Below are 115,343 nucleotides of genomic sequence, written 5' to 3' on the forward strand. Positions count from 1 at the left end.
TGGAATTGGCGGTGCGATTATTAATTATCCGATGATCTTATACATTCCGGTATTGCTAGGATTTACTGGCTATACTGCACATGAAGTGAGTGGTATTACAGCGGTGCAAGTATTCTTTGCAACTTTCGCAGGGGCATGGGCTTATCGGAAAAGTAATGATATGGATAAAACGCTCGTTGTGTATATGGGAGCTAGTATATTAATAGGAAGTTTCATAGGTAGTTTTGGTGCTAATGCATTAGAGGAACATACGGTCAATGTTGTTTATGCAGCGTTAGCAACAATTGCTGCTATTATGATGTTCGTACCGAAACGAAATAATGGTGATGAATTGAAATATAATAAATGGTTAGCAAGTGTGTTAGCGTTTATTGTAGGAGGTGTTTCGGGCATTATTGGAGCTGGAGGTGCGTTTCTTTTAGTTCCTATTATGCTAGTTATTTTAAAATTACCATTGCGCATGACGATAGCGACATCTATCGCTATTACGTTTATTTCCTCAGTAGGGATTACGACTGGAAAAGTGATTACTGGACAAGTAGTTATCATTCCAGCTCTAATTATTGCGGTTGCAAGTATATTTGCTGCGCCACTTGGAGCGCGAGTCGGGAAGAGGATAAATCAAAAAGTACTACAATATATGTTATCGATTTTAATTGTCGGCACTGCTATTAAGATGTGGATTGATATGATATCGAAATAAAAGGATGGGCTGCTTGCAGCCCATCCTTTTATTTATGCCCAAATAACTTTCATTAAGTTTTTATATTCGTCATTCGCTAATTTATATAGCATTCTCGTATGTTCAAAGACAAGTGCTGGATTAAAGTTTGGTTCTGAGAATGCAAGAGATGTTGAAATATCAATTGCATTTTGCTTGTTTAATGTGAATTTTGCAAAGCGATAAGATGTATTTAATTCATTGATGACATGTAAAATATCATTTGTTGATGTTGCATCAGGTACGTGAGCAACATTGAAGCAGTATATATCCACCGTAGGATGTTCGTTTTGGAAAGCAGCGATAAGTTGAATTTTTGCGCCAGCTTCAGTCTCTAATCCTACTGAAAAATGAACAGAGCCATCATTTTCATCTATATTTTCTTCCATGTATATATCGTTGGATTTTAAGTAGTCTTTAAAATCTGAGATGTTATGTTTTACTGCAGCTTTCATATGTATGAGCCCCCTGATAATTGGAATAGATTGCTACTATTTATTATAATTTAAAAATATTAAAAAAGATAGTTAGAAAGTTCTGATTTTTAATTCTGAAGAAATAAAAAGAAGCCGTACTCTACCTCCATAGAGTACGGCTTCTTTACTATTCATTGTCGTTAGACGATGTTTCTGTATCTTCACTGCTATTTTTGTTCTTATTTTTCACTTCATTGTTACTTGATTCGCGTTCACTTGAATTTTCAGACTTAGATTCTTTTGTCTTTTTCGAATCAGAGTCTGAGTCAAACTTTGTATATGCAGGTAGTCCAAGATGAGTACGAAGTTCATTTGTAACATTAGCTAATTCTTTTTTATCTGGATTGTAGTAGTAAGTTCGACCACCACCAGCAGATTTGCTACAAGTATCGTCACCTTTTGCCATATAGCAATCATCACCTTGGATTTGTAATTTCTCAATTTCCGAATCCGATCCATATTTATAGAATGACAGCATATCATCAAATGTTAAGTTTGTAACGAATTGGCCGTTAATATCATCAATGATGTTGCCAACTTTTGTTACAGAACCAACACTTGTTAGTTTCTTTAAAATAGCCTCGATAACGAGTTGTTGACGTTGTCCACGCATTGCATCACTATCGATGTGTCTTGTTCTAGCAAGAGCAAGAGCTTCTTCGCCATTTAGCTTTTGAACACCTTTTTCTAGGTGAATAGCCTCAGCATTATCATTGCTATCTTGCTCAGTAAATTCAACTGGTACATCAACTTCAACACCGCCCAAGTCATCGACGATTTTTATAAATGATTTAAAGTTGAATTTTACAAAATAATCGACAGGAACATTCATTAATTTTTCAACTGCATCAATGCTTGCTTGTGGTCCACCATTTTTTCCGTTTTTAGCAGAACCGAATGCATGAGCGTGTGTAATTTTATCTTTTTTCTTTTCTATTGGAATATAAGTATATGTGTCACGTGGGATACTTAATAGTTTAACAGTTTTGCTATCTTTATTAAATGTTGCAAGTAAAAGCGCGTCTGTTCTTATAGCTTCACCATATTCTTTTCCACGGACATCGCTTTCATCAACACCCATTATTAAAACAGAGACATTGTTTGTAATAGGTTTTACAGCCTTATCACGTAAATCAGATTTATCACCGCGTGCTAAATCGTGTGCGGCATTTCGAACAGCAGAAGATGCTTTATTTACTAAAAACCAAGTATAACCGCCGCCTATTAATAAAACGAATAGTATAGCGCTTATAATAATTTTTATTTTTTTCTTATTTTTTTTCGGTTTATTGCGTGTATTTTCTTGCAAAGATGGGTTTTGCTCCATTTCCTGTACTCCTTCATTTGGATTGAAATACGACACTCATATCCACTTATTATAATGAAATTTAGCGAAAAAAAACATTACAAAACATTTACATTTCGTAAAAATTCAATATATTTATAAAAAGTCAGATTTTCTATATTATATTTTTGAGATGTAGAATAAGTATAAGTTGTTTTAGTAGAAATGAAAATATGTATTGTGAGAAAGTGATAGAGAAGTAAGATTTGTTGAAATATAGCCAAGAAGAAACGAGTAGGTTTACTAAGTTTTTCTATATAATAAAGAAGAACTTTACGGATAAAGGAGAGAGCATAATGAATCATACATCATTCCGAGCAATCGTTGTGAACGAAAAGGAAAATCATCAGTTTGTAAGAAAAGTTGTTGAGAGAGAAGTAAGTAGTTTACCTGAAGGAGACGTATTCATACAAGTTCATTATTCTTCATTAAATTATAAAGATGCTCTTTCAGCTACTGGTAATAAGGGTGTTACGAGAACATATCCTCATACGCCAGGAATTGATGCTGCAGGAGTGGTTGTGAGTAGTGAAGATGCTACCATTAAAGCAGGAGATCAAGTTATTGTAACGGGATATGACTTAGGTATGAATACCTCTGGTGGTTTCGGAGAATATATTCGCGTGCCATCATCTTGGGTCGTGCCTTTACCGGAAGGAATGTCATTAAAGGAAAGTATGATGTATGGGACAGCAGGTTTTACTGCGGCTTTGTCGGTATATAAGCTTATTGGAGCAGGAGTCAAGCCTAGTATGGGAGATGTTTTAGTAACGGGTGCTACAGGCGGCGTAGGGAGTGTAGCTGTTAGTATATTAAGTAAGCTAGGGTTTAACGTAGTAGGAGCGACAGGAAAAATGGAAGAGGAAGATATGCTACTACGTCTAGGAGCGAAAAAGGTGATTCATCGCGCGGAATTGAATGATGAATCAGGAAGACCGATGTTAAAAGGGATATACGCGGGAGTTATCGATACTGTAGGTGGACATATGCTAGAAACAGCTTTAAAAACAGTAAAGTATGGTGGTTGTGTAACGACATGCGGTAATGTGGCAGGCCAGGAACTACAAACAACGGTATATCCGTTTATTTTACGAGGTATAAGCCTTTTAGGGATAGATTCCGTGCAATGCCCAGTAGATGTGAGAAGAGATGTTTGGACGCTTTTAGCGAAAGAATGGGGAAATAAAGAGTTACTATCTTATACAGAAGAATGTACATTAGAAGAATTAGAGAAGAAGTTTGCACTTATATTGCAAGGAAAGTTAAAAGGAAGAACAGTTGTTAAAATATAATGAAAAAAGAGACGCTTAAGTTAGCGTCTCTTTCTTATTATAATGATTGTTTTAGATTGATTTTTCCTTGTTCACCTAAAACACCGTCAGCGATATTTACAGCGTGATCGCCAATGCGCTCTAAGTTACTTACCATATCGACGAAGATGATACTTGCATCACCTGAACAGCTGCGTTCGTTTAGACGTAATACGTGACGTTTACGAAGAACACGTTCCATTTGGTCGATTTTGCGTTCTTTGGCAATAACAGTTTGAGCTAGTTCAGTATCGAAGTTTGTTAAAGCTTCAACTGAGTCTTGCAGTGTTGAAATTGTTAACTCAAGCATTTCGTTTAATTCAGCTAATGCTTCATCTGATAGTGAAACACGGTTTGAAATTTGGAAATCTACAAGTTCTACAAGGTTTTCTACATGATCACCGACACGTTCAATATCTCCAACAACACCTGCTAAAACAGAATGTTTTTCAGAATCCGTAGGTGAAAGTGGCTTTTCTGATAGTAAAACTAAATACTCGGTAATTTTTTTATCTAAATTGTTAATAGCTCCTTCTAATTGAGTAGCCATGTTTGCGTGTTTTTTGTCTTGTGTATTTAAAAATTGATTTGCTTCTTTTAATCCATGTAATGAGAACTCAGCCATACGGATAATCTCTTTTTGAGCTTCAGTTAAAGCGATGGCTGGAGATTGTTCAATAAAGATTGGATTTAAATGTTGTGGTTTGAAGTCAATCGCTGCATCTTCACCACGAATAATTTTTGTTACGATCCATGCTAACACTGCAATAAACGGGAATTGAATGATTGTATTTGTTACGTTAAATGTTCCGTGTGCAAATGCAATAGTCATTTCTGGATTCAAGTTTAATGATGTTTGGAAATATTGAATTAAACTTGTAAATGGTATTAATAAAATTGTAAAGATAATTGTACCGATAATATTAAAGATAACGTGAACTAATGCTGCACGTCTTGCTGCAATTGAAGTACCGATTGCTGCTAATACAGCTGTAATTGTTGTACCGATGTTATCACCGAATAATACAGGAAGAGCTGCTTGTAAATCGATTGCACCTTGACCGAATAGTTCTTGTAAAATACCGATTGTTGCACTTGAACTTTGTACAATTAAAGTAAAGACTGTACCGACAACAATTCCTAAAATTGGATTATCACTCATGCTCACTGTTAATTCTTGGAATGATTCTAAAGAACGAAGAGGTTTCATACCTGCGCTCATTAATTCTAAACCGAAGAATAACATACCAAAACCGAATACAACTTGACCTACAGAATGTACTTTTTTATTTTTAAAGAAGAATAGTAAGATTGCTCCAACTGCCATAACTGGGAGAGCATATTCTCCGATTTTAATTCCGATAATAAATGCAGTAACTGTCGTACCGATGTTTGCACCCATAATAACACCGATTGCTTGTCTTAATGTCATAAATCCGGCACTTACAAGTCCGACTGTTAAAGCGGTTGTTCCTGAACTGGATTGGATTAATACAGTAACTAACATACCTGCTAGTACACCCATAAGTGGGTTTGTTGTAAAACGATCTAGAATATCGCGAAGACGATCTCCAGCTGCTTGTTGCAGTCCATCGCCCATGTATTTAATCCCGAATAAGAAAATACCTAATCCACCAATGAACTGGAAGATCATATCTTGAACATTATATTCCACGCATTCCACTCCTTAAATTTCATGTACGATGTAATTATTAACTGAACCTTGAGTCACTGTAAACGGTTTGCTAGTAAAATTTACACTAAATTTACAAAGGGAATAAAAGTTTACAATCCCTTAAAGAAACAACTGCATTTCATTGGTTTTTATCTTGTATAAATCTTAATTTTGTAAAGAAATCACACTTTTTAGAATAATGTTGTTCAGTCGAATATCAAGGAAAGCGTCTGCAAGTTCATCGTATATTTTTTGATGAACTTAAAAAAAATATGTAGGGAAATGCATGTAGTTTTAGAACAGCAAAATGAGGGAAAACAATTCTTTTAACATGATAAAAAAGCCACTGAATTATCCAGCAGCTTTTTCCGTGTTTTTATCGCCATGCTTTTGTTTTCTTATGCTTGTAATGTAAATGAAGAGAAAAGCAATAAGTAATAGAGAGGAGTAACGATATACAGTTGCATAGTTTGTAAAGTGAGCAATAAATCCAAAGATAATCGCTCCAGCGCCGATTCCAAGGTCAAATGCGGAGAAGAATGTAGCAGTTGCTACGCCGCGTCGATGCGGTGCTACGCGGTCAATCATCCATGCTTGTAGTGCAGGTTGGATCGCTCCAAAACCACTTCCGTAACATGCTGCAGCAATAATTAAGCTCGGAATTGTCGTCGTATACGACAATAAAATAATACCTGTAAACGTTATAATAACTCCCGGAATGATGACGAATGTATGGCCTTTCGCATCATATAGCTTTCCAGAGAATGGACGAGTCACAGCGATTGCTAGTGCGTTACATAAAAAGAAGAGACTAATATCAGCTATGCCGACTTCTGTAGCAAATAGTGTGATAAAACTTCCGATTCCTCCGTACATTAATGTAATACATAATATTAATAATGAAGGAAGTAAAGCTTTACGCCCAATAAATCCATCGAGAAAAGTACTAGATGATTGTTGTGGAGGCTGTTTCGTTTTTTGGATTTGAAGTAGTTTCGTTAATATTAATGAAACAATTGTGCACGATAATGCACATAAAAAAAGAATTGTGAAGTTATATGTTTGCATAAGCCATAGTCCGATAAGTGGACCGAGGGCCATTGCAAGTGTTCCAGAAAGACCAAAATATCCCATGCCTTCTCCGCGGCGAGCTGAGGGAATTAAATCAGAAACGACAGTTCCATATGTAGTCGTTGTAATACCGAAACCAGCTCCGTGCAAAATACGAACAGCAAGCAAGAGAAAAATAGTTGAGGCGAAAAGGTAACTGCCCATAGCGAGTAAACAAATAGCAGTACCGGTCATTAAAATGATTTTTTTATTGAATTTTTGCAAGGCGTTCCCAGTTAGCGGTCTAACAAAAAGTGCCGCAACGGTAAACATGCCGACAACAAATCCGATATTTGAACTTGTGCCACCAATTTCTTTCACATAAACAGGTAAGGTTGGAATTAACATTTGAAACCCTAAAAACATACATAAGTTTGCAAAAATTAAAGCAACAAACTCTTTTGTCCATAACGGTTCTCGTTTTACGAGTATTGCTTCTCCCATATATTCATCCCCTATATAAAATTTTCTCTTTTCTTTCGAGTATATGTATTGGCCAATGCAACAGTCAAGGAAGGTGTCTTGAAAACGGATAACAATTTTTAAGGTGAAAAACTGACAAATTTGTGTAAAGGCTACACAACTATGAAAAAAAGATGTAAAGTATAGATGTATAGACTTGTAGGTGTTAAGAATGATAGAAATTGTTTTTTCTTTAAAGAAAGCGGATTCAAAGGAGTAGTGAACAAGAAGGGGATATATACTTTTTCACTACATATATTTGAAAAGGTTTACAATATGATGAAGAAAGAGGCGTGTACATATGAGACGATTAGGTATTTCTATTTATCCAGAACATTCAACAGTAGAGAAAGATAAGGAGTATTTAACATTAGCAAGTAAATATGGGTTTACACGTGTGTTCACATGTTTATTATCTGTGGATGGAGAAAAAGAGAAAATTATTGAAGAATTTAAAGAAACGATCTCACATGCGAATGCATTAGGGTTCCAAGTATTAGTGGATATTAGTCCATCTGTTTTTGAACAATTAGGTATTTCGTATAATGATTTATCATTCTTCCATGAATTGGGTGCGTACGGTATTCGTTTAGATGTTGGTTTTTCAGGATTAGAAGAATCAATTATGACTTATAATCCGTATGGTTTGAAAATTGAGATTAATATGAGCAATGGTACGAAGTATGTAGATAACATTATGAGTCATAGACCAAATCGTGAAAATTTAATTGGTTGTCATAATTTTTATCCGCATCGTTATTCAGGGTTATCATACGATCATTTCATTAAATGCTCGAAACAATTTAAAGATTACGGTATGAGAACGGCTGCTTTTATTTCATCATTTGATGCAACATATGGACCTTGGCCAGTAACAGAAGGGTTATGTACATTAGAGCAGCATCGTGAATTACCGATGACAACACAGGCGAAACATTTATTCGCGACGGAATTAATTGATGATGTTATTATTGCAAACGCATATGCGTCAGAAGAATTACAAGCACTAGGTGCATTAAATAAAGAGAAACAAACATTTGATATAGAAATATATGATACAACGACAGAACTAGAAAGAATTATCGTATTAAACGAACCACATTTTTATCGCGGAGATGTATCTGAATATATGATTCGTTCTACACAAAGTCGTGTGAAATATAAAAAAGAAGAGTTTAAACCTCATAATACGCGTGAAATTAAGCGTGGGGATTTATTAATTGATAATGAACAATATGGTCAGTATAAAGGCGAATTACAAATTGCATTAAAAGATATGGTGAATACAGGAAAAACAAATGTAGTTGGTCGAATTGTAGAAGAAGAGATTTTCTTACTAGACTATTTACAAGCATGGGATAAATTCGGATTTACATTAAAGAAATAGAGAGAATATAAAGAGCGAGAGGAAGAGCTATGACAAAGGTGCATCAGCGATTAATTTCTATTTTAGAGGAATTTTTAGAAGAGAAATCGATGTTAAATCGAGCTTTTTTAGCGGGCCGTTTACATGTATCGACGAAGACGATTCAAAAGGATATAAAATTATTAAATGATATATTGGAAGAAAATGGAGCGAAAATCGAATCGCAAAGAGGGACTGGGTACGAATTAGAAATTATACAAAAGAAGAAATTTGAAGACTTTTGTGTGAGTCTATTTCAAAAACAGACGGAAAAGATCCCAACTTCTTATGAAGAAAGAATAGCGTACATTCTGCAGCGTGTTTTAATGACAGAGGGATATGTGAAGCTTTCAGAATTAGCGGAAGAGATGTATGTGAGCAAATCAACGGTCAATTTAATTATGAAAGATGTTACAGATATATGTGGTCGCTATAAATTACAAATTGAGAAGAGACCGTATTATGGTATACGTATTGTTGGAGAGGAATTTAATATTCGTTCTTGTTTATCACAATATGGTTTACCGCGTTATGACCATACTCCGTTTCATGAGCAATTTGAGCAGACGGAGACATATTTATCGCTACCGCATATATCACTCATTCGTTCAATTATATTAAAGTATATTGAAGGCGGAACAATATATTTATCTGATATAGAAATTGATAATTTAGTCATTCATATTGCAATCGCATTAAAGCGTTGTCAAAGTCAACATTATATGAAAGGACTGCATGCGGAGCAATCAGAACTTATAATAAAGAAAGAATATACAATTGCGAAGCAGATTTTAGGAGATTTAGAGAAAGCATTAAAATTTTCATTTCCAGAAGAAGAAGTATTATATGTGACGATGCATTTATTAAGTACTGCTGTTACAACGAGAAATCGCTATGAAAATATAGAAGAGCTATTAGGGAAAGATATATATGCATTTATGCAATATATTCTTTTTAAAGTAGCGGAAGAACGGAATCTTATTTTTTATTATGATGAAGAATTATTATTTGGATTTGGTATTCATTTAAAAACGTTATTAAATCGTTTGAAGTATAAGTTAAATACGAGAAATCCTCTTTTGGCAGAAGTGAAAAAGAATTATCCGTATGCTTTTGAAATTGCGGTTCTCGTTGGAGATATCATTGGTGAATATACGGGTGAATCGATCCCTGAAAGTGAAATTGGTTATATTGCAATTCACTTCGGTGGAGCTATGAGCCGTTTGCAGGAGCAAAATCAAAAGAAAAGATGCTTATTAGTTTGTGCGACTGGTCAAGGAAGTGCCCAACTATTAAAATATAAAATTTTATCACAGTTCCGAGATAAATTAGAGATTGTAGGTATTACAGGCTATTATCAATTGAAAGTAGAAGATCTTTATAAAGAAAAAATAGATTGTATTATTAGTACGATTCATATACCGAGTGGCTTGCCTGTTCCAGTTATAAAAGTGAATTCAATATTTGATGATAAAGAGATTAAATCGATTGGTCAGCGGTTGTTTACGCATGTGAATACTAGTGTGCAGCCTTATATTAAGGAAGATTTAATCTTTTTAAATTATAGTGCTTCTACGAAAGAGGATGTTATTCAGTTTTTATGTGAGAAAGCTGCTGAGAAACGCTATGTACCAGAAAACTTTTATGCTTCTGTTATGGAAAGAGAAAATACGTCTCCGACAGCGGTTGGGAATTCAGTTGCAATCCCGCATCCGATGCAGTTATTAAGTGAGGAAACTTTTTTGATGTTTTGCACACTTGAAAAGGCTGTTGATTGGGGAGATAAAAAAGTACAAGTAATTATTTTATTTAGTGTAAAGCGCAATAATAATGAAGATTTGCAAAGGCTTTATGATTTTTTATATGATATTATGTCTAGTCAAACTACGATAGAGAAACTTACTCAGATCGAGGTAATTGAAGATTTTCAAGAGATTTTATTATCATTTTGAAAAAGTATATAAAAACTTCCGTTACATAACGGAAGTTTTTTCAGGCTGTGGAGAAAGTCTTCTCCACAGCCTGTTTTTGTGTCTGAACCTCTTTTTATGTGTCAACACTGATAAAAAAGAGGAAAAGGAGAGATTTTTTATGATGGGTGCTTTAAAAAATCATCGTGATGAGCGTGTATCTGTTTCTGTAGAAGAGTTGGTTCCACAAGATCATTTCCTTCGTGCAATTGAAGCGACAATTAGTTTTGATTTTATTGAAGAGAAGTTACGCCCTTATTACTGTGAAAACAATGGACGCCCGTCCATTCATCCTATTGTTTTATTTAAGATGATGTTTATTGGATATTTTTACGGTATTCGTTCTGAGCGTCAATTGGAAAAGGAAATTAAAACGAATATTGCCTACCGTTGGTTTTTAGGGTTTTCTCTATCGGATACTATTCCGGATCACTCTACAATCAGTTGGAATCGTCGTACTCGTTTTATTCATACAAATATTTTCGAAGAAATTTTTGATGAGATTGTGAGACAAGCGACGGAGCACCGGATGGTAGGAGGACGTGCACTGATGACAGATTCTACACATATTAAGGCCAATGCCAATAAAAATAAATTTGTACATAAATATAAAAAAGAAAAAGCAAAGTTTTATATAGACGAGCTAGAAGCTGCGGTAATCGAAGATCGTGAGGTACATGGAAAAAAGAATTAAAACCTAGAAAGGAAAGTGATACCCCTACCAAAAAAACTCGTATAAGTACAACGGATCCAGATAGTGGATTTTTAATGAGAGATGGAAAACCAAATGGTTTTCATTTCTTGGATCATCGTACGACTGATGCGAAGTACAATATTATTACAGATACCTATGTAACGGCTGGAAATATGGCAGATTCCGAGCCGTATTTAGCACGCCTCCAAGCTCAGATTGATAAATTCGACTTCAAAGTAGAAGCTGTTGCCCTTGATGCTGGCTATTTTACAGGATATATCTGTAAGAAACTATCAGAACGGAATATATTTATGGTGATGGGGTATCGCCGATTTGGAAAACGGAATAAAGAAGTACCGAAAAGCCAATTTAAATATGTAGAAGAAATGAATGTTTTCGCTTGTCCGATGGGATGTATTCTAGAATATGTAACAACTGATCGTGAAGGATACCGTCAATACAAATCGAATCCAGAAGACTGCGCTGTTTGTCCGTTACGTGAGGTGTGCTTTTCAAAGAAACAAAAACAAAAAGTTATCACTCATCATGTGTGGGAGAAATATAAGGATATTGCTAGAAAAAACAAGCTAACAGCTACAGGGAAAAGGTTGTATAAAGTACGCTGTTCCACTATAGAGCGAAGCTTTGCAGACGCCAAAGAACTACATGGCTACCGCTATGCCCGGTTTCGAGGGCTGAAGTCTGTCCAAATGCAAGCTTATCTCACCGCAGCTTGTCAAAACATGAAAAAAATAGCCCTCCACCTGACCAAAAAGGGTCAGGTGGAGGGCTATTTTTTAAAATTCTATTATTTTATGTTGTTTTTATTCGCTAAAATCAAAAAAGATTCCAGAGTGTTGGGAACCCTAAAGGGTTTCCCAACACTCTGTAAAAACTTCCGTTACATAACGGAAGTTTTTTATGTTTAATTGTATGCGTTTTCATAATAAGGTGGAAATATAGAAAACATATAGCTTGGGGGAATTTAAAATGGCTGATATGCAAACTCCATTTGCGTTAATTTTACATGGTGGCAATGCGAGAAGTGCTGCGCTTGAAGCAATTGCTTTTGCAAGACAAGGGGATTTCGGGAATGCCGGTGAAAAGATGAAACTTGCTAGTGAGGAAATTTCAGCAGCGCATCGTATTCAAACGGATTTAATTCAAGAAGAGGCAAGAGGAAATCATGCAGAAATTAGTTTACTGTTGGTGCACGCACAAGATCATTTAATGAATGCAATTACAGTGAAAGAACTGGCTGAAGAATTTATTGCTCTTCATAAACGAGTAGAAGAGAAAGTGACCGTATAAGATGTACATTTTATTATGTTGTGCAGCAGGTATGTCAACGAGTATGGTCGTAAGAAAAATGCAAGAAGAGGCAAAGAAACAGGGGAAGAATTATAAAATTAAGGCAGTTGATTCAGAACTAGTGAAGCTTGAAATTAAGGAAGCCGATGTCGTTTTAATTGGCCCACAGGTGAAATATTTATTTCCAGCTGTAGAGTTTCTTGCAAATTCATACAATATACCAGTTGCGATTATAGACCAACGAGATTATGGCATGTGTGATGGTTTGAAGGTGCTTAAGCAAGCAGAACAATTAGCTTTAGCATAATTATATCTTTTTAAATATAAACATTATAATGTTATAAAGTTTATTTCGTTCTTTTATAGTAGAGAGAAAGAGGAGGGCTATTGATGAATGGGTTTATGAGTTTTATGGAACAAAAGATTATGCCAACAACGCAAAAGATTGCAGGACAACGACATTTATTAGCAATTCGAAACGGGGTTATTTCTACATTACCGTTAACGATCGTCGGATCATTTTTTGTTATCTTTTTAAATTTACCAATTGATGCATATATGGAATGGATCGCACCGTTTCGCCATATTTTAGATATTCCATTCCGATTTACAGTAGGACTAATGGCGTTATACGCAGCGTTTGGTGTAGGGGCTTCGCTCGCGAACTTTTATCAGCTCAATCAGTTAAGTGCAGGGTTATTATCTGTACTCGCCTTTTTACTAGCATCAGTTGAACCAATTCAAATTACGAAAGCTGTACCAGGTGTTATTGATGCAGGGAGATATATTTCAGTAGGAACATTAAGTGCAACGTCTTTATTCGGCGCAATTGTTACAGCATTAATTGCAGTAGAAATTTATCATTTTATGATTAAGCATAATATCTCGATTAAATTACCAGATAGTGTACCACCAGCAGTTTCAAATTCGTTTGCAGCATTAATTCCAACATTAGCAGTTATTCTTTTATTCTGGGGCATTCGCTACGGTTTGAAATTTGATGTGAATACAACGATCACATATTTAATCGCACCATTAAAATCAGTATTAGTAGGAAATAATTTATTCGGTGGTTTATTAACAGTATTCTTAATCGTGTTTTTCTGGTCATTCGGTATACATGGACCAGCGATTTTAGGACCAATTATTCGTCCGATGTGGGATTCAGCAATTCTTGAAAATATGGAAGTATTCACGGCTACAGGAAATGCACATCAGTTACCAAACTTATTTACAGAGCAATTTATTCAATGGTTCGTATGGATTGGCGGATCAGGCTCAACGTTAGCTTTAGTAATTATGTTTATGTTCTCTAAATCTAAGTTCCTAAAAGAGTTAGGTAGATTATCATTCGTACCAGGTTTATTCAATATTAACGAACCAATTATTTTTGGGGCACCGATTGTAATGAACCCAATTCTAATTATTCCGTTCGTTATTACACCGTTAGTGACAACGACAGTATCATATTTTGCAGTTGTTTCAGGTATGATTCCACTTATGATGGCGAAACTGCCATTTACGATGTTAGCACCAATTGCAGCGGTAATTAGTACGGACTGGACAATTATGGCTGGTGTACTTGTACTTGTTAACTTTGTCATCTCATTCGTTATTTACTATCCATTCTTCAAAATGTATGAGAAACAACAATTAGCAGGAGAGGAGAAAACAGAATGCTCGGAGCAATTATCATCTTAATTACATTCGTGGTCGGACAGTGTATTGCCCATTATTCGAAATGGGTACAAAGTAAATCTTTATTAGTGTTACTACTAGTATCAGTTTTATTTATTGGTTGTTCAATGGGTGCATATGTAATGTTAGGATTGCAATCACCGTACGTAATTATTGTACCGACAATTTTATGTGCAACGTGTTTATCTGCAAAATATAGATTTACGAGCATGGCATTAATACAACGTGTGAAGGAGATGCAAAAGCATGGAGCGTAAATTAGGAATTTCACTTTATCCAGAACATTCAACGAAAGAAAAAGATATGGCTTATATTTCCGCAGCGGCACGACACGGTTTCTCAAGAATATTTACTTGTTTGTTATCTGTGAATCGTCCGAAAGAAGAAATTGTAGCTGAATTTAAAGAGATTATCAATCACGCAAAAGATAACAATATGGAAGTTATTTTAGATGTAGCTCCAGCTGTGTTTGATCAGCTTGGTATTAGTTATAGCGATCTATCATTTTTCGCAGAATTAGGCGCAGACGGTATTCGTTTAGATGTAGGTTTTGACGGATTAACGGAAGCGAAAATGACGAATAATCCGTACGGTTTAAAAATTGAGTTAAATGTAAGTAACGATATTGCGTACTTAGAAAATATTCTTTCGCATCAAGCGAATAAATCAGCTTTAATTGGTTGCCATAATTTTTATCCGCAAAAATTCACTGGTCTTCCATACGATTATTTCATTCGCTGTAGTGAACGCTTTAAAAAGCATGGTATTCGCAGTGCAGCCTTTATTACATCACATGTCGCAAACATCGGTCCATGGGATATTAACGATGGATTATGTACATTAGAAGAGCATCGTAATTTACCAATTGAAGTACAAGCGAAGCATTTATGGGCAACAGGGTTAATTGATGATGTCATTATCGGAAATGCTTATGCGAGTGAGGAAGAGTTAGAGAAACTAGGAAACTTAAATCGCTACATGTTACAGCTAAAAGTGCACTTTGTAGACGAAGCGACTGAAGTAGAGAAGAGAGCTACGCTGCAAGAATTACACGTAAGGCGCGGCGACATAACAGAGTATATGGTACGTTCTACAGAAGTACGTAAAAAGTACAAAGATTATGACTTCCCAGTGCGTGAAAGTGTGCTGCAGGAAAGAGGGCAAGTTGTAATTGGAAACAATTCATTTGGTAAGTATAAAGGTGAACTGCAAATCATTCTGAAAGAAATGCCGATAGATGAACGGAAAAATATCGTCGGTACAATTGCGGAAGAGGAGTTATTCTTACTAGATTATGTAGGAGCTTGGACGCAGTTTACTTGTGTGGAATAGGGAAGATAGGGGGCGTTCCAAATTTTGGACCGCCTTTTTAATATTAAAGTACTTTTAACGTCAAAATTTGTCGGTAAATCGATATCTCTTGTCGAATCGTTGATATATTATAAGTTACGATAGATATATTCGAAAAATCGTTGATATATTGTAGGTTACGATAGATATATTTGAAAAATCGTTGATATATTGTAGGTTACGATAGATATATTTGAAAAATCGTTGATATAATTTCATTTACTATGTTATTTTTCAGTAGTTTAATAGAGTAAAAAAAGAGCCAGTCTCAACGATGAGACTGGCTCTTTTTTTACTAACTAGTTTAATACTTTAACTGTAACTGTTTTACGTCCCCAGCTACTTGATGAACCTTTATCTGGCATTAAAACATCAATTTTATTTCCTTTAATAGCTCCACCAGTATCACCAGCAATTGCTACTCCGTAACCTTCAACCCATACTTTTGAACCTAATGGAATGACACTTGGATCAACTGCAATTAGTTTCATGTTTGGATTAGCTGTTAAGTTGTGGCCTAAAGCTGATTTTACTTGGTCGCCTGCTTTATAACCATTTTCAAGTGGATCTGCTGTGTAAGCTGTTGCTACAACACGTAACTCACGAGAAGATGATGGTGCACTTGTTTCAGTTTCTTTTGCAACAGGTTGTTGTGTAGCTGGTTTTTGAGCTTTAGCCGCTTCTTGAGCCTTAGCCGCTTCACGAGCTTCAGCTGCTTCTTGAGCCTTAGCTGCTTCACGAGCTTCAGCTGCCTCTTGAGCTTTAGCTGCTTCACGAGCTTTAGCTGCTTCTTGAGCCTTAGCCGCTGCTTGAGCTTTAGCTGCCTCTTGAGCTTTAACTTCTGCTTGAGCTTCAGCATCTGCCTGAGCTTTAGCTGCTTCTTGAGCCTTAGCTGCTTCACGAGCTTTAGCCGCTTCTTGAGCTTTAACTTCTGCTTGGGCTTCAGCTGCTTCGCGAGCTTTAGTTGCTTCCACTGCTTTAGCTTTTGCTTGAGTTTCAGCTACTTCCTGAGCTTTAGCAGCTTCACGAACTTTAGCTGTATCTTGAACTGTAGTCGTTTTTTCAACTTTAGCTACTGGTTGAACTTTAACTGGTGCTTTACCTGTTAAGTAAGGAACATGAACATAAGCTGTTTTTCCGTTATATTCAAATTGAATCCAATCATTTTGTACTTGGTGTGTTGTTTCAATTACATCATCTTTTTTCAACTTACCAAGAATCTCTGAGTCTGTGTTTGCCCCAGCACGTACGTTTAATACGTTTGCTGTTACGTAGTAAGTGTCTTTTGTATAGTCAGCGCTTATGAAAGCTTCTTTACCGCTATTCAATTGAACTTTTGACCAACCATTTTCTGTATGTAAAACATTTACTTTATATCCATCTAATAATTTTCCTACAACTTTTGATTCAGTAGTTGGGTTTTCTCGTACGTTTAGTACGTCAGTCGTTACGATTGTTTCTGCTTTAGCAGATGTTGTGAAAATCCCAAGACCAAAAACCGCTGCTGTTGCTATACCCATAAATTTTTTCATAATAGCCTCCATTGCATTTGTTTTCGTTGACCTCATTATAGCAACCATTATTTTCTTATTTGCGAAAAACATAAAATTACAAAGCTTTCGTAACGGGGCATTAATATTCTGTAACAATTCCATAAATATCCTGATAGCGCTTCCTTGTTGTTTTTTGGCGTATTAGGGCATATGAAACACAAAATGAGTAGTATTTCAATTACCGTAACGTTAATAATGTTACATTAATATTTCTTGATGATATCTAAAATGTTACAAAAATAGCTTATTTTACTGTTTGAATGGAAATTTAGTTATGAAACGATAATCTTTTTAGGCGTGAAAATATATAAATGAGGTGAAATTTAATAAAATATCGATATAATTGTTACAAAATCAGTCGAAGTATGGAAAAAATTACGCCTTGATTTTCGTCTGTTACATAGTATTTTTGCAATAATAGAATTAGATAATAGCCTTAGTACCTATAAATAATGAAGAGTATTAGAATGGTAGTTGTAACGTGAAACATATATAATAGAAGAAACTCAATTTAGTAGATAAATAAAAAACGCAGGAGTGTAAACTCCTACGTTTTTGTTTATTCATATCGTAAACATTCAATTGGATCCAGTTTGGCAGCTTTGTTAGCTGGCAGTAAACCGAATATAATACCGATTAACATTGAGATACCTACTGCAAGAAGTCCAAGTTCTTTTGAGACAACGAGTGGCCATCCAGCAAAGATTGAGACGATCCAAGCGAAGAAAATACCGAGCATGAATCCGATGAAACCACCAAGTCCTGTTAATATACAAGATTCGATTAAGAATTGTGTTAATACTTTACCACGTGTTGCACCAAGTGCTTTACGAATACCAATCTCACGTGTACGTTCTGTTACAGATACGAGCATGATGTTCATTACACCGATACCACCAACAAGTAAGGAGATAGCGGCAATACCACCGAATACCATTTTCATCATACCGATTGATTCGTCTAGTTGTTTCGTAAATTCACCTAAATCTTGTGCTTCGAATTTGTGCTCAAATTTAGGAGCTTTCATTTCGTTTAAGACAGAAACAGCTTGTTTTTCTACACTTTTACGTTCTGTCGGAGAGGTCATTGTTAATCTTACAGAGTCATACTCATTTACTCCTGAAATGACAGGCGCATTTTCAAGTGATGTATAACCCTCAGGCATAGGCATTCCAAAGTCATTTTTCGTTTCGTATACACCAACTATTTTATACGGCTTTCCTTTTATATCTGTGTATTGATTTGATTCCCAACCACTACTAAATAATTTGTTGAAAGCTTCTTCATTTAATATAACAGCAGGGATTGCTTGATTTAGTTCACTGTCATTTAATTCACGACCGTGAACTAATTTTATTTTCGAATCTGTCATAAAGGCGCCTGTTCCACCTTTTAAATCAAGATTTACATCTTTTGAACCAGCAGATGCTTTTACTTTCATACTTACGTCTGGATACACATCTTTAACGCCTGGTACAGTTTGCAGACGGTTTAGCATATCAGGTGTGATTTTGGCACTATCTGTTCCGTAATCAGGATTGTTGTAGTAAATCGTTACTTCGTTATCTTTTCCTTGGCCTAATTCTTTTTTAAACTTTGCGTTTGTACCATCACCCATTGAAATGATAGTAATAATGGCACTAATACCGATAATAATACCTAACATCGTTAAGATAGAACGCATTTTATGAGCAAAGATAGAGGAAAGGGCCATGCGTATATTTTCACTCGTATTCAAAATTAACCTCTCCAATCTTGGACGATATTTCCGTCACGAATTACAATTTGACGTGCTGCAGCTTCCCCGATTTCACGGTCATGGGTAATCATAATGATTGTTGAGCCTTGTTTATTTAATTCGTAAAAGAGGTCCATAATTTGTGTACTTGTTTTCGTATCAAGTGCTCCCGTCGGTTCATCGGCTAAAATGAATTTCGGGTTATTTACGATTGCGCGGGCAACGGCGACACGTTGCTTTTGACCACCGGATAATTCGTTCGGTAAGTGAGTAGCGCGATCAGCTAAACCGACTTTTGTTAAAGCGGCTAATGAGCGCTCGCGTCTTTCTTTTTTATCGACTCCAGCGTAAATAAGAGGTAGTTCTACATTTTGAAGCGCTGTAAGTCTCGGTAATAACATGAAGTTTTGGAATACGAATCCGATCTCTTTATTACGTACGTGTGCAAGTTCTGTTTCAGTCATGTTTGAAATATTTTGACCGGCTAGTTCGTACGTACCTGTCGTCGGTTTATCTAAGCAACCGATAATGTTCATTAGTGTTGATTTACCAGAACCAGAAGGTCCCATAATTGAAGTGAATTCTCCTTGGTTCAGTGTTACGTCAATTCCGTGTAATATTTGAACGGACTCTGCACCATTTTGGAAGGATTTCGTGATGCCTTTTAAGTTAATCACTGGGCGACAACCTCCATACCATCTTTTAAGTCTTTTTCAGGTTTAGAGATAATTTCCTCTCCTTTTTTCACTCCAGAAACTTTTGCTTCGCTATCAGTCTCGAATTCAACAGTAACTGCTTGTTCTTTCGCCTTACCGTCTTTTACAACGAAGACAACATTTTTGTCACCTTTTTTCACGATACTGCTTTTCGGAACAATTGTACCAGTTGCTTCGCCAGATTTACTTGTTACGTAAACGTGGAAGCCGTTTTGTAATTCGTCACTATTATCTAATGTGACAGTGAATTGATAGTTAGAAACAGTTTTATTTTCATCCATGCTCTTTAATGGTGTAGAACCGATTTCTGTTACTTTTCCTGTCCAAGTCTTACCAGCGACAGTTTTTGATGAAACAGTTACTTCTTGCCCAACTTTCATACTAGCAAGCTCATATTCAGAAATTTGACCTTTTACTTTAAATTGACCAGCGTGACGAAGAGTAATTCCGCTCATACCTGTTTTTTCGTCAGCAGTTTTTACGATATCATCAATTACGCCATCAGCAGGACTTGTTACAGAAAGATTGTTTACTTTCTCTTTTGCTGCTTTAATCATTTCATCAGCTTTTTCAACTTCAAACTTTTTCATTTCAATTTGTGATTCTAATTGCCCAACTTCGGCTTCTGATGCTTTTAATGCTTCAGCAGGAAGGCCTGCATTTTTATCTTTTTGTAATTTTTGTTTCGCTACATCAATTTGTTTTTGGAGCAACGTTACTTCTTTTTGTGCGATTTTCTTTTGCATTTCTGCTTCTGTTACACCTTGTTTCGCAGTCGGATCATTGTATTTAAATAGAAGCTGACCTTTTTTCACTTCATCGCCTTTTTTCACAGCTAATTCATATGTTCCTTTTGTTGGATCGAATGAAATAGTTTCAATTCCATTTGGAATAACTTCGCCACCAAATTTTTGCGCGTTTTGGATTTGTTTTTCGGTTACTTTATATCCGCTATATGCCATTGCTACATCTGAACCGCCACCAGCAAATGCAAAGTATGATCCAGCTGCAATTCCGATTGCTACTACACTAGTAATTAACACTTTATTTTTCTTCTTCATCTATTTATCACCTTTTCGTTCGTTTTAGTATCTACATTAAGTATAGAAGAGGTAAAGAATCTGACAAATCGTTTTAGCTTACAATAACCTTACAGTTTTGTAAGGTATGAATATGTAAATGTAAGGTAGAGGTTGTCCTAGTGTAAGCAAATGAATTGACTCGTCGTTTCTTTCTTACAATAATATTGTATGGAGGAAAGGAGGAAGGAAGATGGAAGCTTATTTTAGCGCACACCCATTAAAACCATTTATTCCATACTCAAGGCAACATGCCCTTATATTATTTATTATGTTGGTGGGGATATTTTTTCTGTATCAATACCAAGATGTATTACGTCAAAGTGAGTGGAATATAACGGTTCGATATGCAATTGCATTTTTATTTATAGGTAGTGAAATTGGGCTTCATATGTGGGAGTGGAAAGCGGGGATTTTTGAGCTAGCTACTTCATTACCGTTTGAATTATGTACGATTAGTTTATTATTAGCGTCGATTATGATCGTAACGAAAAGTTACCGCATATATGAGATTGTATTTTTCACGGGAATTATTGGTGCATCACAAGCTATTTTAACGCCAAACTTGCAGTATGCTTTTCCGCATTTTCGTTTCATTGAATATTTTAGCGCGCATATATTGCTCATTTGGACACCACTCTTTATGACTTGGGTGGAAGGCTATAGACCGACCTTGCAATCTATTAAGCGTACGATGATATTTTTAAACATATTGATTCCGCTTGTTTCGTTTGTGAATTATAAAACAGGCGGTAATTATATGTTTTTAGCTCATAAGCCAGAAACAGCTTCATTACTCGATATGTTAGGACCGCATCCTTACTATATTATTTCATTAGAACTCGCAGCGCTTATTGGGTGTTTTATTTTGTATATGCCGTTTGCAAAAAGAGAAAGGCATGCGCATAAAGAATCACTAGGATCATAACCTAGTGATTTTTTATGTTTGAATATTTACAATTCAGAAAATTAAGAATAAAATTAGAGAGTAAAATATAAAGAAAGAGAAGGGAAAATGTGGTCAAAAAAGTTTTTCTGAATGGGATGGAAGTGACAATTCAATTTATTATTTCGATTTTGGGGATTATTATGTTAGGGGCTCTGCCGAAATTGTTTTATGGATTTAAGCTGGATGTATCAAAGTACATACAGAGTTTAAAAGAAGTGTTTGTGAACTTAATGGATATTTCCAATTTGCAATATGTGAAAGGTAAATTTTTATTTCCGCAGCTGTTCGTCCATTATAAAGAAACGATTATTATTTTTTTAGCTGCTTTTTTTATTTCATTATTTGTAGCATTTTGTATTGTTTATGTAATTATGAGTAGTTCACCGCGTATACAACATCGAATTAAATCATTTCTTATCTTCCTAGAATCTATTCCAGATATCCTTCTTATTTTAGTATCACAAATTTTAGTTATATGGTTTTTTAAACAAACAGGTTTTTTACCTTTTCAAATTGCTTCAATTGGAGGCGAGTCAATTAGAGGATTGCCGATACTTTGTTTAAGCATCCCGACTACGATTATGTTTGTAAAAATGGTCGTGCTTCGTTTTGAAAATGAACTAGAAAAAGATTATGTACTATTTGCTAAGGCGAAAGGGCTGGGGCGCTTTCATATTTTAAATCGTCATATTTTACGAAATGTGTTGCTTAGTACATTATTCTTTGCGAAAACGAATATCTTTTTTATGTTATCTAATTTATATATTATAGAATGGATTTTTAATATGGGTGGTATTTTTATGTTTTTGAAATCTTATTTTGGTATTAGAGTTGAGGTTTTCATCGTTAGTGTGCTTCTTATATATATTCCGATTTTTATTTTATTTAAATTGTTTCATTATCTCATTCCGGCTGCGATGAAGGAGAGATTATAATATGTGGACGTATATAAAACGTGATAAAAGATTTTGGATAAGCATTGGGTTTCTTCTCCTATTAGTTCTTTTGAGCATCGGAAATACGTTATGGAATGATGGACATATTAGACAAGTTACATTGCAATATGATGCGGATGAAAATCCACAAGTGCCACCGTTTTCACCTTCATTCCAATTTTTACTCGGGACAGATCGGAAAGGATACGACCTTTTACATTTAGTTATTGAAGGCGCGAAGTGGACGATTGGTATATCTATTTTAATTGCGGCACTTAGAATGGTAATAGGTGTGTTTTTCGGTGTCGTACTCGGAACGTATATAAAAAGAGGATTTTCAAAAATTGAGGCTTTCTTTGATAGTTTTACAGTTATTCCGACAGTTATGATTGCGTACTTTTTTCTTCAATCTGCAAATGCATTTGGAAGCGGGGAGGAAACAACAACCTTTTTTGAAAGGGCTTCGTTTCAAGTTGTCTTACTTGTAATGCTTGTAATGCCAGTTATTGCACTGTATGTTGCGAAGGAAGTTCGTAAATTGCGAACGGAGGAATTTGTTGATGCCGCACGCATATTAGGTGGATCGAGAAGACATATTGTTATAAAGCATCTTTTCCCGCACCTTTATATGACGTTTATACTTGTATTTTTTCAGCAGTTTACGCAGACTCTTACTATTTTACTGCACTTAGGGTTACTAGAAATATTCTTTGGCGGAACGGTTAAGTTTTTAGGACCGATAGAAGAAATAGAATCTTACACACATGAATGGTCAGGGCTAATTGGAGTCTATTTTAGATCTTTAACAGTGCATCCATGGATTCCTCTCGTCCCAATTACATTTTTCGGGCTTACCATTTTTTCAGGAAATATGATTGTAAAAAGTCTAGAAGAGGCGATGTTGAAAGTTCGATTAGGGGGAGAGATAAAGAAGGAAGTTGTAGAAGAGGAACAATCTGCTGTACAGTCAAAGGAAGAGTTGTTTACGTTTAAACATACGATGTGAAGAGAAAAAGAAGCAAGCATGGATTTCATGCTTGCTTCTTTTTACTTTGCAGAAACTTCACCTTCAGCTTCTGTTTGCGGAATAAAGTATCCGATTATACCACCAATTATTGCTGGAACGATCCAGCCGATTCCTAAGTTATAAAAAGGAATCGTGTGTACGATATTAGCGATAAAACTTGGTATCATTCCCACATTATCAAGTGCATGAATACAGCTAATAATGAATGCTGCGATCATTGCTCCGATGTAGACAGAAGGTTTACGTTTCGTATATTTATCGATAAATGATACGAAAATTAAAATGATTGTAATTGGGTACAAAATAATTAATACAGGTAGTGTGATTTTAATTAATAAGCTTAATCCTAAGTTTGAAATAACGAAACTAAAGATACAAACGTATAGTACGAGCTTTTTGTAAGAAACATTTGTTAATACTGTTGCGAAATAGTTGGCGAATGCACTTACAACACCAATTGCTGTTGTTAAACAAGCGAAGATAATGGCGATACTTAATAAAACATTACCGCTTGTCCCAAAGAATTGGTACATAACAGTTGCTAATAGTTGACCACCGTTCTCGAATTGTCCCAAGTTTCCGTTTGAAGCTCCGATATAACCGAGTAAGAAGTAAACAATTGTTAAGAATAGAGCAGCGATACTTCCGCAAATGATTGTATATTTCGCGATAGATTTCTTCTCTTGTATACCGTTTTGACGAATTGCATTTACAACAATTGTTGATAGTACGAGAGCGCCAATTGCATCTAACGTTAAAAATCCTTCAAGAAATCCTTTGAAAAACGGGATGTCTTTATAGTCACCGATAGGCTCTGCAAACGTTCCTGGTGAAAGAATCGCTTTTGTTGCCATAATTGCAATAATTACAAGTAAAATTGGCGTTAATATTTTACCAATATGATCTACTAGCTTGGATGGATTTAATGATAAGAAGTAAACGACTGTAAAGAAAATCGCACTAAAAACTAACATAGAATACCATTGATCTGGGAAAAGTGGTGCAATCCCAATTTCATAAGATACAGATCCAGTTCGTGGAATAACAAATAGTGGGCCGATTGAAAGATAAATAATGATAGCGAATACTGCTGCGAATTTTGGATGAACACGGCTCGCTAAAGTGTTAAAACTACCACCAGCAAGGGCAACAGCAACGATAGCAAGTAAAGATAAACCGACGTCTGTAATAATAAACCCTGTAATGGAAACCCACATATTTTCTCCGGAAGAAAGGCCAAGAAGGGGCGGGAAAATCATATTACCAGCACCGAAGAAAACTGCGAAGAGTAATAAACTAATCGAAAGTATTTGCGCTGGTTTCAAAGTTGTACGCATATAAAGAAAATCCTCCTAATGAGTATTTTTGTCGAAAATTCAAATAATTTGTCGAGTAACTGTTATTATTTTAAAGGTCTGATGACTAGAAAGCAATAGGGAATTTTGAAAAAATTAAAAAATAATGCATTAAATCGAATAAATATACTATTTGTATGTTTAATAGGAAGGATTTAACTTTTAACGTAAAAAAAACACATATCGCTAGGATACGTGTATTAAAAATATATTTTTCTATCGCGTTCTTCTTTTAAAATTTCAACCGCTTCTCGGAAACGTTGTGAATGGACAATTTCTCGTTCGCGTAAAAAGCGTAAACTGTCATTTATGTCGGGATCGTCAGATTGGTTGATAAGCCATTGATATGTGGCACGCGCTTTTTCTTCAGCCGCAATATCTTCGTATAGGTCGGCAATTGGATCACCTTTAGCTTGTATATAGGTTGCAGTAAATGGAACACCAGCTGCGTTATGGTAATGAAGTGCGCTGTCATGATCGACGTAATGAGGGTCGAGACCAGCTGCCTTCATCTGTTCAGGAGTCGCATCTTTTGTCAGCTTATAAACCATTGTAGCAATCATTTCAAGATGCGCAAATTCTTCTGTACCAATATCGGTAAGGAGGCCAATGACTTTATCCGGGATTGTATAACGCTGATTTAAGTAACGTAGTGCAGCAGCTAATTCTCCATCTGCACCACCGTATTGCTCAATTAATAATTTTGCAAGTGCTGGATTACAAGTGCCTACTTTAACAGGGTATTGTAATTTTTTTTCATAAATCCACATAGTTTCTCTCCTTTATATTTGCCATGGCCAAGGACCTTTGCTCCATTCCCAAGGGGCATTAGAATAGCTATTTCCATACTGTTGAAGCGGTCCATATTTTTCTTCCATCTGTTGTTTTAATACTCTTCGTTTATAGGAAAAATCATTAAATTGGTTAATAGCTGCTGTATCGTCTGGGTGGGTGTCTAAGTAAAGGGTTAGTTCAACTAATACAAAGTCTAATTCTTGGAGATTCTCTAAAAGTCGATAATACTCTTCTGGTAGTGGCTGGTTCACGTCAGTAGTCACCGCCCTTTTTTATAAGGATTTTCGTAATAATCATAAAAGATAGGCCATAAGGTTCCTTTTTGTAGTGCTTCTTTCGGTGAGAATTGTGGTAAATTTGGCGGTTGAAAACCTAAATATAAATTAGGAGGGGTAGAGTAATATTTTTTACCAATAGGAGGACAAGGATCTTGAGGACTATGATATGGCACATATGATTTCATATATTTATCCATTAATAAACCTCCCTATATTCTTCATCACTACGTATTGTATTCAGACATAATAGGCCTTTATGACACATATAAAAAAGTAATAGGTACGGGGGGAATGAATGTGGAGAATGTGAAACAATTCATTGTATTGGAAGTGAAAAACTTAAAGGAAACTTTGTATTTTTATGAAGGGATTTTAGGAATCAAGCCTAGTTTAGAAAGACCCCAATTAGATGTAACAGGGGTTTGGTATGATGCTGATTCAATGAGAGTTAGTTTTGTAATGAATCGTAGTTTGGGTGGGCGTGAGAAGAGTGTTACGGATTCGGTTGATGTACTAATGTTTTCAATTTCTAACATAGAGAACTTAAAGAAGAGGTTAGTGTTTTATAAAATTGCATATACAGAAAACAAAAGTGAGAAGAGTATTGTAGTACAAGACCCAGATGGATATAAAATTCAAGTGATAGAGAAGGACGAATAAACGGAGGGGATTTAGTGGAGAGGAATTATGAAGAAAGTGCATTGTTTGAGCATCAATTTTGGCTAAAGGTGCTTACTGATCATTCGCAATTTTTACTTGATGCATTAGCTCCGAAGGAAAAAGAGGATATAAAAAAGGCCACTTATTTTGTTGAAACATTTACGAATCTGTTAAATAAAGTTCGTAATGTGAATCTCATTGCGTTTTCAAAAGAGGCAGAACGAGCCGCAAAGGAAATACGAACGTTTAAATTAAGTATTATACAGAAACAACTCGAGGGAAAAATCACTATTCATTTTACGCCAACTTTCATCAATCATATGGTAAACGAAGTAGAAGAGTATATAACAGTGTTAGAATTTTTAAATAAAGGAGAAGTTCCGCCTGTTTTTCATGAATTACATTATCATCTCGTTTGGTTAACGGATGCGGCTGGCCATGCAGGGTCTATTTCTGGTGGATTAGATCTTGTTGAAAAAAGATTAAAAGAGAAAAGCGAAGAATTTACGAAGCACTTTGAACAATTTTATTTAAAGGCAGTTGAAATGACGGGGTATTTACGGACAGAGCTTCATCATTTTCCTGCATTAAAGAAGTTTACAAAAGATGTTTCACTTGAGTTAAAATTATTTTCGCATTTTCTCCATGAGGTCGAAGAGATGGAGTTATCGAATGAAATATTAAGTGCGTTATCTGCTAGAATGGCGGATCATATGGCAAGAGAAGAATGTTATTACTTATTAAAATTAGCACAATCGTCTGGACTTGAGATGCCAAAATGTAATCCGCTTTAAAGAAAAAAGAGGTCAATTTTATTTGGCCTCTTTTTCTGCTTTATTTTCTCTTTTTATTTTTGCTTGTTCAATACTTGCCTGTAATGTCTCCATAATATTGATGATGTTTGGAGTTGGAGAGATTGTTTCGGTTTTTTCCTGTTGTTCAATTTTGTTTTCGATTAGTTCGGTAAGGGCTTCTTTATACTCATCTGTATACATCTCTTGTTCAAAAGGATTTGTAAGATGGTGGATTAAATTGATTGCTGCTGTGAGTTCTTGTTTTTGAATCGGATAATTTTCGTTACTTGGTAAGTTAGGTGTATTTGTTATATCGCGAATTTCATTAGGGTAGTGAATAGTTTGTAATATAAGCCCATCTTCAAAGTTACGGATAATAGCTAAATGTTGTTTTTTTCTAATGGAAATATGGATAAGACCAAGTTTATTCGTACGTTCAAGTGCTTCTTTTAATAATAAATATGATTTTTCATGTCCTGAGGTAGGGCCTATAAAATAAGAACGATCGTAGAGAACAGAATCAATTTCGTTATTTTGGATAAAAGATATAATACGAATAGATCTTGGTTCGTGAGCTTTTTGCAACTCAGCTAGTTCTTTTTCATCCATAATAATGTACTTATGAGGTGCGTATTCATAGGCTTTTACAATATCTTTATCATCAATTTCTTCATCCGTACAATCAGGAGCAAATTTTTTATATTTAATAGGTGTTAAGCATTCTTTATGAAGACTTAAAAATTTTATATCGTTTTCTTCTACGGCACTGTATAGTTTGATTCCTATATTTAATAGTCCAAGTGAAAGGGCACCTTTCCATACGGTATGCAAATGAAGCCTCTCCTTTCATTCAAAAATGATTATGTATATTATGAGATAGTAAGAAATTTCCTATACGTTTTTTGTTTTTACGGAATGTTAAGCAGGAGGATGTGGGATATAAAATATATTGACAAGCCCTCCAAAATATTTTAATGTGATTGTATAAAATTGTGTATATAAAGGGGAGTAACTTATTACAGTAAAGTCGTCATTACAGGGAGAAACCCTCGGCTTTATTGGCAACGTTTCGTTGTTAGTGAGACCTTTACCAGCAATGGTAAAGGCCCCTTATTGTCTTTTTTAGGACCCTTACCATGTTTGGTAGGGGCCTTTTTGTATACAAAGAGAGGAGATATAAAAATGAAAAAACTTATTAGTAGATTAAGAGTTGTATTTCATGTTCGCCGATTTGTTCCATTCCTATTTGACTTTTTCACTTCAAAAGAGGTTTCAATAAAGAAGAAAATTTTATCTATTGCGTTTTTAGTTGGTTATGTTGCGATGCCGCTCGATTTAATTCCAGACTTCTTACCGTTTATCGGTATTTTAGATGATATTGGAATTGTATTATTTATTTTGAACCGAATTGTAAAAATGGCGCCAGTTCAATTACAAGAAAAGCATAACGTAAACGTAGGATAGGAGTTGGGGTAGAAAATATGGAGCAAATTATTTTAGATATAATCGAGTTTTTAAAGCAATTTTCTTATTTTGGAGTTGTGTTAGCATTAACGTTTGAATTTATTCCAGCAGAAGTAGTTTTGCCCATGGTTGGTTATTGGGTGTACGAGGGAGATATGAATTTTTGGCTTGCTGTATTAGCCGGAACCCTCGGCGGAACGACAGGACCTTTAACGTTATATGCACTCGGTTATTACGGTGGTCGTCCTCTATTAATAAAATACGGGAAATACTTCTTCATTAAAGAAGAACAAATTCAAAAAGCAGATGATTTCTTTGAGAAATATGGACCGGTTGTAGCATTTGTTGGACGCTTTGTGCCAGGAGTTCGAACGCTTATTTCTGTTCCATGTGGTATGGCGAAAATGAACATATGGAAATTTAGCATATATACATTTGTAGCAATGTTCCCGTTAACGACTTTGTATGTTTATTTTGGAATGAAATTAGGTCCACATTGGGAAAAGGCAGCGGACGTTGTTGGACAATATATGCTACCAATATTAGGAGGCGTTATTCTTATCGTTGCTAGTATCTTTGTCTATAAATATATGAAGAAAAGAAATAAAACGGAATCTATTTAGTCATTTGAATATTTTTTGAAAATAGATGAATAGTACAGGCAAAAGACCCTGAGGGACATACACATATAGGGAATATAAAAGAGAGAGGGGAAACAACTATGTCTTGTGAGTGCTCAGGGTCAGCATTAACTTGTTGTCCAGATAAAAATTATGTGCAAGATAAAGTGTGTAGTCCGTGGTCTGCTACTGTAGTTGCAACAGCAATTGATAATGTTCTCTATACAAATAATATTAACCAAAACGTAATTGGTACTGGCTTTGTTAAATATGATGTTGGACCAGGCCCAATTACTGTAGAGGTACTTGATTCTGCTGGGGGTACAATTGATACACAAACATTAAACCCAGGAACGAGTATTGCTTTTACGTATCGCCGCTTTGATAGTATACAAGTTGTGTTACCTGCAACACCTGCTGGAACGTATCAGGGAGAATTTTGTATTACAACACGTTATCCACTTTCATAGCAGAATAGGAGAGGATTGAAATGGGAATGAGAAGTTCCAGTTTGTCTTGTTGTTCTAATAAAACACTTGTGCAAGACCAAGTATGTACAGACTGGTCTATTACAGGTGCTGGTACTCAAATTGTATATACAAATAATATCACGCAAGAAGTATATGGTTCAGGTTACGTGAAGTATGATGTAGGTGCCAACCCGATTACAGTTGATTTTTTAGTAGGTGCAACAGTGGTTGATACAATTACTGTACAACCACAAAGTAGTGGTACTTTCACTGTCCGAATTACTACGACAGGAACGACTGTTAATCAAGGAGAGTTTTGTATTACAGTACGTTATCCAATCTCATAAAAAGCATACCGTGAACGGTATGCTTTTTATATTAAGGAAATAATGAAATTGGTATTCTATAAGCAACATGTAAATTCGCAACAGTACTTGCCTTCTAAATATAGTGAAGGATTACTTGTTATATTGATAATATTGATCGACTGTAGGTCTTTTCCTGTGTACGATATTGTATTACCAGGAAACACAGTGAAAATATTGGTTACTGTTCCAACGATTTGAATTGTAATTGCTTCGGTGCTGCTAGTACTATTGTAAACCGAGACAGTACCTGATATAAGTAGTATCCCATCACTTTGCCATAGTATCATTGATTGTGATGCATCTTTGGCAGATGGGATGGTGTTATTAGTTATGAGGAAGTTCCCTGCAAATTCATTTGTTACTCGCTCGCAATTTGGATTTGGAGGAGGGGGCGGTGGACAAGGGTCTGGACAAATAATAGATAAAGGAGCGAAACAGCCGATATTTTTTTATTCTTCAATATACCCCCTCCTTTTAAGTTGTCTTTTATTACTATTAAATGTAAAAGCATGGCCGATGTGTTAAAAAAAGAAGGAAATATTAAAAATTAAGATTGTCTAATAGGTTTAAACCTTAACTTATCATTAGTGTTATAGAAAAGATTATATGTGAATAGTCATAGGAAAAGAATGATCAGACTCTTTTAGACAAAAGGTGGTTGTATACAATAGTACGAGTAATGTTGGACTTAATTTCTAATTAACTGTATATTTACAAAAATCTAATAAAGTTCATTTGTTATTTAAACGACATTAACATGTATTAGATAAAATAGCCCTTGTAATGAATCAATTATTATGAGGAGGATTCACGTGGACAGAAATGCTTTAAGAAAAGTAAAAGGCCTTATTGGATTATTAATGTTTTTTGTATTAGCATTCGCATCATTTCCATGGAGTACATCAGTCAAGGCGGAAGAGAAAAAGCAAGAAAAGGCATCAAGAAAAGGCATCAAGAAAAGGCATCAAGAAAAGGCATCAAGTGAGAAGAAGATAGTTTTTCCAGTTGTAAGTGATGTGCATATTAAAAACAGTGGAACAGATGATACGTTTCGCTGGAAAAGAGCGATTGAACAGTTTAATACACTAGCACCAAAGCAAGATGCATTTGTTATTGTAGGTGATTTCACAGATACAGGATCAGTGCAGCAATATGATCGTTTCATGCAAGTGTATAATGAAAATGCAAATAAAGATGCCGTGAGAATGAATTCTCTTGGTAACCATGATTATTGGAACGGTTTATCTGTAGAGGGCGCACAGAAGCGTTTCTTAGAAAAAACAGGTATGGAATCAATTTATTATCATAAAGTGGTAAAAGGTTATCACTTCCTTGTTATGTCTCCAGAGAATGGAACAACTCATGGCTATTATTCGGACAAGCAAATTAATTGGTTAAAAGAAGAAATGGCAAAAGCGCAAAAAGATGATCCAGAAAAACCGATTTTTGTATTTTTACATCAACACATTAAAGAGACAGTATACGGTAGTCATGAATGGGGAACACAAGATAGCGCAAAAATTAATGCAGTATTAAAAGAATACCCACAAGTTATTACGTTTTCAGGTCATTCACATTATCCATTAGATGATCCGAGATCGATACATCAAAAAGACTTTACATCAGTTGGTACATCTTCAGTAAGTTATATGGAAGTTGAAGGTGGTAAAGTACAAGGGAATATCCCGCCAGGAGCTAGTACGTTAAGCCAAGGTTTATTAGTAGAAGTAGATGATAAAGAAGTAACGATTAATCGTCGTGATTTCCATACGAATTCTTGGACAGGCGAGCCTTGGAAAATTAAATTACCAGCAAAGAAAGAAACATTTACACATGTAGAAGATCGTGATAAAGAAAAGCCATACTTTGCTAAGGATGCAAAGCTTGCTGTATCAAATGTAACAGACAATGCGGCAACAGTAACATTCCCACAAGCATTGGACAACCTCCTTGTTCACTCTTACCGTGTGCAGGCTAGAGATAAGCAAACGGGTGAAATAAAAAATAAATTGTTAGCATTCTCAGAGTTTTATCGTGATCCAGTGCCGAAAGATCTTACGTTTACGCTTGCGGGGTTAGATGGCGGGAAAACATATACACTTGAAGTCGTTGCAATTGATTCGTTTGGTAATGAAAGTGTGCAGCCGTTAACGGCAGAAATTACTACGAAAAAAGATGATATTGATCCGAATGTAAAAGTGCCAAAGGCTGATGTTTTTGATGTGAATTTTGCAGATGGTACATTTAAAGACAATTCACCATTTGGAACAAAAGGTGATGTGAAGGGCAATGTGACTATTGAATATGATAAAGCATTGAAAAAGAATGTTATGAAGTTAAACGGACAATCTAATACATTTGGATACCTTCCATTTTCAGCAGCACAAAAAGAGAAAGTAGCAAATACATTTACGTTAGAAACGGTATTTTCAATGAATCAAATCCGTGGACAAGGTATTTTGCAAAATACAGAGAGCGGCGGAATTGGATTTGAGTCTACAGGAAGTGGATATGTTGAATTATGGGCTCACATTGGTGGCAGCTATAAACGTGTTGGAGTTCAATTAGAAGCGAACAAAACGTATCATTTAACAGGAACGTATAACGGAAGTGAAGTAGCTATTTATGTCGATGGTAAAAAAGTAAATAGCCAACCAGCTACAGGGAAAGTGTATCATCCAAATGTACCATTTGCACTTGGAGCGGATCCTGATAGCAATGGAAATGGTGGCATTCCGTTAAATGGACAAATCGCGCTTGCGAAATTATATAGTAAAGCGTTAAGTTCTTCAGAAGTATTAGCAGCGTACAATGAGTTTTCTAACCGTACGAAATTAGAGCAAGTGAACGCGTTATATGAAGAGCTTGGAAAAGGGAAAGAAGTGTTAGCTGGTACGTATGAGTTTGGTGATAAGCCAGGTCAATATTCAAAGGAAGCATTTCAAGAACTAGAGAAAAGCTATAATAATGCAAAACAAGTGTTTGAAAATGTAGGGAGCACGGGAGAGCAAATCGTTCAAACATATAACGAATTAAAAACAGCTAATGTAACATTTGTACAATCTAAAGTAGTAGAACAACCGAAAACACCGAAAGAAAAATTACAAATCAATATTGAATCTGCAAAAGTAGTAGTGAAAAAAGCGCAAGATGCAAATATAACGGACGGTTCAGTGAAAGCACTGAGTCAAAAAATTACAGTGGCCGAAGCTGTAGTGAAAGATGTAAAAGTAAAAGATACACAGGTAGAAACAATGAATCGTACATTAGAGTATACGATTTCACTCGTTGAAAAAAGCATAAACAAATAAGAGAGAAGAAAAGAAGCTTATCATGATAGGCTTCTTTTTTGTTATACTAAAAATAGCATAGAATGAAGGAGCGAATAATTTGGAACAGAAAAAGCTAAAAAGAATTCTTGAATATGTATGGATCGCGGTTGTGCTCCTTGTAGGATATTATTTCTTAAAAGAAAAAAGTATATGGGTTTTATTTTTAATGACGTTTTTATTAGCGGGTTTAGGCACGTTATTTATTAATTTCTTCTTTGATAGTTTAAATGCCTGGAAGAATAAAAAGAAGGGAACGAAGTAAAGGAGGGAATATATGCAAAAGTGGAAGCTCATATATCAGGTGATTATTTTCCTATTGCTTGTAGGTATTGGAATTGTGAAATACGCAACGCCAATAGGAAATTGGGCATGGTTTACAGCTTGCATCGGCATATTTTTCATTTTACAATCGTTGACGAAAAAATATAATAGTACAGAAAGATAGCTCGCCGCTAAAACGGCGAGCTATTTTGTTATGCTTTTTTCTTTTCATCATTTGTTTTTTCAATAGCTAAATGACTATGTTTCCTAGAGTAGAAGAAATAGAAGCATAAGCCGACCATAAGCCAAACTGCAAAGCTAATCCATGTTGTTTTAGACAAATTGATCATTAAATATAAGCAGCAAAGAATCGCGACAACTGGTAATACAGGTACGAAAGGTGTACGGAATCCACGTTTTAAATCAGGGTGTGTTTTTCGTAAAATAAGTACTGCGCAGCAAACGAATGTAAAGGCTGTTAACGTACCGATGTTTACTAAATTCGCTAGCAAATGTAAGTCTAAAAGGCCTGCTAATAAAGCAGCAACAACGCCAGTAATCCACGTATTTAATAAAGGGATTTTTACTTTTTTATTTACACGTGCTAACGCTTTTGGAAGTAAACCGTCACGGCTCATCGCATACGAAACGCGAACTTGTCCATACATAACGACTAAGAGAACGGTTGTCATTCCAGTCATCGCTCCAACAGCGAGTAGTCCTGCAATTGTATCCTCACCAACGAAATGCAATGCAAATGCAACTGGATCAGAAACGTCTAATTGCGTATAAGGAACCATACCTGTTAAAACGAAAGATACGATCATATATAAAACAGTACAAATAAGAAGAGAACCGATAATACCAATTGGTAAGTCACGCTGCGGTTTTTTCGTTTCTTCTGCAGCTGTTGCGATTGCATCAAATCCTAAGAAGGCGAAGAACACAGTGGCAGCCCCAGTAATAATACCGTCGTATCCGAATGGGATGAACGGTGTCCAGTTTTCAGGTTTTACATATTTTGCACCTGCTACGATAAAAGCGATAATAACGGCTAACTTAATAAGAACCATAATATTATTAATGCGTGCGCTTTCGCGTATACCAAAACTTAAAAGGCCTGTAATAAGAAGTAAAATACAGACAGCAGGTAAATCGATGAGACCACCTTTTCCTACGCCGGGGGCCGAGGCGATTATGGCGGGCAGGTGTATATTGAACCCTTGTAGTAATGATTGCAAATAACCAGACCAACCGACAGCTACTGCTGCAACGGCAAGTAAATATTCGAGCATTAAACACCATCCGACGATGAAGGCGACGACTTCTCCGACTGTCATGTATGCGTAAGTATACACACTTCCTGAGACAGGAATAGAAGAAGCAAATTCAGCGTAACAAAAGGCTACACAAGCACAAGTAAATGCAGCAATAAGGAATGATAGCATAATACCAGGACCAGAATGTTTTGCTGCAACAATACCTGTTAATACAAAGATCCCTGTCCCAATTACGGCGCCGATTCCTAAAAATGTTAAATTGAGTGCAGTTAATGTTCTAGCTAGCTGCTTTGGTGATTCAGTACTAAGCGCTTTTTTTCGTAATAATGACTTCACTTTGGACTCTCCCCCCGTTTTTTCATTTCCATAACTGCGACTATAGTATGAGTCCATTAAAAAAGAGTAAGTAAGGAAGTGGAGGTGCAGTTATGGTATGTAGTTTTTTAAAATTGCTGGATTAATCTTAATATAATTCAGAATATTTTGTCAAATAAAAATATGACAAATAAAATGCGGATCAATAGGGGAAACTACTTGCAGAAATGGACGGGGGTTAACGACCCACTGATTAAAGTTAAAGTAGGAGCAGATGCTATGTTATTTTATTTTGAACTTGTCGTCATTTTACTTTGTACGAAATTAGCTGGTGACATTAGTGTAAGACTTGGTCAGCCTTCTGTACTTGGTAAGTTAATTGTTGGTATTATTATCGGTCCGGCTGTACTTGGTATTATTAATAGTTCTGAACTGATTGATGAATTGAGTGAGATTGGTGTTTTGTTACTTATGTTTATGGCGGGACTTGAAACAGATTTAGAAGAGTTAAATCGGAATTTGAAATCGTCGTTTGCAGTAGCGGCCGGTGGAATTATTTTTCCTTTCATCGGTGGTTATGTAACAGGATTGCTGTTTGGATTAATACAATCCCATGCCATTTTTTTAGGGTTATTACTTTGCGCAACATCGGTTAGTATTACGGTGCAGACGCTACGTGATCTAGGAAAAATGAATACGAGAGAAAGTACAACCATTTTAGGTGCTGCCGTATTTGATGATGTCATTGTCGTTATTTTATTAGCATTTGTAATGAGTTTTTTAGGAACGCAAGATGTGAATATAACACTGGTCATTGTAAAGAAAATTATTTTCTTTGTAAGTATTGTTTTTATTGCTTGGAAAGTCGTTCCTTGGATTATGAAAATGCTTGTCCCGCTTCGTGTAACAGAAGCGTTAATTAGTGCAGCTCTTATTATTTGCTTCTCTTTTTCTTATTACAGTGAAATGATGGGAATTGCAGGCATTATTGGAGCATTCGCAGCAGGAATTGCTATTTCTCAAACAGAGTATAAGCATGAAGTGGAACATAAAATTGAACCGATTGCTTATGCAATATTTGTTCCAGTATTCTTCGTAAGTATCGGAATGGAAATTACATTTCAAGGCATTGGAAGTCAGCTTTGGTTCATTATTATTATGACTCTCGTTGCGATTTTCACAAAGTTAATCGGATCCGGCTTAGGCGCAAGACTGACAGGATTTAATCGCCAATCTTCTATCAGTATTGGTGCGGGGATGGTATCACGTGGTGAAGTAGCGCTTATCATCGCAGCAAATGGACTTACGGCGAATTTATTAGCGAAAGAAAATTTCACAGCGATTGTTATTGTTGTTATATTGACGACGATTATTACACCGCCACTTTTGAAGAAATATTTTGTATAGACAGGAAGGGCTTATCTGATGTAGGTAAGCTCTTTTTTTATTCCCAAAAGCAATGATCATATAGCATGAAGGGTTTGTAATTATGGTAAAATCTATGTATGTGATATGACAAGACCTGCGGTAGTATGTCAACTGAAAAACAAAAGAACTTTTAGTTATCAAAGGCCTATTTGCTTAAAAAAGACATCACGAAACTAAACCAGTAATATATGTAATTTACTGGAAAATGATTGAAAGGTAGCGATGACAAGTTTTATGTCACACTTTCACGCACCTTTCTGGCGTAAAGAGTTGGTGACTGCGTAGTAGCGCATCCACCAATCGCACAAGTTTTCTTGCGGTTAGAACGAGTGCACGTTTGTGTTGATGTTTTGGTACTTCATTATATTTTTTTACGTAATATTCTTGATAATCAGATACATGCTTTCTTACAGAGTTGGCGGCTTCAACTAAGTAATACCGCAAGTAATGATTTCCATTACGGGATAATGAAGTGTTTTCTGCGGTGAATCGACCAGACTGGTGCGTACGCCAATATAATCCGGCATATTTTGCTACCTTGGTTTCATCATCAAATCTTTCGATTTGACCAATCTCAGCGATAATACCGGCGGCGAATACAGGGCCAATTCCGGGAATAGATTCGAGTGTTTGCGTTAATCCAGCCATGATTCGCTTAATGGACTTTTCTATTTCTTTGATTTGCTGTTGATAGGTACGAATCACCGCGATTGATGTTCCGAGAAGGACATCGATTGAGTCTTCTACGACCTTATCCAAACGATAGGAAGAGCGAACAGCCTTTTGAATAGTTGATGCGATACATGTCGGGTCACCAAATCGATTTTTCCCTTTTACTTGTAGGAACTCAACGAGTTCCTCTAAAGGCATATCAGCTAATTCTTCTAGACTGAATTTTTCAAGGAATAATTCCATCATGGCGTTACCAAATATAGAAGAATCCACTTCTTGTGAGAATGTATTACATTTATAACTTAGGTATTGTAAAAAATGTTGTTTTTCTTTTGTCAACATTCTAACGAGTTGATAACGAGATCTTGTTAATTGCTGGAGTGCCACATACTGACTCTCTTTTACGATGGACATTTGATTTCGGCCAAAGCGTAAGTAATCAGCGATGACAAAGGCATCAATCTCGTCCGTTTTATCCATGTCAGAATAGCTTTTCTTGAAGTTAGCAATTTGCTTAGGATTCATAAGAAATACCTTTGCTCCAAAGCTTTGTAAGTCTTCATCATAGTGAAGAAACATGGATGGATGAAAACTATAAACAGATGTGGATTCTAAGCCAATTTTAAAGATTTCTACCTTTTGATTGGCTATGTGCTTTAATAATCGCTCTTTGAGCGTTGTGGCACCTGGTAAATCATTATTGACTGAAAAGGAGTCTACCTTTTCTCCTTCACCATTTAGAATACAAACTTTTATATCAAACGAACTTACATCTAGACCAGCAAATAATCTCACGTAAGAGACCTCCTTTCGATTTAGAATCATTTCTTGGACGTCTCGAGATATCTCTAGTGTGTACGCCGACCAACAACCTCGTGTATGAGAGCTTGTCCTGAATCGAAAGCCGCCCTAGAGCTACTAACATCTAGGTTCGAAGGTCAGGCTGCTCAGCCTGCGCGTAGGGAGTCCCGCACGTTCACTGAGAAACACTCTTTTTATGTGGTACATCCACAGGAGAGGGAAGAATTGTCCCAAATGATCCTAAGATCATTATCTAGAAATATCTTGAGACGTCCAAGTGTTTTTTACTGGTCTCTCATTAATATAAGTGGCAAATCTAAGCTCGAGATAGAGCTTAAATATAATATACGAGGAGAGGGAAGTGTGAAGATTACGAAGGAGAAGGTTATCGGTGTAATCGTACTTATTGCAGTATGTATACCATTTACTGCATGGAAAGAATCAAAAGTGAAAGATTTTCCGGTTTCTATTTTTTCGGAAGAAGCAGATGGTGAGTACGGTCAGAAGCTGAAATATACTGCTTTTTTACCTGATGTTGCGATTTGGATGAACGGTTGGGAAAAGAAGTGGACAGAGGGGGAAAGAACTGTTTATCAAAAAGGGAATCGCATTGTAAATGTGTTTCATCCTCCTGGCGATGATGGTTATTACCTTCTTGAAGCAAGAGAAAATAAGTGAACGCAACCGTAAGAAGTGGAGGTTAAATAGTGAAAGCTTCAACATTACTATTTAAAATTGAAAGTAATATGGATCAATTTTCACCAGCTGAGAAGAAGGTTGCCATGTACATAATGGAGAATGCAGAGATTGTACCGAATTTAACGACGAAAGAAGTGTCAACGAATGCAGGCGCAAGTGAAGCGAGTGTCGTTCGCTTTTGTAAATCGATTGGAATCGGAAGTTTTAAAGCATTTAAGATAGCACTCGTTCGTGAATTAACGATTGCTGATTATAATATTAACGATTTTTCAGTGATGAATACAGAAGATGGACCGTATGATTTATTTAATAAAGTTACTTATGTGAATAAAGCTGCAATTGAGGCGAGTGTTACTGCGATAGATAAGAAGGAACTTGAGAAAGCAGCGGATCGTATCGTCAATGCGGGCAAAATTATATTTTACGGCGTAGGTGGGTCAGCTACGCCAGCGATGGATGGGGCGTATAAATTTACACGGCTTGGATTTACAGCGATGATGCTATCTGATTTTCATATGATGTTGCCGCTTGTGACGAATTTAAAAGAAGGCGATATATTTGTTGCGATTTCAACATCTGGTCGAACGAGAGATGTGCTTGAAATGGCGCAGTATGCAAAGAGACAAGGTGCAACTGTTATTGGAATTACGAAATTAGATCAATCATCACCCCTATATAAAGAAGCGGATATTCGCCTTTGTATGCCAGATGTAGAACAAGATCATCGTATTGCGAGTATTGCTTCGAGAATGACACAATTGAATATGATCGATGCTTTATATGTTATTACTTTCAATCGAATTGGTAATAAAGTATTGGATCAATTTATGGAGACGCGAGAAGAAGCGTTGCGGTTACGGAAGTTAAAGTAGAAGAAAAGATGAGGAGACTCATCTTTTTTATTATCTTTGACACAAATATGTCATGTTGTGAAATTTTATTTCATAAAATAAGAAAGGATTATTGATTTTTAGTTTCTTAAAGTTATAATAAAAGTGTGAAATATAATTTCAAAGAGGGTGGAAATATGTTAGAAAATTTATCGACAGAACATCGTAATGAGAAAACAATGAAACTGGATGAAATGAGCATAAAAGAAGTGTTGCAAAGTATGAATGAAGAAGATCGAACTGTTGCGTTAGCAGTTGAAAAAGAGATAGAACAAATTGAAAAGGTTGTACAGACTGTTATTAAATCTTTTGAAGAAGAGGGACGCTTAATTTACATTGGTGCTGGTACGAGTGGTCGTTTAGGTATCCTAGATGCAGTGGAATGTCCGCCGACATTTGGAACGGATGATAAAATGGTGCAAGGATTTATAGCAGGTGGATTGAAAGCGTTTACTAAGGCGGTGGAAGGTGCCGAAGATCGCGAAGAGTTAGCAGAAGAAGATTTAAAAAGTATTGGATTAAATGAGAAAGATACAGTGATTGGAATTGCTGCCAGTGGCAGAACTCCTTACGTAATTGGCGGCTTGAAATACGCACAGAGCGTAGGAGCGAGTACAGCGAGTATTTCTTGTAATAAAAATGCTGAAATAAGTAAATATGCAAATTTAAATGTGGAAGTAGAAACAGGTGCAGAAATATTAACAGGATCAACGCGTTTAAAAGCTGGTACAGCACAAAAATTAGTGCTGAATATGATTTCAACAGCTTCGATGATTGGTGTAGGAAAAGTATATAAAAACTTAATGGTAGATGTTCAATCCACAAATGAAAAGTTAGTAGAACGGTCAAAACGAATTATTGTGGAAGCAACAGGCGCTAGTTATGAAGTAGCGGCAGAGTATTATGAAAAGGCAGAACGTAACGTAAAAGCTGCAATTGTTATGGTGTTGTTGCAGTGTGAATATGGGGAAGCACTGGAGAAACTAAAATACGCTAAAGGGTTTGTGAAGAAAGCACTATAAAATAATAGGGAGGGGGATTCTATTATGAAGAAAGAAGAGAGAATGGCCAAGGAAATTTCGGAGCAACTTGGAGGAATAAAAAATATTCGTAGTATTGCTCATTGTATGACGAGACTACGTTTAACGCTTCATGATGAAAGTAAAGTAAATATGAACCTTTTGAAAAAAGTTGAAGGCGTTATGGGTGTTATAGAAGATGAGACGCTTCAAGTTGTCGTTGGTCCGGGAACAGTAAATAAAGTGGCAGCTGAAATGGAAGGTTTGACAGGACTACGAATTGGTGAGGTAGCAGATCATCACCTTGAAGATATTGGGCAAGAGATGAAATCAGAGATTAAGAAGAAAAATAATACACCGGTGAAAAACTTTTTACGAAAAATAGGAAGTATTTTCATTCCGTTAATTCCAGGACTTGTTGCGTCAGGAATTATAAACGGGGTTGCTAACTTTGCGAAAAACGCTGGTGCTGATCCAAATGCAACGTGGTTACAAATGTTACTACTCATTGGCGGCGGTATCTTTACATTCTTAGGAATTTTAGTCGGCTGGAATACAGCGAAAGAATTTGGCGGGACACCGGTTCTTGGGGCAATTGCTGGTATTTTAATTTTCAACCCGGCGATGGCAAACGTAAAATTGTTTGGTGAAGCATTAGTGCCCGGACGGGGCGGATTATTTGCAGTTATTTTTGCAGCATGGCTTATGGTTGTAGTGGAAAGACAAGTTCGAAAAGCAGTGCCAAACGCAGTTGATATTATCGTGACACCACTCATTACTGTATTAGTTGTAAGTATCGTAACGATGTTAGCCATTCAGCCATTAGCAGGTTTCTTATCAGATGGTATTACGAGCGGAATTAATGCTATTTTAAATATTGGCGGAGCATTTGCTGGCGCAGTACTTGCGGGAACATTTTTACCTCTCGTTATGGTCGGATTGCATCACGGTTTAACACCAATTCATATGGAATTTATTAATCAAACACACGTAACACCTTTATTACCAGTGCTCGCAATGGCTGGTGCTGGCCAAGTGGGCGCAGCAATTGCGATTTATGTGAAAACAAAAAACAAACGACTTCGAAATGTAATTAAAGGTGGATTGCCAGTTGGCTTTTTAGGAATTGGTGAGCCGTTATTATACGGGGTGACATTACCACTTGGGAAACCGTTTATTACTGCTTGTTTAGGAGCGGCTGTCGGTGGTGCATTCCAAGCAGTTATGCAAACAGCTTCTCTTGGAATTGGCGTATCAGGGCTATCTTTAATTCCGTTAATTGCTGACAATAAATATTTACTCTATTTCTTAGGTTTAGTAATTGCATATGCTTTCGGATTTATCTTTACGTACTTCTTCGGATTTAAAGAAGAAATGGCAGAAAACATATAGAGAAAGGGATTCCTTTCTCTTTTTCTATTAATAGAAAGGGAGATTTATATGATCGGAGTTTCCATTTATCTTTCAAAAGAACGAGTAGAGAAACAAGAAGAGTGGCTAAAAGTAGCGAAGGAAAATGGGTTTACATCTATTTTTACATCACTGCACATTCCAGAAGATGATCCAAATACGTATAAAGAGTTAATTCAAATATTAGGGAAACAAGCTCTTGCACATGAAATGGAGTTAATGGTTGATGTTTCTCCAAAATCGTTACACCATTTAGGGCTAACATATGAAAATGTGGAAGAACTATTGGACTGGGGCATTACCGGTTTAAGAATGGATTACGGCATTGCGCCAAAAGAAATTGCAAGCGTATCTCATAAGATGAAAGTAGCTTTAAATGCGAGTACGATTACAAAGCCATTTTGGAAAGAATTACTTGCAGAACATATAAGAGTAGAGAATGTAGAAGCATGGCATAATTTTTACCCACGTCCAGAGACAGGACTAGCAAAGTCCTTCTTACAAAAACAAAATCAATATTTACAGGAGTGCGGAATAAAGATGATGGCATTTATTCCAGGAGATGCGGAAAAACGAGGTCCGTTATATGAAGGGTTACCAACGTTAGAAAAACATCGCAATATGCGCCCGCTTGAAGCGTACTTAGAACTTGTTCAAGATTGTGGTGTTGATAAAGTATTGATTGGAGATATAAGCGCAAGTTTGGAAAGTATGCAAGAAGTAGCTAGTGCGAGTAGAGGGATTATTCCATTGCGTTACAAATCATTTATAACTGATAAAGAAGTATTAAAAGTGGTGGAGCAAGTGCATACAAATAGACTAGATCCAGCTCGTGATGTTATTCGATCTGTAGAATCAAGGGAAGGAAATAGAGTGGTGTTACAGCCGATGCATACAATTGTAAGAAAGAAAGGCAGTATTACAATTGATAATGAATTGTACGGTAGATATGCAGGGGAGATGCAAGTTGCTACACATGATTTACCTGTAGATGAGAAAGTGAATGTTGTTGGAATAGTTGTGGAAGAGGACGTTTCTTTACTGCCTTATATTGGCGCTGGAAAAATGTTTCAACTTTTTCTATGCGATAGAATAAAAGCTTGAATTAGCGCTATTTTGTAGGAAAACATTATCCGTAAAACGGATAATGTTTTCAGGCTGTGGAGAAAGTCTTCTCCACAGCCTGTTTTTGTGTCTGAACCTCTTTTTATGTGTCAACACTGATAAAAAAGAGGAAAAGGAGAGATTTTTTATGATGGGTGCTTTAAAAAATCATCGTGATGAGCGTGTATCTGTTTCTGTAGAAGAGTTGGTTCCACAAGATCATTTCCTTCGTGCAATTGAAGCGACAATTAGTTTTGATTTTATTGAAGAGAAGTTACGCCCTTATTACTGTGAAAACAATGGACGCCCGTCCATTCATCCTATTGTTTTATTTAAGATGATGTTTATTGGATATTTTTACGGTATTCGTTCTGAGCGTCAATTGGAAAAGGAAATTAAAACGAATATTGCCTACCGTTGGTTTTTAGGGTTTTCTCTATCGGATACTATTCCGGATCACTCTACAATCAGTTGGAATCGTCGTACTCGTTTTATTCATACAAATATTTTCGAAGAAATTTTTGATGAGATTGTGAGACAAGCGACGGAGCACCGGATGGTAGGAGGACGTGCACTGATGACAGATTCTACACATATTAAGGCCAATGCCAATAAAAATAAATTTGTACATAAATATAAAAAAGAAAAAGCAAAGTTTTATATAGACGAGCTAGAAGCTGCGGTAATCGAAGATCGTGAGGTACATGGAAAAAAGAATTAAAACCTAGAAAGGAAAGTGATACCCCTACCAAAAAAACTCGTATAAGTACAACGGATCCAGATAGTGGATTTTTAATGAGAGATGGAAAACCAAATGGTTTTCATTTCTTGGATCATCGTACGACTGATGCGAAGTACAATATTATTACAGATACCTATGTAACGGCTGGAAATATGGCAGATTCCGAGCCGTATTTAGCACGCCTCCAAGCTCAGATTGATAAATTCGACTTCAAAGTAGAAGCTGTTGCCCTTGATGCTGGCTATTTTACAGGATATATCTGTAAGAAACTATCAGAACGGAATATATTTATGGTGATGGGGTATCGCCGATTTGGAAAACGGAATAAAGAAGTACCGAAAAGCCAATTTAAATATGTAGAAGAAATGAATGTTTTCGCTTGTCCGATGGGATGTATTCTAGAATATGTAACAACTGATCGTGAAGGATACCGTCAATACAAATCGAATCCAGAAGACTGCGCTGTTTGTCCGTTACGTGAGGTGTGCTTTTCAAAGAAACAAAAACAAAAAGTTATCACTCATCATGTGTGGGAGAAATATAAGGATATTGCTAGAAAAAACAAGCTAACAGCTACAGGGAAAAGGTTGTATAAAGTACGCTGTTCCACTATAGAGCGAAGCTTTGCAGACGCCAAAGAACTACATGGCTACCGCTATGCCCGGTTTCGAGGGCTGAAGTCTGTCCAAATGCAAGCTTATCTCACCGCAGCTTGTCAAAACATGAAAAAAATAGCCCTCCACCTGACCAAAAAGGGTCAGGTGGAGGGCTATTTTTTAAAATTCTATTATTTTATGTTGTTTTTATTCGCTAAAATCAAAAAAGATTCCAGAGTGTTGGGAACCCTAAAGGGTTTCCCAACACTCTGAAAACATTATCCGTAAAACGGATAATGTTTTTTGGTAACTACTCAGCTTCTTCAAATAAAAAAACAGGCCAAATACATGTTTCCGATTCGAAAACATGAAAAGAAAATACTCCAATCAGAGAAAGAATCTATGCCAAATAGAGAAATTCTCTTATGAAGTCGTGTTATTCCAAGGAACCGTTCTAGTTTCTATGACTTGGTTTATCGCTTGTAAGACCGATTGTTTTTGTTTTTTCATGGTACTCATAAAGCTTCGTATCTGACAAAAAGATTCTGCGCCTTTCTTACTTCGGAAAGTCCCAGACACTTTCTGTTTTACTTTCGTCATCCGAATATCCCGTTCTGCTTGATTGTTATCAAATGGAATGGCTGGATGTTCTAAAAACGCTAGAATTCTGTCAGAATACTTGACGAAGCGATTCCATAAATTTTGAGAAGGCGTCTGCTTTCCTTTCTTCTTTTGTTTCGTGGAAAGAATCTGTTGTTCTTTCAATATGGATTGATACATAATAAACAGATTCTTTTGCGTCGCTTTTGGCATGGTACCTTCGGATTGCTTTTTCATCGTCAACGCTTGCGTTAGAAATTTCTGCATCTGTTGTGCCCATTGTTCTCCAGTACTATCTATAATTCCTTGTAAATCTCGTAAGAGATGGGCATTACATAAAACGTGACGACAATCTGTATACGCATCATACGATTTCCAACCATCATGCATCGCAATTCCAGAAAAAGATGGCAAGATTTCTCCAGCATCCATTGCTTCTTTTCCACGTTTTTGATGAATATGTTGCAATGTCACCTCCGGTGTACTGGCAGTATGTAACCATTGTGTTTTGTTTTCTACACGCATACCAGTTTCATCAAAATGGACAACAGGAGACTGCAGAATCTTTTCCTTTACTTCTTTTATGAATGGCTGCAATTGAGAAGCGAAAGCCTGTGTATGATTTACCAGGGTTCCTTCGCTTATAGAATGTCCAAAACAATCCTGAAAGAATTCTTTTGTTCGCTTCAAAGAAATGCATTGATAATGCGTTAAATAGGGAATCAGTCTTTTTATATTTGGACCATATTGAACAGGACGAGATACTGTCGAAGGAAATTGGGCTTCTTGGATAGAATGGCAATGTGGGCATTCTTTCTGTTCTACTTTATGTTCTGTCACTTCGATCTGAATAGGTGGTAAGTCATACACTTGGCGAATGCGATACCCTTTTACAGGCTCGTGGTTCAAGGAAGTATGACAACAAGTACAATATGTAGGAGAATGTGTAATCGTATGATCTGGAGTCGCTGTCAAACCAAGAGTATGTCCCTTGTGGCCCAACTGGCCACCCGTTTGACGATGAGACGGTTTGCGCAAACTTTTTGTAACGGGCTTACCCAAACCATCTGTAGAAGGTGGCTTATGACTATTTTTGGAGTTTTTTTTTGAAGCATTTTCTAGTTCTTGTATACGTTTTTCTAACTTAGAAAATGTTTCTTCAAATAAAGAAATAACAGCTTCAGGTCCTTTTTTATATGTATCTAAAATAATTTTTCGATCGACCATAAGATTCACCTCCCCTGTTTGATATACTCAGTATTTACAAATGGGAGGCATATGAAACTAGTAAAATTTAAAAAAGACACCGAAAGGTGGCTGAGTAGTTACGTTTTTTGTTTTCTTTAAAAAAGTATTTGACGAATGAAATAAAATACCGTATTGTTTTGACTTGTAAATAAAAGTTCACCATAACAAAACAAAAAGGAGAGTTCAAAATGAATCAATATATTGGGAATTTAATTATTCGTATCGTGTTAGGAGTTACGTTCTTTGCACACGGTTTAGCAAAGTTTCAATCAGGTATCGATAATGTAGCAGGATGGTTTACAAGCATCGGTTTACCAGGTGGCCTTGCATACGGCGTAGCAACTGTAGAATTAGTTGGTGGTATATTATTAATTATCGGTTTAGGTGTACGATATGTAGGATTGTTATTCGCTCTTATTTTAGCTGGAGCTATCGTAAAGGTAAATGGAGCAGCAGGTTTATTAGGAGATGGAAAGAATCCAGGATATGAATTAGATCTTGCATTATTATCAATGGGTGCGTATTTATTCGTAGTAAAAGCAGAAGGATATGTAGATCGTTTCTTAAAAGAGAAAGTAATGAAAACGAAGTAAATTTTATTTATAAATTGTTGACTTGAAGAATTATTGTAACTATAATGATTACAACTAATGAATTACGAATGAAACAATTTAAATATTTTTTTACACAAGATGTAACTGTATAGGTTACATCTTGTGTAAAAATAAATAAACGGGAGGAAGTAATATGCCTAAATCAAATTTAGAAATTATTCAAAGCACGTATGAAGGATCAGCTTCTTCGAATGCAAAGCATTTAGCAGAAGCCCTCTCTGAAAAAGTGGAATGGACAGAGGCAGAAGGTTTCCCGTATGGCGGAACATATACAGGCGTAGAAGCTATAATGGAAAATGTATTTAGCCGTTTAGGATCAGAATGGGATGATTATAAAGCAAGGGTAAATACATATCATGAAGTAAACGGAAAAGATGCAATTATTGCTGAAGGTATGTATTCTGGAGTTTATAAAGAAACAGGAAAATCATTTGAAGCAGAATTTGTTCATGTATGGCAACTTGAGAACGGAAAAATCGTGAAGTTTAAGCAATATGTAGATAGTCATATTGTTAGGGAAGCGATGAAGAGATAATGCTTTTTAAATGGATCTTAGGTATATGCATTACAATTATAGTAATTTTCTCGTCTATAGTTGGCGGAAAGAAATTGCTTGCATATGTGGAAAAAGAAAATGAAAATATTCAAATCGAGCGAGCGGCAAACGAAAAAGAGAAAAAAGCTGCAGAAGAAGCTCCGCAAATTAGTGAAGGTGAAATTATTTCTACTATGCATAAAATGGTGCACCAAAAGGTAAAATCCTCTGAAAAATGGGGATTTGTAGAGATGACAAAAAAGGAAATTTCTAATGTGAAAAGGGATATTGAAAATAGTACAGGTTTTCAATATAAAATGAAGTTATTTTCTATTATAAATAGATGGGAAAAAGGAGATTTTTCTCAAACTGTTGAGGAGCATAACTTTTTATGGGGCCTTCAAGGTGGAGATACTGGTAAGGCGACGGAACGTTTATCGCCAGAAGAGGAAAAACAGTATATAAAAGAAATGAAGAGTAAATAAAAACATCGCCAACCCAGATGACGATGTTTTTTCATTAAGAATGTTTTCGCATTAAAGGTCTAACAGGCTGAACGGCAACAGTTTTGAAATGAGAAAATAAATAACACCCTGTTACAACGACAATTGTTCCTAAAATTTGTATCCACGTTAATTCTTCTCCGAGGAATATGAATGCTAAAATGGCTGTGAAAATTGGATTGAAGTTTAGAAAAATACCTGATGTAGTTGCGCCTAATTTTTGTACGCCAATATTCCAAAATACCATACAAAGAACTGTCGAAATAAGCCCAGTATATAAAAGTGATGTGATGAAAGAAGTATTTATATTTGAAACAGTGAAGCTACCTATGTTAAACGGTAGTAATAAAATAACGCCGAAAATACCAGAGTACAACGTTGCCATAAGTGGTGTAGTTGTTTTTGTTGCCCATTTACTACAAACAGAATAGATTCCCCAAATACAAACTGCTGCAATCATCCATAAATCGCCGCTATTAAAATGTAGTGAAAATAAAAGCGAGAAATCACCTTTTAATAGGACGAGGATAACCCCGAAGAATGAAAGAATCATGGATAGGATTTGGAGTGTATTTACTTTTTCTTTTAGAAATAATACTGAAAATAATGCGATTGAAATTGCATTCAATGTAGAGATAAGACCTACATTCGTAGCGGATGTTTTTTGTAATGCTAAAAATTGAAAGATGTTAAAAAGAGCGACCCCTGAAATTCCCATCAATATTAAAGGAAGTATTGCGGTACGTGGTGGAAGGATTTTCTTTTCTTTAAACCATACCATCGGTAATAAACAAACAATCGCAATCATCCATCTTAAATTTGTCAGTGTCATCGGCGATGCATGATCGACGAGTGATTTTCCAACGACAAAATTTCCTCCCCATAATAAGCTCGTTAGTAATAGTAAAAAGACGTAAAAATAAGGCATGCTAAAATCCCCTTTTTTGTAATCAATACGAATTGTAAATAATTTTAGCATTTTTCTTTATTATGTAATATATTCTTTTGTATAATGGTGAAAATTCGATAAAATCTTTAGTTGCGAATGATATTTACGGAATGATATTCAGTTTTTTGTAAGGTATAAGGTGTTTTTTCGAATAATCATCGGTAAGAAAAAAGGGGGAATTGTAATGGAGTCGTCTGTTATTAAAGTGTTGGATGATTTGGATGTACAAATTTTAGATATATTGCAGAAGGAGTCACAAGTAAGTAATGCAGAGCTGGCACGTCGCGTTAATTTATCACCGGCTGCGATGCATGCAAGAATAAAAAGATTGGATGGGGAAGGTTTCATCGATAAGCAAGTTGCGATTTTAAATCAAGAAAAGCTTGGGTTTGATTTATTATGTTTTATTTTTATGAGTACGAATATTCATCAATTTGACAAGTTGGAAGTGTTGGAGAAAGAATTAGAATCGATGCCGGAAGTGTTAGAATGTCACTGTTTAACAGGAGAGTACGATTATTTATTAAAGGTTGCAAATCGTGATCGTAAAGAACTAGAGCAGTTTATTAGAAAGTTGAATAAGCTTGGTATTACAAGGATACAGACAAGTTTAGCACTTCGTGAAATTAAATATTCGACGGTATTGCCGATACGAAATGAGGAACCGAGCATCGATTAGATTGCTTGGTTTTTTGTTTGTATAAATTGATTGACGAGGAGAAAAGAGAGATGTATTATTATATAAAATTATGAATTAAAATTCATTTTAAGTTATAAATATTAATATTGAGGGGCAAGGGGATGTAATATGAAAATCTGTAATGCAGTGACGAGTGATGTGAAAGAAATTTATAGTCTTATTGAGGTTTATGCAAAAGAGGGAGTTGTTTTACCACGTTCTCTTTTGTCTCTTTATCAATATTTGCAATGTTTATATGTTATGAAAGAAGATGAGAGAATTGTTGGAGTTGCTGGATTGCATGTATTAGGAGAAGATCTTGCAGAAATACGATCGTTAGTAGTTTCGCATACATATGCAGGGAAAGGGATAGGGCGTATGCTCGTAAATCATGTAATGGAGGAAGCTACGAAAATAAATGTAAGAAGAGTAATTTCCTTAACATATGAAACAGTATTTTTTCAAAAGTGTGGATTTGATTTTATAAATAAAGAATCGTTGCCAGAGAAAGTATGGATTGATTGTAGACATTGTCCAAAGGTGGATTATTGTGATGAAGTGGCGATGGTGCGGTATGTTGGATGAAAAATTTATAGAGAAAAAGTTCCCACTATTATTTACATATATAGTGGGAACATATATTTCCATAAGAAATGGACAGGTTATTAAGAATTTGAATTCTTTTGTCTCACGGCAAAATTATAAAGTGGATCTTTAAGTTCATAGTTATACGTTAAACCGTCGACAATTCCTACAACTTTATCATTATCATAAAGGTCGAGCATAAATTGTGCCATTTGTTTTGCAGTGTGGAATTTTGGTACAACATTATCATATTGGAATTCATCAATATCAAATGAACGCTTCGCAAATTCTGTTTCAGTTGCAGCAGGAGCTAAAACTTTTGCTTGCAGTTTTGCGCCTTGTTCTTTCAGTTCGTGAGACAGCCCTTCTGTAAATGCACTTACATAGAATTTCGTAGCGCAATACGTAACAGCATCAGCAACAATTGTGTATCCGCCGCCCGATGAAACGTTAATAAGCTGTGTTCCATCAATCATTGAATAATCTCGAACGAAAAGAGAAGAGAGTATTGTTAGTGCTTCTATATTGACATGCAACATCGTCTCTATTTTATTTAAATTTTGTTCAGCAATTGAGGCGAAATTACCAAAACCTGCGTTGTTAATCCACGTTTCAATTTGAAAAGCTTGTAGGCTTTCATAAAGTTTATAAACATCTTCAGTCACAGATAAATCAGTTTTTCGAATGACAACATCCAACTCAGGATGCATTTCGTTAATTTTCAATTTTAATCCGTTTAATTCTTCTTGTCTTCGAGCTACAAGTACTAAATTTTTTCCGCGAGATGCAAATGCTAAAGCGGCTGCATAACCAATTCCGGAACTTGCGCCAGTAATAACAGTGTATTTCATATAAAATCCCCCTAAATTCAAATTCATTTATGGTTAGATTGTATTTGTTAGAGTATACTCTAAGTCAAACGTTTTTTATAAATTTGATACGGTTATAAAATATATGAGGGTAAGCATGTGAAGGGAGTTTTAGTATGTACACAATTAGCGAGGTAGCAAAATTATTAGGCGTGAGCACACATACACTACGTTATTATGAAAAGGAAAATATATTAATTGCAAATCGTGATACAAATGGAAATCGACTTTACGAAGAGTCACATATAAAGTGGTTGCAGTTTGTAATGAAATTAAAACAAACGCAAATGCCAATAGCGAAAATAAGAGAATACGCTAGATTATATACAGAAGGGGAGCATACAACAGAAGCTCGTTTACAGCTCCTAGAAGATCATAGGAAATCTATTCAGATTCAAAGAGAAAACTTAGAGGTTACAGAGAAGATGCTTGAGAATAAAATTCGTGCATACAAAAACTTATTGGAAAATAAATAGATGGTTGTTATGTGATGAAAAATGGATTTGATCTATGAGTATTTCATCATAAGTGTGCGGACAAATAAAAAAGAGCAGCTAGCAAAAGCTAACTGCTCCATTCAAGGGATCTCTCCAAGGGGGAGTGGAGAAAATATTATGTTACTAGCAGTATTGACAGATTATTAAGAAATATACAAATCAGATGAAAGAAATTTTAAATAAACTTTCGGCATTGACAGTTTTTAAAATGTTCATGTACAATATATATGAATGACATTCAGTCATTTTTATGTGACAGGATGCAGTTAGCTTAGAAATGGAACAAATACAATGGTAAATGAGGATGATAGTTGTTTTTATATAGTATTGATGAAAGAGTATATTTTTTTAAAATAAAAATGACTGATAGTCAGTCATAAGAGGTGAGAGGTATGAAAAATAGAGCTTGGTTATATGTCATATTAACATGTATCTTTGAAATTTTTTGGGTGTTTGGTTTTAATACAGCCAATACTTGGTGGCATTGGATTATTATTTTAGGAGTTATCGCTGTTGATTTTCACTTCCTTTCTAAAGCGTGTGAACATCTTGCAACAGGGACTGTATATGCTGTTTTCGCCGGAGCTGGTACGGTAGGTACTTTCTTAATGGATGTATTTCTTTTCGGTGGAAGTTTCAGTGTAGGGAAGTTATTTTTTATCGTGATGGTTGTAGCTGGCGTTATCGGTTTAAAGCTAGCTGATAATAAAGAAGAAACTGTGGAAGGAGCTGCTTAAAGATGGGTTGGTTTTTCGTATTTTGTGCTGCAATTAGTGAAATAGTCGGTGTGATAGGTCTTAAAATGTACAGTAAAGATAAGACATTAGCCAATGGTGCAATTTATATCGGTGGGTTTGCTACATCCTTCGCATTTTTGTATACTTCCTTCTTATTTTTACAAGTAAGTGTCGCATATGCGGTTTGGATTGGTATCGGAACAGCAGGTGCAGTTTTGTTAAACATGTTCTTGTTTGGTGAGTCGAAAAGTAAAGCGCGTATCATTAGTGTGTTTCTTATTGTATGTGGAGTGACAGGATTAAAGGCACTTTCTTAAAGATATATTGCATTTTTATCTCCTAATTGTTTATTAGGAGATTTTATTATAAAAAAATGATTTCCTCTTAGAGTTCACTATCATTGACAGTACAATCGATTATCTTATAAAATGAGTGACAGTCATTCAATATGCGTGTGAAAGGGTTTAGATGATGAATAAAAAAGAGAAAATTGTCTATGCAGCTATTGAAGTGTTTCAGGAAAAGGGCGTCGAAAAAACGAAGATTTCTGATATCGTGAAATTAGCTGGCATTGCGCAAGGAACTTTCTATTTATATTTTCCTTCTAAGCTATCTGTTATGCCTGCAATAGCAGAAGTGATGGTTGAAAAGATGATACTTGCAGTGAAAGAAAAAGTACAAAAAGATGTACCTTTTTCAAATAAAGTGGCACAAGTAATCGATGCGGTGTTTCACTTTATAGAGGAATACCGTGAAATACAAGCTTTAATGTATGCAGGTCTTGCATCTACTGAACATATAAAAGAGTGGGAAGCTGTGTATGAGCCTCTTTATATGTGGTTAAGCGAATTTTTAAGTGAGGCGAAAGAAGCCGGTGAAATTCGTGATTCGGTTCACGCAGAGCGAACAGCGAAGTTATTTATCGCTCTTGTTGAATCAGCAGCGGAACAAGTTTATTTATATGATCATAAAGATGATGAGCAAGTGGATTTGCAAAAGGCAGAAGTACTAGATTTTTTAACACATGCACTACATATAAAGAAGTAGTAAGATGAACCTGTCTGAAAAGGTAGGTTCATTTTTGAGGAAAACTGAATGATAGTCATTCACCTAATACTTATGTATGTGTAGAAGGATAGAGTGAAATTCTAATGAGTGGAGGCATCCTCACTCATTACTAGCCCGCAAAGAGCAGGATAAAGAAAAAGCTTCTTGGGTATTATTTTTTGAGAGGAACTTATGGGAAGAGGTGTTAAAAAGTGAAGAAACCGATAAAAGAACAAAAGATGGTATTGGTTATTCTTTTGAGTAATATATTTATCGCTTTTTTAGGGATTGGATTAATCATTCCGGTTATGCCGTCCTTTATGAATGATATGCATTTAACAGGGAAGACGATGGGATATCTCGTTGCAGTGTTTGCAATGGCACAGCTCATTACTTCACCTATTACAGGCCGATGGGTTGATCTTTACGGTAGGAAGAAAATGATAATCATTGGATTATTTATTTTTGGTGTTTCAGAGCTTCTTTTTGGATTAGGAAAAGATGTGTGGATGCTTTATGTGGCAAGGGTATTAGGCGGAATTAGTGCTGCTTTTATTATGCCTGGTGTTACGGCATATGTTGCGGATATTACATCTATTCAGGAACGTCCAAAGGCGATGGGATACTTATCTGCGGCTATTAGTACTGGATTCATTATAGGGCCTGGAATCGGCGGATTTATTGCAGAATACGGTATACGTGTGCCGTTTTTCGTTGCAGCAGCAATTGCTTTTATAGCATGTGTGATTTCAATCTTTATTTTAAAAGAACCGTTAACGAAAGAAGAACTTGCAGAGATTTCTTCTAATACGAAAGAATCAAGTTTTATTGGTGATTTAAAGAAATCATTACATCCAATGTATGCAATTGCATTTATTATCGTATTTGTACTCGCATTCGGATTATCGGCGTATGAAACTGTGTTTAGCTTATTCTCAGATCATAAATTTGGTTTCTCGCCGAAAGATATTGCAGCAATTATTACAATCAGTTCAATCTTTGGGGTAGTTGTGCAAGTATTTATGTTTGGCAAATTGGTAGACATGTTCGGTGAGAAAGTATTAATTCAAATATGTTTAATTGTAGGTGCAGTATTAGCATTCGTCTCAACTGTAGTCTTTAATTATTGGATTGTACTTCTCGTTACTTGCTTCATTTTCTTAGCATTTGATTTACTTCGTCCAGCTTTAACGACGTTTTTATCAAAAGCAGCTGGAAAAGAGCAAGGATTCGTTGCTGGAATGAACTCGACTTATACGAGTTTAGGAAATATCGCAGGACCAGCGATGGGCGGAATATTATTTGATATGAATATTCATTATCCATATGCATTTTCAGGAGTTGTTTTAATAGTTGGTCTCGCTATTACATTTATGTGGAGAGAGAAACAGTTGGCTGAAAGTTTTGCGAAGTAATGAAGCCCCTTACGACTGTAAGGGGTTTTTGTTTTATAAACTTAACCCAAACCGTTTTAATTCAATAAAAATCCCCTCTAATTGTTTTCCTTTATCCGTTAATGTGTACTCTACACGAGGCGGAACTTCTGGATATACTTTTCTCGTTATAATGCCTTGCGATTCTAATTCTTTTAGTCGAAGCGATAATGTTTTTGGACTAATCCCATCCATTGATTTTTGTAAATCACTAAAGCGTAATGTTCCTTCGATAAGAAGATCACGAATGATTAAAAATGTCCATTTTGTACTAATTACATCAAGCGTTTTAGCGATAGGACAAGGTATGCCAGGTAAACCTTTCGTTAATTCAACTGGATCTATATTGTTCATGGAACAAGCCTCCATAAAATTTTTTTGGATGAATTTGCTTTATAGTATCACAAAACTATACTTTTGGTAACTATATGAAAAAAATATCACTACTTCCATAAATGAAGTTAGTGCATATACAATAGCAATACGAAACATAAAGGATTTATATGAGGAGGTGGTGATTTCCATGGGGATAAAAAAGTTATTTGGATTCCTTAGTTTGTTTGTTATTTGTATTGTGCTTGTAGCATGTGGTGTGGAACAAAAAACTGAAGTCCAGTTATTAAAAGAAATGCCAAGGCCAAAAGCAATGACAATTGATCCCTCACTAAGTAAAAAAGAAGCGACAGAAATGGTTCATGCGGCGCAGCGTTTTTATGCATTTTGGGATACAGGTAAGGAGGAACTTATTCCGCAGACTGTTACTGAAAAATTTTTCGATAATACATTGCCGAAAGGGCGACCACAAGGCATTGAAGGATTAAAGTTTGCAGCGCAAAATTTTCGTAAAGTTGTGCCTGATATACATTGTGAGATTGAAGACTTATTAGTTGTTGGTGATAAAGTAACAGCCCGTCTTTCTTTTACAGGAACGCATAATGGTAAGAAAATTAATTTTTTTGCAATTGATATTTTACATGTGAAAGACGGAAAGATAACGGAAGATTGGCATTTAGAAGATAATCTTACACTACAGCAGCAACTCGGCTTAATAGCCGAAGGATAGATCATATAGGGGAGAGAAAAGTAATGAAAAATATATTTATTATAAATGGACATGAAAAATACGGTACAAAGGAAGGACGATTAAATAGAACGTTAGTAGATTATATGGTTACTGTATTAGGCGAGAATCATCATGTGAAAACAACAACGATTCAAGATGGTTACAATATTAAAGAAGAACAAGATAAGTTTTTATGGGCCGATGTTGTTATTTATCAAACACCGATTTATTGGTTTAGTGTACCGGGCTTATTTAAAACGTATATGGATGAAGTATATGAATACGGTTTGTTCTTTAAAGGTGCAGATGAATATGGAACAGGTGGTTTATTAAAAGAGAAAGAGTATATGTTCTCTACAACTTGGAATGCACCTGAAAAAGCATTTGGAGATAAGACGAAGTTCTTTGAAGGAGAAAGTTTAGAATCAGCGCTTAGTCATTTACACCGCGTGCAAAAGTTTCTCGGTATGAGTCCGTTAAAGAGTTTTGCTTGTTATGATGTGGTGAAGAATCCGGATATTGAGCAATATTTATTGAACTTGAAAGATCACTTAGATGAAGTAATTAAATAATAGTTTATATTTGTATGTGAAGAAGGTACTACTAAGGATGTAGTACCTTCTCCTTTTATAAAAACTCACACTTTAATGCGTGGATGGCTGTATCCATAACTTCGCAAAATTTGCCCAACCGAATGAATCAATTGTTACGTTTTTTAAAGAAGAAGGGTATGTTTTTCTTTTTAAAACGTGATAGTTAAATAAAATGATGTATTCTGCTTGTAAAAACTCTTCAATCTCATACATGAGTTCATAACGCTTTTCTTTATTTTCTTCTAGTAAAAATGTATCTAGTAAACAGTTAATTTGTTTTTCGTAGTGCGGGTCTATGAACCGATTTACGAAGCAACTTTTATTTTTAAATACATTTAAGAATGCAATTTCATGATTGGCAGCAAAGACTTCTCCCATGAAAATAATATCAGCATGTTTATCAATAGAGCGATCCATATAATCTGAAACGGGAAATGGGTGAAGCGCTACTTGTATACCTAAACTTTCACATCGTTCTTTTAAGAAATATGCATCATTTGCACTATCTTTAAATGCGAAGAAGTAAATATGTATCGTTTCTCCATTATATGTACTCTTTTTCAAATACTCTTTTGCCTTTTCTAAAGAGTAGGATCTTCTTGTTGCAAGGCGGCTTCTATCAGGGAAGAAGCTTGATGCAGCAATTGTCCGTCTACCCTCTATGTTACGAAGTATCATTTCAACATCATATAGTTCTCTCCAAGCTTTTCGAAAGTAAATGTCGTGATGAGGACCAGGTTTTTTAAAGTTGAAGCTAGCATAAATACAACCTATTTCTTCTATTTGTATATCATGCCTTTCATTTTCCTCTTCGTTTGGTAGTTCATAATCAGCATCTATTTGCACATGGTCAGGAATACCCCAAAATTCAATACGGTCTAATAACGCGCGCTCTTTAAAATAATGGGTGAACGCTTCGAGTACGATATTATCTTCAGAGTAATGAGCAAGTTTGAAAGGTCCAGTACCTATATAATGATGATTTTGAATACTCGTATCACGCGGTAAAATTGCGAGCTGCATGGAACTTACATAGTGTAAGAAAAATAAATTTGGTTTTGCTAAATGGAATCGAATTTGCAGTGGTGATGGTGTTTCAATTTGAATAATTTCTTCTGTTAACCATTCGAAAGGGGATTGAACTTGTTTTAGTCTTTCAAATGAAAATTGTACATCTTTAGAAGTTAAAATTGTTTCGTTATGAAAATATATATCTTTTCGTAAATAAAAGGTCCACGTAAGTCCATCTTCACTTAATTCCCACGTATGCGCAATGTGAGGCTCCATTTTTTCAGTAACATCGTTATAGACGACTAACGTATCAAAAATTTGACTCGTAAGATGGCTCTCTGTAGTTACAGCCACAAAAGCCGGATCTAATGGGAATATCTTTCTCGATATAGGAATCTTTAATACGTCGTACATATCATTTGAAGGTTCGTATCCAAAATGATGATGTAGTTTATTTTCTATCTTTTTTTGAAGTGCAAGGGGTAGAGGTTCTTTTAAAAGAAGAAAAACATCCTTTAATTTTTCTTGCGCTAACAGTTCATCTGTATAGGATTCAATCGCTTCTACGAAATTATGTATAAATAGAATTTCCGTTTTATTTCCGCGGCCTCGCCCTGGAGTCCAGCTAATTAATTGTTCCTCGCTCATTTTCTTTAATAAAATCTTTACGTTTTTCGTACTGCAATATAAAACATCCGCTAATTCTTGTAAGCTATTTTGTATATGTTTTTGATCTTGTGCATGTAGTCTTAGTCTAATGTAATAGTCCATAATTTTCATATATACACTTCCTTCTATCTATAAAAGGGGAAACTCTTTAGAATATTCTAACCTTTTTCTTCCTTTTTTTCAAAGTAAAATAAGTAAGCATAAGGAGGAGGAAACAATGGGATTTTGGAGTATGCATCGAAATATAAAAATTAGAATTATAACTTCGTTTTTAACACGTACTGTGTCCACGATGATTTTTCCATTTATGGCGATTTATTTTTCAATAAAGTTAGGTAGTGCGATTGCTGGTGCTTTACTACTCATTAATGTCATAGCTTCATTAGTAATTGGTTTATACGGTGGATATGTTGGGGATCGGCTTGGGCGTAAAAAGGTTATGATTATCGGTCAAAGTATACAAGTCATTTCTATTGCTTGTATGGGAGTTGCGAATTCGGATTATGTAGATTCACCGTGGTTAACATTTATCTTTATGCTAGTGAATAGTTTAGGATCTGGACTTATGAATCCTGCGACAGAGGCGATTTTAATTGATGTGAGTACACCTGAAAATCGAAAAGTAATGTATAGCATTAATTATTGGGCTATTAATTTATCCATTGCGATTGGAGCAATATTTGGTGGGTTACTATTTGAAAACTATAGATTGCAATTGTTTATCGTATTAACGCTTGTTGCAATTATTACTTTATATGTGATGACTGTATATATGGAAGAAGTGTATGTAGTGAGAAAAACAGTAGAGAAGAAAAATGTATTAAAAGGTATGGCAGATAGTTATAAAGTCGTGATGAAAGATAAAGCATTTTTAATTTTTTGTGCAGCGAGTATATGTACATTGTCTTTAGAGTTTCAAATTAATAATTATTTAGGTGTTCGCTTGCAGAAGGAATTTGAAACGGTGCACTTTTTATTCGGGAATGGTATTACGTTTGATTTAACAGGGATTCGCATGCTGAGCTGGATTTCTGCAGAGAATACAATTTTAGTTGTGTTATGTTCAGCACTTCTTATTAAAATGCTGAAAAGCTTCAACGATTTGAAAATCTTATATGTAGGTTTATTCATTTATACAATTGGATTTACAATACTCGGAACGAGCAATAGCTTATGGATTTTATTAATTGCAGGGCTTTTCCAAACGGTAGGTGAGATGATGTATGTGCCAGTGCGTCAATCTATTATGGCAGATATGGTGCCAAATGAGGCAAGAGGTTCTTATATGGCGATTAACGGAATGGTCTTTCAAGTGGCAAAAATGAACGGGGCATTAGGTGTTATGCTAGGTTCATTTATTGCCTCTTGGGGCATGAGTGCTCTGTACTTTATCGTTGGTATGAGCAGTATTTTACTATTTATGAAAGCGATAGGGAAAGAGAAGTATGAGGATGAGAGAAATGTTTCTCAAATTGGATGAAACTATATAAAAAGCGAACCAGTTATACTGGGATTCGCTTTTTATATAATTTTTAGAACGGATCAACTTCAGCTAAATTTGGAGTAGTACTAGGCTGTAGCAAAAGATTTTTTAATGTGCCTACTTCAGAAAGCGTTACTAATATGTAGCCACTAATCAGTACAATTAGCCCAATAACGCGTAACGTTTGTAAGCTCACTTCATTATTATTCGTTTCCGTTGGATTTGGGGGCGTTGAAGGTGGATTGTTATTCATAAATAAGGCTCCCATCTTTTGTATTTATATATGTGCGAAATCATTATTTAACTTATGGATAGGAATTATATAGTCATTTTCACTATATGAGAACTGCCTATGAAAAGTGATAAGGAATTTTTGGGCGAGAAAAAGGGGGAATCCAAAAGATTATTAAAACTGAACTTTTGGATTCCCCTCTTTTTATTTATCTTGCTATTTGTGGTGGTCGGATTGCCTGTAAACGACCAGTTGGTGGGGGCTAATTAATCAGTGGGGGATGAATAAAACCTCACTGATTAACTATTTTCATGTAAATAAAAGGAGGTTAGTTATCCTAATATACGCAACGATTCTTCAATAAACGCTGGGATGTCCTCTGGCTGTCTACTTGTTACTAGCTGATTTTGACATACGACAACCTCTTTGTCATGAAAGTTCCCGCCGGCATTTTTTAAATCGACTTCAATAGATTTATATCCAGTTACATCACGTCCTTCAAGTGTTTGTGCAGTGATGAGTAGCTGAGGTCCGTGACAAATAGCGAAAACGGGTTTGTCCGCATCCATAAATGCTTTACTAAAGCGAACAAAACGTTCATCTGCACGAAGTATATCTGGGGAGAACCCGCCTGGTATGAAGAGGGCATCAAAGTTTTCTGGAGAAACATCGTCAATACTTTTATCAATTACGACTTCACTTTTTCCTTGTTTACCGTGTACCGTTTTCCCTTTTTCCATTTCAATAGTTGTTAATTCATATCCCTTTTGTTTAAAAGCTCCTACTGGCTCTGTGTATTCTGTGTCCTCGAAATAATCCGTTATTAAAATAGCAATTTTTTTACTCATTCTAATCCGCTCCTTATATTATATTATCGGTTCCAGAATCTTCCTTGGGCAATACCTTCTATAAATGATTCAATTGAAGTGTTTGTTAAGTTATAAACTCCTGCTCCATCTAATTTAATTTTACTATTGTCCAAAGCATGAGGATTACTAAGGACATGAGCTATCGGTTTAAAATGTTTAAAAGTAGTTTCTGTAAATTCTAAAACAGGGGGGTGAATGACAGACTCACTACTAAACACTAATACTGCATCAAAAAGCGAAGAGTCTGTTGTTGTATAAGTATCAGTTACTTTAATGGAATCATTGAAATGATAAATTTTATTATCTATGATGCTATAGTTCATTCGGTGCTGTGCAAAAGCTTGAATCCATTCGGACAGAAGGGAGACGCTTGGGTCACCATTTAATAGAATTGCGACATTTTTAGAATCAGATTTAAAAATAGTATTGGACATACTTAGTGCAGGTGATTTTGCATCTGAATTTACTTCGTGATTTTCTTTAGGTAAAGGAGCTCCAACAATGTTAGCGACTTCTTGTGCTAATTGACGATCGACGTGGTTTAGGAGAGCAATTACATTTGCCTTCACCATGTCTGATTTACACTTCCCAACTTCAAAGCAAAAAGCTTCTTTTAGGTGCTGCTTTTCAATAGGGCTCATACTATTGTAGAAAAGTTTAGCCTGAGAATAAAAGTTAAGAAAGCTTTTACTACGACCTCTAATTTTATGCCCATCAATCTTTTCTTGATAATGTTCATATCCTCCTTGTTCGGCTTGGACGGTTGCAGGTTGATTGTTATTTAATCCGTTAGGATGATAGCTTGTTTGACCGCGATGAATCTGCATTTGATGCATACCATCACGTTGATTATTATGAAAAGGACATACGGGTTGATTGATAGGGATTTGATGGAAATTAGGGCCCCCTAAACGAGATAATTGTGTATCTGTATAGGAGAATAATCTTCCTTGCAGAAGAGGGTCATTTGAAAAATCAATACCTGGTACGACATGACCAGGGTGAAAAGCTACCTGCTCTGTTTCAGCAAAGAAGTTATCAACATTTTTGTTCAATGTCATTTTACCAACTAATTTTACGGGAACTTCTTCTTCTGGCCATAATTTCGTTGGATCTAAAATATCAAAATCAAATTTATGTTCATCTTCTTCTGGAATTAACTGTAATCCAAGCTCCCATTCAGGATAATCCCCTTTTTCAATTGCTTCGTATAAATCTTGACGATGAAAATCAGGATTTTTCCCAGCAATCCTTTGAGCTTCATCCCATACTAATGAATGAACCCCAAGGGTAGGTTTCCAGTGAAACTTTACGAAATGGGCTTTTCCTGCTGTGTTAATGAGTCGAAATGTGTGAACTCCAAAACCTTCTATCATTCGTAAACTACGCGGAATAGCTCGGTCGCTCATTTGCCACATGACCATATGAGTGGACTCAGGATTATGCGCAACAAAGTCCCAAAAGGTATCATGAGCGCTAGCTCCTTGAGGAATATCATTATGTGGTTCTGGTTTAACTGCATGGACAAAATCAGGAAATTTAATAGCATCTTGGATAAAGAATACGGGCATATTATTACCCACTAAATCATAGTTTCCTTCATCTGTATAAAATTTTGTGGCGAATCCGCGTACATCTCTTACTGTGTCGTTGGATCCTTTAGAACCTTGAACGGTTGAGAACCGTACAAATACAGGTGTTTTCTTTGAAGGATTAGTAAGAAAATCTGCTTTCGTATATGCTTCTAACGATTCATAAAGCTGAAAATAACCATGAGCGCCAACTCCGCGTGCATGAACAATCCTTTCAGGAATTCGTTCATGATCAAAGTGGGTCATTTTCTCGCGAAAGTGGAAATCCTCCATTAAGGTTGGGCCTCTTAAGCCCATCTTTAAAGAAAATTCATCCTCGGCTATTTTTACTCCTTGGTTTGTTGTTAAAGCATGTTTGCGTTGATTATCCGTAACATGGTGCTTCAATTGCTCCATTTTTTTATTCACAATATAGGCCCCTCCTTTACTTTGTTAATTTAATAGATACCCTTTTTATTAGGACGTAAACATGTATTATGATTTTTGTATGTAAAAATCATAATACATTGGTTGTGCTGGTGATTCTTGTTTGAGGAAGAAAAATAAAAAGGCCAAGGAGAAAGTTTATTTTCTCCTTGGCTTTTAAGATAATTCTTTTCGTTAAAATGCGGAAATTCTTTGCTTCGTTTTTGGTACAATAATAAATTTGATCCAGAGTAACCCGACAATCATAATGATAAGGATATGTAAAAATTGACCTGTAGCAATGAGTATAACACTCGAAAATACAATGAGTTGAATACTTAGCAATATAAAGATTAAGTGAAGAAATTGCTTCATCCTTTCTTCAGTATGGATTGGATATAATGCCACAATAATATTTCCCGAAAAATATTTCCATAGTGAACGGAGCTGCATAGAGATCATATATAGAACGATGTAAGTGATAGAGCCTTTTACGTATATATTTGGTATGAAATATAAGGCGAAAGCACCGATCAATCCTAAGCGAATATATATACCGAAATAATCATTTCCACGTAAAAATGCTAATGTATGTAAATAGAAGAAAGTTGCTCGTTTTTTATGTAATAAAGGTTCAATCCAATTTGTAAGCCATTTTCTTTTATTTACTTGTTTATTCAGTTGCGGAACATCTGTGAAAATGCTAGCAAATTGATAAAAACGAACGTTCATTTTTTCTTCTTGCTCGATTATGTAATCCCACGGTATTCGTTTTGTAGGCTGTTTTTTCGTATATAGAAGTAGGAAAGCAAGTAGTAAGAGTAGTCCGCCCAATATGAGAACATTTGCGGAATAAAACAGCATGTAAATGATTAGGGCGTTACAAGTAATACGAATGATTAGCCATATATTTTTTTCGTGACTATCACGCCACATCCAATGTATGTACATGTTCCAGGCTTTCGTAATCATTAACACGATAAAGATTGTACATAAAAAAGGTACAGTTAATTGCAATGATTGCATAGCAAGTGGAACGAGAATAAGGAACGTAAATAATAATGGGAAAAGCTGCATGATGTAATTGTATAGAAGAGATTTTTTAAAATAAGATGTTAATTTCTCTTCTAGTGCTAGTAAATAGACAGCATCAGGTTTTTGAATAAATGTACGGATAGGGCATCTCGTTATAATGAATGTAAGTACAATCGTTATAATTATTAAAGATATTCCTTTAGAAGGAGATGCTTTTAGAAACTGAGCATAATAATATGCACCAACGCATGAAATAAAGATAAAGCTATATAGTAAACCGTTAATCATACGTGCAAAGTATGTAATGATATTTTGAATATGTTGTTGGAAGCGACAGCTCCATAGCGATTCGATTGACATGTTTTTCACCTCTTTGTTCTATTATATATGTTTTACAAAAGAAAAAACGAGCAAATTGCGTTATGCAACTTGCCCGTTTTTCTTTTCGTTATTTTTTTTCTGATCACGATTCATTAATGGATAGAAAGCAAATCCGATTACGAATAAACCAATTCCGAGAAGGAACGTTTTTATATCGGATGCGCCCGTTTTAATAACCCATAGTGCGTAGCAAAGTGCGATAACTGCGACTATGCCATCTGTAATTCTTGCCCGCATTTCATTTTTATATGTTTCACCAGTTGCGACTAGTTTTAACTGGAAGATTGGTGAAACGAGATATGGAATGAGGTAGGCTAGTGTCGATACGGTAATAACGAATGTATAAGCTTCCGCAATGGTTCCTGATAATGTTGAGAATAGGAATACTTGCGACATAATGTTTGTTAATCGTAATGAGTAAATTGGACTTCCTTTTTTATTTGTTTTTGTGAAGAAGGAAGGGAAGAAACCTTCTTTTGCTGCTTGATAAGGTACTTCTGAGCTTAATAAAATCCAGCCTAAGATAGAACCGAACAGGGAAGTAAGAGCAAGTAATGCCATCAGTTTCCCGCCGCCGTGACCCATTGCAGCGTTTAGTGCATCTGCTAATGGACGTTCAGAAGCTTGTAATTTATCAACGTGAAGTACACCCATTGTTAAAATTGTGATTCCTAAGTAGATGGCAACTGTAATAAGTAATCCCGCAACTGTTGCGCGTTTTACCGTTTTGGGAGAAACAGCACGGTTTGATAAAAGAACAGCTGATTCAATTCCGATAAACGCCCAAAGTGTTGTAAGAGCAGCTAAATTCACTTGTGAAAGAAGACCGTGTGATGCCCCTGATTTATCAATCATCGGTGTATACCATTGTCCAAATTTAGAAGCTTCGAATGCAAATAACGTAACGACGATGAATAAAAGGAATCCAGTTACTTTCGTTGTTGTTGCTAAGAAGTTTAGTTTTCCAGCTCCGCTTACACCGTTTGTTAATATAATATGAGTTCCCCAAAGTAAGATGGAACAAATCGTAAATGTAATTAGTTTTCCGACTTCTACGTTAAACGAGCCGATTGAAAATAGTAGTCGCGTATCTTTCATAATTGGGAAGAAGAGTGATAAATATCCCGCAAATGATGTAATGATGGCAACGTTACTTGCCCAGTTTGCAACCCAATATCCCCATACCATACTGAAGCCAGCCATTTTTTTCTTTTTTGGTGTTGAGAATAAAGCATATGCATGACTTTGTGGCCCTGTCGTTAAATCAGGACGACGAATTGCTAAATTACCGAAAACAAGAGCTAGCATTAAAACACCAAACCCTGTAGTTAACCAAGCTAAAGTGACACCGAGTGGGCTTGCTGTTTGTGCCAACGTACTTGGCACCATGAAAATACCAGCGCCAACCATGTTACCGACAACGAAAGCTGTTAGTACCCAAAAGCCCCATTTTTTTTGTTGCATAGAAAATACCTCCAAAGTTAGTATAACCAAGTCAAGCGAGGAGATATGTATGTCTTCCTGAGTCAGGAAGAGAAGTCCCAAACAAAACAAAAAAAGCACGTAATTTGCCGCTACATGCTTTCTATCTTATAAGAAACCCACGACATACCTCTCGATAGCTCTCCACAAACGAAACGTTTGTGACAGTTCTGCACTTATTAAATGCAGACCCAGCAAGCGTGCATGGTGGACACGACTTACTTCGGCAACCATTCCTTTCTCATTCCGTCATCAATGCCACTACATCTCCTGAAATGATACTCTTAATGATTGCAACCTCTACCTCACCGAGATACGAATGAGGATTTAAATATTAAATTAACGTCTTTAAGAGTAACAAATGAATTTTTATACGTCAATGGATATAGTAATAATCAGATTATAGAGAAGAGTTTGTGATTAAAAGTAAGAGGGGTTGTTATGTGATATTTGAATTTTCGTAATATAATACATATTATTAGCGCTAGATGATTGAAAAGGGGATGAAGTAAATGTCTGTATGTCATAAACATTCAGTAATAGGTGTGCTAGATTCGGGAGTTGGGGGATTAACAGTTGCGAGCGAAATTATAAGACAATTGCCTAAAGAAAGCATTTATTATATTGGTGATAATAAGCGTTGCCCGTATGGACCAAGAAGTGTAGAGGAGGTGCAATCTTTCGTATTTGAAATGGTTGAGTTCCTCAAACAGTTTCCATTAAAAGCGCTAGTCGTAGCATGTAATACTGCTGCAGCTGCTGCATTGACTGAGCTGCAAGAAGCACTTTCCATTCCAGTTATTGGCGTTATACATCCAGGAGCAAGAGCGGCAATTAAAGTAACAAAGAAAGGGGAAATCGGGGTAATTGGAACTGTAGGTACGATAAAATCTAATATGTATGAAAAAGCATTACACGAGCTGGATACATATTTGGAAGTGCATAGCTATGCTTGCCCGACTTTAGCCACAGTTGTAGAAAATCAATTAGAAGATACAGCATATGTCACGCAGCAAGTGAAACAAGCTTTACTTCCATTAACGAAAGAAGATATAGATACGTTAATTCTTGGATGTACGCATTATCCACTTTTAGAGTCCTATATAAAAAAGGAACTAGGAGAAGATATAACGATTATTAGTTCTGCAGAAGAAACGGCGATAGAGTTAAGCACCATTTTACAGCACAAAGGAATTTTGTCTGACAATCTGAATCCGAAGCATCGTTTTTTTACAACGGGATCTGTTTTATCATTTGAACATATTGCTGAGCGATGGCTAGGGTATCAAATTTCTGTAGAATGTGTACATTTGCCTATGAAAAATGCGTGTATGCATAATTAAGATTTAGTAAATTACGTTTTTAAATAAATTAGGTTCGTTTCATAAGAAGGAAAGAATAAGCTTTTAATTGAAATCATTAAGGTCATTTTAATTAAAGGAGAGGTTTGATTATGGAATTATCAAGATCTCAATTATTTGCTTTGGAGTATATTTCAAAATATGCAGAGAACGAAAAACGTGAGGCTAACGCAACGATTAATCATATACTTAAAATGTCTAATATTACAGATGAAATATTTGAAGAGGCTGTCGCTAATTTAAAATCTCACGCAAGGATTGCTTTACACTTTCATCCAGACAGACTAGATTCGAGTAAGAAAAGTGTTGCTGAAGCATTATTTGAGCAAGGAGTATATAAAAGTCAGTTTGAAACATTGCTATCTAATGGAAGCGTATCTGCTTATCCTGGTGGTGAACGTGACCTTTGGGAAAAGAGAATATTTGGAGGGGCATATCAATTAGAAGGCGTAACGAATGATCAACGTCCAAAATACGGAGCGCTAAATTTAATGTTACATCCAGATGGGCCGGCTCCGCGTTTTGGTTCCTGTTATTTTCTCTTATCTCCAAAAGTTTCTTCGCGTTCTACATATACATATTTAGATTCACATCAAGATCCGAAAGAAAAGGGGACTTATGAGGAGTTTGATATGATTGTAGCTGCTCTTTTGGAAGAGACATTCGTAAGAGATTTTGCAATTGGTGAAGGAAATTTGACGCCAACAATATTAATTAATCATTTACTGGCTAATCTGAAAAGGCCGTTTATAGATGTAGTAAGCAAAGAGCCAGCCCGTAATCTTAATCATTATATTGAAGCGCAGATTCATGGAGAGATTTCTCTAAAAGAAGACGTGGAAGCGCTTGTTGCAGATCCTTCATTTAAGGGTACGGATGTAGGAAGAGTTTTAGAAGAAATTTGCCTGAAGTATGCGATTGATTTGTATTGGCACATCGGTTTTGTACTTGCGGTAGACGAAGTTCCGATGGATTTTAGAGGTTCAAAAATGCCATCTTTAGCAAGACGCATTGCACGGAATCATTGTATCGATGCAAATATAATTGGCTCTGCTGTAGTGGATTTGAAACGCAATCCATTATCTTGGAGTGATCGTGGAACTTATGAAGAAGTGCTTCAGGAATTAAAATTATTATGGCATGTTTTAGTTCGATTTGGAAAACCAAATCGGAAGTAGAATGAAATACTCCATTTTTGGAAGTATTTATATAGAAAAGAAGCTGATCTATTTATAGATCAGCTTCTTTTCAGGCTGTGGAGAAAGTCTTCTCCACAGCCTGTTTTTGTGTCTGAACCTCTTTTTATGTGTCAACACTGATAAAAAAGAGGAAAAGGAGAGATTTTTTATGATGGGTGCTTTAAAAAATCATCGTGATGAGCGTGTATCTGTTTCTGTAGAAGAGTTGGTTCCACAAGATCATTTCCTTCGTGCAATTGAAGCGACAATTAGTTTTGATTTTATTGAAGAGAAGTTACGCCCTTATTACTGTGAAAACAATGGACGCCCGTCCATTCATCCTATTGTTTTATTTAAGATGATGTTTATTGGATATTTTTACGGTATTCGTTCTGAGCGTCAATTGGAAAAGGAAATTAAAACGAATATTGCCTACCGTTGGTTTTTAGGGTTTTCTCTATCGGATACTATTCCGGATCACTCTACAATCAGTTGGAATCGTCGTACTCGTTTTATTCATACAAATATTTTCGAAGAAATTTTTGATGAGATTGTGAGACAAGCGACGGAGCACCGGATGGTAGGAGGACGTGCACTGATGACAGATTCTACACATATTAAGGCCAATGCCAATAAAAATAAATTTGTACATAAATATAAAAAAGAAAAAGCAAAGTTTTATATAGACGAGCTAGAAGCTGCGGTAATCGAAGATCGTGAGGTACATGGAAAAAAGAATTAAAACCTAGAAAGGAAAGTGATACCCCTACCAAAAAAACTCGTATAAGTACAACGGATCCAGATAGTGGATTTTTAATGAGAGATGGAAAACCAAATGGTTTTCATTTCTTGGATCATCGTACGACTGATGCGAAGTACAATATTATTACAGATACCTATGTAACGGCTGGAAATATGGCAGATTCCGAGCCGTATTTAGCACGCCTCCAAGCTCAGATTGATAAATTCGACTTCAAAGTAGAAGCTGTTGCCCTTGATGCTGGCTATTTTACAGGATATATCTGTAAGAAACTATCAGAACGGAATATATTTATGGTGATGGGGTATCGCCGATTTGGAAAACGGAATAAAGAAGTACCGAAAAGCCAATTTAAATATGTAGAAGAAATGAATGTTTTCGCTTGTCCGATGGGATGTATTCTAGAATATGTAACAACTGATCGTGAAGGATACCGTCAATACAAATCGAATCCAGAAGACTGCGCTGTTTGTCCGTTACGTGAGGTGTGCTTTTCAAAGAAACAAAAACAAAAAGTTATCACTCATCATGTGTGGGAGAAATATAAGGATATTGCTAGAAAAAACAAGCTAACAGCTACAGGGAAAAGGTTGTATAAAGTACGCTGTTCCACTATAGAGCGAAGCTTTGCAGACGCCAAAGAACTACATGGCTACCGCTATGCCCGGTTTCGAGGGCTGAAGTCTGTCCAAATGCAAGCTTATCTCACCGCAGCTTGTCAAAACATGAAAAAAATAGCCCTCCACCTGACCAAAAAGGGTCAGGTGGAGGGCTATTTTTTAAAATTCTATTATTTTATGTTGTTTTTATTCGCTAAAATCAAAAAAGATTCCAGAGTGTTGGGAACCCTAAAGGGTTTCCCAACACTCTGAAAAGAAGCTGATCTATTTATAGATCAGCTTCTTTTTATAAGATTAAACTAAGTTTAATACAGTTACTTTTTCACGTGTCATAGACTCAAGGCTCTTACGAATACCTTGTGCGCCCATACCTGAACCTTTTACACCGATGAATGGGAAGTGGTCAGGGCCGCGCTCTGTGCGTCCGTTAATTTGAACAGAACCAGTTTCGATTTTGTTAGCAATTGCAAATGCTTTGTTAATGTCTTTAGTGAAGACACTTGCTTGCAGACCGAACTCTGATTTGTTAGCAATTTCAATTGCTTGTTCATCTGAAGAAACACGGATGATTGGAAGGATTGGGCCGAATGGCTCTTCCCAAGCAACTTTCATCTCTTCTGTTACGTGATCGATTAATGTTGGGTAAATTAAGTTACGCTCACGTTTGTTACCGATAACGATTGTAGCACCTTTTTCTACAGCGTCGTCAACTAAACCTTGAACGAAGTCAGCAGACTTGTCGTCGATTAATGGAACGATTGTGCTGTCTTGTTCTGGAGATCCAACTGATAGTTCAGCTACTTGCGCTTTTAATAAGCTAACAAGCTCGTCCGCTACGTTTTCGTGTACAAGTACACGTTTAATAGCTGTACAACGTTGACCAGAGTAAGAGAATGCACCGCTTACGATATGGTTTGCAGCATCTTGTAAGTCAGCATCTTCACGAACGATACCAGGATCTTTACCACCAAGTTCTAATACAAGTGGAATCATTGAAGCCTTTTTCGCTAAATGTTTACCTGTGTTTGTACCACCTGTGAACGATACCATATTGATGCCTTCGTGCTCTACTAAGTAGTCACCAATTACAGAACCGCGTCCTGTAGCTACGTTTACAAGACCTTTTGGAAGGCCAGCTTTATGAAGTGCTTCAACCATTTTAATACCACTAATTGCACCTTGAGTTGCTGGTTTGAAAATAACAGCGTTACCCATAATTAATGCTGGTGCAAGTTTTGCAGCAGATAAGTTTACTGGGTAGTTAAATGGTGCGATTGCTAATACAACACCAAGTGGTGCGCGTTGGATAATCGCAAGCTTAGATTTTGTACCGCCCGGGAAGCTATCGCCCATCATGCTTTCTCCGTGCATATGTAAAGCTTCTTCGATCGTGTAACGAATGAAGTCAGCTGTACGAACAACTTCTTTCTTCGCATCTTTATATCCTTTACCGACTTCTTTCATAATGATATCGGCAATTTCATCCTGCATATTTACGAGCTCATCAGCCCATTTATATAAGTATTTTGCGCGATCTTGTAGGGAAGCTTCAGCCCATGATTTTTGAGCTTCTTTTGCAGATGCAATTGCTTCATCTACTTCTCCGCGAGTAATTGCTTGTACTTGTCCAATTACTTCGTGTAAGTATGGAGATGGAATTTCGATTGTTTCTCCTGAAGAGCTTTCTCTCCATTCTCCGTTTAAATAAAATTTGTACGTATTGCTAGTTGTCATGATTAGTCCTCCTAAAATAGCAACTTGTAAGAGTGAGTATAAGGTGATTGTAGGGGGTTTGATAACATTTTTCAAATGAAATGTTTGTGAAAACGATTTCTTATTCTTTTTTTATTTTGTATGCCCTTTCTTACAGAACATTCCCTTATTTCAAAATGGTGTATCATATATTTTTATTTAAAGTGTGAAAAAATAATTGACAGAATACTCAATAAAGTTGTAAGATTATAAATGGAAAATAAATGAAAGGGGTGTGCGTAATGATTGTAATCGTAAATGTAATGGGCTTAGCTCTGTTAAATGGCAGAAAACATTCATATCATTACGCAACCCGTACGGATATATAGGGCATCTTTGTCTTATAAGAAGCGTACGTTGCGTATATCGTAACGTACGCTTTTTATGCATTCCTGTGCATATCGTCAAGCGGCGGTATGCTTTTTTTTGTTTATTTTCCCTTGTTTAGTTCCGATAAAAAACTTTGGAAGGTGGAAAAATGTGATGAGATTGTATGGGTTACGAAATGTAAATGTGATAGGTCTGGATAGTGGATAAAGAAATGAGAGGTAAACGAGAACGAGAAGGGAGAGGTTACATTGTTATCAGTATTACTAAAGCTAAAATGGTTTTTTAGGGAGCACTGGAAGAGATATAGTATTGCCATTGGAGCTCTTTTAATTGTGAATATAGTTGAAGTGATTCCCCCGAAAGTGTTAGGGGTTACGATAGATAACATAAAAACAGGAACGTTATCGAACGAAGCTATTATACAGTCTATTCTTATTTTAATAGGGGTTACGATCGTTGGATATGGCCTTACTTTCGTATGGCAACATCAATTGTTTGGCGGTGCATTCGTACTTGAGAAAACGATGCGCTCTAAATTTATGGGGCATTTACTTAAGATGACGCCGACTTTTTATCAAAAAAATCGTACTGGTGATTTAATGGCGAGAGCGACAAATGATTTGAAAGCAATCGCTATGACAGCTGGTTTTGGTATATTAACGCTTGTGGATTCTAGTTTATATATGCTTACGATTGTCTTTATGATGGGGTTTACAATTAGTTGGGAGCTTACATTTGCAGCGCTTATTCCGCTTCCAATTATGGCGTATGCGATGAATATATATGGAAAGAAATTGCATGAAAGATTTACAGTTGCACAAGATGCGTTTGGTGATATGAACGATAAAGTGCTTGAATCAATCGCTGGTGTGCGCGTTATTCGTGCATACGTACAAGAGAATGCAGACGAGGAAAGATTTCATCATTTAGGAGATGACGTCTACGAAAAAAATATGAAGGTAGCAAAGATTGATGCATTATTCCAACCAACTGTGAAAATGCTTGTCGGTCTTAGTTATTTAATCGGCTTAGTGTACGGTGCATACCTTGTGTTCCAGTCAAAGGTGACGCTTGGTGAACTCGTTTCTTTTAACGTGTATTTAGGGATGATGATTTGGCCGATGTTTGCAATTGGGGAATTAATTAATGTTATGCAAAGAGGAAATGCTTCGCTTGACCGTGTGAATGAAACGTTAGCGTATGAGCCAGATGTAAAGAATCCGAAACATCCAAAGCTTGTGCAAGAGCCGGATTATATTCAGTTTGATGATGTGTCTTTCTCATATCCTTCATCAACTGAAGAAAATTTAAAAAAGGTTTCTTTCACATTAAAGCAAGGAGAAACGCTAGGGGTTGTCGGAAAAACAGGAAGCGGGAAAACGACGCTTGTACGTCAGCTTCTTCGCCAATATCCGCTTGGAGATGGAGATATTGCAGTTTCTGATGTGACTTTAGATAAAATGACGAATGAAAATGTACTCGGCTGGATTGGTTATGTACCGCAGGAGCATATTTTGTTCTCAAAAACAGCGCGAGAAAATATTTTATTCGGAAATAGGGAAGCGACTGAAGAAGAACTAGAGAAAGCAATTGAAATTGCTGCGTTTAAAAAGGATTTAGAGTTTTTACCAGAAGGGTTAGAAACGCTCGTTGGAGAGAAAGGTGTTTCTTTATCAGGAGGGCAAAAACAAAGGATCTCGATTGCACGAGCTGTTATTCAAAATCCAGAAATTTTAATTTTGGATGATTCTTTATCAGCTGTAGATGCTCGTACGGAAGCAGCGATCATTGAAAATATAAGAACGGAAAGAAGCGGAAAGACGACGATTATTACGACGCACCGTTTATCTGCAGTGCAACATGCGGATTGGATTCTCGTTATGGATGAAGGCGCAGTTATAGAAGAAGGTACGCATGATCAGCTTATCCAAAAGGGAGGCTGGTATGCTGAGCAGTTTGAAAGACAACAAGGTGAAAGTGAAAGTGCGGATAGTGGGGTGAAAATATGAGCGTTTCAAAACGGTTGTTTCAATACGCGATGAAAGTGAAGGGGACGATTTTTGCTGCGATGTTAATGTTATTTATTTTCGTCATCGCAGAGCTTGCTGGTCCTTTCGTCGCTAAAACGATGATTGACGATCATATCGTCGGGATAGAGAAACCTTGGTATGAAACAGAACAGAGTGAAGATGCTGTTTCGTATAATGGGGCTTTTTATAAGCGAAGTGATCGCTTTGAACAAGGCGAGAAAAAAGGAAAAGAAGTACGCGTAATGCAAGTCGGTTTTCAATATTATTTTGTACCGAATAAAGTAAATGCGGAAGGGTCACGGACTGTAAAAGGGGATATGATTACCGTTCAAAATGGTAAGGCGGTGCAAGTGTATAAAGCGAAAGCATTAACGAAAGAAGAAGTGTTTGCATTTTATAAACCAGAAATAAACCGTCTATTATTACTTGGTGGTGGCTATTTCGCTTTATTAGTAGTCGTGTCATTATTTGCATACGGAAAGCAGTTCTTCTTGCAGAAGGCAGCGAACAAAATTATTCAAATTATGAGGGAAGATGTTTTTTCTCATATTCAAACGTTGCCAATTCGGTACTTTGATCATTTACCGGCGGGGAAAATTGTTTCGCGTGTGACGAATGATACAGAGGCCATTCGTGATTTATATGTAACGGTGCTGGCAACATTCGTTTCTAGTATCATCTATATTATTGGGATATTCGCTGCGTTATTTTTATTAGATGTGAAGCTCGCTTCATTATGTTTATTAATTATCCCAATTTTAATTGTTTGGGCGATTCTTTATAGAAAATATGCGTCTGTATACAATCATAAAATGCGCTCTCGCTTATCTGATATTAACGGAACAGTGAATGAATCCATTCAAGGGATGCCAATTATTCAAGCGTTTCGTCAAGAGCGTGAAACGAAAAAAGAATTTGAAGAATTAAATGGCGATTATTTTAAGTATCAAAATAAAATTTTAAATTTAAATGCAGCAACTTCGCATAACTTAGTAGCCGTATTAAGAAATATCGCTTTCACAGGAGTAATTTGGTATTTCGGCGGTGCGTCATTAAGTGCTACAGGTATTATTTCACTTGGGGTACTGTATGCGTTCGTCGATTATTTAACACGATTATTCTCGCCAATTACGAATATGGTGAACCAGCTTGCAAACTTAGAGCAAGCGCGCGTTGCATCAGAACGTGTCTTTGAATTGTTAGAGGAAAAAGGGGAACCGGTAGAAGAAGAACGTATGCCTCGTTTAAAAGGAAATGTAAAATTTGATAATGTATCATTTTCTTATAATGGAAAAGATGAAGTGTTAAAAAATATTTCTTTTGAAGCGAAACAAGGCGAGACAGTGGCACTTGTCGGTCATACTGGATCAGGAAAAAGTTCTATCATGAATGTACTCTTTCAATTTTATGAGTTTGAAAAAGGAAAGCTTACGATTGATGGTCACGATGTAAAAGAGATGCCGAAACAAGCAACCCGTGAACATATGGGAATCGTACTGCAAGACCCGTTTCTTTTTAGCGGGACGGTCGCTTCCAATGTAAGCTTAGAAAATGAAAAAATTTCAAAAGAGCGTATCATAAAAGCATTGCATGATGTTGGTGCTGAAAGATTTGCGAATAATATAAATGAAGAAATTACAGAAAAGGGAAGTACGCTTTCCACTGGAGAACGTCAGCTTATTTCATTTGCTAGGGCGCTTGCTTTTGATCCAGCTATCTTAATTTTAGATGAAGCAACGTCTAGTATTGATACAGAAACAGAGGCGATGATTCAACAAGCACTAGAAGTTGTAAAAAAAGGAAGAACGACATTTATTATCGCTCACCGCCTTTCAACGATTAAAAGCGCAGATCAAATTATTGTGCTCGATAGAGGAACCATTTTAGAAAAAGGCTCTCATGATGAACTCATGAAAAAGCGGGGGCGTTATTACGATATGTATAAAACGCAAATGGAAGGCAATCAGAGTGCTTAATATGCATGGAGGAGAACTTGTGATTTTCACAAGTTTTTTTTTATTGATGAACATGTCGACTCTTTAGCGAATTATGACAGTTAAATAAGAAGTATTGTTTTACCTTTTTCTCCATAAATGCTATATTAAAAAATGTTACTTATTTTTTGTATGTAGCGTTATTTTTCCCTTTTGTTTGATTATGAAGAAAAAGGATAAACTAAATAAGAACATTTTCATTGAAAAATTGTTCAAGATTGCATACAATCAATATAGTTTTTAAATTCCTATCAGAATACTTGGAGGATTACTATCATGAAGAAATTATTTTCAGTGCTTGCAGTAACTACATTAGCGATCGGGATTGTAGCCGGCTGCGGTAAAGAAGAGAAAAAAGATACAGCTAGTCAAGACGCGTTACAAAAGATTAAACAAAGCGGTGAACTTGTAATTGGTACAGAAGGTACATATCCACCATTTACGTTCCACGATTCAAGCAATAAATTAACTGGATTCGATGTTGAATTAGCAGAAGAAGTTGCAAAACGTTTAGGTGTAAAACCTGTATTTAAAGAAACACAATGGGATAGCTTACTTGCTGGCCTAGATGCAAAACGTTTCGATATGGTTGCAAACGAAGTTGGTATTCGTGAAGATCGTCAAAAGAAATACGATTTCTCTAAACCATACATTTCATCTTCAGCGGCATTAGTTATCGCAAAAGATAAAGATAAGCCTGCTACATTTGCTGATGTAAAAGGGTTAAAAGGAGCACAATCTTTAACGAGTAACTATGCAGATATTGCTAAGAAAAACGGTGCAGAAATCGAAGGTGTAGAAGGATTTAGCCAAGCGGCAGAATTATTAGCTTCAGGACGCGTTGATTTTACAATTAATGATAAGTTATCAGTATTAAATTATTTAGAAACGAAAAAAGATGCAAAAATTAAAATTGTAGATACAGAAAAAGAAGCTTCAGAAAGTGGATTCTTATTCCGTAAAGGTAGCGATAAGCTTGTACAAGAAGTAGATAAAGCGTTAGAAGATATGAAAAAAGACGGTACGTATGACAAAATAACGAAAAAATGGTTCGGTGAAAATGTATCTAAGTAGTGCATTAGTTTCAGATCGATTGTCTACTTGGATAGATATTATGCAGACTTCCTTCATGCCTATGCTGAAGGAAGCTGTTTTTACAACAATTCCATTAACGCTTATTACATTTATTATCGGTCTTATACTTGCGACGTTAACAGCGCTCGCACGTATTTCAGGTAGTCGTATTTTACAATGGATTGCTCGTATCTATGTATCTATCATTCGCGGAACGCCACTTCTTGTACAGTTATTTATTATTTTCTATGGTCTTCCAACTCTTAATATTGAAGTTGAGCCATATACAGCAGCAGTTGTTGGATTTTCATTAAATGTCGGTGCATATGCATCTGAAATTATTCGTGCTTCTATCCTTTCCATTCCGAAAGGGCAGTGGGAAGCAGCTTATACAATTGGGATGACATATCCACAAGCATTAAAACGTGTTATTTTACCACAAGCAACGCGCGTATCAATCCCGCCGCTTTCAAATACATTTATTAGCTTAGTGAAGGATACTTCATTAGCATCGTTAATTTTAGTAACAGAAATGTTCCGAAAAGCGCAGGAAATTGCGGCGATGAACTACGAGTTTTTAATTGTTTATTTTGAAGCAGGTCTTATTTACTGGGTTATTTGTTTCTTATTATCAATCGTACAACAGATGTTAGAAAAGCGTTCAGAACGCTATACATTAAAATAATCCTTTTACAAAAGGAGTTTTTGTTTTTATGATTTCAATTCAGCACTTACAAAAAAGTTTCGGAGATAATACCGTACTAAAGCATATAGATTTAACAGTTGAGAAGGGCGAGGTTGTTGTTATTATTGGGCCGTCTGGATCTGGTAAAACGACATTCTTACGTTGTCTCAATGTATTAGAAACGCCAAACGCTGGTAATATTCGTATCGGTAATAAAGAGCTTAACTTCTCTCAAAAAGTAACGAAGAAAGATATTGTTAATCTTCGTACGCAAACAGGTATGGTATTCCAGCACCATAATTTATTCCCGCATTTAACAGCACTTCAAAATGTAATGGAAGGGCTCGTTACAGTGAAAAAGATGGGGAAAGAAGAAGCGAAGAAAAAAGCAAACTATTTCCTTGAAAAAGTTGGTTTAGCAGATAAAGTGGATTTATATCCGTTCCAATTATCAGGCGGACAACAACAGCGCGTTGGAATTGCGCGCGCACTTGCGATGGAGCCGGAAGTGTTACTATTTGATGAGCCGACGTCAGCGCTTGATCCTGAACTCGTTCAAGAAGTTCTGAAAGTAATGAAAGAACTTGCTAAAGAGGGCATGACGATGGTTATTGTAACGCACGAAATGCGTTTTGCACATCAAATTGCGAACCGTGTTATTTTCATGGATGGTGGTGTCGTTGTCGAACAAGGTACACCAGAAGAAGTATTTACAAATCCAAAAGAAGAACGCACGAAGAAGTTTTTACAAATGTTGCAATAAATTAAGGAAGGTCTCAAGGCATATGCCTTGAGACCTTTTTGCCATATATATTTATTTGTGGAATCCGCCAAGGCTTTGCTCAGCCATTGCAACTAGACGTTTTGTGATTTCTCCACCAACTGAACCGTTAGCGCGAGCCGTAGAATCTGCTCCTAATTGTACACCAAATTCTTGAGCGATTTCGTACTTCATTTGATCGATTGCAGCTGTTGCACCTGGTACTACTAATTGATTTGAAGAATTTTGGTTTGCCATAGGAATATATCCTCCTTAGAGTTATAAAAGTTTTTTTGGTTGGACTAGCTGGAGTTGAACCAGATTATCGCCCCGGTTGGCGCTAATCCATCGGTAATTAAGTTTGTACTCATAGTATGGATGTTACCTAGAAAGATATACAAAATAATAATTTGTAAATTTTGTCAAAAAAACGTATTGATTTCGTAAATTATGAAATAAGAGTAATCGTTGTATTTTTAAGAAAACAGGCCAAACTAAGGGGGATATTAAATATAATTTTTTCATTGTAGCCTGCTACTTGTAGGCTAATTATTAGCTTCTTATTTATGATTTATTGAAATAAAAATGAAATCGGTAGCAACTTCATAGTTCTATTTTTAAGTAGGGATGGAGTGGGCGCTCCTATGTCTGGATAGGTTGCTCTCTTCACTCTAAAAAAGAGAGGCTTATAAACGATAACGTATGGAGGAATCATGATGGGGATTTGCCCGCTTTGTAACGCATTAGAATCACAAACATATTCTTGTCAAAATTGCCAAAGTATACTCCAAGATTATGGGAAGTCTGTAGATTACATAGACGATTATAGTGCCTATATGGATCAAGAATTATTAAGTGCAGTAGATGGTTTAACGCATAATAATTCAAATGAATATTGCAATCATATTTTTTATTGCAGAGTATGTAACGTGGAAACTGAGGTTGTAGTAAAACTTGTGTAAATAGAAAACTTCCACCTTATTATCTAGGTGGAAGTTTTTGTTTTTGTATTTGTGAGTGAATCATAGGAGAAGGTATATGTTCGGTGTTTGATGAAGCCCCTGATTTTATTTGAGACATTTTTTCTTTTGTATCACGTAAAGAATGTTCAGTTAAGTAGACGGCATATTCGTAAAATAACTGGCGCGTCAGTTCACTTTGCTCTTTTAATTTTTTATCTTGGAATACAGTTCGCCCAGGTTTAGAGTTGGCTTCAAAGAGCCACGGATTTTCCTTTGTGTCTAAACCGATATCAAAACCGATTTCTCCAATATTTCCAGTTACTTGTTCATCGAGCGCGTAACTTATTTGTAAGGCAGTATGTTTTAATTTATTTTCAATTTGAACTTGTTTCGTTGAATCTGGAAAAAGCTCTTGTAATAATTTTGTATCACCGCCACTATTTACGTGCGTTGTTAAACTGCCTTTGCCGGCGATTTTGGCGACGATTGCACTAACTATCCAATTACCGAAATGGTTTTTATTTGTATGAATGCGGAAATCAACAGGTTGCCCATCGAAGCGAAGTAACGAAATACCTTGCTGTACGATAAACTTTTTTAAATCATGTCCTTTTAATACGTGGTTTAGAAGCGTTTCTAATGATTGATACTTTCTCAGTTTATTTTCTTCATTTTCGCGATAACGACAGTAGTAGCAATTCTCTGTTTGAGAATAAAATATTTGATGAATATTTCTACCAAAGCTCCCGTGTATTGGTTTCATGTACACTGATTTATACGTGCCAAGAAACCGTTCTACTTGTTCAAAATGCTGAAATGCTTCTGTATTTGGTAATAAGGGTTTAATTGATTCGTCTTTCGTAAGAAGTTGATGAACTTCCCATTTATTGAAAAAACCTGGGTTAAACCATGGAATGCAGTAGTCTTGTTCTAATTTTCTTTTTGCCCTGACGATTGGTTTATAATTTTCCGCTTGCCGATTCGGTAAGCGATCGTAAATGACATTTGGTAAAGGGACTTTTTTCTTTATCCATTGTTTCTCTTGAAAGAAATATCCTTCAATCGTTTCTTCTTCCCAGTGTATATGTTGAACCCCAAAGACGAATACGAACGGTCGTAATGAGAATGGTGGTGTTAACAACTCACTCAGAGCAATTGAACGATTTCCTAAAGGGTTAGAAGAATCATCATTAAAGCCAGTTGTAAAAATGCCGATTAATGGTCCGAAAATAATTGTTTGGTTTTGTGTAAATGCATGAATAGTAGTTGATTGAGGCAGTAAAAGTTTTTCGGCAATATGCTTTCCGATAATAATTTCGCGAGTAAAGGAATAATGAATTTTCACCTCTTCACTTGCAATATGACGTATGCCGAAGGAGAGAGATGTAATAGGCGGTGTAATAGAAAAAACGTAAGGTAAAGTAATGCTATTTGGATGGTCATCTGAAATATTTAATGTATATATATGCTCTTTCAAAATAGGTTTACCTCCTTTCATTATGGTGTAAAGCGACTGAATTTAAGTGGTCCGTGAAATATCTTTTCAGCTAATGAATCACTATGACGAATGTATTGTTCGTAAGGAGGAATCGTGTTGACATACATAAGCCAAATTGCGCCTTTTTGATCCATAATTGTGGAAAGTTCTAGTTCGAATAATGAAGAATAAGACTGATCTAGTGTTTGGAATACTTCATTTATAATGTCGTGTAAAGCGTCTTGCAATAGTTGCACACCTGTACTAGATAGTACGTATTTAATTTTTGAAAATGAATGCAATGAATCATCGTCTGTTGCTGAGGGTAAAAGTTGATTAGGAAATGAACTTTTTTGTATAAATTGACCTATAACATTCCAAGTTTGTTCTTTGTTTTTTTGCAAAATAGTTCGAATGTGGAGTGGGTATGTTAATTGATTTGGTGGTTGTAGCATGGTATGCACTATGTAGCGTGATGAACGTATGTTAGATTTACACCAAGATATAAATTCATCTGTCCGCTTGATTGAAAGAGAAGTATGGTATTTTTCATTTACTGTATCGATATGAAACGTTTTATTTTTGTAAGCGACTCGATATAAGTTATCTTTAGAATGTATATTAGTGGGGCGTATAATAATATCTTTAGATTTTAACAACAGTTTGAAAATGTTTTGTATCGTTGCCACTTCAAATTTGGGTATATAAGGAGACAGTTTTTTATTAGTGAGAAATAAATCATGTAGTTCACTTAAGTTAATAAGTGTGTTATTTAAAAAGGTAGTGGAAGGACGGTTGTGCAAAGAGTGAATAATTGATTTTGCTTTTTCAAAGTCTGTTTCCTCGTGAAAAGAATAACGATCATATATATAAGAAGGAATAGGGAATGTTTGCTCTTTCCATTTTCCTGTATCTGTATCGTAAATAAGACCAGAAACAAGGTCTGTTTTAGAATCAATACAAAATGGCGTAAACTGGGCAACGACATTATGATAAAGCCGAGCGCGTTTAGCGATTTCGGTGTAATACGTTTGCTCATAATGAAGTTTAGAAGTTAAAAGGCCGAGAACCAACGAAATCACTCCTTTACTACTATTTGCATAATAGGCGAAGCTATATATTGCAAATACGTTTTTATACCATTATACTTTTGTCCGTATGATGATATGCTATAGTTTTGGAGAAGTGAAAGGTTGATTGTAATGAATATATGGTTAAATATGTTAACGACGACAGGACTCGGAGCAATTATTGGGGGATACACGAATCATTTAGCGATAAAAATGTTATTTCGTCCTCATCGTCCTATTTATATCGGAAAGTTTCAAGTTCCATTTACACCAGGGTTAATTCCGAAGCGTCGTGATGAACTTGCTGTTCAATTAGGAAAAATGGTTGTAGAACATTTGTTAACACCAGAAGGAATTGGAAAAAAGCTAACAAATGAAGAGTTTCAAAAAGGTTTAATTCACTGGGCGCAAGTGGAAGTGGATAAAGTAATTACGAATGAACAATCACTGCGACATATGTTAGAAAAATGGAATGTAGCGCATGTAGAAGAAGAAGCGACTCGAAAAATCGAACATGTTATTACAGAAAAAATTCATGCATTTTTAGCAGAGTATTATACATATACATGGGAACAGGCTTTACCTCATTCTGTAAATGAAAAAGTAGAGAATGCGATTCCGAATGTCTCTGCGTTTATTTTAGAGCGAGGAATTAGCTTTTTTGAAAGTGAAGAAGGGAAAGCACGTCTTTCAAAAATGATTGATGATTTCTTTGCTTCTCGCGGAACGCTACTTAACTTAGTCGGAATGTTTTTAGGAAATGTAAGTGTTGTGGATCGTGTGCAGCCAGAAGTTATTAAGTTTTTAGGGCAAGATGCTACAAAGCAGCTTTTAACTGACGTACTGCAAAAAGAGTGGGAAAAGTTAAAAGGAAGAGATGTAAAAGAATTAGAAGCATTTGTAGAGAAAGAAATGATTGTAAGCTCCGTGCTGTCAGCAGTTAAAGTAGAGGAAACAGTGAGTAAGTTTTTAAATCAATCTGTTCAGCAAGTATGTGAACCAGTTCGAGAAACAATTATTGAAAAAGTGGTTCCAAGTGCAGTAGCGAAAGGCTTAAAGTGGGGAACAGAAAATGTAGAGAGTATACTAAATAATCTACACCTTGCGGAAATTGTCCAGCAAGAAGTGTCTACATTCTCAACAGAAAGATTAGAAGACTTAGTTCTGTCTATTACGAAAAACGAATTGAAAATGATTACGTATTTAGGAGCGTTATTAGGCGGAATGATCGGGCTCGTACAAGGATTGTTACTATTGTTTCTTAGATAATAAGGTGAGTACATAGAAATAAAAGTGAAATTTCTTCACATCTCTTGCATAGTTTGATATGGTAAGAAGAGGTGCGTATGTAAATGCACGTAAAAGGCAGTGCGAGTGAAAAGCGCTAGCCTTCTAAAGGAGGAAAAATAAAATGACAAAGAACATTCATGATGTTGCATATGAATTACAAAAAGCAATCGCTGAAAACGAAGACTTCAAAACTTTAAAAGAGAGCTACGCAGCAGTTCAAGCTGACACAGCTTCAAAGAACTTATTCGATGAGTTCCGTACAATGCAACTTAGCCTACAACAGAAAATGATGCAAGGCCAAGAAATCACTGAAGAAGACAACCAACAAGCACAAGAAGTTGTAGCTCGCATTCAACAAGATGCTAAAATTACAAAATTAATGGAAACTGAGCAACGCCTAAACGTTGTAATCGGTGACGTTAACAAAATTATCATGAAGCCACTTGAAGAATTATATAGCGCGCAACAACAAGCGTAATAGTGGAAGACGCCCCTATGGGGGCGTCTTTTTGGTGCTTATGGAACTCAGAATGTAACTATATATACGAGAGGAAGTATTTTATGCTTTCTTTTGCGCGTATTTATATTGCGGTGCATCGTATTTGAAGATCAATAAAAGAGTAAAGTAGTCGGGAAAGTTAAATGCATAAAAAGTGTATCGAGGGAATTCTCTTTCGGTAATCGCCTATCTATTTCGTAAGAGCGCATTAGTATTTCGGTGAAACAATCGTGTTTTTTACATATAATGTATTTACTAATGAGACAATTAATAGAGATAAATGGAAGAGGTTAGAATAGATGGAGACCCTTATAGATTTGAATAGTTTTAAAACGGAAATATTAGCGAAACATGTACTTCATATGATGATAGAAAATGACTTCTTTTATCAAGGATCGCAATTGGTTGAAAATATTTGGGTAAATGATTCAACTATTTTTATAAATAATGTAAAGATACTTACAAAAGGTATTGAGATTTATAAGAAGAATAATGAATTTTATTTAACACATCACCCAGATAGTACGAAAGTAATATTATATTAATATATTATAGAGGGTGAGAAAGTAGCTTATATTTTTTTAAACTTTGTGTTATAATCTTTTCCTAATCTCATGATGGTGAGTATATATTTTTATGGGGGGTTCTATTTTTTTAGAAGTGTATGCAATCTATTTACTTTTGAAAAATATAGAGCTATTTTTAATTTTTTGAGTGTAAGATAAATAATTCTATCTTTATTGAGGAATGAAAATCAAAAAACTTTCCTTTTAAGAATATCTAGGTAGGGCAATGTATATTTTATTTACCTTTGAAAAAAATGCGGAGTTATTTTTAATGTTGAAAGTATAAGGTGAATAATTCTATCTTTATTGAGGAATGAAAATCAAAAAATTTTAAAAGAATACCTAGGTAGGGCAATATATAATTTATTTACCTTTGAAAAAAATGCGGAGTTATTTTTAATGTTGAAAGTATAAGGTAAATAATTCTATTTTTATTGAGAATGAAAAGTAAAAAAATTTCCCTTTAATAATACCTAGGGGGGGCAATGTATATGGTTGTGTTTGCAAAAGGAGTTATGCAATGATAGCGAGAATGTGGAAATCTAAGTGGCAGTTGTTGATTCTATTATTTTCCCTTATAGTTAGTGATTATCTAGCTAATTTAATAAAAGAATATCCTGAGATAGGTATATCTGTAAAATATGAATCTAACCAATATGTTATAAATGACTTATCAAAATATAGTTGGGCGGGAAAAAGAGATTTCCAAATAGGAGATATTATAGAAAAAATAGATGGCGAATCACCATCTCAACATTTTACAGTTGTAGCGTATCATTCAATTGAACAAGCAAAAAAAATCATATTAAATAGGGACGGACAAATAAAAGAATATGAGATAAAATATACACCTTATAGCAAACAATTATTTTATCATTTTATCATTCCGGTTGGATTTTATATAGTATGTTTTTTGATGGCGTTATATCTTTTAATGTTTGTTCCTGAAATGAATCGTAGTACCACTAATCTAGTATATTTTTTAATTTCTCTTGGATTAAATTTTATTAGCATTATGGCTGTTGAAAGAGAAGATATATTCTCTTTTATTATGGCTTCAATTTCATTAGTGTGTTCATTTACTTTCTTTATTCGATTCATGATGTTGTATTTCTTGCATAATGAAATAAAGTTTTTAATACCAAAACAATTAAAAGGTAACTACTCAGCCACCTTTCGGTGTCTTTTTTAAATTTTACTAGTTTCATATGCCTCCCATTTGTAAATACTGAGTATATCAAACAGGGGAGGTGAATCTTATGGTCGATCGAAAAATTATTTTAGATACATATAAAAAAGGACCTGAAGCTGTTATTTCTTTATTTGAAGAAACATTTTCTAAGTTAGAAAAACGTATACAAGAACTAGAAAATGCTTCAAAAAAAAACTCCAAAAATAGTCATAAGCCACCTTCTACAGATGGTTTGGGTAAGCCCGTTACAAAAAGTTTGCGCAAACCGTCTCATCGTCAAACGGGTGGCCAGTTGGGCCACAAGGGACATACTCTTGGTTTGACAGCGACTCCAGATCATACGATTACACATTCTCCTACATATTGTACTTGTTGTCATACTTCCTTGAACCACGAGCCTGTAAAAGGGTATCGCATTCGCCAAGTGTATGACTTACCACCTATTCAGATCGAAGTGACAGAACATAAAGTAGAACAGAAAGAATGCCCACATTGCCATTCTATCCAAGAAGCCCAATTTCCTTCGACAGTATCTCGTCCTGTTCAATATGGTCCAAATATAAAAAGACTGATTCCCTATTTAACGCATTATCAATGCATTTCTTTGAAGCGAACAAAAGAATTCTTTCAGGATTGTTTTGGACATTCTATAAGCGAAGGAACCCTGGTAAATCATACACAGGCTTTCGCTTCTCAATTGCAGCCATTCATAAAAGAAGTAAAGGAAAAGATTCTGCAGTCTCCTGTTGTCCATTTTGATGAAACTGGTATGCGTGTAGAAAACAAAACACAATGGTTACATACTGCCAGTACACCGGAGGTGACATTGCAACATATTCATCAAAAACGTGGAAAAGAAGCAATGGATGCTGGAGAAATCTTGCCATCTTTTTCTGGAATTGCGATGCATGATGGTTGGAAATCGTATGATGCGTATACAGATTGTCGTCACGTTTTATGTAATGCCCATCTCTTACGAGATTTACAAGGAATTATAGATAGTACTGGAGAACAATGGGCACAACAGATGCAGAAATTTCTAACGCAAGCGTTGACGATGAAAAAGCAATCCGAAGGTACCATGCCAAAAGCGACGCAAAAGAATCTGTTTATTATGTATCAATCCATATTGAAAGAACAACAGATTCTTTCCACGAAACAAAAGAAGAAAGGAAAGCAGACGCCTTCTCAAAATTTATGGAATCGCTTCGTCAAGTATTCTGACAGAATTCTAGCGTTTTTAGAACATCCAGCCATTCCATTTGATAACAATCAAGCAGAACGGGATATTCGGATGACGAAAGTAAAACAGAAAGTGTCTGGGACTTTCCGAAGTAAGAAAGGCGCAGAATCTTTTTGTCAGATACGAAGCTTTATGAGTACCATGAAAAAACAAAAATAATCGGTCTTACAAGCGATAAACCAAGTCATAGAAACTAGAACGGTTCCTTGGAATAACACGACTTCATAAGAGAATTTCTCTATTTGGCATAGATTCTTTCTCTGATTGGAGTATTTTCTTTTCATGTTTTCGAATCGGAAACATGTATTTGGCCTGTTTTTTTATTTGAAGAAGCTGAGTAGTTACATTAAAAGTTTTAAATGCAATATCGGTATTCCTTATTATAGTGAGTATTTTTGTATATGTAGAACATAATGAATGGGCTAATTTGTTTACAGTCACTTTAAGTTTTATATTATTTTGTTTTACAGTATACCTTTTAGTAAGGTTTTATTTGAAAAGTAAATTATGAAATTGTGAAAAAAGTGTACCAAGGGGAACGATATCAATCTTGGGGGATTCGAAATGGTTGGTACAATGTTGGCGGTAATCAATGGGTGTCTGGTGAGTATGTGAGGTTTGAGGGGTAACATTTGTTGTTGACTGAAAATTGTAAATGTATTATATTTTAAATATGTTCCTTAATCTATATTTAGTGCATACTGAAGAATCTGCTTCATTTTTGAGGTGGATTTTTCAGTGTATTGCCAAAAATAAATAACACCTTCGGAGTGTGAAGGTTCCTTTTGAGACGATTTTCTAGAGGGAAAATACCGAAGTGTCATACTATAATGAATTCTCCGTAATTTGCATCTACTCATATTACACTTTTCATGATAAAATAGGAATTATTCCATTAGACTATACTACTTAAAAGGAGGATTTTATGGAAAAACCCCTTGCATACCCTTGGTCTCTAAGAAGAGCATTTGTTTTTTTTCTGTGCTTTATTCTACCACCAATAGGGTGTATTTACCTGTTTATGAACAGAAAGGTTTTGGATAAAAAAGATTTTACTTTATATTTGCTTTTCGCTTTAACGAACCTATCATTGCATATTGTAGTAGCTTTTTTTACGAGAGATTTTTGGATTATCACTTTACATTATATAATTAGTATGATCATAATCATTTATTCTAATATACCTGAGAAATCCTCCTAAAAAAGTCACTCTTTTTGAACTGCAATCCAACTGTTGTACTTTGTCTAACAATTGGATTGCAGTTTGTTCACTTCGGACTCTTTTTCAAAAAACAAATGAAAACAATGCGGAATTGCATATCTGATACTATGTAGGGCTGATGGAATTGCTCATGAAAGGAGCGCATGCCATACACTCCTAGAAAAAGATGTTCATTCTTCGGAATACTAAAAATACCCTGTCTATTTTGTTGGTAACTTTTTTAGATTAAATAGATTTAATCTAGTGGCTAACCACTTTATACACATTAAGGATACCGTTCCCAAATGAATTTGTCCTATTTGGAATATAATCTACCCCATGTTTATAGAGACATTCCACAGCTTGATTAGGTTTATCTTTTAATCCCCATTGTCCGACTATTAAAGCTAACGCACCTGATATTTTTGGGGCCGCAGTTGAATTTCCAGAGTCATAAAAGTAATCTTGATTTGGGCCAGTACTAATTATTTTTTCCTTTTCATACATCTGCTGTTCATTCCAAATATCAAAACCATACTTTTCAAGTAATCTATTATCTCCTCCTGAAGCTGCAACGTCAATAAAACCTTCTCCAAAATTAGAAAATAAAGAAAGTTCATTTGAAGGTCCTACAGAAGAAGCCGTCACAACACTAGGTAACGATGCTGGGACATCTAATACTGCCCCTTCTAATTTTATTCCATCATTTCGTAACTTTTTCTGTAAATATTTGTACATCATATCTTTGTTATTTACATCTAATGAATTATTACCAGCAGCTGCAACTACAATACTGCCCTGCTGTTCTGCGAATGCTATAGCATCTTTAAAAGCTTGTATTTCAGCTACATTTGTTTTAGAGCCTTGTTGTTCAAGAAAAGCTACCCCATCAATTAAGTAATCTCCTAAACTGATATTAATCACATCAACATCATCTTTTGCAGCTTCAATAATTCCTTTAACAATCCACAGAGATTCAGCTGTACGTTCCCCAAAAACTCTATATGATTTTATCCCAACATTCGGTGCAACCCCTTTTACTTTTCCATTGGCAGCAACTTGACCTGCAACATGAGTCCCATGTCCTAGTTTGTCTGTTAATTCATGTGGATCACCAGATTCATCACGCTCTTTCCCGCGAAATCCGTTTTTTGGAACCAAATTTTTAGAGCCTTCAATAATATTATTTTTTAAATCTGGATGCTCTATATCTAAACCTGAATCTATAATTCCCACAGTTACGTTTTTATCACCTGAATAAATTTTATAACTTTCCCCATTATTGGTAGTTCCATGCATATCCCACTGTGCATCCCACAAAGAACTTTGAAAATTCATTGGAACAACTTCACCTATATTCATTTTTGGACCAGAGGTTCGCAGTGAAGGATTGTATGTATCTATCAAGGTACTATTTTCAAGTGTTTTTAATTTTTCTTTATCCGTCTGCACTTGTAATATACCTAATTCCTCAATAGAGTAAGTAACTTCAATGTTTTTTTCCTTTAATAATTGCAATGCATTATTATAATCATTATTATTTTTTAAAAGAATTGTATAGTATTTTTCCTCTTCAGCAAATCCTACAATTTTGATAGGTGCTACACAAAAGAAAAATACTGCAAGTATAATAAATAGTTTTAATTTCTTAATACCTAATTTTGTTTTCGATAATATCACAAATTCTCCCCCTTTAAACTTACTTAATTAACTACGCTAGTGTTTATATTTGATATCATAATTTTTTAGTTCTTTGCTCCCTTCTTTGCTTTTAAGGTTATTGGTTATATCTAAATCTAAAGTTACAACGAAAAAATATCATCTGTGTACTAAGTTGTCAATAACTATTAAAGTAGACTCTTTTATAAAATTCTGTTGATGTAGCAAAGTATTAAAGTTAGATAATTCTTTATTTTATATTTTTCTCAAAAATTCATTGAATTCAGAAGAAATATATGGTAAATTTTAAAAGTCGGGATTGCATATAAATCGATAATTTTATAAAAAGATATTATATTTTAATTTTAGGAGGAATTTATTTTGAAAGGTAAACAATTTATTGCAAGCGCACTAACAGTTTCATTACTATCTACTGGTTTAATCAGTACAAAAGCAGCCGCTGAAGAAGTTGGTAAAAATGTGCAAGTACCAGAAACGGTATCTCTTGTATATACAACTAATTTCAGTCAAAACATTCTCGAGAAAAACTCAAACCATAATGTATCATTCTTAAATAATTTTTCATCACAATCTATTAGCCCTTCTGATCTTGAAAAAATAGATGGAATAGCTGCGTACTTTAATTTGACACCTGAAGAAAAACAAGTGTTTTTAGATGCTGCAGCTAACAAGGATGATAGTAGTTTTGAAACACGTGGAAAATTAAGTTGGGCTGCCAAAGCAATCACAAAATTATGGGATGAACTTCCAGGTCCTGTGAAAGAAAGGCTTGGTAGACAAGCTGCTCTTTATACAATTGCACAATACGTAGAGCATTATACTGGTGCATTAGAAGATGCAGTGTATGGAGGAGTTCTGAAAGTAGTTGGTAACGAAACGGCTGCATGGTGGATCACTCAGTCACTTATGTTGTTGTTATAATATTCCATATAGAAAGCCGTCGATATATCGATGGCTTTCTTAATTTTAAAATACTTTCTATTTAATCGCTCGCATTACTGTAGGCTTTGTGAGAACTGTGAGAGATCGCTTAAAAATGGTGGGCAAAGTTTCTTTTTTTGTGAGTGTGACGAAAGATCTTAGAGAAATTCGCAGAAGACCATAAGGAATATGTTGTGTGGCTTATATGTTCTTTCAGAAATAAAGAGCATCTTCGGAATGAATAGAAGATGCTCTGTGGGGGAAGAGATTTGTTAATGTTTTCCTTATAGGTGATTAGTATATTTTATGTCTAACTAAGCTGAGTAGTTATGTTTAATGCTATCTTATCGGATATCAACCACCATGATTTCCGTCCGCCATTTGTTGAATAATAATATTCTCTGCTTGATGATTATTTGATTGTTGCGGAGTAATCCCTAGCGTGAAGGATAAAACTGTTACCATTCCCATGATACTCAATAGTTTCCTCATTTTAAAGCCTCCTTTTTGAACACTTCATTTTTTGCTTCGAAACTTAAATAGAAATACTTACTTGCTTGTTCAGAATTTCCTTCATTATGATATTTTATAGCTACTACTTCTGTATATTCTTGAACATATTCCCAGAGTGATTCTCTTTTAAAGTAATCCATTCCTGCTAATACAGCTTTCTCAAGTGAAATAGCAGGGGCTTTTTTGTTCATTTCTTTTAAAATATTAAATCTGTATCTGTATTCATCGTGATTTAATTTTTTACTGATTTCTATACCCTTATTAATGAATTCAGCTGCCTCCGTATTTTCTCCTAATTTGAAGTGTTCTCTTGCCTGAATGAACATAGCTTTATGGTTGTTAGGCATTTTTAGATTAACTTCAGACAAGTAGCGGATTGCTAAAGGAGAAAGGTTTTGAGTTGCGTACAATAACCCTAAGTTTTGTCGAACCATAAGGATAAATTTTTCCGCGTTTATTTTTTGAAAAGTATTCATGGCATTAGCAAAGTATTCCTCTGCTAACTCCCATTCCTTTAGGTGTGTACAGGCTAATCCTAAAAGATTGTTACAGAAAGCGATGTTAATTTCATATCCTGTGTGCTGAGAGAATAACTCTTTGGCGGTTGTAACTTTTTTAATAGATAAAAGACCTTGATAAATATCGTAATGGAATGCGCCAATTTTATAATAAAACTCTGCTTGTTCTAGCTTGTCTGGAATATAAGATAATAGTGTTTCTGCTTTTTCATAGTTTATTTTAGCAACATTGTAATCTCCAATTGTAGAAGCGTGAATCCCTTTGAAGAAATGGTAATAGTAAGTTAAATATTTATCTGTAGGTATTCCCAATACCTCAATTTTATCGAAGCTATCCTTTGATACTCCTACGTTATCAAGAATATATTTATAACGGAAGTCAAGGAGCAAATAAAAAAGTAATAAATTTTGATCTTCTTGAATGTCACAGATTTTAGATGTAATTGCTTCTTTTAAATGATGGGCGTTTTCTATACGTCTTGCACGAATTTCTACATACCAATCATTTAGCAATTTGGTAATCTGTTTATTCCCTGTCAATGATACGTTCATAATATCCTCCTCATCCACGTATTGTTAATTGTTAGTTAAATGTTAACATAATTCTAATAAAAGAAACGATGGATTAATTATTTTTCAACAAAAAACAGAATATTCTTTTTGTTTTGGTGGAATAAACATAAATAACACTCTATTCTTTCTTTAAAACAAAAACACCTCATAATTTTTCCTGTCAAGAAATCTTCAACAGACTGATGTTATGAAAATAGTCTATTTCAAGTAAATATGAAATCTGTGCAACAGCTATATACGCGTCAGGATACTTTGTATATTCAGTGTGCAGGTGAAAAGAAAATGTTTGAAGTGGCTTTTAAACCATATTTGGCAATTAAAATTAAAGAATTTTGGTAACTACTCAGCTTAATTAGGGAAAAAGGCATGCCAAATACATGTTTTCAGTTCGAAAACATGAAAAAGAAATACTCCAATAAGAGAAAGAATCTATATAAAATAGAGAAATTCTCTTATGAAGTCGTAATATTCCAGGGAACCGTTCCGGTTTCTATAACTTGTCCTATCGCTTGTAAGACAGATTGTTTTTGTTTTTTTCATGGTACTCATAAAGCTCCGTATCTGACAAAAAGATTCTGCGCCTTTCTTACTTCGGAAAGTCCCAGACACTTTCTGTTTTACTTTCGTCATTCGAATATCTCGTTCCGCTTGATTGTTATCAAATGGAATGTCTGGATGTTCTAAAAATGCTAGAATTCTGTCAGCATATTTGACGAAGCGATTCCATAAATTTTGGGCAGGCGTCTGCTTTCCTTTCTTTTTTACTTCCGCAGAAAGAACTGGTTGTTCTTTCAATATGGATTGATAGACGGTAAACAGATTCTGTTGTTCCGCTTTTGGCAGGCTTCCTTTGTATTGCTTTTTCAGCGTTAACGCCTGCGTTAGAAATTTCTGCATCTGTTGAGCCCATTTTTGTCCCGTACTATCTATAATTCCTTGCAAATCTCGTAAGAGATGGGCATTACATAATACATGACGACAATCTGTATACACATCATACGATTTCCAACCATCATGCATCGCAATTCCAGAAAAAGAAGGTAAAATTTCTCCCGCATCCATTGCTTCTTTTCCGCGTTTTTGATGAATATGTTGCAATGTCACCTCCGGTGTACTGGCAGTATGTAACCATTGTGTTTTATCTTCTACTCGCATACCGGTTTCATCAAAATGGACAACAGGAGATTGAAGAATTTTTTCTTTTACTTCTTGGAGAAAGGGCTGCAATTGAGCCGAAAAACTGTTTGTATGATTGATCAAAGTTCCTTCGCTAATCGAATGTCCAAAACAATCTTGAAAGAATTCTTTTGTGCGTTTCAAGGAAAGACACTGATAATGTGTTAAATAAGGAACCAGTCTTTTTATATTTGGCCCATATTGGACAGGACGAGAGGCGATAGAAGGAAACGTAGCTTCTTCGATGGCATGGCAATGTGGGCATTCTTTCTGTTCTACTCGATGTTCTGTTACTTCTATTTGAATAGGTGGTAAATCATACACTTTGTGAATGCGGTATCCTTTTACAAGCTCATTGTCCAAAGAAGTATGGCAACAAGTACAATATGTAGGAGAATACGTAATTGTATGGTCTGGAGTCGCTGTTAAACCAAGCGTATGCCCTTTGTGGCCCAACTGGCCACCAGTTTGACGATGAGACGATTTGCGTAAACTTTTTGTAACAGGCTTATGCAAACCATCTGTAGAAGGTGGTTTATGACTATTTGTAGAGTTTTTTTTTGAAGCATTTTCTAGTTCTTGTATCCGTTTTTCTAACTTAGAAAATGTTTCTTCAAATAAAGAAATAACAGCTTCAGGTCCTTTTTTATATGTAGCTAAAATGATTTTTCGATCGACCATAGTATTCACCTCCCTATTTGATATACTCAGTATTTACAAATAGGAGGTATATGAAACTAGTAAAATTAAAAAAGGCACCACAAGGTGGCTGAGTAGTTACGAATTTTGATTATGAAAGCATTTTATTCTGATGCAAAGAGCGTTTCCTTCAGTGGGGAGACGGCTTTTTACGTTTACATGTCCCAAAAATCTTGTGATTTTGAGAGGATACGTTGTTATTGTTAGGATTAATTCTCTTTATCTAGTGTAAATCCCCGGATTGGTTCTACTTTTTCAATTAATTTTACCTCTGTTTTATTTACTTTCATTTGGAATTCCCCACGACCTGGTACAGATATAATTAGTTGATGCCCTCCCTGTGGATTATTTGTAGCAATAACTACATTTGAGTTGCTTGCAGTTAATACTCCGAAAGCGTGTCCTTTGTATTTAGCGAATAATGTAACATTGTATGCAGCATCTAAATCTGATTTTTTTACATGTTTGATTAATAGATTGTTATTTAAGGGATGTGGTGTAAATCCATTTTTTAATTCTGAAGTGTCTCTTGAAACAATATTAATCATTTCTCCTAGATACATATTTAAACTCAAAAATCTCCCATCCTTTAATAAGTAAATCATACCAATTTTAAGAGAGGATTGTAAGTTTTTTTCAATCGTATTCAGAAGTCATTTTCATTTATATTTGCTTTGATATGTTTGTGGTAGTTTGGAAGTGTTTAGTTGATTAGAGCTTCATAATATCCAGATTGAGCATCGTAATTATAAATAATCAGATAATAGGTTCCTTGTTCAGCGGTGTAAGTGCTCGTAAGGGTATTTTCATTCATAGTAGTGGGGTAGGATATATATACAGAAGGAGCAGAGGCACGAACAAGAACCCAACTTAACCCAATGATATTTTTGTTTTGTACAGAAATTGAAAGGTCTTTTTTTGAAGGAACATCTAATTTAAATACGTCTTGTGCATCGTTTTGACTTAAGGAACCCTTAAGTGTCGTATTGAAAGGTAGAGTATTTGCACTGGCAATGTCATTATTAGGTTCGGTTTCGTAGAGGATAGATTGGTATGCTTGAAGGGCTTTCCCGGCATTAATTAAACCGCCTGCTACGACTTTATTTGTTAGTGTTGAGAGGGGCGAAGTAGTATGCATCATTTTGTTTTTAATTTCGGTAGGACTAAAAGAAGGGTATGCAGATTGGATTAGCGCTGCTACACCAGACGCATGAGGAGTTGCCATGGAAGTTCCAGAATAAAACCCGTAGGAGTTATTTGGAAGTGTACTTAATATATTTGTTCCTGGTGCTGCCACATCTACAGAAGTTTCCCCATAATTTGAAAAGGAAGATAAAGAACCTTTGTTGGTAATGGAAGCGACAGAGAGAATGTTGGAAAGGTTGTACGCGGCAGGGTACATAGGAGTTTGATCTGCATTGTTTCCATTATTTCCAGCAGCAGCAATAAAGAGAGAGTTGGATTGTTGAATGGCATCGTAGAGGGCTTGACTATATCCGCCGCCTCCCCAAGAGTTGTTGGTGATTGTAACACCTTTATTTTTAGCATACTCAACGGCTCTAATAGCATTTGAAATAGTCCCACCATTGGTACCTAAGAATTTCAGTGACATTACTTTAACTTGTGGTGCGACACCCACAACACCAATAGTATTTTTTGCAGCTGCGATTGTACCAGCAACATGTGTACCATGAGAATCTTCTGTTCCGTCGTACACACTACTATTATTATTTACAAAATCCCAGCCGTAGATGTCATCAATATAACCATTATTGTCATTATCAATGCCATCGCCAGGTATTTCATCTGGATTTTTCCAAATATTATTTTTTAAATCAGGATGATTGATATCAATTCCTGTGTCAATAATACCGATAGTTATATTTGGGTATCCTTCTGTTTTAGTCCAAGCTTCTTCTACATTAATGTCGATATTAGGTGACCCCACGCTTCCTTGGATATTTTGACCAATATTTTTTAATCCCCACAAAGAGTTATAATAACTATCATTAGAACTGGATGCAGGAGATACGATATAATTAGGTTCAGCATATTCAATATTAGGTGATTGGTTTAGTGTTTGTATAAGTTCTTTCATGTTAACGTCTGTATGAAATTTGATTAATTGTATTTGAGTTAATGGAAAAGTATGTTGTACCTCAAATGAAAATTGATTTTGTAGTTGTTTTAAGTTTTCGGGAGTATCAAATTTTTTGAATTTGACAAGAACTTCGTTTGGCGTAAAGTTAGTATTTTGCTCAAGTGATTGCATGATGGAATCTTTGACAGAGGGTTTAGTAGCAGCTTGAACATGTAGAGAGGGGCCAAATGAAAAAAATGATAATCCCAGTGATAGTGTTATGGCAATAAGTTTTTTAATTGTCATCACTTCCTTTTTGATAGATACTGTAAGTTATGCTTGTACATTTCAAAAGGTTCCAGAATACTACTACATGAAGATGTGTTAGCTTAAGGAATATTTATGCTAGTATGAAACAATAGTCAAAGTAGTATTTGTCCATCAAATTATTCATGATGCTATTGAAATAGGCAAACCAAAAACAACCGCATTTAATACAACCCCATTTCACCCGCTTCTGCACTAGATATTTTGTCATATACACCTGGAATAAGAGAGTTGTCTATTGTACTTGTGGGAGGTGTTTTTGAGCCATCAACCTCTAGCCAATTATAAAATATTCCGCCACCAGTGCATACAGTTGTCTTACGATTTTCGAGAATATGCTTCTCTCTAAAGCTATCGATATAGTTATAGACCATTCTTTTAAATGTGCGTGTAAAGTAGCCAATCGGATTTCTCATCAATGTACCGTTATGCTCGAATTCATGCGTTTTAGAGAACAAGATAGTTGAAGCATTTGCAAGAAGGTTGTGGAAGATATCTGTATCCGCTAGTAAACTACATTTCTTGGCAGCCTTCTTCGCAATGTTTCTCGCATTTTGAAAAGACTCATTAATCATGTTTGAATCGAAAGCATGTCCTAGTTTTCCGCGCATAGATTGTGGTACACGGTAATTGATGAAATCTATATCATGTTGAAAGGATTGTGAAACGTCCCCTTTACGTATATCTTTACTCTTTTGTTTTAAAGAAATAGATTTTGTTTTATTGGTAGGACACTTTGTAGGGCTTTTTGTATCCACCTTGCCGGACAGTTCGTCTACAATGGGTTGAATGATAATCGCATTGGAAGTTTGCAGCATATCTTTTGTGCGTTTCATCGCAACTTGTTTAATCATGCCTAAATGTACAAGTTTCTTCATTAAGCGTTGCACCGTTTTATAAGAAACGTTCATCATGTCAGCAAGTGAATTTTTGCATAGAAAACTAACGCCTACATATTTACAACTGTGGCGCTTTAAAATTTCAAGTAATGTAATGAGTCTAATTTGTACATCGGTACGCTTAATAGACATACGGATCGTGTCTCTGTATGTACGTACAGTTTTATTTAGTTCTTCCACTTTTTTAAACGTAGAAAGATTGTGAAAGGCTTCTTTCGTTGCTATTACATCTATGTGTTTCTTTCTCATATTCTATGTCTCCCTTTTTGGAAACAAAAAAGCAACGTCACCAATCATTTGGTAAACGTTGCTAAAGAAACCCTACATGATGTACAATAATTCAAGAGAGTATGGCAAGTGTTTACCTGGGCATTTCAGGTGGACGGTATATACAGTGTTGACGCACTTTATATACACGCTGTGCTCTTTTGTTATATTTGCTGTTTGTGCCCACAATTCGCCCACATATTTTTCTTTTTATATCGTTTTGTATCAATAAAGAAAAAATGTAGGTGAAACTCGGAGCTTATTATATAAATGTTTTAATTTTTTTATCATCTATTATCTGGTGTGGAATGATAATGCTGCACTATTCGAACCAATCACAAAATATAGCGTAGAAGTAGAGCATCCTGATAATGTGCCAGAAGCACTTAGTAATGCATTTCGAAGTGCGACTTCCACAAATCCGGGAGCTACTTTAGTAAGTCTTCCGCAAGACGTTATGACTGCGGAAACAACTGTAGAGTCTATTGGTGCGCTTTCTAAGCCACAGCTTGGAATCGCTCCCACAAATGATATTACATATGTAGTAGAAAAAATAAAAGCAGCGAAATTACCAGTTATTTTACTCGGTATGAGAGCGAGCACAAATGAAGTGACGAAAGCTGTTCGTAAATTAATTGCGGATACAGAACTTCCTGTCGTTGAAACATATCAAGCAGCTGGTGCGATTTCACGTGAGTTAGAAGATCATTTCTTCGGCCGCGTTGGATTATTCCGTAACCAACCAGGTGATATTTTACTAGAAGAAGCAGACCTTGTGATTTCTATCGGTTATGATCCAATCGAGTATGATCCAAAGTTCTGGAATAAACTTGGCGACAGAACGATTATTCATCTTGACGACCATCAAGCAGATATCGACCATGATTACCAACCAGAGCGTGAATTAATTGGTGATATTGCCTTAACGGTAAATAGCATCGCGGAGAAATTACCGAAACTTGTATTAAGTACGAAATCAGAAGCGGTATTAGAACGATTACGCGCAAAATTATCAGAACAAGCAGAAGTTCCAAATCGTCCTTCAGAAGGTGTTACGCATCCACTTCAAGTGATTCGTACACTTCGTTCTTTAATTAGTGACGATACAACCGTTACATGTGACATCGGTTCCCATTCTATTTGGATGGCGAGATGTTTCCGTTCTTATGAACCACGTAGATTATTATTTAGTAACGGTATGCAAACGCTAGGTGTTGCACTTCCTTGGGCAATCGCAGCTACTTTAGTAGAACCAGGTAAAAAAGTAGTTTCCGTATCAGGTGACGGTGGTTTCTTATTTTCTGCGATGGAGTTAGAAACGGCGGTACGTTTAAATTCTCCAATCGTCCATCTTGTTTGGAGAGACGGCACATATGATATGGTTGCATTCCAACAAATGATGAAATACGGCAGAACATCAGCTACAGAGTTTGGCGATGTTGATCTTGTGAAATATGCGGAAAGTTTCGGGGCGTTAGGTCTTCGTGTTAACACGCCTGATGAATTAGAAGGTGTGTTAAAATCCGCGCTAGCAGCAGATGGTCCTGTCATTATTGATATTCCAATTGACTATCGTGACAACATTAAATTAAGCGAAAAATTATTACCAAACCAATTAAACTAATGGAGGCAGATTTGAGATGACTGTTGCGCAATTAATTGATATTGATGCGAAAAAAACGAAAACGAGTAATGAAGTATATCAAACATCTACAATGCTTGCGCTATTAGATGGTATATATGATGGTGTAATTAGCTTTGAAGATTTGAAAAAACATGGTGATTTCGGCATCGGCACATTTGATCAATTAGATGGTGAAATGATTGCATTTGATAATGAATTTTATCATTTACGTTCAGACGGTTCAGCGGAAAAAGTAGAGCCAGAAGAAACAACGCCATTTGCGACTGTAACGTTTTTTGAAAAAGAAATGAGTTATACGGTAGAGCGTCCGATGAATCGTGAAGAAGTTGAAGCGTTATTACATGAATTAATGCCAAGTAAAAACTTGTTTTACGGTATTCGAATGGACGGTACGTTTCGTGAAGTAAGGACGAGAACTGTTCCAAGACAAGAAAAACCGTATACACCGCTCGTTGAAGTGACGAAATCACAACCAATCTTTTCATTTGAAAATACAGAAGGTACGCTTGCTGGATTTTGGACACCAGATTATGCGCAAGGTATTGGGGTAGCTGGATTCCACTTACATTACATTGATGATGAAAGAAGCGGGGGCGGACATGTTTTCGACTATGTTATAGAAAACTGTACCATCCAAATTTGTCAAAAAGCTCATATGCATTTAGCACTTCCAGAAACAGCTGATTTTATGGCGGCTGAATTATCAAGAGAAAATTTAGAGGATAATATTGCGACTGCGGAAGGTGCGGAGTAAAAAGGGAGAGACTGTTCCATTTTGGAACAGTCTTCTTTTATTCGTAATGTTATTATTTGTCGATAAATCGATATTTCTTGTCGAACCGTTGATATATTGTAAGTTATGATAGATATATTTGAAAAATCGTTGATATATTGTAAGTTACGATAGATATATTTGAAAAATCGTTGATATATTGTAAGTTACGATAGATATATTCGAAAAATCGTTGATATATTGTAAGTTACGATAGATATATTTGAAAAATTGTTGATATCGCTTATTTTTTTGAAACAAACGGATGTCCCTCATAATAAAAACGCCACGGATAGTGTACAGCTTCTTCTGCATAGTCGATATTAATACGAGGTCCTGCTGTTATTTTATATTGTGATGATATGTGTTCTTCTTTTGGAACTAATTCAATATGTAACGTATCACTTTGTAACGATACACCGCGTTCTTTTAAAGTGATGCCAAGTGCACGGCATAGTTTGCCAGGACCGTTCGTTAAATTTTTGTACTGCGCTTTTGTAATTTCGGTCTTATTGTAGCGCGCTAGTTTTATTTCTTCTATTCCATCTACCAGCTCAAGAGCTCGAATGAGAACACCTTGTGGGGTGCCCACTGGCGCTGTAATAACGTTAAAGCAATGATACATACCGTAAATTAAATATACGTAAGCATGCCCTGGTGCACCAAACATAACTTCTGTGCGATCTGTCCGTCTGCCTCCATAACTATGTGCGGCCTTATCATCTGGGCCTTTATATGCTTCTACTTCTATAATGATTCCGCTTCGCTTTATTCCGTCTACAATATGAACAAGTTTTTGCCCGAGTAATTTTTTTGCGACTTCTAACGTATCGCCTTCATAAAAAGAAGGAGGTGCCTGCATTGTACTATCTCCTTTGCTAAGTGTATATGTATATAGTAAACCAAATTTTCAGTAGTAATTCTAACTCGTTCTATTTGCTACATTTATTTCATAAACTATGGATAGAGTACAACAGCGAAGAGGGGGAGTGCGACATGATTTATCGCTTACTAGCTCTTAATATAGATGGGACACTACTATACAACAATGGAAAAATTGCAAAAGGATTAAGAGAAACAATTGAATTTGTGAAAAGAAAAGATGTATACGTTACGTTATTTACGAGTCGTAATTTTCAATCCGCTCATAAAGTAGCAAAGGCGTTAAAATTAGATTCTATATTAGTGACACATGGTGGTGCTTTCGTTTCAGCAACGTTAGATAAGCCGTACGTTCAAAGAAGATTGTCTGAAGAGAAGACTTTTAACATTGTGCAAGTGTTAGAGCACTTTGATTGTAACGTACGTATTTCTCATGAACGGTTTTCGATAGGAAATCGTGAGAGAAATACACCAAACTTAATTGCGCGCACTGTATTATCAAGCGCAGATCCGTTATTTTATCCAGTTCAATTTGTAGATTCGTTAGGTGACGCGCTTCGTGACCATCCGGTAGCGGCGCCAAAAATTGATGTTCTTTTCCAAACTAAAGGTGAAAAAGAACGCGGGCTAAATACATTAAGAAAAGCATTCCAAGATGTAGAGTATGTTGAATGTGATTCAAAACGAATAGAAATTTTACCGCAAAATGTATCAAAGTTACGCGGGTTACAATTGCTTGGAGAGCATTTAAATATTTCGCTAAATGAAATGGTTGCGATTGGAGATAGTATGGAAGATTTAGAGGTTATTGAAAACGTGGGACTTGGGGTAGCGATGGGGAACTCGCCTGTAGAATTAAAGCAAGCAGCCGATTGGATTACACGTTCAAATAGTGAAAACGGTGTAGAGTACATGATTAAAGAGCATTTCCGTAAGCAGTTCCCGCTTCCGTTTTTGAAGAATCATAAAAATACACCGAAACGATGAAAGAAAAACGTAGCTTTTTGGCTACGTTTTTTTGTTGAGCTTACTAAAAGGAATGGAAACGTTTTAACTATGTATGAAACAGATACAATTTACTTGGGTCCCTTAGAAGACTAATGTAAAGTGGGGGATGTTTCCGGAAAATTCACATCACATGAAATGTTCTTTAGATTAATTTTGTCCCGTCTTTATTGGCGATAAGACCCCATCTCAAAATTCGGCACATGTGAGGAAGTTAGGTGGAAGGTTAATGGCTCATAAAAAAACAAGTGAAGGAACAAAAAATCTTAATGTACCAGAAAAAGGACATGATATGAAAATTACGTTCCATTCATCGGTTTTATGCTTCTGTTACTAGGAATACGTTTAAGATTCATGGCTAAAAATAGTTAACGGATGTATAAAAGGCATCAGAGATATATAATCTCTGATGCCTTTTAAGTGAATACAGATAAAATGAAAATATCTATATGGAATGATAAATATGTTAAGCTTCAATTACGCTAAGCATTCTGTTTATAAATGCAGCTGCGTGAGCACGTTGTGATGGTCCTTTTGGTACGAATTGATTCAATTCATTACCTTTTACAATTCCATATCCATACACTCTTTGTACTTCTTCTTTAGCGTAAATTAAGTTTTGGTCTACGAATGGTAGTTCAACTTGTTTTGCAAAAATACCAGCGTGTTTTAGAGAACGATCGATCATAATAACAGCTTCTTCGCGTGTAATTGTAGTATTTGGATCAAATGTATTATCACCACGTCCGCGGATTATGCCTGCGCTTGCTGCACGATTAATACCGTCTCTTAAAGATGGGTGTACTTGTTCTAAGTCTGTGAAATTAGCATTTCCACTTGGTAATTGTAAAGCACGAGTAATTAATGTAGCAAATTCAGCACGCGTTACAAGACGTTCTGGGAAGTACTTGCCGTTTCCTTCTCCTTGCATAATGCCTCTAGCTGCTAATTGACGAATGTCTTGTTCATACCAGCCACCTGTAATGTCATCAGTTACTGGATTTTTTTGATTTTCTTTATAGTATGTTTCAGTTCCTTTTAAGAAAGCATCCCATTGTCCGCGTTGAATCATAAACGCAGGGCAGTTTTTTCCTGACCAAAATTGGTGTTTTTGGACCTTATCTAGAGAAATATTTAAGTCGTTCATTAAATAAGCTGCCAATTTACGGGCATTTTCTACCGCTTTTTCATAGTTTCCATCTTGATTAACGGCAATTTCAATTCCGATAGATTCATAGTTTCCAGTTTTATTTCCAGCATGCCATCCAACTTCATTTACTGGAAGATGTTGATAAATTTCTTTATCATCTACTGTGAAATGCCAAGATGCGGCACGATCAGCTGTTCCGCGTGCTTGATTATCTAAGAATTTTGCATGATTTAGAGCATTAGCACCTTTCGCTGTATTAGCCGTTTCGTGAATCGTAATATATTTAGGCACCATTGGGTAGCCAGGGCGAATATCGTCATTTCCTTTTGGGACAATCATTTCTTTAAATGTAACGCCATAAATATTGTTTGTTTGTAGAGCTTCTGGCGATCTCAATAAACTATTTTTAGCAGTACGACTGTTTTTTAATAATGAAGCTTTTGTACCTTCAAATGTAGCAGAAGGTGCATAAATCCATTTTGCTGTTTCGTTTATTTGGACTTTAAACCAATTTCCAGCTTGTTCAGTAGGAGTAATGACTTGTGGCTCTAGTTTCCCTTCTTCTTTAAACGATTGGAACGGAAGTGCATGTATGGAAGCTTCTTCTTTTACGATTAATTTTTGGTTAGATAGTTTATGAATCTCTTGAACTTCTAAGCTATTATCATTGTTATCTATCCATCCAGCGCCAGTTGGCGTCGTTATGTAGTAAGCATTTCCTTTTTTCTTTGTCGCCGTTACGACTTGTTCTGTAATCTCGATATTCGATTTGTTTTTTAAATCATTCGCGGTATATAATGAATGTTTTTTTGAAGTGTATAGTAGGAATTGGCCAGTAACCTCGATATCTTCTTCATGAGTACTATGCTCATTAACATGCTCCTTAATACTTTTAAAAACTTGATCCTCCGTATATACTTCGGCGGATTTTTCAGCACTCTCTGCAAATGAATAAGTAGGTGCAAGAACAGTTTGTAATGCAAGAGAGAGAGTTAATACACTATAAAATTTCTTTTTCATATTTGTTTTTAACACATTAGATTGTGGAATCTAGTGTTAACAGTCCTCCTTTTTATATTGTATTTTCACTATGTATCGATTTTAACAAGAGAAAATCATGATGTCTATATACATGAGCAATATTCATAAAAAGAATTATTTGAAAAAATGTAAGAGAAACAGGTAAAACCTTCTGTATTGACCTGCAAACGCCCTTCAAGTAAACTAAAGAGAGTTTGCAAATGAAAAGGTGATAATGTTGTTAATTTCAATTAAAACGTTACAAGATGATCGTTTTTTACGTCCGCTACAAAATATTGGCGGCTTATTTTTTGAAGAGAGTACGATTGGATTTGAACAAGAGGAAGCAAATCTTATCGTTGATATACACATTGAAGAGAATGTGAAAGCATCTGCTCGTTTAACAGATGTTGCGACTGGAAATGTGTATGAAGAAACATTCGCAAAAGATTTATCTGCTTTCACAGATGAAAAAGAGCGTATGAAGCAAGTGAAACACGTTGTTTCTTATGTATATCTTTCTGTTCTTCAACAGTTAACTGGTATTGAACAAAGCTGGGGTATTTTAACGGGAGTACGTCCGACGAAACTTCTTCACAAAATGCTTCAAAATGGTATGTCAAAAGAAGAAGCGCATCAAGAACTTCGTGAAAGTTATTTAATTCATGAAGAGAAAATTGAACTTCTTCAGCGCATTGTTGATTGCCAATTAGCAGTTGTTCCGGATTTATACCGTTTGAAAGAAGAAGTAAGTATTTATATCGGTATTCCGTTCTGCCCAACGAAATGTGCATATTGTACATTCCCGGCTTATGCAATTAATGGACGCCAAGGATCTGTTGATTCGTTCTTAGGTGGTTTACATTATGAAGTTCGTGAAATTGGTAAGTTTTTAAAAGAAAAAGGTGTAAAAGTTACGACGATTTATTACGGCGGCGGTACACCTACAAGTATTACAGCAGAAGAGATGGATATGCTGTATGAAGAAATGTATGAAGCGTTCCCAGATGTGAAAAATGTGCGTGAAGTAACAGTTGAGGCAGGTCGCCCAGATACAATTACGCCAGCAAAGCTAGAAGTGTTAAATAAATGGAATATTGACCGTATTAGTATTAATCCGCAGTCATACCATCAAGAGACACTAAAAGCAATTGGACGTCATCATACTGTAGAAGAAACAATTGAGAAATACCATTTAGCTCGTGAAATGGGAATGAACAATATTAATATGGACTTAATTATTGGTCTTCCTGGTGAAGGGTTAGATATCTTCAAGCATACGTTAGATGAAACAGAAAAGTTAATGCCAGAATCATTAACAGTTCATACGTTATCATTTAAACGTGCTTCTGAAATGACGCAAAACAAACGTAAATATAAAGTAGCAGGTCGCGAAGAAATTACAGCGATGATGCATGAAGCAGAAGAGTGGACGCAAAAGCATAATTACGTACCATATTACCTATATCGTCAAAAGAATATTTTAGGTAACTTAGAGAACGTTGGTTATGCAATGCCGACGCAAGAAAGTATTTACAACATTGTCATTATGGAAGAAGTACAATCAATTATCGGACTTGGTTGTGGTGCATCAAGTAAATTTGTTCACCCGAAGACGGGAGCAATTACGCACTTTGCGAATCCGAAAGATCCAAAATCATATAATGATGGCTTTGTGAAATATACAGAAGATAAACTGAAAATTTTAGAAGAGCTATTTGCATAAGAAGAAAGAGGTTGTTCCGAGTCGGAACAACCTCTTTTTTATCCTGCAGTAACGGGCGGTCCGATTATATCTTATCAGTTTTTGTCGGTAAGTCGATATATTCGAAAAATCGCTGATATAAATTGAGTTGTGGTTGATATATTTTGAAAATCGCTGATATATTTCAAGTTACGGCCGATATATCCGGAAAATCGCCGATACATTTACCATCTAGCGGCACCGTATGTAAAACTATGTCGATAATAATCAGAAAAATTAGTCAAATCATTAAAGGACAATGTCTACTTATGGACGAAATGATAGATTTATGAAAGAGAAAAGGGGGAAATTGTTGGCATGTATATGACGATAGGGAGAATTTTTGATTTATCAGTTGGTAAGTATCCAAATAAAGAGGCGTTAGTGGAACCTGAAAAAAATATTCGCTGGACGTATAAACAGTGGGATGAACAAATAAATAAAACAGCGCACGCTCTATTAGAAGAAGGGGTAAGAAAGGGAGATACGGTATCTGTTTACTTATATAATTGCCATGAATTTGTAAACGTTTACTTAGCCTGTGCGAAAATTGGAGCGATCTTTAACCCGATTAATTTCCGCTTAAAAGCAAAAGAAGTATCTTATATTCTTCAGGACGCATCCTCGAAAGTCGTTGTCTTTGAAAAAGCAGTTGAGTCAACTGTTGCTATAATTGAAAGAGATTTTCCAAATACATCTTTTTGGTCTATAGAAAACGATAAACCTTCCTATGCAAGTTCCTACCATGAAAAAGTGAATGAAGCATCTTCTGAGAAAGTAAATATCGAAATTGATGAAATGGATTATTGTTCTATGCTGTATACGAGCGGTACGACAGGTCATCCGAAAGGCGTGTTACATCGCCATCGTGAAATGGCTGAGCATAGTATGATTTGTACGTATTTCCTAAAATATAATAGAGATAGCGTTGGGCTTGTTGTTGCACCTTTATATCACTGTGGTGAATTAAATGCCGGAATCATACCACGCATTCAAGTTGGCGGAAAGAATGTTATTTTGCATCATTTTGATACAGAAACAGTATTACATACGATTCAAGAAGAAAAGATTACGACGTTCTTTGCAGCGCCGACGATGTGGAATATGTTGTTGCAAAAAGATTTAGCTCAGTATGATTTAACGTCAATGAAAATCGGTATATATGGCGGGGCAGCAATGGCACCGGCGTTAGTGAAGGAATGTAAAGAACGTCTTTATATTGATCTTGTTCAAATATACGGAATGACAGAAATGGGGCCAGTTGTTGCATTTCTCGTAGAGGAGGATCAAATTACGAAAGCTGGTTCAGCAGGCACGCCATGTTTTAGCCATGAAGTTCGTATTGTGAAACCGAACGAGGATGCACCGGCAGAACCAGATGATGTATTACCTCCTTATGAAGTGGGAGAAATTATTTTACGCGGCCCAACTATGATGGCTGGCTATCATAATCGTGAAGAAGCGAATAAAAAATCGATGTATAAAGGATGGTATCATTCTGGTGATCTAGGCTATTTTGATAAAGACGGTTATTTATTCGTTGCTGATCGCGTTGATGATATGGTAATTAGCGGTGGCGTAAATATTTATCCTCGTGAAATTGAAGATTTCCTTCATAGTCATCCAGGTATATTAGATGTGGCGGTACTTGGTGAGCCAGATGAATTATGGGGAGAGCGTGTTGTGGCAGTTATTGTGAAGAAAGATGAAACAATAACAGAAGCTGATTTAGAAACGTATTGCAAAGAAAGTGATGAACTAGCAGATTATAAACGTCCGCGTTATTATTTATTTGTAGATGAACTCCCTCGTAATGCGAGCGGGAAGTTGCAGAAGTTTGTACTGAGGGAGTCGTTGAAAGGTGCGAAAAAATAGAAAATGCAGGATGCCCCATATCTATGGGGTATCCTGCATTTTTCTGTATTAAACAGAAGAAACAATATCTTTGTTAATTCTCATTTTTTCTTGGTGAAGGTTAATTAGCGCATTTGAAATAAGGTGGAAACACAAAGTGGATGTAATACAAAAAGAAAAGACACCCTAAGGTGCCTTTCTCCGACTTGAACCATTTCATTTCATACGAATCGGAATCTATCCGTATTACCATTACCCCTTTGTTATGAGTGTAAACACACACTATAAAGCAGAATCGTCTATATACACTAGATTGTTAGTTCACAAAAGACAAGAGATTTGAGATCAATATCGAAGTGACGCCACATCCCCTATAATAATTGATATGTTACGCCTTTTAAAAGAATCTGCTTTATAGAACGTGCCCACAAGTTATATTTTACTACATGTAATATTCATTTAGTGTATTTTTTGATGAATATGTATAATTACATAAACTGTATGAAAAAAGAGAGTATACTCTGATGTTGTGTAATAAAGATAAAGCCCGCCTATGGAATAGGGGGCTTTTCTTACTTTTTATAAATATTTATTCCAATTATATTATCAGATGAGTCTAAACGAATATAAACGTCAGCTGATAAAAGGTGTGCATTATATATTCGTTGTTTATATGTTGATATCTCGAAGCGTTTTCCATTTAATTCACATTCTAGAATAATCATATCGCCATGTTCTTTCCAATTTATTAATTTAGCAGTTGTATTCATATAAACCTCCTCTGAATCATTTTATGAAAATTAATAGAGATAGTGTGAGAAAGGAGTTTATATAACAAAAAAAGACACCTTAAGTGTCTTCTTTGATTACTATAAAAGTCTTTGAATGAAATAGGTTTCTATTTTTATTTGCGTGAAAAGCCTTCTTCATCAAGGTATTCCGCAGCTTCTGGATAAGAGTTGAATGTACCGTCTAAGTTTACACCAGCGTACACGTTCCACATGTCATCCTCTGAAATAAGAGTAAGAATATGACCATCTTCGTTCTGCCATTCTTCTTCTTTCGCAGGTTCTACAGGTGCTACTACTTCTTCTTGTGATAGAAGGTCAATTGATTTCTCAATTACTGAACGTAACTCCTCTGCTGAAAACTCACGGATGTTAACCATGCCTTTATCATCTGTTTTATAACCTTTAATACCGCTTGCATATACAAATCCATTTCCATTTGGGTGTAAATGAAATACAACGTTCTTTTTATCTAAACGACTTTCTTCAAAGTGGAAGTTTACACGTTTTAATGATACGTTCTTTCTTTCTAGTTCTGGGAAAGATTCAATAATCGATAATTTTTCTTCAAAAGTTAGCATAGTGCCTCCAAGTATATAGTAAAAGATTTAATTTGTTCATTATAGCATAGTTGCAATTGTTTCCAAAGATAAGGGGGAAACTTTTCGTTGAATACGTTTACGTCACGAGAATGTAAAAAGTGAGCTAACGAATGTATCTTTTTAGGTGTACAATGGAACATGGACTTTATACAAAGGTGGTTTTTTTATGTTTCAAAAAATAGCAAAGGAATGTTTAGCAGGATTTACTGTTGCGATTGTTGCGTTACCACTTGCGATTGCATTTGGTATTGCCGCGACAGGAACGTCTGAGGGAGCGTTTGTTGGATTGTATGGTGCGATTTTAGCAGGTTTATTCGCAGCGTTATTTGGCGGGACACCTGGGCAAGTAACAGGACCAACGGGACCAATTACCGTTATTGCAACAGGAGTTATTGCGACGCACGGGTTAGAGGCAAGTTTTATTGCCTTTATGATGGCAGGGTTATTTCAAATTTTATTCGGTGTATGTAAGCTCGGTTCTTACGTTCGATATATTCCGTATCCTGTCGTTTCGGGATTTATGAATGGTATTGCATTAATCATTATTTTAGGCGAAATAAAGCACGTACAAAATAGTTTTTTACTTGTTGTGTTAACGATTATTGTAATGATTGTTTCTGGTAAATGGATTAAGGCGATTCCGTCTAGTTTAGTAGCACTAGTCGGTGTGACAGCTTTGCTACCTTTATTTTCTTCCTTACTCGAAGGACTTACAGTAAAGTTACCGATTATCGGAAATCTTTCACTAAATAAAGTAATTGAAAAGATTGGAACCATTCCAGAAGCGATGCCTACGCTTCATATTCCATCTTTAAGTGGAACAGGAATAGCACTTATTTTGCCAGCGCTTAGTATTGCTTTATTAGGATCGATTGACTCGTTGTTAACATCGGTCGTAATGGATAATGTGACAGGTACACGTCATAAAAGTAATAAAGAACTGGTCGGACAAGGTATCGGTAATATGATGAGCGGATTGTTTGGCGGATTAGCAGGTGCAGGTGCGACTGTAAGGTCTATCGTAAATATAAGAAGTGGCGGTAAAACGGCACTTTCGGCATGTATGCATAGTGTTATCTTATTTGTTTTTATTATGGGTCTTGGTTCGGTCGTACAATATATTCCACTTGCCGTATTATCAGGTATTTTAATTTTAACTGGTATTGGAATGTTCGATTGGGAAAGCATGAAAAAGATGCATGTCGCTCCTAAAGGTGATGTCGTTGTTATGCTCGTAACGATGATTGTAACGGTGAAGTTCGATTTAATGATTGCTGTTGCATTCGGTATTATTCTTTCGTTCATCATATATATGGTGAAATGTAAAGAACGCAAAACTTCTATCGTAAAAGAAAAAGAAGAAACGTACACAATTCAAGGACCGCTCTCTTTTCTATCAGTAGATCGTATTTTCTCTACTTTACAAGATGTGAAGTCACCGGTTATTTTACGTATGAAAGATGTGCGTTATATGGATGTATCAGGAGCTATGGCCTTATTAAATTTTGTTGAGCAATTAAATAAAGTAGGAGCAAGTGTAAAGCTTGAGCAAGTACATCCGAGTATTGAAAAAACAATCGCAGTAATGGCAAGCGATGAACAGAAAGAGCAATTGAAAATCTTAAGTGTTTAGATGGTAATTAGAATATCTCACAATCTTACATAAATTATAATGTAGAGTTGTGGGATATTTTTATAATGTTTTTAGTAACATGTATCGCAGTGATAGGGAGGAAGGGCTCTTTTGAGTAACAGAAAAGGTTATAGTGTGTACGTATATAATGGAAGGAATTAGAAAAAATATTGTGAAGAGACAGGCTTAAATGGGTTCTCTTTTCTATTTTGAAAAAAAAACCAAGTATTCAACCTATAATAAATTTGTTATGATAACCAATGGGATAAAGTGAATTCCTATCGTTTAAAACAATATGTTTGAGAGTATATGTATAAAAGAAAAGAGAAAAAATATGAATAAAACATTTGTAAAAGGAGCAGCAATTTTAACCATTACAACTTTTTTGTCGAAATTGCTGGGTAGTTTTTTTCAAATTCCATTACAAAATATTGCAGGAGATGAAGTGCTCGGTATTTTCCGCCTTGTTTTTCCTGTATATATGATTGCTCTTACATTATCGGTAGCCGGAGTTCCACTTGCAATTTCGAAACTAATTGCAGAGTTGAACGAAAAAAATAAGCAAAAGGAAATTGCAAAATTATTTAAATCAGCGTCAATTATTGGGATAGCATTTGGCGTTTTCGGCTGTTTAGTCATTGTATTATTTTCTATTGAAATTGCAAATATGCTTGGTGGACAAGAAACTAGAATGCCGTTGCTTATTACTTCATTAGCGTTACTCATTGCGCCATACATGGCGGTGTATAGAGGGTATTTTCAAGGTTTCGGTGATATGAAACCAACAGGGGTATCACAGGTCATTGAGCAATTTGTACGTGTGTTTTTTATGTTAATAATTGCTTACATACTAGTATCATGGGATAAGAGTAATACTGTTATTACTAGTGGTGCGATGGTTGGCTCTTTTCTTGGAGTCATTAGTTCGCTTATATATTTGCGTATAAAATATAATAGAAGTCCATACTACAATAAAAGCAATTCCTATTCGCTCCGAGATTTAAGAGAAAACGGCAAAAAGATATTGCGGGTATCGATCCCAATCGCTATTGGAGCTTTATCAATGCCACTTTTAAATTTAGTAGACTCGCTTACAATACCGCATGTATTACAAGGATCATCAACAGAAATTCAAGAACAATTTGGAATATACAGTCGCGGTTTTGCATTCACGCAAATAATTGTTATTTTTGCAAGCGCAATTGTATTTCCGTTAATACCACTCTTAACTTCCGCATTGGCCAAAAGAGATATAAATTTGGCGAAAATAACAATTCAAAATACAAATCGACTAGCGCATGTTTTGACAGCACCGTTAACAATATGGTTGATGGCATTAACAGTACCGTTAAATGTCGGATTGTTCACAGATGTAAAAGGCAGTAGTATGTTAACAGTTATGATTGGCAGTTCGTATTTTACTGCGGTTATGGTATTATCAATAGGTGTTTTACAGGGCATTAACCGTTCTGCACAAGCTGCATGGATTGTTATTGCTGCGAGTTGTGTGAAAGTCGTGTTAAACATAATGTTCGTGCAGAAGTTTGGCATAGATGGAGCGGCGTATAGTACATTCATTACTTATGTATTGGTTTGTATTGTAAATCATTTGTATATTCGAAGCTATATTGCCTATTCTATTCATTTAAAAAGCTTTTTTGGTGTGCTAGCAATAGCATGTATTTTGGGACTAGGATTGTATGAACTATGTAATGTGATAAATATTACATCTTCAAGAATTATGACGTTATTATTCAGTGGTATAGCATTAAGTATTACAACCATTTTGTATGGTGTATGTGCTTTGAAATTAAAATGGATATCAATAAACAAAATACCATTTTTGAAAAGATAAATATAGAAATTTAATTTTTTATTATAATTCATATGAACTGATAAAGAGGAAACTATGTAGGGTATCAAGTGTTTAGGTAAGGAATGGGTACTAGTTTATGTTAGATGAAATAAACGGTTACCTAGTTTTGGAGGAGATTTAGGGTGCGTTTAGTCTTATCAGGATATTATGGTTTTTATAATGTTGGAGACGAGGCGATTCTACAATCAATTATTGAATCGTTAAGTAAAGAGAACCCGGATATAGAACTAGTAGTACTATCAAATGATTCTAAATATACAAAGGAAATGTATGGTGTAGAATCGGTAGATCGCTGGGATATAAAAGCTGTTTATCATGCAATCAAAAACAGTGATGGAGTTATTAGCGGTGGCGGGAGCCTTCTTCAAGATCAGACAAGTACGAAGAGTATTCTATATTATACGGGTATTATGGGACTCGCTCGATTATTAAAAAAGCCGTATTATATTTATTCACAAGGAATAGGTCCAATTACAAAAGGATATAATCGTCTATTAGTAAAATGGAACTTGTCAAAAGCTTCCTATGTATCAGTTCGAGATGAGGATTCGTTTTTATATTTAAAAGAACTTGGCATAAAAAACGATATTGAAATTGTTCCAGACCCTGTTTTAACATGGAAACGGACAAAACAATCGGATTGGTTGCAAAAGCATTCGATACATGGAAAAGTAATCGCGGTTAGTGTGCGTTATTGGAATGCAAAAGAAGATTATATAAAAAAATTAGCTGCGGCATTAAAAAAATTAAAGCAAGAAGGATACCAAATTCTATTTGTTCCAATGCATGAGCCATTTGATCAAAAAGCTTCGCGTGAAGTAGTAGACTTAATGGGAGAAGAGACGTATATGCTTCCATATAAAATGGATATCGATGAGAAAATATTCATTTTATCACAATGTTCATTACTAATTGGTATGCGTCTTCATGCACTAGTTTTTTCTGCTGTAGCCAAAACTCCAATGGTCGGGATTTCATATGATCCGAAAATTGATTCGTTTTTAAGTCAAGTGAATCAGCCAGTTATAGGAAGTGTGGATGGCGAATGGAGTGCTGAATATTTATATGAAATTGCGAAAAAGCAATTAATGCAACAAGGAACTGTGCAGCAAGAGTTACAATTGACAATAGATGAGCTTCGGTTGCAAGGCAAACAGGCAACAAAGAAACTCATTGATCATATGGAAAAAGGCACTTTATTAAAAAAGTAAAGTGTCTTTTATTTTGTTTTGAATGTAATGAAAATTCAAATTAAAAAACGTTTTATTTTAATTCCTATTTATTATGCTAAAATGATTGTGATTATTATATAATCAAATTTGTGATAATAAATTCGTAGATTACGAGGAGGATAACCTTGAAGACTTTTTCAAAAGGTATAACAGCAGTGGCATTAACGGGATCATTACTTTTAACTCCTATTTCAAGTTATGCGGCAAATGATGATATTACAGGACATATGTTTGAGACGAATATGCGCTCACTTATTACTAAAGGAGTTTTAATGGGGTATGGGGACAATGTATATGCGCCTGATAAATTAGTAACAAGAGCAGAGTTTGCTACATTCATAGCGAGGGCTTTAAATTTACCGAAAGCTGATTCGAATTTCGAGGATGTGCCGAAGACTTACGGTTTATATGATGGTGTAAGTAGAGCATATGGAGCGAAAATTATTAATGGTCGTACGAACGAGACGTTCTCACCAAATGATGTGATTACACGTGAAGAAATGTCGATAATGGTAAAGCGAGCGTTAGACTATAAAAATATTAAAGTAGCTGTAAGTCCGCTTACCTTTACTGATAAAGATAGTATGTAACTACTCAGCCACCTTTCGGTGTCTTTTTTAAATTTTACTAGTTTCATATGCCTCCCATTTGTAAATACTGAGTATATCAAACAGGGGAGGTGAATCTTATGGTCGATCGAAAAATTATTTTAGATACATATAAAAAAGGACCTGAAGCTGTTATTTCTTTATTTGAAGAAACATTTTCTAAGTTAGAAAAACGTATACAAGAACTAGAAAATGCTTCAAAAAAAAACTCCAAAAATAGTCATAAGCCACCTTCTACAGATGGTTTGGGTAAGCCCGTTACAAAAAGTTTGCGCAAACCGTCTCATCGTCAAACGGGTGGCCAGTTGGGCCACAAGGGACATACTCTTGGTTTGACAGCGACTCCAGATCATACGATTACACATTCTCCTACATATTGTACTTGTTGTCATACTTCCTTGAACCACGAGCCTGTAAAAGGGTATCGCATTCGCCAAGTGTATGACTTACCACCTATTCAGATCGAAGTGACAGAACATAAAGTAGAACAGAAAGAATGCCCACATTGCCATTCTATCCAAGAAGCCCAATTTCCTTCGACAGTATCTCGTCCTGTTCAATATGGTCCAAATATAAAAAGACTGATTCCCTATTTAACGCATTATCAATGCATTTCTTTGAAGCGAACAAAAGAATTCTTTCAGGATTGTTTTGGACATTCTATAAGCGAAGGAACCCTGGTAAATCATACACAGGCTTTCGCTTCTCAATTGCAGCCATTCATAAAAGAAGTAAAGGAAAAGATTCTGCAGTCTCCTGTTGTCCATTTTGATGAAACTGGTATGCGTGTAGAAAACAAAACACAATGGTTACATACTGCCAGTACACCGGAGGTGACATTGCAACA

104 protein-coding genes, 8 pseudogenes and 1 riboswitch (2 of these 113 cut by a window edge) are annotated in these 115,343 nt (G+C 35.6%); of the genes and pseudogenes, 71 read left to right on the forward strand and 41 right to left on the reverse strand.

Translation table 11 applies throughout. The features are described from left to right. A protein-coding gene (locus tag AC3WVZ_RS02245; protein WP_233935951.1) for a sulfite exporter TauE/SafE family protein crosses the window boundary here: on the forward strand, nucleotides 1-703 show its 3' portion. Its footprint begins 62 nt before the window's first position; the window shows 703 of its 765 coding nt (coding positions 63-765); its start codon lies off the left edge, out of view; the stop codon is at nucleotides 701-703. 32 nt (nucleotides 704-735) lie between these two features. On the opposite strand, the gene AC3WVZ_RS02250 is transcribed toward AC3WVZ_RS02245, so the two are convergent. Further along, the gene (locus tag AC3WVZ_RS02250; protein WP_000642362.1) at nucleotides 736-1,176 is read right to left on the reverse strand and encodes a hypothetical protein; all 441 of its coding nucleotides are present in this window, start codon (nucleotides 1,174-1,176) and stop codon (nucleotides 736-738) included. Between the two features lie 148 nt (nucleotides 1,177-1,324). Continuing rightward, the gene (locus AC3WVZ_RS02255; RefSeq protein WP_000437390.1) at nucleotides 1,325-2,524 is read right to left on the reverse strand and encodes an LCP family protein; all 1,200 of its coding nucleotides are present in this window, start codon (nucleotides 2,522-2,524) and stop codon (nucleotides 1,325-1,327) included. A 314-nt stretch (nucleotides 2,525-2,838) separates the two neighbouring features. Between AC3WVZ_RS02255 and AC3WVZ_RS02260 the strand changes: the two genes are divergently transcribed. Continuing rightward, nucleotides 2,839-3,834, forward strand: a complete 996-nt coding sequence (locus AC3WVZ_RS02260; RefSeq protein ID WP_001016960.1) for a YhdH/YhfP family quinone oxidoreductase — start codon at nucleotides 2,839-2,841, stop codon at nucleotides 3,832-3,834. A 37-nt stretch (nucleotides 3,835-3,871) separates the two neighbouring features. Here AC3WVZ_RS02260 and AC3WVZ_RS02265 read toward each other — a convergent pair whose 3' ends face one another. Together AC3WVZ_RS02265 and AC3WVZ_RS02270 are read right to left on the reverse strand one after the other, a co-directional pair. Then, nucleotides 3,872-5,527, reverse strand: a complete 1,656-nt coding sequence (locus AC3WVZ_RS02265) for a Na/Pi cotransporter family protein (RefSeq protein WP_000456278.1) — start codon at nucleotides 5,525-5,527, stop codon at nucleotides 3,872-3,874. A 351-nt stretch (nucleotides 5,528-5,878) separates the two neighbouring features. Then, complete coding sequence (locus AC3WVZ_RS02270) at nucleotides 5,879-7,081, reverse strand: MFS transporter (protein WP_233935952.1); 1,203 nt, start codon at nucleotides 7,079-7,081, stop codon at nucleotides 5,879-5,881. A 319-nt stretch (nucleotides 7,082-7,400) separates the two neighbouring features. Here AC3WVZ_RS02270 and AC3WVZ_RS02275 point away from each other — a divergent pair, with 319 nt between their 5' ends. The 8 genes and pseudogenes from AC3WVZ_RS02275 (at nucleotide 7,401) to AC3WVZ_RS02310 (ending at nucleotide 15,509) form a co-directional block, all read left to right on the forward strand. Next, nucleotides 7,401-8,486, forward strand: coding sequence for a DUF871 domain-containing protein (locus AC3WVZ_RS02275; protein ID WP_050821658.1), 1,086 nt, complete (start codon nucleotides 7,401-7,403; stop codon nucleotides 8,484-8,486). Nucleotides 8,487-8,515: 29 nt separating this feature from the next. Continuing rightward, entirely contained in the window at nucleotides 8,516-10,456 is a 1,941-nt protein-coding gene (locus tag AC3WVZ_RS02280) for a BglG family transcription antiterminator (RefSeq protein WP_227078143.1), read from the forward strand. A 139-nt stretch (nucleotides 10,457-10,595) separates the two neighbouring features. Beyond that, nucleotides 10,596-11,965 (forward strand): annotated as a pseudogene (locus tag AC3WVZ_RS02285) (IS1182-like element ISBth7 family transposase); the annotation flags it as partial. A gap of 193 nt (nucleotides 11,966-12,158) precedes the next feature. Beyond that, nucleotides 12,159-12,479: a PTS lactose/cellobiose transporter subunit IIA gene (locus tag AC3WVZ_RS02290; RefSeq protein WP_000774631.1), complete on the forward strand. Its 321-nt coding sequence runs from the start codon at nucleotides 12,159-12,161 to the stop codon at nucleotides 12,477-12,479. A gap of 1 nt (nucleotide 12,480) precedes the next feature. After that, nucleotides 12,481-12,786, forward strand: a complete 306-nt coding sequence (locus AC3WVZ_RS02295; RefSeq protein ID WP_000275641.1) for a PTS sugar transporter subunit IIB — start codon at nucleotides 12,481-12,483, stop codon at nucleotides 12,784-12,786. Nucleotides 12,787-12,869: 83 nt separating this feature from the next. Continuing rightward, nucleotides 12,870-14,180, forward strand: coding sequence for a PTS sugar transporter subunit IIC (locus AC3WVZ_RS02300; RefSeq protein ID WP_001013053.1), 1,311 nt, complete (start codon nucleotides 12,870-12,872; stop codon nucleotides 14,178-14,180). After that, nucleotides 14,156-14,434 (forward strand): hypothetical protein, encoded by a 279-nt coding sequence (locus tag AC3WVZ_RS02305; RefSeq protein WP_000900048.1) that lies wholly within the window; start codon nucleotides 14,156-14,158, stop codon nucleotides 14,432-14,434. Before AC3WVZ_RS02300 ends, AC3WVZ_RS02305 begins: the two co-directional genes overlap by 25 nt. After that, on the forward strand, nucleotides 14,424-15,509 hold the full coding sequence (locus AC3WVZ_RS02310) for a DUF871 domain-containing protein (protein WP_000440054.1): 1,086 nt from the start codon (nucleotides 14,424-14,426) through the stop codon (nucleotides 15,507-15,509). Before AC3WVZ_RS02305 ends, AC3WVZ_RS02310 begins: the two co-directional genes overlap by 11 nt. Nucleotides 15,510-15,826: 317 nt before the next feature. Here the strand turns inward: AC3WVZ_RS02310 and entC are convergent, their stop codons facing one another. The 4 genes from entC to AC3WVZ_RS02330 form a co-directional block, all read right to left on the reverse strand. Then, nucleotides 15,827-17,182, reverse strand: coding sequence for a cell wall-binding protein EntC (entC, locus tag AC3WVZ_RS02315; RefSeq protein WP_233935953.1), 1,356 nt, complete (start codon nucleotides 17,180-17,182; stop codon nucleotides 15,827-15,829). Nucleotides 17,183-17,639: 457 nt separating this feature from the next. Beyond that, nucleotides 17,640-18,794, reverse strand: a complete 1,155-nt coding sequence (locus AC3WVZ_RS02320) for an ABC transporter permease (protein ID WP_001986269.1) — start codon at nucleotides 18,792-18,794, stop codon at nucleotides 17,640-17,642. A gap of 26 nt (nucleotides 18,795-18,820) precedes the next feature. Then, nucleotides 18,821-19,495: an ABC transporter ATP-binding protein gene (locus tag AC3WVZ_RS02325; RefSeq protein ID WP_000609104.1), complete on the reverse strand. Its 675-nt coding sequence runs from the start codon at nucleotides 19,493-19,495 to the stop codon at nucleotides 18,821-18,823. Next, a complete protein-coding gene (locus AC3WVZ_RS02330) occupies nucleotides 19,492-20,595 on the reverse strand; it encodes an efflux RND transporter periplasmic adaptor subunit (protein ID WP_000728807.1) in 1,104 nt (367 codons plus the stop codon). The genes AC3WVZ_RS02325 and AC3WVZ_RS02330 overlap by 4 nt, the downstream gene beginning before the upstream one ends. Nucleotides 20,596-20,806: 211 nt before the next feature. Between AC3WVZ_RS02330 and AC3WVZ_RS02335 the strand changes: the two genes are divergently transcribed. The 3 genes from AC3WVZ_RS02335 (at nucleotide 20,807) to AC3WVZ_RS02345 (ending at nucleotide 23,503) form a co-directional block, all read left to right on the forward strand. Continuing rightward, nucleotides 20,807-21,541 carry a YwaF family protein gene (locus tag AC3WVZ_RS02335; protein ID WP_233935955.1) on the forward strand — a complete coding sequence of 245 codons (735 nt, stop codon included), beginning with the start codon at nucleotides 20,807-20,809 and terminating at the stop codon, nucleotides 21,539-21,541. An 89-nt stretch (nucleotides 21,542-21,630) separates the two neighbouring features. After that, nucleotides 21,631-22,497: an ABC transporter permease subunit gene (locus AC3WVZ_RS02340; protein WP_233935957.1), complete on the forward strand. Its 867-nt coding sequence runs from the start codon at nucleotides 21,631-21,633 to the stop codon at nucleotides 22,495-22,497. Between the two features lies 1 nt (nucleotide 22,498). Continuing rightward, nucleotides 22,499-23,503: an ABC transporter permease gene (locus tag AC3WVZ_RS02345; RefSeq protein ID WP_000269966.1), complete on the forward strand. Its 1,005-nt coding sequence runs from the start codon at nucleotides 22,499-22,501 to the stop codon at nucleotides 23,501-23,503. A 41-nt stretch (nucleotides 23,504-23,544) separates the two neighbouring features. Here AC3WVZ_RS02345 and brnQ2 read toward each other — a convergent pair whose 3' ends face one another. The 4 genes from brnQ2 to AC3WVZ_RS02365 all read right to left on the reverse strand — a co-directional run bounded on the left by brnQ2 (nucleotide 23,545) and on the right by AC3WVZ_RS02365 (nucleotide 26,149). Next, on the reverse strand, nucleotides 23,545-24,861 hold the full coding sequence (gene brnQ2, locus AC3WVZ_RS02350; RefSeq protein WP_001260934.1) for a branched-chain amino acid transport system II carrier protein BrnQ2: 1,317 nt from the start codon (nucleotides 24,859-24,861) through the stop codon (nucleotides 23,545-23,547). 218 nt (nucleotides 24,862-25,079) lie between these two features. Next, nucleotides 25,080-25,649 carry a spore coat protein CotJC gene (cotJC, locus tag AC3WVZ_RS02355; RefSeq protein WP_000265278.1) on the reverse strand — a complete coding sequence of 190 codons (570 nt, stop codon included), beginning with the start codon at nucleotides 25,647-25,649 and terminating at the stop codon, nucleotides 25,080-25,082. Nucleotides 25,650-25,661: 12 nt separating this feature from the next. Continuing rightward, nucleotides 25,662-25,925 carry a spore coat protein CotJB gene (gene cotJB, locus AC3WVZ_RS02360; RefSeq protein WP_001075543.1) on the reverse strand — a complete coding sequence of 88 codons (264 nt, stop codon included), beginning with the start codon at nucleotides 25,923-25,925 and terminating at the stop codon, nucleotides 25,662-25,664. An 8-nt stretch (nucleotides 25,926-25,933) separates the two neighbouring features. After that, a complete protein-coding gene (locus AC3WVZ_RS02365; RefSeq protein WP_000362187.1) occupies nucleotides 25,934-26,149 on the reverse strand; it encodes a spore coat associated protein CotJA in 216 nt (71 codons plus the stop codon). Between the two features lie 34 nt (nucleotides 26,150-26,183). Here AC3WVZ_RS02365 and AC3WVZ_RS02370 point away from each other — a divergent pair, with 34 nt between their 5' ends. Together AC3WVZ_RS02370 and AC3WVZ_RS02375 are read left to right on the forward strand one after the other, a co-directional pair. Continuing rightward, the gene (locus tag AC3WVZ_RS02370; protein WP_162837398.1) at nucleotides 26,184-26,612 is read left to right on the forward strand and encodes a VOC family protein; all 429 of its coding nucleotides are present in this window, start codon (nucleotides 26,184-26,186) and stop codon (nucleotides 26,610-26,612) included. Between the two features lie 14 nt (nucleotides 26,613-26,626). Further along, entirely contained in the window at nucleotides 26,627-27,406 is a 780-nt protein-coding gene (locus AC3WVZ_RS02375) for a DUF2935 domain-containing protein (RefSeq protein ID WP_233935959.1), read from the forward strand. Nucleotides 27,407-27,424: 18 nt separating this feature from the next. Here the strand turns inward: AC3WVZ_RS02375 and ku are convergent, their stop codons facing one another. Beyond that, nucleotides 27,425-28,237, reverse strand: a complete 813-nt coding sequence (ku, locus tag AC3WVZ_RS02380) for a non-homologous end joining protein Ku (protein ID WP_000557737.1) — start codon at nucleotides 28,235-28,237, stop codon at nucleotides 27,425-27,427. Nucleotides 28,238-28,588: 351 nt separating this feature from the next. On the opposite strand from ku, the gene AC3WVZ_RS02385 reads away from it, so the two are divergent. From AC3WVZ_RS02385 to AC3WVZ_RS02400, 4 genes are all read left to right on the forward strand, one after another. After that, complete coding sequence (locus AC3WVZ_RS02385; protein WP_000733844.1) at nucleotides 28,589-28,870, forward strand: YkvA family protein; 282 nt, start codon at nucleotides 28,589-28,591, stop codon at nucleotides 28,868-28,870. Between the two features lie 17 nt (nucleotides 28,871-28,887). Further along, a complete protein-coding gene (locus tag AC3WVZ_RS02390; RefSeq protein ID WP_000435017.1) occupies nucleotides 28,888-29,493 on the forward strand; it encodes a DedA family protein in 606 nt (201 codons plus the stop codon). 98 nt (nucleotides 29,494-29,591) lie between these two features. Beyond that, complete coding sequence (locus AC3WVZ_RS02395; protein ID WP_001277537.1) at nucleotides 29,592-29,960, forward strand: DUF3992 domain-containing protein; 369 nt, start codon at nucleotides 29,592-29,594, stop codon at nucleotides 29,958-29,960. Between the two features lie 20 nt (nucleotides 29,961-29,980). Then, on the forward strand, nucleotides 29,981-30,307 hold the full coding sequence (locus AC3WVZ_RS02400; RefSeq protein ID WP_098223099.1) for a DUF3992 domain-containing protein: 327 nt from the start codon (nucleotides 29,981-29,983) through the stop codon (nucleotides 30,305-30,307). A 56-nt stretch (nucleotides 30,308-30,363) separates the two neighbouring features. Here the strand turns inward: AC3WVZ_RS02400 and AC3WVZ_RS02405 are convergent, their stop codons facing one another. After that, nucleotides 30,364-30,771, reverse strand: a complete 408-nt coding sequence (locus tag AC3WVZ_RS02405; protein WP_233936548.1) for an S-Ena type endospore appendage — start codon at nucleotides 30,769-30,771, stop codon at nucleotides 30,364-30,366. Nucleotides 30,772-31,140: 369 nt separating this feature from the next. Between AC3WVZ_RS02405 and AC3WVZ_RS02410 the strand changes: the two genes are divergently transcribed. The 3 genes from AC3WVZ_RS02410 to AC3WVZ_RS02420 all read left to right on the forward strand — a co-directional run bounded on the left by AC3WVZ_RS02410 (nucleotide 31,141) and on the right by AC3WVZ_RS02420 (nucleotide 34,105). Next, entirely contained in the window at nucleotides 31,141-33,639 is a 2,499-nt protein-coding gene (locus AC3WVZ_RS02410; protein ID WP_233935960.1) for a LamG-like jellyroll fold domain-containing protein, read from the forward strand. 79 nt (nucleotides 33,640-33,718) lie between these two features. Then, nucleotides 33,719-33,922 carry a hypothetical protein gene (locus AC3WVZ_RS02415; RefSeq protein WP_000435797.1) on the forward strand — a complete coding sequence of 68 codons (204 nt, stop codon included), beginning with the start codon at nucleotides 33,719-33,721 and terminating at the stop codon, nucleotides 33,920-33,922. A gap of 12 nt (nucleotides 33,923-33,934) precedes the next feature. Next, the gene (locus AC3WVZ_RS02420) at nucleotides 33,935-34,105 is read left to right on the forward strand and encodes a hypothetical protein (RefSeq protein WP_001174839.1); all 171 of its coding nucleotides are present in this window, start codon (nucleotides 33,935-33,937) and stop codon (nucleotides 34,103-34,105) included. Between the two features lie 28 nt (nucleotides 34,106-34,133). Here AC3WVZ_RS02420 and bcaP read toward each other — a convergent pair whose 3' ends face one another. Next, nucleotides 34,134-35,594: a branched-chain amino acid transporter BcaP gene (gene bcaP, locus AC3WVZ_RS02425; RefSeq protein WP_233935962.1), complete on the reverse strand. Its 1,461-nt coding sequence runs from the start codon at nucleotides 35,592-35,594 to the stop codon at nucleotides 34,134-34,136. Between the two features lie 105 nt (nucleotides 35,595-35,699). On the opposite strand from bcaP, the gene AC3WVZ_RS02430 reads away from it, so the two are divergent. After that, nucleotides 35,700-36,923 (forward strand): cation:proton antiporter, encoded by a 1,224-nt coding sequence (locus tag AC3WVZ_RS02430; RefSeq protein WP_060852387.1) that lies wholly within the window; start codon nucleotides 35,700-35,702, stop codon nucleotides 36,921-36,923. A 258-nt stretch (nucleotides 36,924-37,181) separates the two neighbouring features. On the opposite strand, the gene AC3WVZ_RS02435 is transcribed toward AC3WVZ_RS02430, so the two are convergent. Further along, complete coding sequence (locus AC3WVZ_RS02435) at nucleotides 37,182-38,411, reverse strand: IS110 family RNA-guided transposase (protein WP_103655522.1); 1,230 nt, start codon at nucleotides 38,409-38,411, stop codon at nucleotides 37,182-37,184. Nucleotides 38,412-38,780: 369 nt separating this feature from the next. Between AC3WVZ_RS02435 and AC3WVZ_RS02440 the strand changes: the two genes are divergently transcribed. From AC3WVZ_RS02440 to AC3WVZ_RS02465, 6 genes and pseudogenes are all read left to right on the forward strand, one after another. Continuing rightward, complete coding sequence (locus AC3WVZ_RS02440) at nucleotides 38,781-39,095, forward strand: hypothetical protein (RefSeq protein ID WP_000704958.1); 315 nt, start codon at nucleotides 38,781-38,783, stop codon at nucleotides 39,093-39,095. 29 nt (nucleotides 39,096-39,124) lie between these two features. Further along, the gene (locus tag AC3WVZ_RS02445) at nucleotides 39,125-39,988 is read left to right on the forward strand and encodes a MurR/RpiR family transcriptional regulator (RefSeq protein WP_000648168.1); all 864 of its coding nucleotides are present in this window, start codon (nucleotides 39,125-39,127) and stop codon (nucleotides 39,986-39,988) included. Nucleotides 39,989-40,143: 155 nt separating this feature from the next. Next, on the forward strand, nucleotides 40,144-41,028 hold the full coding sequence (gene murQ, locus AC3WVZ_RS02450) for an N-acetylmuramic acid 6-phosphate etherase (protein ID WP_000892327.1): 885 nt from the start codon (nucleotides 40,144-40,146) through the stop codon (nucleotides 41,026-41,028). Nucleotides 41,029-41,052: 24 nt separating this feature from the next. Then, nucleotides 41,053-42,417, forward strand: coding sequence for a PTS transporter subunit EIIC (locus tag AC3WVZ_RS02455; RefSeq protein WP_000711301.1), 1,365 nt, complete (start codon nucleotides 41,053-41,055; stop codon nucleotides 42,415-42,417). A gap of 48 nt (nucleotides 42,418-42,465) precedes the next feature. After that, entirely contained in the window at nucleotides 42,466-43,539 is a 1,074-nt protein-coding gene (locus tag AC3WVZ_RS02460) for a DUF871 domain-containing protein (RefSeq protein WP_000580625.1), read from the forward strand. 148 nt (nucleotides 43,540-43,687) lie between these two features. Beyond that, a pseudogene (locus AC3WVZ_RS02465) lies at nucleotides 43,688-45,057 on the forward strand (IS1182-like element ISBth7 family transposase); the annotation flags it as partial. A 243-nt stretch (nucleotides 45,058-45,300) separates the two neighbouring features. On the opposite strand, the gene tnpC (AC3WVZ_RS02470) reads toward AC3WVZ_RS02465, so the two are convergent. Continuing rightward, nucleotides 45,301-46,704, reverse strand: a complete 1,404-nt coding sequence (gene tnpC / locus AC3WVZ_RS02470) for an IS66 family transposase (protein ID WP_100910632.1) — start codon at nucleotides 46,702-46,704, stop codon at nucleotides 45,301-45,303. 209 nt (nucleotides 46,705-46,913) lie between these two features. Here tnpC (AC3WVZ_RS02470) and AC3WVZ_RS02475 point away from each other — a divergent pair, with 209 nt between their 5' ends. From AC3WVZ_RS02475 to AC3WVZ_RS02485, 3 genes are all read left to right on the forward strand, one after another. After that, nucleotides 46,914-47,318, forward strand: coding sequence for a DoxX family protein (locus AC3WVZ_RS02475; protein WP_001077751.1), 405 nt, complete (start codon nucleotides 46,914-46,916; stop codon nucleotides 47,316-47,318). Between the two features lie 154 nt (nucleotides 47,319-47,472). Further along, the gene (locus AC3WVZ_RS02480; RefSeq protein ID WP_001126706.1) at nucleotides 47,473-47,874 is read left to right on the forward strand and encodes a nuclear transport factor 2 family protein; all 402 of its coding nucleotides are present in this window, start codon (nucleotides 47,473-47,475) and stop codon (nucleotides 47,872-47,874) included. Beyond that, nucleotides 47,874-48,359 (forward strand): PRK06770 family protein, encoded by a 486-nt coding sequence (locus tag AC3WVZ_RS02485; protein WP_233935964.1) that lies wholly within the window; start codon nucleotides 47,874-47,876, stop codon nucleotides 48,357-48,359. The genes AC3WVZ_RS02480 and AC3WVZ_RS02485 overlap by 1 nt, the downstream gene beginning before the upstream one ends. A gap of 34 nt (nucleotides 48,360-48,393) precedes the next feature. On the opposite strand, the gene AC3WVZ_RS02490 is transcribed toward AC3WVZ_RS02485, so the two are convergent. Next, nucleotides 48,394-49,305 carry a DMT family transporter gene (locus AC3WVZ_RS02490; protein ID WP_233935965.1) on the reverse strand — a complete coding sequence of 304 codons (912 nt, stop codon included), beginning with the start codon at nucleotides 49,303-49,305 and terminating at the stop codon, nucleotides 48,394-48,396. A gap of 205 nt (nucleotides 49,306-49,510) precedes the next feature. Here AC3WVZ_RS02490 and AC3WVZ_RS02495 point away from each other — a divergent pair, with 205 nt between their 5' ends. Both AC3WVZ_RS02495 and AC3WVZ_RS02500 read left to right on the forward strand, forming a co-directional pair. After that, the gene (locus AC3WVZ_RS02495) at nucleotides 49,511-50,005 is read left to right on the forward strand and encodes an Lrp/AsnC family transcriptional regulator (protein WP_000446097.1); all 495 of its coding nucleotides are present in this window, start codon (nucleotides 49,511-49,513) and stop codon (nucleotides 50,003-50,005) included. A 129-nt stretch (nucleotides 50,006-50,134) separates the two neighbouring features. Then, nucleotides 50,135-50,590: an N-acetyltransferase gene (locus AC3WVZ_RS02500; RefSeq protein WP_000686665.1), complete on the forward strand. Its 456-nt coding sequence runs from the start codon at nucleotides 50,135-50,137 to the stop codon at nucleotides 50,588-50,590. A gap of 80 nt (nucleotides 50,591-50,670) precedes the next feature. On the opposite strand, the gene AC3WVZ_RS02505 is transcribed toward AC3WVZ_RS02500, so the two are convergent. After that, nucleotides 50,671-51,441: an SDR family NAD(P)-dependent oxidoreductase gene (locus AC3WVZ_RS02505; protein ID WP_000878068.1), complete on the reverse strand. Its 771-nt coding sequence runs from the start codon at nucleotides 51,439-51,441 to the stop codon at nucleotides 50,671-50,673. Nucleotides 51,442-51,575: 134 nt separating this feature from the next. On the opposite strand from AC3WVZ_RS02505, the gene AC3WVZ_RS02510 reads away from it, so the two are divergent. From AC3WVZ_RS02510 to AC3WVZ_RS02530, 5 genes are all read left to right on the forward strand, one after another. Further along, nucleotides 51,576-51,935 carry a MerR family transcriptional regulator gene (locus AC3WVZ_RS02510; RefSeq protein WP_000288065.1) on the forward strand — a complete coding sequence of 120 codons (360 nt, stop codon included), beginning with the start codon at nucleotides 51,576-51,578 and terminating at the stop codon, nucleotides 51,933-51,935. A 413-nt stretch (nucleotides 51,936-52,348) separates the two neighbouring features. Further along, nucleotides 52,349-52,693, forward strand: a complete 345-nt coding sequence (locus AC3WVZ_RS02515) for a DMT family transporter (protein WP_000796022.1) — start codon at nucleotides 52,349-52,351, stop codon at nucleotides 52,691-52,693. A 2-nt stretch (nucleotides 52,694-52,695) separates the two neighbouring features. Beyond that, nucleotides 52,696-53,010 (forward strand): DMT family transporter, encoded by a 315-nt coding sequence (locus tag AC3WVZ_RS02520; protein WP_000539671.1) that lies wholly within the window; start codon nucleotides 52,696-52,698, stop codon nucleotides 53,008-53,010. A gap of 151 nt (nucleotides 53,011-53,161) precedes the next feature. Then, the gene (locus AC3WVZ_RS02525) at nucleotides 53,162-53,740 is read left to right on the forward strand and encodes a TetR/AcrR family transcriptional regulator (protein ID WP_002025356.1); all 579 of its coding nucleotides are present in this window, start codon (nucleotides 53,162-53,164) and stop codon (nucleotides 53,738-53,740) included. A 212-nt stretch (nucleotides 53,741-53,952) separates the two neighbouring features. Further along, nucleotides 53,953-55,155 carry an MFS transporter gene (locus AC3WVZ_RS02530; RefSeq protein ID WP_000742952.1) on the forward strand — a complete coding sequence of 401 codons (1,203 nt, stop codon included), beginning with the start codon at nucleotides 53,953-53,955 and terminating at the stop codon, nucleotides 55,153-55,155. A gap of 33 nt (nucleotides 55,156-55,188) precedes the next feature. On the opposite strand, the gene AC3WVZ_RS02535 is transcribed toward AC3WVZ_RS02530, so the two are convergent. Further along, nucleotides 55,189-55,527 carry a winged helix-turn-helix transcriptional regulator gene (locus tag AC3WVZ_RS02535; RefSeq protein ID WP_001059470.1) on the reverse strand — a complete coding sequence of 113 codons (339 nt, stop codon included), beginning with the start codon at nucleotides 55,525-55,527 and terminating at the stop codon, nucleotides 55,189-55,191. A 169-nt stretch (nucleotides 55,528-55,696) separates the two neighbouring features. Between AC3WVZ_RS02535 and AC3WVZ_RS02540 the strand changes: the two genes are divergently transcribed. Continuing rightward, nucleotides 55,697-56,236 (forward strand): ester cyclase, encoded by a 540-nt coding sequence (locus AC3WVZ_RS02540; protein ID WP_000511563.1) that lies wholly within the window; start codon nucleotides 55,697-55,699, stop codon nucleotides 56,234-56,236. A 23-nt stretch (nucleotides 56,237-56,259) separates the two neighbouring features. Further along, nucleotides 56,260-56,808, forward strand: coding sequence for an NAD(P)H-dependent oxidoreductase (locus AC3WVZ_RS02545; RefSeq protein ID WP_000789191.1), 549 nt, complete (start codon nucleotides 56,260-56,262; stop codon nucleotides 56,806-56,808). A 72-nt stretch (nucleotides 56,809-56,880) separates the two neighbouring features. Here AC3WVZ_RS02545 and AC3WVZ_RS02550 read toward each other — a convergent pair whose 3' ends face one another. Beyond that, nucleotides 56,881-58,620 (reverse strand): SgrR family transcriptional regulator, encoded by a 1,740-nt coding sequence (locus AC3WVZ_RS02550; RefSeq protein ID WP_000699824.1) that lies wholly within the window; start codon nucleotides 58,618-58,620, stop codon nucleotides 56,881-56,883. Between the two features lie 106 nt (nucleotides 58,621-58,726). Here AC3WVZ_RS02550 and AC3WVZ_RS02555 point away from each other — a divergent pair, with 106 nt between their 5' ends. Beyond that, nucleotides 58,727-59,989: an MDR family MFS transporter gene (locus AC3WVZ_RS02555; protein ID WP_233935967.1), complete on the forward strand. Its 1,263-nt coding sequence runs from the start codon at nucleotides 58,727-58,729 to the stop codon at nucleotides 59,987-59,989. A gap of 52 nt (nucleotides 59,990-60,041) precedes the next feature. Here AC3WVZ_RS02555 and AC3WVZ_RS02560 read toward each other — a convergent pair whose 3' ends face one another. After that, nucleotides 60,042-60,245 carry a hypothetical protein gene (locus AC3WVZ_RS02560; RefSeq protein ID WP_001063866.1) on the reverse strand — a complete coding sequence of 68 codons (204 nt, stop codon included), beginning with the start codon at nucleotides 60,243-60,245 and terminating at the stop codon, nucleotides 60,042-60,044. A 99-nt stretch (nucleotides 60,246-60,344) separates the two neighbouring features. Here AC3WVZ_RS02560 and AC3WVZ_RS02565 point away from each other — a divergent pair, with 99 nt between their 5' ends. Further along, on the forward strand, nucleotides 60,345-60,494 hold the full coding sequence (locus tag AC3WVZ_RS02565; RefSeq protein ID WP_162900581.1) for a hypothetical protein: 150 nt from the start codon (nucleotides 60,345-60,347) through the stop codon (nucleotides 60,492-60,494). Nucleotides 60,495-60,556: 62 nt separating this feature from the next. Here AC3WVZ_RS02565 and AC3WVZ_RS02570 read toward each other — a convergent pair whose 3' ends face one another. The 4 genes from AC3WVZ_RS02570 to AC3WVZ_RS02585 form a co-directional block, all read right to left on the reverse strand. Next, nucleotides 60,557-61,072 (reverse strand): type 1 glutamine amidotransferase domain-containing protein, encoded by a 516-nt coding sequence (locus tag AC3WVZ_RS02570; RefSeq protein ID WP_000037548.1) that lies wholly within the window; start codon nucleotides 61,070-61,072, stop codon nucleotides 60,557-60,559. A 23-nt stretch (nucleotides 61,073-61,095) separates the two neighbouring features. Beyond that, complete coding sequence (locus AC3WVZ_RS02575; RefSeq protein WP_233935969.1) at nucleotides 61,096-63,093, reverse strand: catalase; 1,998 nt, start codon at nucleotides 63,091-63,093, stop codon at nucleotides 61,096-61,098. Nucleotides 63,094-63,285: 192 nt separating this feature from the next. Continuing rightward, the gene (locus tag AC3WVZ_RS02580) at nucleotides 63,286-64,485 is read right to left on the reverse strand and encodes an ABC transporter permease (RefSeq protein WP_233935970.1); all 1,200 of its coding nucleotides are present in this window, start codon (nucleotides 64,483-64,485) and stop codon (nucleotides 63,286-63,288) included. Between the two features lie 60 nt (nucleotides 64,486-64,545). Continuing rightward, on the reverse strand, nucleotides 64,546-65,970 hold the full coding sequence (locus AC3WVZ_RS02585) for an amino acid permease (protein WP_001186301.1): 1,425 nt from the start codon (nucleotides 65,968-65,970) through the stop codon (nucleotides 64,546-64,548). Between the two features lie 147 nt (nucleotides 65,971-66,117). Further along, nucleotides 66,118-66,299, reverse strand: a riboswitch (Lysine riboswitch). A 201-nt stretch (nucleotides 66,300-66,500) separates the two neighbouring features. Here AC3WVZ_RS02585 and racE point away from each other — a divergent pair. The 3 genes and pseudogenes from racE to AC3WVZ_RS02600 all read left to right on the forward strand — a co-directional run. Continuing rightward, the gene (gene racE, locus AC3WVZ_RS02590) at nucleotides 66,501-67,331 is read left to right on the forward strand and encodes a glutamate racemase (protein WP_025687296.1); all 831 of its coding nucleotides are present in this window, start codon (nucleotides 66,501-66,503) and stop codon (nucleotides 67,329-67,331) included. Nucleotides 67,332-67,441: 110 nt separating this feature from the next. Next, nucleotides 67,442-68,527 (forward strand): DUF3626 domain-containing protein, encoded by a 1,086-nt coding sequence (locus AC3WVZ_RS02595; RefSeq protein ID WP_233935971.1) that lies wholly within the window; start codon nucleotides 67,442-67,444, stop codon nucleotides 68,525-68,527. A 169-nt stretch (nucleotides 68,528-68,696) separates the two neighbouring features. Then, a pseudogene (locus tag AC3WVZ_RS02600) lies at nucleotides 68,697-70,066 on the forward strand (IS1182-like element ISBth7 family transposase); the annotation flags it as partial. A gap of 135 nt (nucleotides 70,067-70,201) precedes the next feature. Here AC3WVZ_RS02600 and gapN read toward each other — a convergent pair. Further along, nucleotides 70,202-71,641 (reverse strand): NADP-dependent glyceraldehyde-3-phosphate dehydrogenase, encoded by a 1,440-nt coding sequence (gene gapN / locus AC3WVZ_RS02605; protein ID WP_000213634.1) that lies wholly within the window; start codon nucleotides 71,639-71,641, stop codon nucleotides 70,202-70,204. 596 nt (nucleotides 71,642-72,237) lie between these two features. On the opposite strand from gapN, the gene AC3WVZ_RS02610 reads away from it, so the two are divergent. The 5 genes from AC3WVZ_RS02610 to AC3WVZ_RS02630 all read left to right on the forward strand — a co-directional run bounded on the left by AC3WVZ_RS02610 (nucleotide 72,238) and on the right by AC3WVZ_RS02630 (nucleotide 78,535). Then, nucleotides 72,238-73,998, forward strand: a complete 1,761-nt coding sequence (locus AC3WVZ_RS02610) for an ABC transporter ATP-binding protein (RefSeq protein WP_000953783.1) — start codon at nucleotides 72,238-72,240, stop codon at nucleotides 73,996-73,998. Further along, on the forward strand, nucleotides 73,995-75,995 hold the full coding sequence (locus AC3WVZ_RS02615) for an ABC transporter ATP-binding protein (RefSeq protein ID WP_000116641.1): 2,001 nt from the start codon (nucleotides 73,995-73,997) through the stop codon (nucleotides 75,993-75,995). The genes AC3WVZ_RS02610 and AC3WVZ_RS02615 overlap by 4 nt, the downstream gene beginning before the upstream one ends. Before the next feature lie 294 nt (nucleotides 75,996-76,289). Then, nucleotides 76,290-77,087 carry an amino acid ABC transporter substrate-binding protein gene (locus AC3WVZ_RS02620; RefSeq protein ID WP_088349279.1) on the forward strand — a complete coding sequence of 266 codons (798 nt, stop codon included), beginning with the start codon at nucleotides 76,290-76,292 and terminating at the stop codon, nucleotides 77,085-77,087. Beyond that, entirely contained in the window at nucleotides 77,074-77,772 is a 699-nt protein-coding gene (locus tag AC3WVZ_RS02625; RefSeq protein ID WP_000281501.1) for an amino acid ABC transporter permease, read from the forward strand. Before AC3WVZ_RS02620 ends, AC3WVZ_RS02625 begins: the two co-directional genes overlap by 14 nt. A gap of 28 nt (nucleotides 77,773-77,800) precedes the next feature. Beyond that, on the forward strand, nucleotides 77,801-78,535 hold the full coding sequence (locus tag AC3WVZ_RS02630; RefSeq protein WP_000623610.1) for an amino acid ABC transporter ATP-binding protein: 735 nt from the start codon (nucleotides 77,801-77,803) through the stop codon (nucleotides 78,533-78,535). Nucleotides 78,536-78,586: 51 nt separating this feature from the next. Here the strand turns inward: AC3WVZ_RS02630 and sasP are convergent, their stop codons facing one another. Then, entirely contained in the window at nucleotides 78,587-78,790 is a 204-nt protein-coding gene (gene sasP, locus AC3WVZ_RS02635; RefSeq protein WP_000013338.1) for a small acid-soluble spore protein, SasP family, read from the reverse strand. 458 nt (nucleotides 78,791-79,248) lie between these two features. Between sasP and AC3WVZ_RS02640 the strand changes: the two genes are divergently transcribed. Further along, complete coding sequence (locus AC3WVZ_RS02640; protein ID WP_000510476.1) at nucleotides 79,249-79,494, forward strand: hypothetical protein; 246 nt, start codon at nucleotides 79,249-79,251, stop codon at nucleotides 79,492-79,494. 19 nt (nucleotides 79,495-79,513) lie between these two features. Here the strand turns inward: AC3WVZ_RS02640 and AC3WVZ_RS02645 are convergent, their stop codons facing one another. Then, on the reverse strand, nucleotides 79,514-80,971 hold the full coding sequence (locus AC3WVZ_RS02645; protein WP_000658062.1) for a YheC/YheD family endospore coat-associated protein: 1,458 nt from the start codon (nucleotides 80,969-80,971) through the stop codon (nucleotides 79,514-79,516). 20 nt (nucleotides 80,972-80,991) lie between these two features. Then, nucleotides 80,992-82,044: a YheC/YheD family endospore coat-associated protein gene (locus AC3WVZ_RS02650; protein ID WP_000242825.1), complete on the reverse strand. Its 1,053-nt coding sequence runs from the start codon at nucleotides 82,042-82,044 to the stop codon at nucleotides 80,992-80,994. Between the two features lie 129 nt (nucleotides 82,045-82,173). On the opposite strand from AC3WVZ_RS02650, the gene AC3WVZ_RS02655 reads away from it, so the two are divergent. The 7 genes and pseudogenes from AC3WVZ_RS02655 (at nucleotide 82,174) to AC3WVZ_RS02685 (ending at nucleotide 88,032) form a co-directional block, all read left to right on the forward strand. Continuing rightward, nucleotides 82,174-83,310, forward strand: a complete 1,137-nt coding sequence (locus tag AC3WVZ_RS02655; protein ID WP_002195186.1) for a DUF445 domain-containing protein — start codon at nucleotides 82,174-82,176, stop codon at nucleotides 83,308-83,310. Nucleotides 83,311-83,452: 142 nt separating this feature from the next. Continuing rightward, nucleotides 83,453-83,809 (forward strand): YlbF/YmcA family competence regulator, encoded by a 357-nt coding sequence (locus AC3WVZ_RS02660; protein ID WP_000164614.1) that lies wholly within the window; start codon nucleotides 83,453-83,455, stop codon nucleotides 83,807-83,809. A 320-nt stretch (nucleotides 83,810-84,129) separates the two neighbouring features. Further along, on the forward strand, nucleotides 84,130-84,375 hold the full coding sequence (locus tag AC3WVZ_RS02665; protein WP_063220063.1) for a hypothetical protein: 246 nt from the start codon (nucleotides 84,130-84,132) through the stop codon (nucleotides 84,373-84,375). Between the two features lie 541 nt (nucleotides 84,376-84,916). Then, nucleotides 84,917-85,588 carry a PDZ domain-containing protein gene (locus tag AC3WVZ_RS02670; RefSeq protein WP_233935972.1) on the forward strand — a complete coding sequence of 224 codons (672 nt, stop codon included), beginning with the start codon at nucleotides 84,917-84,919 and terminating at the stop codon, nucleotides 85,586-85,588. A gap of 67 nt (nucleotides 85,589-85,655) precedes the next feature. After that, nucleotides 85,656-86,990, forward strand: a complete 1,335-nt coding sequence (gene tnpC, locus AC3WVZ_RS02675) for an IS66 family transposase (RefSeq protein WP_233935973.1) — start codon at nucleotides 85,656-85,658, stop codon at nucleotides 86,988-86,990. A gap of 344 nt (nucleotides 86,991-87,334) precedes the next feature. Next, nucleotides 87,335-87,460: pseudogene (locus tag AC3WVZ_RS02680) on the forward strand (N-acetylmuramoyl-L-alanine amidase); the annotation flags it as partial. A gap of 296 nt (nucleotides 87,461-87,756) precedes the next feature. Beyond that, entirely contained in the window at nucleotides 87,757-88,032 is a 276-nt protein-coding gene (locus AC3WVZ_RS02685; protein WP_233935974.1) for a hypothetical protein, read from the forward strand. A gap of 261 nt (nucleotides 88,033-88,293) precedes the next feature. On the opposite strand, the gene AC3WVZ_RS02690 is transcribed toward AC3WVZ_RS02685, so the two are convergent. Beyond that, complete coding sequence (locus AC3WVZ_RS02690; RefSeq protein ID WP_233935975.1) at nucleotides 88,294-89,712, reverse strand: S8 family peptidase; 1,419 nt, start codon at nucleotides 89,710-89,712, stop codon at nucleotides 88,294-88,296. 360 nt (nucleotides 89,713-90,072) lie between these two features. Between AC3WVZ_RS02690 and AC3WVZ_RS02695 the strand changes: the two genes are divergently transcribed. Then, nucleotides 90,073-90,633 carry a hypothetical protein gene (locus tag AC3WVZ_RS02695; protein WP_233935976.1) on the forward strand — a complete coding sequence of 187 codons (561 nt, stop codon included), beginning with the start codon at nucleotides 90,073-90,075 and terminating at the stop codon, nucleotides 90,631-90,633. A 354-nt stretch (nucleotides 90,634-90,987) separates the two neighbouring features. On the opposite strand, the gene AC3WVZ_RS02700 is transcribed toward AC3WVZ_RS02695, so the two are convergent. The 6 genes and pseudogenes from AC3WVZ_RS02700 to AC3WVZ_RS02725 form a co-directional block, all read right to left on the reverse strand. After that, entirely contained in the window at nucleotides 90,988-91,125 is a 138-nt protein-coding gene (locus tag AC3WVZ_RS02700; protein ID WP_233935977.1) for a hypothetical protein, read from the reverse strand. Next, on the reverse strand, nucleotides 91,122-92,216 hold the full coding sequence (locus AC3WVZ_RS02705; protein ID WP_233935978.1) for a response regulator aspartate phosphatase: 1,095 nt from the start codon (nucleotides 92,214-92,216) through the stop codon (nucleotides 91,122-91,124). The genes AC3WVZ_RS02700 and AC3WVZ_RS02705 overlap by 4 nt, the downstream gene beginning before the upstream one ends. Nucleotides 92,217-92,689: 473 nt before the next feature. Further along, nucleotides 92,690-94,094: pseudogene (gene tnpC, locus AC3WVZ_RS02710) on the reverse strand (IS66 family transposase). A 227-nt stretch (nucleotides 94,095-94,321) separates the two neighbouring features. Then, nucleotides 94,322-94,687, reverse strand: coding sequence for a UCP033725 family protein (locus tag AC3WVZ_RS02715; protein ID WP_233935981.1), 366 nt, complete (start codon nucleotides 94,685-94,687; stop codon nucleotides 94,322-94,324). 128 nt (nucleotides 94,688-94,815) lie between these two features. Continuing rightward, on the reverse strand, nucleotides 94,816-96,498 hold the full coding sequence (locus tag AC3WVZ_RS02720; RefSeq protein WP_233935982.1) for a S8 family peptidase: 1,683 nt from the start codon (nucleotides 96,496-96,498) through the stop codon (nucleotides 94,816-94,818). 185 nt (nucleotides 96,499-96,683) lie between these two features. Next, entirely contained in the window at nucleotides 96,684-97,667 is a 984-nt protein-coding gene (locus AC3WVZ_RS02725) for a cytosolic protein (RefSeq protein ID WP_233935983.1), read from the reverse strand. 328 nt (nucleotides 97,668-97,995) lie between these two features. Here AC3WVZ_RS02725 and alsS point away from each other — a divergent pair. Beyond that, nucleotides 97,996-99,309 (forward strand): annotated as a pseudogene (gene alsS / locus AC3WVZ_RS02730) (acetolactate synthase AlsS); the annotation flags it as partial. Nucleotides 99,310-99,325: 16 nt separating this feature from the next. After that, nucleotides 99,326-100,084, forward strand: coding sequence for an alpha-acetolactate decarboxylase (gene alsD / locus AC3WVZ_RS02735; protein ID WP_000215024.1), 759 nt, complete (start codon nucleotides 99,326-99,328; stop codon nucleotides 100,082-100,084). A 262-nt stretch (nucleotides 100,085-100,346) separates the two neighbouring features. Here the strand turns inward: alsD and AC3WVZ_RS02740 are convergent, their stop codons facing one another. Next, nucleotides 100,347-100,964 (reverse strand): DNA-3-methyladenine glycosylase, encoded by a 618-nt coding sequence (locus AC3WVZ_RS02740; RefSeq protein WP_233935984.1) that lies wholly within the window; start codon nucleotides 100,962-100,964, stop codon nucleotides 100,347-100,349. A gap of 134 nt (nucleotides 100,965-101,098) precedes the next feature. On the opposite strand from AC3WVZ_RS02740, the gene AC3WVZ_RS02745 reads away from it, so the two are divergent. After that, complete coding sequence (locus AC3WVZ_RS02745) at nucleotides 101,099-101,971, forward strand: Cof-type HAD-IIB family hydrolase (RefSeq protein WP_000640431.1); 873 nt, start codon at nucleotides 101,099-101,101, stop codon at nucleotides 101,969-101,971. A gap of 256 nt (nucleotides 101,972-102,227) precedes the next feature. Beyond that, nucleotides 102,228-102,361: pseudogene (locus AC3WVZ_RS02750) on the forward strand (MSCRAMM family protein); the annotation flags it as partial. Between the two features lie 94 nt (nucleotides 102,362-102,455). On the opposite strand, the gene AC3WVZ_RS02755 reads toward AC3WVZ_RS02750, so the two are convergent. After that, nucleotides 102,456-104,159 (reverse strand): S-layer homology domain-containing protein, encoded by a 1,704-nt coding sequence (locus AC3WVZ_RS02755; protein WP_033666542.1) that lies wholly within the window; start codon nucleotides 104,157-104,159, stop codon nucleotides 102,456-102,458. A 235-nt stretch (nucleotides 104,160-104,394) separates the two neighbouring features. On the opposite strand from AC3WVZ_RS02755, the gene AC3WVZ_RS02760 reads away from it, so the two are divergent. Together AC3WVZ_RS02760 and AC3WVZ_RS02765 are read left to right on the forward strand one after the other, a co-directional pair. Next, a complete protein-coding gene (locus AC3WVZ_RS02760) occupies nucleotides 104,395-105,885 on the forward strand; it encodes a coproporphyrinogen III oxidase (protein ID WP_002025370.1) in 1,491 nt (496 codons plus the stop codon). Between the two features lie 336 nt (nucleotides 105,886-106,221). Beyond that, on the forward strand, nucleotides 106,222-107,778 hold the full coding sequence (locus AC3WVZ_RS02765; protein ID WP_233935985.1) for a fatty acid--CoA ligase: 1,557 nt from the start codon (nucleotides 106,222-106,224) through the stop codon (nucleotides 107,776-107,778). Between the two features lie 551 nt (nucleotides 107,779-108,329). Here AC3WVZ_RS02765 and AC3WVZ_RS02770 read toward each other — a convergent pair. Both AC3WVZ_RS02770 and AC3WVZ_RS02775 read right to left on the reverse strand, forming a co-directional pair. After that, nucleotides 108,330-108,527: a hypothetical protein gene (locus AC3WVZ_RS02770; protein ID WP_001098258.1), complete on the reverse strand. Its 198-nt coding sequence runs from the start codon at nucleotides 108,525-108,527 to the stop codon at nucleotides 108,330-108,332. 134 nt (nucleotides 108,528-108,661) lie between these two features. Then, nucleotides 108,662-109,126, reverse strand: a complete 465-nt coding sequence (locus AC3WVZ_RS02775) for a hypothetical protein (protein WP_000954998.1) — start codon at nucleotides 109,124-109,126, stop codon at nucleotides 108,662-108,664. A 187-nt stretch (nucleotides 109,127-109,313) separates the two neighbouring features. On the opposite strand from AC3WVZ_RS02775, the gene AC3WVZ_RS02780 reads away from it, so the two are divergent. The 5 genes and pseudogenes from AC3WVZ_RS02780 to tnpC (AC3WVZ_RS02800) all read left to right on the forward strand — a co-directional run. After that, the gene (locus AC3WVZ_RS02780) at nucleotides 109,314-110,780 is read left to right on the forward strand and encodes a SulP family inorganic anion transporter (protein WP_233935986.1); all 1,467 of its coding nucleotides are present in this window, start codon (nucleotides 109,314-109,316) and stop codon (nucleotides 110,778-110,780) included. Between the two features lie 334 nt (nucleotides 110,781-111,114). After that, nucleotides 111,115-112,635, forward strand: coding sequence for a putative polysaccharide biosynthesis protein (locus tag AC3WVZ_RS02785; protein WP_001043996.1), 1,521 nt, complete (start codon nucleotides 111,115-111,117; stop codon nucleotides 112,633-112,635). Between the two features lie 143 nt (nucleotides 112,636-112,778). Continuing rightward, entirely contained in the window at nucleotides 112,779-113,867 is a 1,089-nt protein-coding gene (gene csaB, locus AC3WVZ_RS02790; RefSeq protein ID WP_001241591.1) for a polysaccharide pyruvyl transferase CsaB, read from the forward strand. A 146-nt stretch (nucleotides 113,868-114,013) separates the two neighbouring features. Next, nucleotides 114,014-114,475: pseudogene (locus AC3WVZ_RS02795) on the forward strand (S-layer homology domain-containing protein); the annotation flags it as partial. A 101-nt stretch (nucleotides 114,476-114,576) separates the two neighbouring features. Then, nucleotides 114,577-115,343, forward strand: the 5' portion of a protein-coding gene (gene tnpC / locus AC3WVZ_RS02800; protein WP_233935200.1) for an IS66 family transposase. It continues 637 nt past the right edge of the window; 767 of the gene's 1,404 nt are visible here — the first part of the coding sequence; it begins with the start codon at nucleotides 114,577-114,579; the stop codon falls past the right edge of the window.

The organism is Bacillus sp. CPT56D-587-MTF (genome assembly GCF_058792335.1).

Bases quoted from the DNA above. Each gene is read 5' to 3' on its own strand.
- AC3WVZ_RS02250 (WP_000642362.1), bottom strand. From the start codon at position 1,176: ATGAAAGCTGCAGTAAAACATAACATCTCAGATTTTAAAGACTACTTA.
- AC3WVZ_RS02255 (WP_000437390.1), bottom strand. From the start codon at position 2,524: ATGGAGCAAAACCCATCTTTGCAAGAAAATACACGCAATAAACCGAAA.
- AC3WVZ_RS02260 (WP_001016960.1), top strand. From the start codon at position 2,839: ATGAATCATACATCATTCCGAGCAATCGTTGTGAACGAAAAGGAAAAT.
- AC3WVZ_RS02270 (WP_233935952.1), bottom strand. From the start codon at position 7,081: ATGGGAGAAGCAATACTCGTAAAACGAGAACCGTTATGGACAAAAGAG.
- AC3WVZ_RS02275 (WP_050821658.1), top strand. From the start codon at position 7,401: ATGAGACGATTAGGTATTTCTATTTATCCAGAACATTCAACAGTAGAG.
- AC3WVZ_RS02280 (WP_227078143.1), top strand. From the start codon at position 8,516: ATGACAAAGGTGCATCAGCGATTAATTTCTATTTTAGAGGAATTTTTA.
- AC3WVZ_RS02290 (WP_000774631.1), top strand. From the start codon at position 12,159: ATGGCTGATATGCAAACTCCATTTGCGTTAATTTTACATGGTGGCAAT.
- AC3WVZ_RS02295 (WP_000275641.1), top strand. From the start codon at position 12,481: ATGTACATTTTATTATGTTGTGCAGCAGGTATGTCAACGAGTATGGTC.
- AC3WVZ_RS02300 (WP_001013053.1), top strand. From the start codon at position 12,870: ATGAATGGGTTTATGAGTTTTATGGAACAAAAGATTATGCCAACAACG.
- AC3WVZ_RS02305 (WP_000900048.1), top strand. From the start codon at position 14,156: ATGCTCGGAGCAATTATCATCTTAATTACATTCGTGGTCGGACAGTGT.
- AC3WVZ_RS02310 (WP_000440054.1), top strand. From the start codon at position 14,424: ATGGAGCGTAAATTAGGAATTTCACTTTATCCAGAACATTCAACGAAA.
- entC (WP_233935953.1), bottom strand. From the start codon at position 17,182: ATGGAATTGTTACAGAATATTAATGCCCCGTTACGAAAGCTTTGTAAT.
- AC3WVZ_RS02320 (WP_001986269.1), bottom strand. From the start codon at position 18,794: ATGGCCCTTTCCTCTATCTTTGCTCATAAAATGCGTTCTATCTTAACG.
- AC3WVZ_RS02330 (WP_000728807.1), bottom strand. From the start codon at position 20,595: ATGAAGAAGAAAAATAAAGTGTTAATTACTAGTGTAGTAGCAATCGGA.
- AC3WVZ_RS02335 (WP_233935955.1), top strand. From the start codon at position 20,807: ATGGAAGCTTATTTTAGCGCACACCCATTAAAACCATTTATTCCATAC.
- AC3WVZ_RS02345 (WP_000269966.1), top strand. From the start codon at position 22,499: ATGTGGACGTATATAAAACGTGATAAAAGATTTTGGATAAGCATTGGG.
- brnQ2 (WP_001260934.1), bottom strand. From the start codon at position 24,861: ATGCGTACAACTTTGAAACCAGCGCAAATACTTTCGATTAGTTTATTA.
- cotJC (WP_000265278.1), bottom strand. From the start codon at position 25,649: ATGTGGATTTATGAAAAAAAATTACAATACCCTGTTAAAGTAGGCACT.
- AC3WVZ_RS02365 (WP_000362187.1), bottom strand. From the start codon at position 26,149: ATGGATAAATATATGAAATCATATGTGCCATATCATAGTCCTCAAGAT.
- AC3WVZ_RS02385 (WP_000733844.1), top strand. From the start codon at position 28,589: ATGAAAAAACTTATTAGTAGATTAAGAGTTGTATTTCATGTTCGCCGA.
- AC3WVZ_RS02390 (WP_000435017.1), top strand. From the start codon at position 28,888: ATGGAGCAAATTATTTTAGATATAATCGAGTTTTTAAAGCAATTTTCT.
- AC3WVZ_RS02395 (WP_001277537.1), top strand. From the start codon at position 29,592: ATGTCTTGTGAGTGCTCAGGGTCAGCATTAACTTGTTGTCCAGATAAA.
- AC3WVZ_RS02400 (WP_098223099.1), top strand. From the start codon at position 29,981: ATGGGAATGAGAAGTTCCAGTTTGTCTTGTTGTTCTAATAAAACACTT.
- AC3WVZ_RS02420 (WP_001174839.1), top strand. From the start codon at position 33,935: ATGCAAAAGTGGAAGCTCATATATCAGGTGATTATTTTCCTATTGCTT.
- bcaP (WP_233935962.1), bottom strand. From the start codon at position 35,594: ATGGACTCATACTATAGTCGCAGTTATGGAAATGAAAAAACGGGGGGA.
- AC3WVZ_RS02430 (WP_060852387.1), top strand. From the start codon at position 35,700: ATGACAAATAAAATGCGGATCAATAGGGGAAACTACTTGCAGAAATGG.
- murQ (WP_000892327.1), top strand. From the start codon at position 40,144: ATGTTAGAAAATTTATCGACAGAACATCGTAATGAGAAAACAATGAAA.
- AC3WVZ_RS02455 (WP_000711301.1), top strand. From the start codon at position 41,053: ATGAAGAAAGAAGAGAGAATGGCCAAGGAAATTTCGGAGCAACTTGGA.
- AC3WVZ_RS02460 (WP_000580625.1), top strand. From the start codon at position 42,466: ATGATCGGAGTTTCCATTTATCTTTCAAAAGAACGAGTAGAGAAACAA.
- tnpC (WP_100910632.1), bottom strand. From the start codon at position 46,704: ATGGTCGATCGAAAAATTATTTTAGATACATATAAAAAAGGACCTGAA.
- AC3WVZ_RS02475 (WP_001077751.1), top strand. From the start codon at position 46,914: ATGAATCAATATATTGGGAATTTAATTATTCGTATCGTGTTAGGAGTT.
- AC3WVZ_RS02480 (WP_001126706.1), top strand. From the start codon at position 47,473: ATGCCTAAATCAAATTTAGAAATTATTCAAAGCACGTATGAAGGATCA.
- AC3WVZ_RS02485 (WP_233935964.1), top strand. From the start codon at position 47,874: ATGCTTTTTAAATGGATCTTAGGTATATGCATTACAATTATAGTAATT.
- AC3WVZ_RS02490 (WP_233935965.1), bottom strand. From the start codon at position 49,305: ATGCCTTATTTTTACGTCTTTTTACTATTACTAACGAGCTTATTATGG.
- AC3WVZ_RS02495 (WP_000446097.1), top strand. From the start codon at position 49,511: ATGGAGTCGTCTGTTATTAAAGTGTTGGATGATTTGGATGTACAAATT.
- AC3WVZ_RS02500 (WP_000686665.1), top strand. From the start codon at position 50,135: ATGAAAATCTGTAATGCAGTGACGAGTGATGTGAAAGAAATTTATAGT.
- AC3WVZ_RS02505 (WP_000878068.1), bottom strand. From the start codon at position 51,441: ATGAAATACACTGTTATTACTGGCGCAAGTTCCGGAATTGGTTATGCA.
- AC3WVZ_RS02510 (WP_000288065.1), top strand. From the start codon at position 51,576: ATGTACACAATTAGCGAGGTAGCAAAATTATTAGGCGTGAGCACACAT.
- AC3WVZ_RS02515 (WP_000796022.1), top strand. From the start codon at position 52,349: ATGAAAAATAGAGCTTGGTTATATGTCATATTAACATGTATCTTTGAA.
- AC3WVZ_RS02520 (WP_000539671.1), top strand. From the start codon at position 52,696: ATGGGTTGGTTTTTCGTATTTTGTGCTGCAATTAGTGAAATAGTCGGT.
- AC3WVZ_RS02525 (WP_002025356.1), top strand. From the start codon at position 53,162: ATGATGAATAAAAAAGAGAAAATTGTCTATGCAGCTATTGAAGTGTTT.
- AC3WVZ_RS02535 (WP_001059470.1), bottom strand. From the start codon at position 55,527: ATGAACAATATAGATCCAGTTGAATTAACGAAAGGTTTACCTGGCATA.
- AC3WVZ_RS02540 (WP_000511563.1), top strand. From the start codon at position 55,697: ATGGGGATAAAAAAGTTATTTGGATTCCTTAGTTTGTTTGTTATTTGT.
- AC3WVZ_RS02545 (WP_000789191.1), top strand. From the start codon at position 56,260: ATGAAAAATATATTTATTATAAATGGACATGAAAAATACGGTACAAAG.
- AC3WVZ_RS02550 (WP_000699824.1), bottom strand. From the start codon at position 58,620: ATGAAAATTATGGACTATTACATTAGACTAAGACTACATGCACAAGAT.
- AC3WVZ_RS02555 (WP_233935967.1), top strand. From the start codon at position 58,727: ATGGGATTTTGGAGTATGCATCGAAATATAAAAATTAGAATTATAACT.
- AC3WVZ_RS02560 (WP_001063866.1), bottom strand. From the start codon at position 60,245: ATGAATAACAATCCACCTTCAACGCCCCCAAATCCAACGGAAACGAAT.
- AC3WVZ_RS02565 (WP_162900581.1), top strand. From the start codon at position 60,345: ATGAAAAGTGATAAGGAATTTTTGGGCGAGAAAAAGGGGGAATCCAAA.
- AC3WVZ_RS02570 (WP_000037548.1), bottom strand. From the start codon at position 61,072: ATGAGTAAAAAAATTGCTATTTTAATAACGGATTATTTCGAGGACACA.
- AC3WVZ_RS02580 (WP_233935970.1), bottom strand. From the start codon at position 64,485: ATGTCAATCGAATCGCTATGGAGCTGTCGCTTCCAACAACATATTCAA.
- AC3WVZ_RS02585 (WP_001186301.1), bottom strand. From the start codon at position 65,970: ATGCAACAAAAAAAATGGGGCTTTTGGGTACTAACAGCTTTCGTTGTC.
- racE (WP_025687296.1), top strand. From the start codon at position 66,501: ATGTCTGTATGTCATAAACATTCAGTAATAGGTGTGCTAGATTCGGGA.
- AC3WVZ_RS02595 (WP_233935971.1), top strand. From the start codon at position 67,442: ATGGAATTATCAAGATCTCAATTATTTGCTTTGGAGTATATTTCAAAA.
- gapN (WP_000213634.1), bottom strand. From the start codon at position 71,641: ATGACAACTAGCAATACGTACAAATTTTATTTAAACGGAGAATGGAGA.
- AC3WVZ_RS02615 (WP_000116641.1), top strand. From the start codon at position 73,995: ATGAGCGTTTCAAAACGGTTGTTTCAATACGCGATGAAAGTGAAGGGG.
- AC3WVZ_RS02620 (WP_088349279.1), top strand. From the start codon at position 76,290: ATGAAGAAATTATTTTCAGTGCTTGCAGTAACTACATTAGCGATCGGG.
- AC3WVZ_RS02625 (WP_000281501.1), top strand. From the start codon at position 77,074: ATGTATCTAAGTAGTGCATTAGTTTCAGATCGATTGTCTACTTGGATA.
- AC3WVZ_RS02630 (WP_000623610.1), top strand. From the start codon at position 77,801: ATGATTTCAATTCAGCACTTACAAAAAAGTTTCGGAGATAATACCGTA.
- sasP (WP_000013338.1), bottom strand. From the start codon at position 78,790: ATGGCAAACCAAAATTCTTCAAATCAATTAGTAGTACCAGGTGCAACA.
- AC3WVZ_RS02640 (WP_000510476.1), top strand. From the start codon at position 79,249: ATGGGGATTTGCCCGCTTTGTAACGCATTAGAATCACAAACATATTCT.
- AC3WVZ_RS02655 (WP_002195186.1), top strand. From the start codon at position 82,174: ATGAATATATGGTTAAATATGTTAACGACGACAGGACTCGGAGCAATT.
- AC3WVZ_RS02660 (WP_000164614.1), top strand. From the start codon at position 83,453: ATGACAAAGAACATTCATGATGTTGCATATGAATTACAAAAAGCAATC.
- AC3WVZ_RS02665 (WP_063220063.1), top strand. From the start codon at position 84,130: ATGGAGACCCTTATAGATTTGAATAGTTTTAAAACGGAAATATTAGCG.
- AC3WVZ_RS02670 (WP_233935972.1), top strand. From the start codon at position 84,917: ATGATAGCGAGAATGTGGAAATCTAAGTGGCAGTTGTTGATTCTATTA.
- tnpC (WP_233935973.1), top strand. From the start codon at position 85,656: ATGGTCGATCGAAAAATTATTTTAGATACATATAAAAAAGGACCTGAA.
- AC3WVZ_RS02685 (WP_233935974.1), top strand. From the start codon at position 87,757: ATGGAAAAACCCCTTGCATACCCTTGGTCTCTAAGAAGAGCATTTGTT.
- AC3WVZ_RS02700 (WP_233935977.1), bottom strand. From the start codon at position 91,125: ATGAGGAAACTATTGAGTATCATGGGAATGGTAACAGTTTTATCCTTC.
- AC3WVZ_RS02705 (WP_233935978.1), bottom strand. From the start codon at position 92,216: ATGAACGTATCATTGACAGGGAATAAACAGATTACCAAATTGCTAAAT.
- AC3WVZ_RS02720 (WP_233935982.1), bottom strand. From the start codon at position 96,498: ATGACAATTAAAAAACTTATTGCCATAACACTATCACTGGGATTATCA.
- AC3WVZ_RS02725 (WP_233935983.1), bottom strand. From the start codon at position 97,667: ATGAGAAAGAAACACATAGATGTAATAGCAACGAAAGAAGCCTTTCAC.
- alsD (WP_000215024.1), top strand. From the start codon at position 99,326: ATGACTGTTGCGCAATTAATTGATATTGATGCGAAAAAAACGAAAACG.
- AC3WVZ_RS02740 (WP_233935984.1), bottom strand. From the start codon at position 100,964: ATGCAGGCACCTCCTTCTTTTTATGAAGGCGATACGTTAGAAGTCGCA.
- AC3WVZ_RS02745 (WP_000640431.1), top strand. From the start codon at position 101,099: ATGATTTATCGCTTACTAGCTCTTAATATAGATGGGACACTACTATAC.
- AC3WVZ_RS02755 (WP_033666542.1), bottom strand. From the start codon at position 104,159: ATGAAAAAGAAATTTTATAGTGTATTAACTCTCTCTCTTGCATTACAA.
- AC3WVZ_RS02760 (WP_002025370.1), top strand. From the start codon at position 104,395: ATGTTGTTAATTTCAATTAAAACGTTACAAGATGATCGTTTTTTACGT.
- AC3WVZ_RS02765 (WP_233935985.1), top strand. From the start codon at position 106,222: ATGTATATGACGATAGGGAGAATTTTTGATTTATCAGTTGGTAAGTAT.
- AC3WVZ_RS02770 (WP_001098258.1), bottom strand. From the start codon at position 108,527: ATGAATACAACTGCTAAATTAATAAATTGGAAAGAACATGGCGATATG.
- AC3WVZ_RS02775 (WP_000954998.1), bottom strand. From the start codon at position 109,126: ATGCTAACTTTTGAAGAAAAATTATCGATTATTGAATCTTTCCCAGAA.
- AC3WVZ_RS02780 (WP_233935986.1), top strand. From the start codon at position 109,314: ATGTTTCAAAAAATAGCAAAGGAATGTTTAGCAGGATTTACTGTTGCG.
- AC3WVZ_RS02785 (WP_001043996.1), top strand. From the start codon at position 111,115: ATGAATAAAACATTTGTAAAAGGAGCAGCAATTTTAACCATTACAACT.